The sequence below is a fragment of the Halalkalibacter krulwichiae genome, from assembly GCF_002109385.1.
In the GTDB taxonomy this organism is placed as follows: Bacteria; Bacillota; Bacilli; order Bacillales; family Bacillaceae_D; genus Halalkalibacter; species Halalkalibacter krulwichiae.
Map to the genome: position 1 here is coordinate 250,001 of NZ_CP020814.1, position 115,343 is coordinate 365,343.

Below are 115,343 nucleotides of genomic sequence, written 5' to 3' on the forward strand. Positions count from 1 at the left end.
ATGATTGAACCTAAATAAGAGCTAGCAATCGCAGTGACAAGCCCTACTTTGCCAAGGTAAGCATAATATCCGATGCTTACTAATAACACTTCATCCGGTACAGGGAGACCAACGATTCCTCCAACAAGCGCAATAAAAATACCGAAGTAGCCATATTCAAAAATAAGGTGTTTTATAAGTTCCATATTATCTTCCTATTCTGTAGAAGCTACACTAATTATAGCTAAAAAAATCTGTCGAAACGAGCTTGTAATTAGAAATGGATAAAAAAAAGAGTAGCTCAGTTAAATTCCAAGCTACTCTTAAATGTTTTATCTTATAGTAAATCAAGCAGTGCCGTTGCGATGGTGAAATATATTATCAGCCCTAAGATGTCATTCACGGTTGTAATAAACGGCCCCGAGGCAAAAGCTGGATCTAATTTTAGTTTGTTTATAATAAGAGGAACAATTGCACCAATAACGGTTGCTACACTAAGGGAGAAGAAAATTGATATTCCAACAATGAAAGCAAGCATTAAATTCCCATAAAAAATCGGGATGATAATCATTAATGAAGCTGCACAAATAAGGCCAATCATCATCCCGGTGTAAAACTCTCTAAGTAAGGTTTGAAATAACCCTTTTTTCTCTAGTGTTCCAAGGGCAAGCCCTCGAACGACAACAGCTAAAGACTGAGTTCCTGCATTACCGGCAGAGCCCATTAGTAGTGGGATGAAGGCTGCTAGAAGAACGATTTGATTAAGCGTTTCTTCAAATTGGTCAATAACACCTGCTGTTATTAAACCAAAAAACATTAAAAGGACAATCCATGGAGCGCGTAAACGTGCTGCTTTGAAAGAAGTAACATTAACATCTGTAGCGCCTCTTGAAGCAGTGAAGTCCCCGAAATCTTCTGTAGCCTCATCTTCCAACACATCAATCACATCATCAACCGTAACGATTCCTAATAAAACTCCCTCATCATCTGTTACAGGGGCAGCAAGAAAGTCATACTTTTTAATTATTTTCGCTACCTCTTCTTGGTTCGTTGAGGCAATTACAGAAACAACTCTAGGACTCATCAAAGTTTCTACCCGTATATCTGATGGAGCTGTAATAAGGTCTCTTAGGGACAATACACCAACTAATTGGTTAGAAGGGTTAACGACATATAGATAATAGATGGTTTCTGCATTAGGACCCTCTGCTCGTAGTTTTTCTATGACTTCTTGTACGGTATTTGTAGACGACAAAGAAATGAACTCTTTTGTCATAATGGCACCAGCTGTTTTAGGTGGATAAGCCATAAGTTCTTTTACATCATTTGCTTCTTCTAAATTCATTGCTTTTAACAGTTTTTGTGCTTCGCTGTGTTCTAACTCAGATAAAAAGTCTGCGGCATCATCGGCATATAAATGGTTAATCATATTGGCAGCATAATATTGATCTGTTTCTGTAATTAAATCTTTTTGTTCTTCAAAGTCTAAGCCTTGAAACACTCCTGCCATTTCTTCGGATGTTAGTATTTGATAGAGTGTTTGTCTTTCGTCTTTATCGAGTGTGATAAAAAATTCAGCTTGGTCGATTGGGTGAAGTTCTAGAAAGTCGATACGGAATTTAGCATGTTTATTATCTTTTAACAAAGTAAGTAAATGGTTCGCGTAGTCTTCACGTGCTTCGTTGTTAAGTCTATCCATGTTATGACCTCCTTATTTGGTTGATCAACACATGCTAGCTAGGTGCATGCGATAAGTTAAAAAATCGAGAAAGGGTTCGGGTTCTGGCTGTTTACTCATACATGCACCTCCTTAACAAATAAAAAACACCTCACTCAGTTGTGAGGCGATAGGTTGTTTAATTTTGTACAATCCTCACTCTAGATTATATGCGTGTTTACATCGATAGGTTAATAGACTTGTTGAATGAAGCACCTATTTACGATAAAATCAAACTATTCTAATAAGTAGAGGGTATACTGTATCAAACGATTAGAGACCGAAAGAGATCTTAATGTATAATGAATTAAACAAACGTTTATTTAGGGGATGAAGAAATGACCGAGATTAACTTTAATACGAAGACAGTCCACTTCCAAACAAAGGAACCAGCACGAAACACAAGTAAGGCGAAACCAATCTATCAAACTTCAGCATTCGTGTTTACCGATTTAGATGACATGGAGAGTTTTTTTGAAGGTGAAAAGGAATATTTATATTCTAGATATAGCAACCCAAATACTGATGACTTAGGGAAAGGCATTGCTATTTTAGAAGAAGCAGAAGATGGAGTTGCAACCTCTTCAGGAATGTCAGCAATCTTAGCTGGTATTTTGGCTGTAGCAAATCAGGGTGATCATGTAGTAGCATCAGATGATCTTTACGGGGGAACGTATCAACTATTTGCACAAGAACTATTGAATTTTGGTATTGAAGTCAGCTTTGTATCTTTTGAGGACATTCAAAAGGTTAGAGAAGCCATTACAGATAAAACGGTTCTTATTTACACGGAGTCTGTTACTAACCCACTTTTGCGTGTTGAGGATTTAAGAGAGGTAATGGCACTTGCGAAAGAATTGAAAATTAAGACAATGATTGACAATACTTTTGCGACACCTTACTTATTACAACCAACCAAATTAGGTGCAAACTTAGTCGTTCATAGTGCAACTAAATATATTGGTGGACATAGTGACGTGACTGCTGGTGTATTAGTAGGCGAACAAGATTTAATTGCAAAAGCCAAGTCGAAAATCATTACTCTTGGGTGCAATTTAAGCCCGTTTGAGGCATGGTTAGCTTGCAGAGGATTGAAAACATTAAGCGTTAGAATGGAAAGGCAAAGCCGTAATGCACAGGCACTCGCAGAAGCTTTACAAGCTCATGAAGGAGTAGAAGAAGTTTACTACCCAAAATTTGTTTCAGAAAAAGGCAATGGTGCGATGGTAAGTATGGATCTAGCTGAACAAGTGAACGTAGAAGAATTTTTTAAATCTTTAGGATGGGTAAAGATCGCACCAACTCTTGCTGGTGTTGAGACAACCGTTTCTTATCCATTACGAACGTCTCATCGCACAGTCCCTGAAACATTGCGTAATGAGCTAGGGATAGGAAAGCAATTGGTTCGAATTTCCGTAGGAATTGAAGATGAGAAAGACATTATTGAGGCTTTTATTGGAGCAATTGAACAAGCTAAATAAAGCAAAAGGTGATGCGAGGTGACACTCAAAAGTGTTTACGGAGAGGCAGTTGAAAAGGGGTTACTTTCGGATCTTTTCCAGTTGCTTCTCTATTACTCATCTTTTTTAAGTAAATACTTGTAAAGTGAAAGACGATGTGGTAAGATAAGTTCTGTTGAAAAGAATTTAACAGTCTGGTGGCGATAGCGAAGAGGTCACACCCGTTTCCATGCCGAACACGGTCGTTAAGCTCTTCTGCGCCGATGGTAGTTGGGGGCTTCCCCCTGTGAGAGTAGGACGTTGCCAGGCTGATAATTTCTTTGTATAAGATGTTATGAAGATGGATATACTATGAAGGTAGTCAAGTAAGCATCGCTAACATCGACGTGAAATACTTTATAACGACGCGGGGTGGAGCAGTCTGGTAGCTCGTCGGGCTCATAACCCGAAGGTCGGTGGTTCAAATCCGCCCCCGCAATACCATCAAAAACCAAAGCATCAAGATGCTTTGGTTTTTTTCTTTTGGCATACATACTCATTTAGTTTTGTTAAATTTATTATGCATTTTAATGAAAATCGGCTAAACTAAAAGAGATACGCTTTAGAAGAGAAGTGTTCTTAGAGCATTTAAAGTATGAAGGAGAGGGTCAATTCAGATGCAAGATGAATTTGCGTTTATTTCAAATATTTCTCCTAAGCAAACAAAACAACCTTCTCTTATTTATGGAATAGGCGATGATGCAGCCGTTTATCGAGGTTCTAATGAGACGGATGAAGTTGTTTGTGTTGATACAATGGTCGAGGGTGTGCATTTTCGTCGTGACACACTAACACCATTTCAAATCGGTAAAAAAGGGCTTGCAATCAATGTTAGCGACCTAGCGGCGATGGGAGCAACCCCTTTATATTATCTCGTTTCAATTGCAGTTCCGTCTTCGTGGACAGAAGAGGAGCTTTCGACAATATATAAAGGGATGTCTGAACTAGCCGATTTCTATAATATGGATCTAATAGGTGGAGATACGGTTTCGACAGATGGACCACTTGTTTTAACTGTTACAGTGATCGGAAGAGTAAAAAAAGGTGAAGCAAAGTACCGTAACCAAGCAAAAGCGGGAGATCTTTTATTTGTAACGGGGTATGTTGGAAAGTCTGCTGCTGGATTAGCGTTGCTTTTAGAAAGAGGGCTTGACGGTGAATTTTCTTTAGCGGAACAAGACCTTATTAAAGAGCATCAAGAGCCTATACCGCATGTTGCGCACGGACAGATACTTGTAAACTCTCTGTATCGCGGCGCGCTTAATGATGTCAGTGATGGTGTCGCTAGTGAAGCAAATGAGCTTGCAGAAGCAAGCAACATCTCTATTGTAATCGAAGGGAATAAGCTCCCTATCCATGAGGCGATGAGACATTATGATAGAGAGAAACAGCTTGAGTGGGCGTTGTTTGGTGGAGAAGATTTTGTGTTAATTGGGACAGTTGCTAAAGAGAAAGCCGATCAAGTAAGGAAGGAATTCGAAGAGCAGGGGCTTATGTTTGAAGTGATTGGCTATGTGGAACAAGGTCAGCCGAATGTTTATTTAAGCAATAACGATCAAGTACTGAAATTAGAGAAGCAAGGATATAATCATTTTCAAAAACGTGGGTGAAAAGATGGAGCACTGGAGTTTGCAAACAAAATCTCCCGAGGAGACAATGGAACTAGCAATGCGTTTAGCACAGCTGGTACAACCAGGTGATGTGATAACTCTTGAAGGTGACTTAGGAGCTGGGAAGACAAGTTTTACGAAAGGTTTTGCAAAAGGGTTAGGGGTGAAACGTGTCGTTAATAGCCCGACTTTTACGATTATAAAAGAGTATAAGGGAAGAATCCCTCTTTATCATATGGATGTTTACCGAATGGAAGATGAGAGCGAGGATTTAGGGCTTGACGAATATTTTTATGGAGAAGGTGTTTCTGTTGTGGAATGGCCAAGTATGATTTCCTCTCAATTACCAGAGGATCGGCTAATGATTTCCCTTTTTCATACAGGAGAACAAAGTCGTACTATCGAGATACAACCAACAGGAACGCGCTCGTCCAACATTTTAAAGGAGCTACGAGTATGAGTAAGACATTAGCAATTGATACGTCCTCATTTGTGATGGGGATCGCGATAACGGACGGAGAGAGAACACTTGGAGAAGTAACAACCAATATTAAGAAAAACCACTCGATTCGCTTAATGCCAGCTATTAATAAGCTTTTAAAAGAAGTCGGTGTAACAGCTAAGGAACTAACTCGTGTGGTCGTAGCGAATGGACCTGGTTCATATACAGGGGTTCGCATTGGCGTAACTACGGCGAAAACATTAGCTTGGTCGTTAAATATACCAGTTATTGGGGTATCTAGCTTAACGGTGATGGCACAAACAGGTCGCTTTTTTCAAGGAGTGATCGTGCCAATTATGGATGCTAGACGTGGCCAAGTATACACGGGGCATTACGAGGCAGAGGGAATGTCTGTACAGTTAATCGGTGAAGATAAATTACGAATGTTAGAGGATTGGTTGGATTATTTGGATGGACTTAATAAGCCTGTTTTGTTTATTGGTCAAGACGTTGAGCTACACCGTTCATTAATTGAGGAAAAGTTAAAAGAGAAGGCACTTATTGCGGTAGGAGCGATGACGCTTCCTCGTGCTGCAGAATTAGCTAGACTTGGGAATGAGCAAAAAGACTATCCGCATTCGCATGAATTTGTCCCTAACTACCTACAATTAGCTGAAGCAGAAAAGAATTGGCTTAATGCTAATAAGGAAAAGAGCGGCTCAAATGATTGAACAAGAAAAAGCTGAAATACGGTTTATGACAATGGAGGACATAGAAGCGGTAATGAAGGTGGAGCGTGATGCTTTTCCTACTCCATGGGATCCTGGTATTTTTAAGACTGAGTTAACATCAAATCAATTTGCTCACTATTTAGTATATGAATTGAATGACGAGATCATTGGTTATTGTGGACTTTGGATTGTGATGGATGAGGCTCAAATTACAAATATTGCGATCCACTCAAGTGTTAGAGGCAGAAATCATGGCGAGCAATTATTGCGCTATGTGATAGCATTTGTGAAGCAGATGGGAGTAACGCAACTCTCTTTGGAAGTTCGTGTGTCAAACACTGTAGCACAAAACCTTTATCGAAAAGTTGGTTTTCGTGAAGGTGGAGTAAGAAAAAATTATTACGCTGATAATTTAGAGGATGCGTTAGTAATGTGGGTGAATGTAAATGAAAGCGAATGAAATCATTTTAGCAATTGAAACAAGCTGTGACGAGACATCTGCAGCTGTTATTGAAAATGGAAGAACGATATTAAGCAATGTCGTTTCTTCTCAAATTGAAAGTCACAAACGTTTTGGTGGAGTTGTACCAGAGATTGCTTCGCGTCATCATGTTGAACAAATTACGTTAATCATAGAACAAGCAATGACAGAAGCAAATGTTACATTTAGTGATTTAGATGCGGTTGCTGTTACAGAAGGTCCAGGATTAGTTGGCGCCCTTTTAATTGGAGTAAATGCTGCAAAGGCTATTGCTTATGCACATGATATCCCGCTTATAGGTGTACACCATATTGCTGGCCATATATATGCAAATCAATTAGTACAACCTTTAGAATTCCCTTTGCTAGCGCTCGTTGTTTCAGGAGGGCATACGGAATTAGTATACATGCAAGAAGATGGTTCATTTGAAATCATCGGTGAAACAAGAGATGATGCAGTAGGGGAAGCTTATGATAAAGTAGCAAGGACGCTCGGATTACCGTATCCGGGAGGGCCTCATATTGACCGTCTTGCCCATGAAGGGAAAGAAGCGATTGAGTTGCCAAGAGCTTGGCTAGAACCAGATTCATATGACTTTAGTTTTAGCGGGTTAAAGTCGGCTGTGATTAACACGTTACATAATGTTAAACAGCGAGGAGAAGAGATGATCATTGAAGATGTTGCAGCAAGTTTTCAAGCGAGTGTAATCGAAGTATTAGTAGGAAAGACAAAACGTGCAGCCCGGCAGTATGAGCCGAAGCAACTTCTTCTAGCAGGAGGAGTTGCTGCCAATAAGGGACTAAGAAAAGCTTTGACAAGTCAGTTTGCTAAATCTAATATTGAGCTTGTTATTCCTCCTCTATCTCTTTGTACAGATAATGCAGCGATGATTGGAGCCGCAGCGCAAAGTAAATTGAGGAAAAAGCAGTTTGCCTCTTTTGATTTAAATGGAAATCCAGGACTTGATTTAGAACTACAATAAAATGTTTAAAACCACTTATTGGAGCAAATGCTACCATTAAGTGGTTTTTTTATAGGGGAAGCAAAAAAGATGTGACATTTGGTTGTTGTGCACAAATATTATCCACAAGCTTGTTAAAAATGTGAGTAAGTAGGAAAAAAGTAGTGCTGGTAGTAGTTTGTCTGTGACTAACTTTTATTGTGGATAAAACAGTGGATAATGTGAGTAACTTTTAGAATCCTTATAAAATAGGGGTTTTTATTGTGAATAACTATGTGGATATTGTGGATATGTCAGAAAATTTAGCCGAAAAGGTAGAGTGTGATGTGGAGAAAGGTTTTCTTTTTACTTATTAGTAGTTTTATGTTGGTTTCAGTTGTGGATAGTCACACAGATGCAGGAAGGAAAGTTCTTGTACTTGTGGTGCCCGGAATGTCTTTTAATGAAGCAGAGTGGTTGATTGAGCATGATCAGGCAGCTGTTTGGAAAGAATCTACTTTTGGGGCGATGAATGTAAGACCTGATGGGCCATACTCATACTTAAACAATATGGTTTCAATTGCTAGTGGAGCTAAGGCTGTTGGTGTACAGGAGTGGAATAGTTATGAAGCAGATGAACATTTAAGTGAAAAAGGTTTTACGGCCAGTGAATGGATGTACCAGCTAACGGGAATCAGTGAAACGGATGGGCTAGTTCATCCTCATATGCATCGGTTGCAAAGGAAAAACAATGAGTCTACACATAAAGCCCAAGTTGGTGTCTTTGGTGAACTCTTGATGAGAAACAACATTGATCGTCAAGTATTTGGACATAGTGATACTTCTGAGGAAAAGGTTCGATATGGATCGCTCTTAGCTCTTGACCGTAATGGAATCGTGTCAGGGGATTTCTCTGAATCTGTTCAAAAACAGGCTGGTACTCCTTTTGGCTTAGAAATGAACCATGATTATCTTATGCACAAGCTGTCAACAGATGTGGATGATAGCCAGTTTTTTGTTGTTGAGTGGGGCGACTTATATCGTTTATTCGAACAGCAATCCTATATGGAAGAAAAACATTTCGAAGTGGAATGGGAAAAACGATTACAACATTTATCAACTTTTGTTTCGGATGCACAAATGTATGCTGATGAGATATGGGTGATAGCTCCTATGATGAATAAACAAGCTTATGATGAAAAAAAGCAACTTGCTCCCGTTTTTTATTGGGGTGACCAAGAAAAGAGAGGTGGTTTTCTTACTTCCAATACAACGAAACAAGATTATTTAGTAAGTAGTATTGATCTTATTCCTACTTGGCTGTCTTCATTTGGATTAGCTGATCAAGTGAAATACAGTGGGAATGTGATTAAACAAACGAGTGTGGGAGAGTTTGATAAAAGTCCAGTATTGAAGCGAGTAGATGAAATGGTCCTTATTTATAAGAGTCGTGCTCGTGTTCTTTCTATTTATATTTCGTGTCTAGTCATCGCTTTAATCACTGCTGCCTTATACGGTTTTTTTGGCACAAGGAAAAGGCAGCTTTGGCGCTATATTACTCGCTTAATTTTGTTATCCGCACTGTGGTCTCCATTTTGGTTTCTGGCACTCGCGGGATTTGTTGATCAATTAGGAATAGCTGGATTTGTGTTGGCTTTAATAGGTGGCTCCTTTGTTAGTGGATTTCTTGTTGAGAAGTTTAGTCAAATTCCGATTTTTTTAATTGGCAGTTTTACGTTTTTATTGATTACTATTGATATTAGTCTTGGCTCCCCTTTGATGCAACGTTCTTATTTAGGGTATGATCCTATCATTGGAGCAAGGTATTATGGTATTGGCAATGAGTTTGCTGGTGTGTATTTGATCTCAGCATTCATGATTTTGCAACCTGCTTTAGCGGGGAACCGACGCAAGGTAACGGTAATACTTATTGCAGCTATGTCCACTATTTTAACGATTGTACTGGGAAAAAGTACTCTAGGAACTAATGCTGGAGCAACATTAGCGGCAGGACTAGCGTTCTCTTTCTTGCTTTATCGAGTTATCTTTCAAAGCGTATCATGGAAAAGAGTCGTCTTCTTATGTGGGGGAGTCGTTTCTGTATTGTTCTTATTTTTGTATATGCTACAATTAACGGGAGAACAAACACATATAGGAGTAGCGTTTGAGAGGCTACTTGATGGCGATTTCCTCTATATAAAAGATATTATTCAGCGGAAAATGGCAATGAACCTCAAGATCTTCCGTCATTCCAATTGGACTCAATTGTTTGTCACAAGCTATTTGCTTGGAGCAGTTATCCTTTGGCGAAAAAGATTACAGCTTGAAGGACAAGAGAAGCAGCTTTTTTTACAAACAGGGGTCGTTTCCTCTTTTGCATTACTCCTATTAAATGACTCTGGGGTTGTCGCGGCAGCAACGTCAATGTTCTGTGTAGTCTCAGCTCATTATTATTGGTTGTCTGCCAAGAAGGAGGAGAATCATTTTGACGTTGGAAAAACGGTTAATTCTAGCCAGACAGTTGAGGATTAGCGTTCTTATAATTTTAGCTGTTAGCCTAGCCTTTGATTATTTCCCAAGATTAACAGGGGGATGATTGAGCCACGTATCATTTATATATTGTTGTTTTTATGTTTTATTGGAGCCGTTGTTGCTGAGCTTTTGATTCCAAGAAAAAGCGAGAGAAAAGTCAATGTTCCATTATTTGAGCATGACCTATTTTTTATCTTATATGTTCTAGCTTTTGTAGCTTTATACACAGTAGTAGGTGGGCAATCACAAATTGGATTAACGATTACGCATCCTGTTCTATGGATTTTTGTCGTATATGCATTTGTGAAATGGAATATTGATCGAAAGCAGGCAAAAAAAGAAGAGGAAGAACATTCTCAAGTGAATAGATAATTTTTCAGTGGGCTAACGTCTTAATTGTTAGCTCACTCTTTTTTTTTGGAAGAAAATGTCGAAAAAGACTCATAATTTAGTCCTGCTGAGAGAAACTGTTAAGAGAACTGTGATGTTTTCGTCACGATATAACTATGGTGGACTACCCTTACAGGAGAAAGAGGGAGGGGACTATGAATTTTCGTTTGTTGCTCATTGCAATTATGGTTATGCTTCAATTTAGTTCAGGGGAAGTAGTCCCGTTTTCGAACATCGAAAGTTCCTGTCTGAAGGAGAAGTGAGACCGTTAAGAAAGGCGGAAATATTTAATCAAGATCTTCATCAAGGAAAATTGCAGATTCGATACTTTAATCTAGAATCGGACAAAAAATCAGGAGATTCCATTTTAATAGTAAGCCCTGATGGAAAGTCGATGTTAATTGATGCTGGCATTGTAGCAACAGGTCATAAATTAAATAAGTATTTGAACGACTTGTCAATTGATCGGATTGATGTAGCGGTTGCTACTCATCCACACCATGACCATATTGGTGGTTATGAAACGATTTTGAAGACGAAGCAGATTGGTACGCTTTTGATGCCAGAACTGCCACATACTACAAGTGCTTATGCTCGTTTTTTGAATACCATTCAAAAAAGAAATGTAACACCAACTTATGTCGTAGCTGGTAACCATTTTTCATTAGGGAAAGAAGTATCTGTTGAAGTGCTTAGTCCTAGTCATGAAGCCCTTGAAAAGGCCCGTAAAGAAAAGAAATTATCTACAAGATACATTAACAATCTGTCACTTGTATTAAAAGTGACGTATCGGGATCAGACGTTTTTATTCACAGGAGATATTTATAAAAAACAAGAGGAAAAGCTCGTAAACTTCAAAGGGGAAAAGTTACATGTTGACCTTTTAGATGCCCCGCATCACGGGAAGAGGACTTCCTCATCAAATTTATTTATTCAAACCGTGCAACCAAGCTATACAGTCATTAGTATGAATAATTTAAGAAGCAAAAGAGCGTATAGTCGATATGAGAAAACAGGAAGCAGAGTCGTTTCAACGGGCATAAATGGCAATATACTCATTGTTTCAGACGGACAGTCACTGACGATTAAAACAGAAAGATGAAGGAATAAAGTGTCAAAAAGGGGTATCTCAAAAGGTTAAAGACCTTTTGAGACACCCCTTTTATCATTGTACTTTATTGTTGAAGCTGCTCCCACTCTTCCATTAGATTATCCATTTCGAGCTTAGAGTTATCAATTTCCTGCTGGAATAATTGAGCCTTCTCATGATCAGAGTAAACATCAGGATCACATAATGCTTCTTCTTTTTCGGCACAGAGTAGTTCTAACGCTTCAATTCTTGCTTCAATTTCCTCGATTCGTCTTAACCGTTGTCTTTCTAATTTTTTTGCTTCTTTATCTTGTATATAATTACTTTTATCAGGTTGGATGCTTTCTGTAACGACATGTCCTTTTTCTTGTAAATCAAGTTGTTCACGTTGATACATTTCGTCTTTTTTCTCAAGGTAATAATCATAATCTCCAAGGTAATTAGTCATTTGACCATTCTCAAGCTCTGCCATTCGAGTAGCAATACGGTTAAGGAAATACCTATCATGAGAAACGAATAACAATGTTCCTGGATAATCTATTAACGCATTTTCGAGTACTTCTTTTGCATCAAGATCTAAATGGTTTGTCGGCTCATCAAGAATGAGCACGTTCGCTTTTTGCATCATTAATTTAGCTAAGGCGAGTCTTGCTTTTTCTCCACCGCTTAGTGCAGAAACAGGTTTTAATACGTCATCACCTGTAAACAGAAAGTTACCGAGTACTGTTCGAATTTCCTTTTCTGGTTCTAGAGAATAATCATCCCATAGCTCATGAAGAACTGACTTGTTCGATTTTAAGTTGGCTTGTTCTTGATCGTAGTAGCCAATGGTTACATTGCTGCCAAATTTAATAGAACCTTTTTTAAGAGGGATGGCATTCATTAACGTTTTGAGTAGTGTCGTTTTTCCAGCTCCGTTTGGACCAATTAAAGCAACACTTTCACCTTTATCAACGGCGAGTTCAAGATTTTGAAAAATCGTTGCTTCACCATAAGCGACTTCAAGGTCGGTAGCTCGAATTACTTCATTTCCGCTTTGACGCTTTATGTCAAAAGAGAAGGAAGCGGACTTTTCCGATCCTGACGGGCGATCTAGTAACGTCATTTTCTCTAATTGCTTTCGCCTGCTTTGAGCACGTTTGGTAGTAGAAGCTCTCGCAATATTACGCTGGATAAAGTCTTCTAATTTTGCAATCTCACCTTGTTGTTTTTCAAACTGTTTTAGTTCCTGTTCATACCGTTTCGCTTTCTCTTCAAGATAAGCACTGTAATTTCCAGGATATTTCGTTGATTTTGTTCTTGAGATTTCGACGACTTCAGTCACAATTTTATCTAAGAAGTAACGATCGTGGGAGACGATTAAGATCGCGCCTTTGTAAGAGACTAAGTACTGTTCAAGCCATGTTAAAGTGGCGATGTCTAGATGGTTTGTCGGCTCATCAAGAATTAGAATATCTGGTTTTGTTAAAAGTAGTTTCGCCAGTGCGAGTCTTGTCTTTTGCCCACCGCTTAACGTGGAAATTTTCGTTTGGTAATCAAAGTCAGCGAAATTCATCCCTGCAAGGACACCGCGAATATCAGCTTCATACTGATAGCCACCTTTGTCTTTAAAAGTTAATTGCAGTTGGTCATATTCCTTCAGTAACTTTTCGTACTTTGCTTGATCGGAAAGTAAGGCAGGATCAGCCATTTGTACTTCCATCTCCCGAATTTGTTTCTCCATACGTTGAAGTGGTTTAAAGACTGTAAGCATCTCGTCCCAAATGGAAAGATCTGACTCGAGCCCAGTATTTTGAGCAAGATAGCCGAGTTCGATACCTTTTGGAATCATAAGTTGCCCGCTATCGAATGAAATCTGACCAGCTATTATTTTTAAAAGCGTTGATTTTCCTGCACCATTTCTCCCAACAAGAGCGACACGCTCTCCTGTTTGGATATCAAGTTTAATATTTGATAGAATAGGGTCAACGCCAAACGATTTAGATATATTTATACATTGTAAGACAATCATAGGGTTCCTTCCTATCTAGTTAAAATCGATTTTCTACTATATATAAGTGTATCGTAGATTGACTCATTCAACAACTTCATGAACTCTGAATTGAAACGATTACATTCTCTGTGAATTAGTGTACAATAAAAAATACATCTAGAAGGCCAAACTAGATGGTAGCAGGAGGGAGGAAACTTGATGAAAAATGATCAAACCAAGATTCCACAAGCAACGGCAAAGCGTTTACCACTTTATTATAGATTTTTGGAAAATCTTTACGCCTCAGGCAAACAAAGAGTTTCTTCAACTGAATTAAGTGAGGCAGTAAAGGTTGATTCAGCTACAATTCGAAGAGATTTCTCTTATTTCGGAGCACTTGGGAAAAAGGGGTATGGATATAATGTGAATTACTTACTCTCTTTCTTTCGGAAAACATTAGACCAAGATGAATTAACAAAAGTAGCACTAGTTGGTGTCGGGAATTTAGGAACAGCTTTTTTACATTATAATTTTTCAAAGAACAAAAATACTCAAATTGTCATGGCGTTTGATGTAGATGAAAATAAAATAGGAACAAATGTTGGTGGAGTACCGGTTTATCACCTAAAGGATTTCAAAGAAGTAATTGATTCTGATGTTACAGTCGCTATTTTAACCGTACCGTCTGCCGCCGCTCAAAAAATCGCTGATCAACTAGTAGAAGCTGGGATTCAAGGAATTCTAAACTTTACACCGGCAAGATTAGATGTGCCTGAAACTGTACGTGTGCATCACATCGATTTGACTGTTGAGCTACAATCATTAGTCTATTTTCTAAAGCATTACCCTGTGTAAAAGCTTGAACAACATATCGTAAATTCTCTACCAAGGAAAGAAGATTGAAGGATCGTCTCTTTCTTTTTGAACAAAATTATACAATTATCGAGAGTGATTGCCTTCTGTAATCAGAAGGACTATAATGAGAAAGTAATTGGACAAGGAGGTGCTACCTATGGGTTTAGGAGCAGGAAGTATTGCGATTATTGCACTTGTTGCCTTATTAATTTTTGGTCCAAAGAAACTTCCAGAGCTAGGAAAGGCTGCTGGAAATACTTTACGTGAATTCAAGCAAGCGACTAAAGGCTTAGCTGATGACGAAGATGATAAGAAGAAGGATAAAGATAAAGCCTAAGTAGGAAGGGTTTATAAATGGAACATAAAGATATGTCGGTGATGGAGCATATTGTGGAATTGAGACGAAGAATTGTCATATCGCTCATCTTTTTCACGGTCGCACTAATTGCCGGCTTTTTTTTAGCAAAACCTTTAATTATGTATTTACAAAGTACGCCAACTGCACAAGATTTACCGATGAATGCTTTTAAGTTAACGGATCCGATTAGAATCTTCATGACATTTGCCGTTTCTGTTGGCTTTGTTTTAACATTTCCGGTCATCATGTATCAACTCTGGGCTTTTATTAGGCCGGGGCTTCATGAGAAGGAGCAAAAGGCAACTCTTGCTTATATTCCTTTTGCCTTTATTTTGTTTTTATTAGGGATTTCATTCTCATATTTTATTTTATTCCCTTTCATAATTCAATTTATGGGTAATTTATCGGAAAGTTTAGGAATTACAGAGCAATATGGAATTAACGAATACTTTAGTTTTCTCTTTCAAATCACTTTGCCTTTTGGCTTGCTTTTTCAACTGCCAGTCGTCGTCATGTTCTTTACACGGCTAGGGATGATTACGCCAACCTTCTTAGGACAAGTGAGGAAAATTGCTTATTTTGTTTTGTTAGTGATTGCTGGTTTCATTACACCACCAGAGATTATTTCACATTTGATGGTAACCGTACCACTCTTACTTTTATATGAATTCAGTATATGGGTATCCTATTTAACTTATCGAAAAGTTAAAAGATTGGAAGCGGCACGTGAAGCAGAGTTAGAGAAATAACAACCAACATCGCATTGGAGTCCTTTTTTTAGGTGCTTCAATGCGATTGTATTTTTCAGGCGTTATAGGAAGGGTGCGTAAGGTTTTTGACAACAATATGTGAAATATTGAACAATCTTTGACAAGTATCAAAATAGAGTAGCCAAAGTGAGTAGTAGAGCTTATACTATGGATATAGAAAAGGTTGTGAAAATATTCACAAATTAATGTGAAGTGTTGAGCAATCGATAAGAAAATTAGAGGAGGAAGTCATCATGATAGGAAAATTCTTTAGAGATAATAAATATATTGCAGGTGTATGGTTTGTATTACGAGTGTATCTAGGGTGGGCTTGGTTAACTGCCGGTTGGGGCAAAGTAACAGGAGAATTTAATGCAGGAGGATTTCTACAAGGAGCTGTTGCCAATCCAGTATTAAAAGGAGAAGAGCTAATCTATCCTAACTATGTAGCCTTTCTAGAAAGCTTTGCGATTCCGAATGCAGAACTATTCAGTATCGTAGTAGCATGGGGAGAAGTGTTAGTAGGTTTAGGGTTAATCTTAGGAGTACTCACATCAGCAGCAGCGTTTTTCGGAGTCGTTATGAATATCTCTTTCTTATTTGCAGGTACGATTTCAACGAACCCATGGATGATTATGATTTCAATGTTTCTTTTAGCAGCAGGAGCAAATGCTGGAAGATACGGTGGCGATAGATGGGTACTGCCTTACTTGAAAGCAAAAGTCTTCCGTCGTAACAAAGATGATCAAAGCATGAACGTAACTGGGCAATTAAAAGAAGCAGTGTAATCTAAGGGGGTCAACTCGGGAAGAGTTGACCTTTATTAGCGTTTAGCTCTTCTGTTGCGATAAATACTTTCGTGGTATGATAGATTCATTATTTGCTTCGAAAAGCGAAATGGTGTAGGTGAGATCATGAACATATCTGAGAAGTGGTTAGTTGTCATTGCTGTATTACTAGGTTCTTTTACGATGATTTTAAACAATAGTATGCTGAATCCAGCTATTCCCCAGCTTATGGATGTCTTTCTAGCTGATGCCGTTTCGACTGGATGGGTGATTACGATCTTCATGGTTACAATGGGGATGACGGTGCCTGTTACTGGTTATTTAGGTGACCGATTTGGGAAAAAGAAGCTATATATTATCGGCTTATGTATTTTTATTTTAGGCTCAATTTTAGGCTCACAGTCATGGAATTTAAGCTCATTAATTCTCTTCCGGGGCTTGCAAGGAATCGGCGGAGGAATTATGATGCCGTTATCGATGGCTTTAATTTTTGAGGCATTTCCTCGAAAGGAAAGAGGTCTTGCTACAGGGGTATGGGGAGTATCCGCAATGATGGCTCCAACCATTGGCCCAACATTTGGAGGCTTTATCCTTGAAACGATGAATTGGACATATTTGTTTCTAGTGAATGTACCATTTGGCTTAATAGGACTTTGGTTTGCTTTACGGTACTTGCCTCATTCTAAATCGAATAATCGTGTTACATTTGATCGTTATGGGTTTGTGACCGTTACTTTAGGAGTCGGAGCGGTATTATTTGCATTAGGGCGTATTTCTGAATTTGCGCATTTAGGGGAGAGGATGAATCTATTGTTGCTAGCACTAGGTATCGTTCTACTCTATGTATTTGTGCGGATTGAGCGAAAAGTAGAGCAGCCTCTCTTAGACTTAGATTTGTTCAAGATCCCAGCTTATACATATAGCATGATTATAACGTCTATCTCTTCTATTGGTTTGTTTGCTGGTATTTTTTTGATTCCATTATTAATTCAACAGGTTTATCAATTCGGTCCGATTATGACGGGGTTTGTCTTCTTGCCATCTGCTTTATTGACCGGTATTTTCATGAGTATAGGAGGGCGTATTCTAGACCGAAGTGGGGCAACTGGGGTCATTTCTTCTGGGCTTATTATTGTGACTATTGGAACATTTCCACTAGGATTCCTGACAGTTGAATCGTCGCTAGCTATTGTCTTTGTTTGGATGGCAATACGAGGGATTGGGATGGGACTAAGTGGAATGCCCTCAACAACGACAGGGATGAATGCAATCCCAAACCATTTAATTTCAAGAGGCTCTGCGGTGAACAACGTAGTTAGACAAATGAGTTCAGCATTTGGAATTGTCTTTGTTTCTATCTACTATGAAGTAAGAAGGGGGCAGCTCACAGCGAGTATGAACTCTTTTGAAGAGGCGAGCATTCAAGCGATAAATGAAGGGTTTATAGTTGTATCCATTTTAACAGCCTTAACAATTCCAATCGCCTTCTTATTAGAAAGAGCAGCTCGCAACGATGAAAGGAAGATGCGTTCAAATTCATGAGACTTAAAGTAATAAACCCTGTTACTCTAAAGTAACAGGGTTTTACTCGTCTTAATCTTTTTTCTTCTTATTCTGCTTTTGCAATTGTTTAATGACTTTTCGTAAACGGTAAAACCGATAAGCAATCATGAAATCAATCGCAGCAAAGGAAACAATTAAATAGCTCCAGAAATTCCATCCTGAGGTGCTCACATTTTGAATGGCGAAGAAGACGAGCAGTACGCCTATAGAAAAATATAGGAGCGCCATTGTAATGGGAGATGCTCTCATAGTAATCCTCCAATGATGATAATTGATGTTTGCTGAATTTGTTCAAGCTGTTCCATCCAATCTTCTAGTCGATCAGCAAGAAGTACATTTACTACTGCTACAAATAGGTTAATCGCTACATGAGCGATAATTGGAACAAGAATTCGGCCAGTTTTTACATATAGAAAAGCAAATACTAATCCCATTGCGGTATATACAAGCAAATGTGTAAAGTCCATATGAACAGCAGCAAAGATCAATGAACTTCCGATACCCGCAATCCAAAATCCAAAGCGTTTATAAAGTGCACCAAAAATAACTAATCGGAACACAATCTCTTCAAGGATTGGACCAATAACAGAAACAACAATAATAAAAGCAGGAAACGCTTTTGCAAATTCAATGATTGTCTCTGTGTTTTCTGAGCCAGGCTCTATACCAAGAACAAACATTTCAATTAATGCAGCAGCATATTGAGCAGCGAAAACGAGAAAAACCCCAATAACCGACCAGCGAATGGCTTCGCCTCTTGTAGAACGACCAGCACGAGCATGGCGGTGCTTGATATCTGGCTTAAGAAGAAACAATATGATTAGTAATCCAAGCGAAAACGAAACCATACTCCAAATACCAGGAATTCGTTCCACTTCTACTCCTAAAGAAATAAGAAGCGGCATCCCGACAATGGCAGAGAGCTGCATTAAAGCGTATGTAATTAGAATCCACCAATAACGTATATTCAATGTACAAAGCTCCTTTAAACCGAGAATGTAATAATTTCATCAACATATTTTAACATAAGTAAGGTAGAAAAGCAGAAGGAAAGCCTTACGATTGCATCGAAACAGTATAAACGGAAATATTTTGGATATGATAAAGAAGGTTTGAGACAGGACATGTTCTCCATAAGTTATGTAAAAGACTAACTGATTATGAGCGATTGTTTGGGGAGCTTGTTTTTTACATATTAAGAAAAACAAAGCAATGTAAATGTTTTGTAAGCGTAAAAAAATTTATGTAAAACACTTGCAAAACGAATCAGATGTTATTATTATAATAAATGTGTTAGCACTCATCGAAGTCGAGTGCTAATAAATAAAAATTTGTTAACAGTTTGAAGGAGGGTGTTTTCCTTGTTAAAGCCATTAGGTGATCGTGTTGTCATTGAATTAGTTGAATCAGAGGAAAAAACTGCAAGCGGAATTGTACTACCGGATTCTGCAAAGGAAAAGCCTCAAGAAGGGAAAGTCGTTGCTGTTGGTTCTGGTCGTGTGACTGAAAATGGCGAGCGAGTTGCTCTTGAAGTAAGTGAAGGAAATACTATTATCTTCTCTAAATATGCTGGGACAGAAGTGAAATATGAAGGCAAAGAATATTTAATTCTTCGTGAGAGCGATATTCTTGCAATCGTTGGCTAAAAAATTTATGAGCTAAAGCTCTACATATACTATTAAAATTTTAGGAGGTTATCCCATGGCTAAAGATATTAAGTTTAGTGAAGACGCACGTCGCTCAATGCTTCGTGGTGTAGATGCACTTGCAAATGCTGTGAAAGTAACACTTGGACCAAAGGGACGTAACGTGGTTCTTGAAAAGAAATTTGGTTCTCCATTAATTACAAATGATGGTGTAACTATTGCTAAAGAAATCGAACTTGAAGATGCATTTGAAAACATGGGTGCAAAGCTTGTTGCTGAAGTAGCGAGCAAAACGAACGACATCGCTGGGGACGGTACAACTACAGCAACAGTTCTTGCTCAAGCTATGATCCGTGAAGGTCTTAAAAACGTAACTTCTGGTGCAAATCCAATGGTTATCCGTAAAGGAATTGAAAAAGCAACAGCAGCTGCTGTTGAAGAGTTACGTAAGATTTCTAAGCCAATCGAAGGCAAAGCTTCAATTGCACAAGTTGCAGCTATTTCAGCAGCTGATAATGAAGTAGGCGAAATCATTGCTGAAGCTATGGATCGTGTTGGTAACGACGGCGTTATCACAATTGAAGAATCTAAAGGTTTCTCTACAGAGCTTGAAGTTGTTGAAGGTATGCAATTTGACCGTGGATATGCATCTCCTTACATGGTAACAGACTCTGACAAAATGGAAGCTATTTTAGATAACCCATATGTTCTTATCACAGATAAGAAAATTGCTAACATCCAAGAAGTTCTTCCTGTTCTTGAGCAAGTAGTTCAACAAGGTCGTCCGATCCTTATCATCGCTGAAGATGTTGAAGGGGAAGCTCTAGCTACATTAGTAGTGAATAAATTACGTGGTACATTTAATGCAGTAGCTGTTAAAGCTCCTGGATTTGGTGACCGTCGTAAAGCAATGCTTGAAGACATTGCGATCCTTACAGGTGGTGAAGTGATTACAGAAGACCTAGGTTTAGACCTGAAGTCTGCTAATATCGCTCAACTTGGTCGCGCTGGTAAAGTTGTTGTAACAAAAGAAAATACAACAATTGTTGAAGGTGCAGGCGAAGCTGATCAAATTGCAGCTCGCGTGAACCAAATCAAAGCTCAACTTGAAGAAACAACTTCAGAGTTTGACAAGGAAAAGCTTCAAGAGCGCCTTGCTAAACTAGCTGGTGGTGTTGCCGTTCTTAAAGTTGGTGCTGCTACTGAAACAGAATTAAAAGAGCGTAAACTACGCATTGAAGATGCATTAAACTCAACTCGTGCTGCTGTTGAAGAAGGTATCGTAGCTGGTGGTGGTACTGCACTTGTCAACGTAATCAAAGCTGTTCAAGCTGTTCAAGCTGATGGCGATGAAGCAACAGGTGTAAACATCGTTCTTCGTGCTCTAGAAGAGCCAGTTCGTCAAATCGCACACAACGCTGGTCTTGAAGGATCTGTTATCGTTGAGCGTCTTAAAGGTGAAGCAGTTGGCCAAGGATTCAATGCGGCAACTGGCGAGTGGGTAAACATGGTTGAAGTTGGTATCGTTGACCCAACTAAAGTTACACGCTCAGCTTTACAACACGCTGCATCAGTATCAGCAATGTTCTTAACGACTGAAGCTGTAATCGCTGATAAACCAGAAGAAAACGCTGGTGCTGGCATGCCTGACATGGGCGGCATGGGCGGTATGGGTGGAATGGGCGGCATGATGTGATGACTGCTCAACCCCATGGTATATAAGGGTTTTTGGAGTGATTTGCTAACAAAATGCTAACACGAGTTAAAGGAATTGAGGCTTCTCAAAGGTTGATTAAACTATTGAGAAGCCTCTTTTTTTATTTTATTTGGTTATATCAATGAGCTTCAATTGAACTTTTAATGGAAAAGTTTCAAATAAAAAATAAAGAAATACTATTGAAAATGTTCAGAAACATTGTTATTATCAATGTAAGCGATATCAAAAACCGGTTTCAGAAATCGGTTTTATAATTAAAAAGGGTGAATGGTAGAATGGCGACTATAAATGATGTAGCTAAAAGAGCTGGTGTTTCAAAGAGTTCTGTATCAAGGGTATTAAATGGGAATTTTGAATACATGTCTGAAGAAATGAAAAACAAAATTTTAAAAGCTGTGGAGGAATTAAATTATAGACCTAATTCAGTAGCGCAGAGCTTAAAAAAGAAGTCCACACAAACTATTGGAATTATTATTTCTGATATATCTAACCCTTTTTGGTCTGAAGTATTAAAGGGAGTTCAATACGAATGTACACGTAGTGGATATGGTTTAATGGTGAGCAGTTCTGGAGAAGACGCTAAGGTCGAACTGGAAAATATTATTACATTAAAAAATAAACAAGTTGACGGATTAATTATTAATACGACTGGAAGAAATATGGATTTATTTAATCAATTAGAAGATGAGATGTATTCCTTTGTATTTTTGGATCGCTTTAATGATGATTTGAAAACAGATACAGTAATTGTTAACAACATCTTAGGGGCAAAACAATCAGTACAATATTTAATTGATCAGGGGCACAAACGAATAGCAACGCTACTATACCCAGTTGAAAATAAAAGTCCAAGGATAGATAGATTGGAAGGTTATAAGCAAGCATTAAGTGAGAATAATATTCCAATTGATGAAGATTTAATTAAAATATGCTCCCAAAAGAGTGAGAGTGGTATAAAAGCAACGAAAGCGTTGCTTTCCTTACCCAATAGACCAACAGCCATTTTTTCTACAAATACATTATTAAATTTAGAAGTACTTAGAGGTGTAAGGGAAGTAGGGTTAAATGTTCCAAAAGATGTATCACTATTTGGGTATGATGACTATCCATGGGTACCACTATTAGATCCACCACTTAGTACTGTTGCACAACCTGCATATCAAATGGGGGCAAAAGCTACTGCTTTGTTAATTAATAGAATGAAAAGAAAAAGAAAAACAAAGCCTAGAATTGTTCAATTAGATCCAGAACTTAAAATTCGTAGCTCTTGTTTACCGCCAAGTATATAGATTAATTACAGGAGGTGATGTAAAGGTAGGTATAAAAAAGTTTATCAATGTTGTCGTCACTAAAAAAAGCCTCGTAAGAAATGATGTTTCCCAAAAAACATCGTACGAGACTTAAAGAAAAAATCTGTATTTAATTAGTTTACACTAGGAGGGTCTATTATGCAAAGATCTAAGATTGGATTATTCTTAATAAGCTTAATTACTTTATTAATTTTAGCAGCTTGTGGTTCACAATCATCTTCACAGGAAGGTAGCAATGCTGAAGATGCTGCAAATGGAGCTGTAAACGAAGGAACTAACTAGGAAATAGTAATACGATTAGGTCATGGAACTGCTACAAGTTCACTATACCATGCTGGTTCTGAGAAGTTTAAAGAGTTAATTGAAGAAAAAACAGAAGGAAAAGTTAAAGTTGACATTTATACCGATGGTCAATTAGGTCATGATCGAGAGTTAGTTGATGGTATGGGGTTAGGGACTATTGAAATGGGAATGGTTGGTGTTGAACCGGTCACAACATTGGTTCCGAAATTACAAGCGGTTAATTTACCTTATGTATTTACAGATCGTGAAACAACTTATTCTGTATTAGATGGAGAAATTGGTGCAGAAATGGTTGAAGAACTACCTGAGAAAAGTGGAATTCGTGTTTTAGGTTATTTTGAAAATGGATTCAGACACATTTCAAACTCTAAAGGTGAAATTAATAGTCTTGAAGACTTAAAGGGGTTAGCAATTCGTACTTCGGAAAGCCCAGTTTCCCTTTCCATTTTTAGATCTTTAGGAGCAAACCCTACTCCGATGTCTTTTGGTGAACTATATACGGGTCTTCAGCAAGGAACAGTTGATGGACAAGAGAATCCAGTTTCGTTATTTTACACGTCAGGGTTTTATGAAATTCAAGATTATCTTGCTTTAACTCGTCATATGTATTCGCCAATGTTGTTAGTCATTAGTGAGCAAAAATGGGCGGGCCTCTCTCCAGAAATTCAAGCTGCAATTCAAGAAGCATCTGATGGAGCAAGAGATTATGAAAGACAACTAAGTCAGCAACAAGAAGAGGAATATATCCAAAAGGTAAGAGATGAAGGAGTTACTATTACTGAACCAGATCTTGCGCCATTTATCGAAGCTTCAAAGGATGTTTACTTAGAATTTGAGGATGCGTTTGGAGCAGATTTCTATGAAAGATTGTTAGAAGCAACTAATTAAAAAAATGGGGCTGTGATCAGCCCCATTATATTCCCCTCAAGAAAGTGTTCAGTGCTTTAATCAAATTTCTAAGCCGCTAACTAATGGTTCGTTCTTTTTATTAATCTCCATTCATAAAAAATGACATCATTTGAAAAACTGAAATCTAGTATATGCTTTGGAGAGTCTGGTTATATTTTATAAGTTTCTTAGAGAGAAGAATTTTTAATAAAAAGAGAGGTTTTATAAATGAAAGTGGTTAAATGGATGGATGATTATATAGAGGAATTTCTATTAGTTATATTATCAATAATCATGGTTACTGTTATTGGTGTGCAGGTGTTTATGAGGTTTGTGATGAACTCATCTCTACCATGGTCAGAGGAGCTTGCCAGATATTGTTTCATTTGGCTCATATATATCGGGATCAGCTATGGGGTGAAAAGGCAACGTCACATAAAGGTAGATGTCGTTTTATTGTTATTAAGAGACAAAGCGAAAATTGTATTAAATATTATAGCGAATTTATTCTTTTTAGGTTTTGCAATCTTTGTAGTTATTAAAGGTTATGATATATCGCAAAGACTCTTTCAATTTGGTCAAACAGCCGCATCATTGAATATTCCAATGGGTTTAGTATATATGGCAACACCAATCGGAATGGGCTTAACGTCTATTCGTATCATTCAACAACTGATAAAACAAGTTAAAGCATTATTGGGATATGGAAACTTTCAAGTGAAAACGGAACAAGAACTAATTCTAGAAGGATCGAAAGAACCTGATAGCAAAGGAGGCGGAAAATGACTTCATTAATTCTATTTGGAAGCCTTACTTTGTTTCTATTGATGAGTATCCCGATCGGTATAGCGATTGGACTGGCATCATTATTTACAATTTTATATTCGAATGTAATTCCTTTGGATTTTCTCGTGCAAGGATTGGTTACTTCTGTTGATTCCTTTCCACTTATGGCTGTCCCTTTCTTTATCCTTGCTGGTGAAATTATGGGCAGAGGTGGAGTTTCGGATCGTTTATTTCGCGTAGCAAACTCGATTGTTGGTAATGTAACAGGAGGTTTTGCTATTGCAACTATCTTTACCTGTATGTTCTTTGCAGCGATTTCCGGATCTGGTCCGGCAACGGTTGCGGCCGTCGGCGGTATTATGATTCCAGCGATGGTTCGTCAAGGGTACGATATTAAGTTTTCAACAGCATTAGTAGCTGCGTCTGGTTCTCTTGGTGTCATTATTCCACCAAGTATACCGATGGTTATTTATGGGGTTACAGGTAGTGTTTCAATTGGTAATATGTTTATCGCAGGAATCTTACCTGGAATCGTTGTTGGGTTAGGATTAGCTGTCTACGCTTATTACTATTCAAAGAAAAAAGGTTACAGTGGGACTGGCATTAAGTTTAGTCTAAAAAATGTTGGAAAAGAAACCTGGGAAGCAAAGTGGGCCTTATTTATTCCATTTATTATTTTAGGTGGGATATACGGAGGCATCTTCACACCTACAGAGGCAGCAGTTGTTGCAGTTATTTATGGTTTATTTGCTGGAGTAATCATTTATCGTGAATTAGGGTTTAGAGACCTGCCCCAAGTACTTGCAGATTCTGCATTGACTACGGCTACTGTTCTTATCATTGTTGGTTCAGCAACTGCGTTTGGACGGTTATTAAACTTAGAACAAATACCGAGTAGAATAGCCGAAGGACTTCTAACAATATCTGAGAATAAAATTGTGATTATTCTATTGATCGCAGTGTTACTACTTATTGTTGGCTGTTTTATGGAAACGATCGCTTCAATTATTATTCTGACACCAATTCTTTTACCAATTGGAATTAGCTTGGGATATGATCCAATTCACTTCGGTATCTTTATGATTGTCGGTTTAGCGATTGGGTTTATCACTCCGCCATTAGGAGTCAATCTCTTTGTAGGATCAGGGATATCGGGCGTTTCGATTGAATCACTTTCGAAAGCAATATTACCGTTCTTTATCGTCATGGTTGTTACGTTGTTAATCATCATTTTTATCCCGCAACTTTCGTTATTACTCATTGGCTAGTTGAAGTAATAGCTGCCATGTAATGGGGACAATTAGTATTGATTATCGGTAAATACACTTAAACTAGCTAAAGGAGAGGATGAAGTTAATGAAATATAGCACTGAGTTTTTAAAGTCTTATATTTGTGATGTATTGAAGGCAGTTGGGTTAACAGAAGAAAATGGACGAATTGTCGCAGAAAGCTTGATTTCAGCAAACCTTCGTGGTGTTGATTCTCATGGTGTCACTAGACTACCAATTTATGTAAAGAGGCTTCAAACTGGAGCTGTTACACCCAACCCAAATGTTCAAGTTGAACAGGAAAGTGATGCTACGCTTTTAATTGATGGTAATGATGGTATGGGACAAATCGTTGGTACTAAAGCAATTGAATTAGGAGTAGAGAAAGCTAAGAAGAATGGTGCCGTTTATATTGGTGTAAAAAACTCTACCCACTTTGGAACAGGTGCGTTCTTTATTCAGCAAGCATTAAAGCATGACATGATTGCCTATGCAATGTCAAATGCTCCATCTACTATGGCACCTTTTGGTGGAATTCAGCCATATTTAGGTACGAATCCATTTGCCTTTGGGGTACCAGCGCAAAAAAATAAGCCAATTATTTTTGATATGGCAACAAGTGTTGTTGCTAGAGGAAAAATAATTTCTGCGGAGCAAAGAGATGAGGATATCCCATTAGGTTGGGCTATTGATAAAGAAGGTCGCCCTACTACGAATGCAAAAGAAGCTTTAGAAGGAACGGTACTGCCTTTTGCAGGACCAAAAGGATATGCTATCTCGTTAATGATGGATATTATGAGTGGAGTTTTAACAGGTGCAGGTTTTGGTCCACATATCAATAATATTTATGGAGACTTTGATAAACCACAAAATGTTGGGCATTTTTTTCAGCTGATTGACGTTAACCGCTTTATGCCAGCAGAGCACTTTAAAATGAGAGTAGATCAAATGATTGATGAAATAAAGTCTTCTCCAAAGGCGGTAGGTGTAGAAGAAATTTTCTTGCCTGGAGAAATTGAACTGAACACTGAACAAGAGCGTCTTAACAATGGAATTCACCTTGGTAAGGAGGTGTACGAGTCTATAAAGCTTGTAGGAGAAGAAGTTGGAGTTTCTATTGATAATTTCAAACTACAAAATAGGAGAGATTTACGATGAATTTATTAAGTCGAGTATTTAGTTATGAGCTTCCTACAGAAATTGTATTCGGTATTAATTCGATAGAGCAACTATCGCAAAAGGTAAGAGGCTTACAAGGGAATAGAGTGTTAGTCATTACTGATCCTGGGGTAAAAGATGCTGGAATTTTAGATAAATTGATAAAGCAAATCGATGCTGATATTTCGTTTGATACATTTTGGGACATCGAAAGAGAACCAGATGTGAAAACAATCCGTAATGCTACTGAAAAAGCAAAAGAGTTTGGTGCTGATTTAATAGTTGGAATTGGTGGAGGTAGTGCACTAGATGCGGCCAAGGCTGTTGCAATTATGCTTAATAATGATGGTGATATTATTGATTATGCCGGATTAAACAATGTACCTAATCCAAGCGTACCAACAATTTGTATTCCAACAACTTCAGGAACAGGTAGTGAAGTAACAATTTGGACTGTTATTTCAGATAAAGATAATAATCGAAAGTTTGGTATTGGTGGAAAATCAATTGCTCCCACAATGGCATTGTGTGATCCTAATTTAACGACATCATTACCAGGCTTAATGACAGCTGCAACAGGTGTAGATGCACTTACACATGCGCTAGAGTCATTTGTAAATAAAGCAACTCAACCAATTTCACAAGCATTATCAAGAGAAAGTATGCGATTAATTTTTAAGAGCCTTCGTAAGGCAGTTCATCAAGGAGATAATTTAGAAGCACGTTACGATATGTTGTTAGCTAGCACAATTGCAGCGACTGCTTTTAACCCAACACGTTTAGGCCTTGCTCATGCTTTATGTATGCCATTAGGCGCAAAATTTAAAGTTCCTCACGGAATTGCGAATGCGATTTTGCTTCCGCAAGTCATGGAGTTTAACATAATCGGTAATCCAGAGGCATTTAAAGAAATTGCTGAAATTTTTGGAGAAAATACAGAAGGCTTATCATTATATGAAGCAGCCGAGTTATCTGTTAAGGCGATTAAAAAATTAAACCAAGATGCAGGTATCCCTGCAGGATTTGCGGAGTTTGGAGTTACCGAAGAAGATCTTGATTATATTGCTGAAGGTGCAATTGGTAGTGATAATGTTCTTGTTAATCCTCGTAAACCATCTTTAGAAGATCTGAAAGAAATCGTTAGGAAATCATTATAATAAAGGAGCGGATGTAAAATGACAATGATAACAACAGCAGTGTATAAAAACTTTATTAACGGTGAATGGGTAGAAGGTAGTTCAAAAGAAGTGTATGAAGTGACGAATCCAGCAGACAAAAATGAAGTTGTAGGGAAATTCCCATTGTCTACCGAAGCTGATGTAGATAAAGCAGTGCAAAGTGCAAATCAAGCATTTGATAGTTGGAGAAAGGTTCCCGCTTCAGAAAGAGCAGCGTATGTATACCGTTTTATAGAATTATTAGATCAGAACAAAGAACGATTAGCAAATGCTCTATGCAAGGAACAAGGTAAACCGTTACAGGAAGCGTTAACTGAAGCAACTCGTGGAGTTAGTGAAATGCGTTTTGTCGCAGGTGAAGCGGTTCGTCTGGATGGCACGACATTGCCTAGTGATCGTAGAGGCGTTATTAACATGGCAGTTAGAGTTCCAATTGGAGTTGTTGCTGCAATTACACCATGGAACTTCCCAGTATTAACACCACTTAGAAAAGTCATTCCTGCACTTGTATGTGGATGTACTGTTGTACTAAAGCCGGCAACTGATACACCATTAACTTCTTTAATTATTACAGAATTGCTAGAAGAAGCAGGTCTACCAGCAGGAACAGTTAATTTAGTGATCGGTAGAGGAAGAAAAGTAGGAGATGCGCTTGTTGGGCATCCATTAGTAAAAGGGGTATCATTTACAGGGTCAACACAAGTAGGACGTAATATTAATGCAACTGCAGCGAAGAATTTTACAAAAGTTCAATTAGAACTAGGTGGGAATAACCCTGCTGTTGTCGCAGACTACAGTGATTTAGAAGGTGCAACAACACAAATCGTCGGTGGTTGCTACGGTAACGCTGGACAACGTTGTACAGCAATCGGTCGTGTAATCGTACTTGACAAACATGCTGATGAATTAGAAAAGTTAATTGTTGAAAAGGCTAGTGCTTTAAAAGTTGGTAATGGGTTAGAATCTGAAACAAAAATTGGGCCAGTGATTAGTGAAAGTGCTCGCCAAACCCTCGTTGATTATATGGAAACGGCTAAAAAAGAGGGGGCAAACATCGTCTTAGGTGGACGTAGCCTTACAGAAGGCCAGTTTGAGAATGGTTACTATTTTGAACCTACAATTATTTCTGGAGTTACACCAGATATGGTTGTTGCAAAAGAAGAAATTTTCGGGCCAGTACTTATTATTATTCGAGTATCTTCCTTTGAAGAAGCGATCAAGGTAAGTAATGATACAGAATATGGATTAACATCATCTGTTTTCACTGATGACATGAATCTTGCTTATCGATATATGGAAGATGTGGAATCAGGAATGGTTCATATTAACAATGGAACAGTAAGTGAAGGGCATATGCCATTTGGTGGCGTTAAAAATTCAGGTTTAGGGCCATATTCAATTGGTGGTACAAACAAAGACTTTTATACAGAATTAAAAGTAACTTATATTCAACATCGTTAATAAGGTTTAAATAATAAAAAATTTTAAATATTTCTAAAACCGGTTTCGGAAACCGGTTTTAGAAATAAAGGAGAGTAAATACAGATGAATAATATTGGTTTTCGTGTTTTACCTTTAGAAAATAGAGTACCAAAACAAATTATTGACGAGTACCGTGAATTTGTAACCCCTCACATTTCTGATAATATGAATCGATTAAATAGTGTTGACTCATCAATTCGTCCTATTCATACAGAAGGAAAATTAGTCGGTTCAGCATTTACTGTAAAAACTAGACCAGGAGATAATTTACTTGTGCATAAAGCGATTGATATGGCTGAGCCAGGAGATGTTATAGTGGTAGATGCTGGTGGTGACGTTACAAATGCTATTATGGGTGAAATAATGGTTAGGATTGCGAAAAAGAATGGGATTGAAGGGTTTATTATAAATGGAGCGATTCGTGACTCAAAAGAAATCAAAGAAATGAATTATCCGATGTATGCAAAAGGTGTGATTCATCGTGGACCGTATAAAGATGGCCCTGGTGAAATTAATGTCCCTATTCAATTAGCAGGCGTGGTCGTTAATCCTGGTGATCTGGTTGTAGGAGATATGGATGGTATCGTCATTGTTCCTCAAGAGCATACTGAAGCTATAGCAGATAAAGTGCGGGGTACAATGGAAATGGAAAATAAAACGATGGATGCAATTGAGGATGGAACAGTGGATCGTTCTTGGGTAGATGAAGTATTAAGAAAAAAAGGGTGTGAAGGGGTTTGAAGCCAAAAGTTTATATCACAAGAAAAATCCCAAATGAAGCATTAGAAAAAATCAAAGAAACATGTGAAGTCACTATGTGGAATGAAGAGGATCAACCTGTTCCACGTGAAGTATTAAAAAAAGAGATCGTTGATGTAGATGGAATATATTGTTTGCTAACAGAATCTATCGATGAAGAGCTCCTAAGCCTAGCAAAAAACTTGAAAGTAATTAGCAATATGGCGGTTGGTTACAATAACATTGATGTTCAAGCTGCAACAGAAAAAGGTGTGATGGTCACTAATACACCAGGTGTATTAACTGAAACAACAGCGGACCTGACGTTTGCACTTCTTATGGCAACAGCACGTAGATTAATAGAGTCTTCTGATTATTTGAGAGATGGGAAATGGCAGACATGGTCTCCGATGCAATTAACGGGTCAGGATATATATGGTGCTACATTAGGGAATATTGGATTAGGTCGGATTGGTGAAGCTGTAGCAAGAAGAGCAAACGGTTTTGGCATGAATGTACTTTACCACAATCGCAGCCGAAAGATAGAAGCGGAACAAGAATTTGATCTAACTTTTGTTGATAAAGAAACACTTTTAAAGGAATCAGACTATGTTGTTGTGTTAACACCGTATAGTCCGGAGACACACAATTTAATTGATACACTTGAATTAGAATTAATGAAGAATACGGCAGTTCTGATTAATACATCAAGGGGCGGAATTGTCAATGAGGATGCGTTATATCAGGCTCTGAAGGAAGAGAAAATATGGGCTGCTGGTCTAGATGTATTTGAGGATGAGCCAGTCTCTCTTGATCATCCACTTCTGACTTTACCTAATGTTGTAGTGTTACCTCACATTGGTAGTGCTAGTAAGAAAACAAGAACCAAGATGGCTAACATGGCTGCAGAGCATTTACTACACGCTCTACAAGGGAAGAAGCCCACCTATCTTGTAAATGAGATAGATATAAATTAAAGAGAATCAAAGGGTCCCTTTGATTCTTTTTTAGAAAGAGGAAGAGTTTTGTCTATATTCCTGCACATTCTATATTCAAATATTTTACCACTGTTTATTTTGGTGGGTATCGGAATCATCTTGCAAAAGAAATATCATTTTGATGTAAAAATTTTTTCGAAATTATTATTTAGTATTTATATTCCTGTATTAGTTTTTATAGAGTTATATCGAATTAATATTTCCTTTAGTGTATTAAGTGATATTATCTTATTTATTCTAATTTTATATTCCATCTTAACCTTTATCGTGTTTATAAACATTAAAATGAGGAAGATAGAACCAAAGAAAATACCTACTATTTTTAATAGTGTTTTATTTTATAATAGTGGCAATTATGGCATTCCTCTTATTTTATTGGTTTTTCCGGGTAACTCCTTAGCTTTCTCGACTCAAGTAATTATAGTTTTAGTTCAAACATTGCTACCCTTTACCTTAGGAATGTTAACGATAAATTCAAAGAAAAAATCTAAACAAGAACTCTGTATAGAACTACTAAACCTCCCTGTTGTTTATGCCGTACTATTAGGATTAGCTTTCCATTTAACAGGAATTCCATTGCCTCAACCAATTATTCAACCATTAGATTATATAGTAGATGGATTTATTGCACTTGCATTACTTACATTAGGCATTCAGCTTGGAAATATAAATTGGAAGTTTAATGTTGGGCAAATTTTTTATGTTAATGGTATGAGGTTAATTCTTTCCCCTCTAATAGCATTTTTCATTGTATATAGTATGGATTTGTCAGGGGTTGTTGCCCAAGTACTCATTATTTCAAGTGCTGTTCCTACAGCTTTAAACGTTGTTTTATTAGAAATAGAATATGATAATGAGCCTGAGTTTTCTTCACAAATTGTATTGTCTTCCACGATATTTAGTGTATTTACAATGACCGGAGTTATTTATTACGTTCAAGTATTATTTTCTTAAGAAGCTGAAAAATTATGAAAATCATTATTTCTCCAGATTCATATAAAGGGAGTTTGTCAGCTTTTGAAGTCTCAAAGTGTATTCAATCAGGAATTCAACAAGTTCTTCCTCATGCCCATACGAAGCTTTTACCTTTAGGGGATGGAGGGGAAGGTACTGTTGATGCTCTCGTTAATGGTACAAATGGTAGCTTTTTAACTGAGGAAGTCCAGGGCCTCTAGGTAATCCTGTTTTAGCAAAGTGGGGGAGGTTAGGAGACGGGAAGACTGCAATTATAGAAATGGCAGAAGCATCGGGCCTTACACTAATTCAGAAAGATCGTTTAGATCCTCTGAATGCTACTACCTATGGTACAGGAGAGTTGATAAAGTGTGCTCTTGATGCAGGGTGTAAGAAAATCATTTTAGGCATAGGAGGAAGTGCTACCAACGATGGTGGTGCAGGAATGGCATCAGCTCTGGGAGTTAGGTTTCTTAATGCGGATGGAGATGAGCTTGCCCCGGGCGGAGGTTATCTTCAAGAATTAGATAAAATATGTATTGAGCACATAGACAAAAGAATTTATGAAACCGAGATCATTGTTGCTAGTGATGTAACTAATCCACTATGCGGTTCAACCGGTGCATCGGCCGTTTTTGGCCCACAAAAAGGAGCAACCCCTGAAATGGTGGAGCACCTTGATCGATCATTAAGCCATTATGCATCAAAAATAAAGGAGCAGCTATCAATCAGTATTCGAGACTTTCCAGGTTCAGGAGCTGCTGGTGGTTTAGGTGGGGATTGATTGCTTTTTTACAAGCTAAGCTGAAACCTGGCATTGATATTATTTTAGATTTAATCGATTTTGAAAATGAAGTGAAAAAAGCTGACCTCGTCATAACAGGGGAAGGGAAAACAGATATTCAAACAAGCTATGGTAAAGCGCCTATGGGAGTAGGCTTAAGAGCAAAGAAGCATGGTGTTCCAGTCATTTGTATTTCAGGCAGTTTGGATCAAGGGCATGAAAATTTAGAAAAGCATGGGATCTGCGCTTTTTTTAGTATCATGGATAAACCCCAGTCATTAGAGGTCGCAATCGAGAATACTGATCGTTTAATGGAAGAAACTGTAAAAACGTTATGGAATTATATAAGTTATTTGACAGGTAAATATATTCCTTTATTACTCTAATATATATAATGTAAAGTGTTTAGGAGGTTAACAGGTGATAGTTACAGACAACAGTTCTCTTTTAAGAAATGATGTTAAGAAATTGGGTAATATTCTTGGAGAAATTCTTGTTCACCATGGTGGTATTGAACTACTAAATACAGTTGAATCAATACGAAATAGAACTAGGAAACTACGTGATAATTTTAATGAAGAACCATATAAACAATTAAAAGAAGACATTAAAAGCCTTAAACCTCCAATGCGTCAACAAGTGATTAGAGCATTTTCAATTTATTTTCACCTTGTTAATATTGCCGAACAAAACCAACGAATTCGACGCCGGCGTCAGTATCAGCTTCAGGGAGATGATGTGGTTCAACCATTTTCTCTTGAACAAGCCGTATCGAATCTTAAAGAAAATGAAATAGCTGAAGATGTTATTCAACGTGTTTTAGGAAATTTATCTCTGGAATTAGTGATTACTGCACATCCGACGGAGGCAACAAAGAGAACCATACTTGAAACACAAAAGCGAATTCTATTAATTTTAAAAGAATTCGATCATGGAGTGTTAACGAGAAAAGAACAAGAAAAATTGGATGAGAGCTTGTTCAATGAGATCACATCCTTGTGGCAAACAAATGAATTAAGAGACCGTAAGCCAACAGTTTTGGATGAAGTGAAAAATGGTCTTTATTATTTTGACCAAACCCTATTTGATGTGTTGCCAGACATCCATCAAGAGTTAGAAAACCAACTTGAAAACCACTACCCAAAAACGAAATGGAGTGTTCCAAATTTCCTGCGTTTTGGTTCATGGATTGGTGGAGACCGTGATGGAAATCCATTTGTAACGCCTGATGTTTCTTGGGAGACGCTGAAAAAACATAGACAGCTTGTCATTAAAAAGTACGATGAAGCAATTGTCGATTTAATGAGACGCTTTAGTCAGTCAACGGCACGTGTAGAAGTGAGCGAAGAATTATTTAAGTCCGTAGAAAAAGACGAAAATCTCTATCTTGAAAAAGGAGAAGCGTGGTCAATCGAGACTGATGTATATCGTCGAAAGTTTAAAGTCATTCTTAAACGTTTACGTGAAGTTGGAAAGACAGACATTGGCTATCACTCTTCTGAAGAACTCTATCATGATTTATTACTCGTTAAAAATAGTGCCGCTAAACATCAGCCTGCACAGCACAAGTTAAAAACGCTACACAAAGTCATACGTCAAGTGCAGTTGTTTGGGTTTCATTTAGCGTCTTTAGATATTCGAAACCATAGTGGAGAGCATGAATCAGCGATTGCGGAAATTTTAAAAGCAGTCAATTTATCAGAAGACTATTTATCTCTATCTGAAAAAGAAAAATTGGATGTTCTTGAACGTGCGCTAGAGGATCCAAGACCATTATTATTGTTTGAGCATGACTATTCAACTGAAACGCAAAGTGTCATTGATGTATTTAAAATGATTAAAAAAGCCCACGAAGAATTTGGGCATCGATCAATCGAAGTATACCTTGTAAGTATGACCCAATCGGCTAGTGATCTATTAGAAGTTCTCGTTCTTGCTAAGGAAGTAGGGATCTATCGTAAAAATAAGGATGGCAGTGTTGTTAGTAAGTTGACGGTGGCCCCTTTACTTGAAACGGTTGATGATTTAGTCGCTGGCCCGAAAATCATGAAGAAATTATTTACGATGGATGTGTATCGGGCTCATCTCGAACAACGTGGAAACCATCAGGAAGTCATGCTAGGTTATTCGGATGGAAGTAAGGATGGAGGCACCTTAACGGCGAACTGGAAGCTATACAAAGCTCAGCAAGAAATTCACGATATGGCAAAGGAATACAACATTCGCTTGAAGTTTTTCCATGGTCGTGGAGGTTCATTAGGTCGCGGAGGTGGCCCACTGAATCGTAGTATATTATCACAGCCTGCGGAAACGTTAGGGGATGGTGTGAAAATTACCGAACAAGGAGAAGTGCTATCTTCACGTTATTTGTTAGAGGATATTGCTTATCGAAGTCTAGAACAGGCAGCTTCGACTTTGCTAGAAACATCGGCACACGTATCGAAAACATCTGAGGAAAATCACTTTAGGGAAGAAGCATGGGAAGAAGCGATGGAGGACATTTCAGCACACGCACTTAAAAAATATCAATCTCTCGCTTTTGAAGATCAAGATTTCTTAACCTATTTCAATCAGGTGACGCCTCTAGAAGAATTAGCGGACCTTAATATCGGATCGCGCCCTATGAAGCGTAAGGATAGTAATCAATTTGAAAACTTGCGTGCCATTCCCTGGGTGTTTGCATGGACGCAATGTCGACAGTTAATCCCTGCTTGGTACGCAGCAGGCACTGGACTAAAAGCCTTTGCTTCAAAAAGTGAGGAGAATTTAAAACTTTTACAGAGCATGTACGAGGAGTGGCCGTTTTTCCATTCAACGATTAATAATCTTCAAATGGCACTCTTGAAAGCTGATTTAACAACGGCTAAGGAGTATGCAAAGTTAGTCGAAGATCAAAAAAATGGTGAGCGTATTTATCAAAATATTGTTGAGGAATATAATGAAACAAAGGATATTTTGTTAGCCGTTTCAGGTAATGAAAAATTACTGGATCACACACCGACGATTCAAGAATCCGTTCATTTACGAAACCCATACGTCGATCCACTAAATTTTTTACAAGTAGAATTGATTAAGAAAATGCGTGATTCAGCGGACAAGGATGATGAGCTCTTAACTGAAGTGCTATTTGCTATTAACCATAAATGGAATTGCGGCAGGGCTGCGAAATACTGGATGAGTTAGCGCTGTTTGGCTAACATTTTGCTAACGCAATAAAATGAAAAACAGTAAAATCCCGTTAAAGATATTACAGTAAGAATTTAGCAAAACCTTAATATACCGCACTTTTTGCATACAGCGGGATTAAGAATGGGATATACAAATGATCAATTTAGAATGTTACTTGGATATCTTGACCAACTAAGTGACAAAGTTTAAGTTAATGATGAATCATGTTGATGATGATCCATATGGCTACATTTATATACCAATTATTGTAGATGAACATTCTAAAAAGGAAACTCATTCTCTTCTATTGTTATATTTTGTTTTGGTTTTTTTTGTATCTGTAAGATGATGGTCATCATTGGTAATATTTGAAATGAACTTATGACATTTAGGGCATTCAATCATTACATCATCTAGATGAAATCCTACATATCCATGAGTACATTCTTGTATTGTAAAAAATGTTTCCCAATCCATCTCAAATGTATAATTACAGTCTTTGCAATATAAAACACAAATGTCAAAGTCTTCTGTTTCCTCAACAATGCTCTTTTTCTTCTTTTTCTTACTCACAATAAACATTCTCCTTAAAAAAAATTCAACTCTTTTAGTATAATCTCGCTACTAAAATTACTCTATTGCCGCCTTTGGCACAAACTATACTTAGTAAAATTATTATGAAGGATTAGACTGTTAAATAAATGGTTTCTTGGCTAAACTAGAGTTAAAGATATTTACGATTGGAGTAGCCTTATGGATATTCAAGAACAGCTCAGGTCTGCTTTAAAAGAGATTGATAGACTTAAAAAAGAAAATATTCAATTAAAAAAGTATCTCTATAAAGTAAAAGATCGTAATACATTTTATAGCCCAACATCTAATATAAAGAAAACAGCGACTGATTTTACTCCTAAAGAAAAAGCAGCAATTTCACTATTTATGAACCTTTTTCGAGGAAGGTCTGATGTTTTTGCTCAAAGGTGGGAATCAAGTACTACAGGTAAATCTGGTTATTCACCTGCATGTAAAAATGAGTGGGATAAAGAGCTTTGTCGAAAACCTAAAATTAAATGTCAGGATTGTTCCCACCGCCTATTGAGTCCCTTAACTTCCCAAGTTATTTACGAACATTTAAGTGGCATAAAAACTATAGGAATTTATCCTTTACTAGAAAATAATACATGTCATTTTCTAGCTGTGGACTTTGATAAGAAGCAATGGAAAGATGATGTACGTGCATTTATTGAAACGTGTAAAAATTTAGGGTTACCATATCATATCGAACGTTCTCGCTCAGGAGAAGGCGCTCATATTTGGTTCTTTTTTGAAAAGGAAATAAGCGCTTCGTTAGCTAGAAAATTTGGAGTGATTCTATTATCAAAAACAAGTGAAAAACGCTTTGAAGTTGGCATGGATTCCTTTGATAGAATGTTCCCTAACCAAGATCTATTACCTAAAGGTGGTTTTGGTAATTTGATAGCTCTCCCATTACAGAAGCAAGCAAAAATGAAAGGGAATAGTGTCTTTGTAAATGAATCATTTCAGGAATTTGAAGATCAATGGCAATATCTATCGTCGATAAAAAGGATATCTGAAAAAAACATTTTACAAATAGTAACAAACTTCTCCAAGGAAGAAAGCTCTATAAAGGTAAATGAGAAAGTTGAGAATATTAACTTGCCAAAAGAAGTTACTATTGAACTAAATCATGGCATTCAAATTCTGAAGAATTTATTACCAAGTAAGATACTGAATGAATTACAAAAACTTGCGACATTTGGAAATCCAGAGTTTTTCAAAGCGCAAGCAAAGCGTTATTCCACTCATCGAATTCCTAGAATGATTGATTGTACACAGATTGATGACAATATGCTCATATTACCAAGAGGTTTATTAGAAAAGGTGAAGGAAATCTTCTCTAAATATAAAATATCTCTAACAATACTAAACAATCAATTCGTAGGAAAGTCTATTGATGCTAAATTTTATGGTCAACTTACTACCCAACAAGAGGACGCTGTTACATCTATGTCTAATCATGACAATGGAGTATTAGCAGCAGATACTGGTTTTGGAAAAACGGTGACAGCTGCGGCATTAATTAGTAGAAATGAAACCAATACGCTCATAATTGTGCATCGGACACAATTAGTTGAACAATGGAAAGAGAGATTATCAACTTTTTTAAACATTCCAGTAAAAGAAATTGGTCAAATTGGTGGTGGGAAAAATAAACCAACCTATAACATAGATATATCTACTATTCAATCGCTTAATCATAATGGCTTAATAAAACCTGAGTTACATCATTACGGGCAAATTATCGTGGATGAATGTCATCACATTTCTGCCGTCAGTTTTGAAAAGGTATTAAGAGCCGTCCGAGCGAAGAGAGTGTATGGTTTAACAGCAACCCCAGTTAGGAAAGATGGTTTGCATCCAATAATATTTATGCAATGTGGACCTATAAGATATAAAACGAATAATAAACAGCAAGCCAATATTCGACCGTTTAAACAAACCCTTGTTAAAAGAGAAACATTAATGTATACGAATGAAACCGATATACAAGCTATATATTCCTTGTTATCTACTAATAAGGAACGAAACGATCTGATTTTTAACGATGTTCTACAAGCTCTAGATGAAAAACGCTCTCCTATCGTGTTAACGGAACGTTTAGACCATATAAATGAGCTATATGAGCTTTTCAAAGGATTTGCTAAAAATATTATTATCCTTTCAGGAGCTATGAAGAAGAAAGAACGGCAACAAGCGCTAGAAAGGTTAATTAAATTACCTGATAGTGAGGAGAGATTGTTAATTGCAACTGGAAAATATGTTGGAGAAGGGTTTGATGATTCGAGATTAGATACACTCTTTCTAACAATGCCAATCTCTTGGAAAGGAACATTACAACAGTATGTAGGACGGCTTCACCGTAATCATAGTAGCAAAAGTGAAGTGAAAGTGTTCGATTATGTAGATTCGAACATTGATGTACTAGAGAGAATGTTTGAAAAACGATTAAAGGGATATAAAAATATAGGTTATAGTCTAGGTGAGAACAAAGAGAAAAGCCAACAAATTCAATTATTCTAGTAGTTTTAGATATATAAATTGATATAAACAATTTAACAGTGATTATAATAATTCTAATTATTATAAATAATAACTCCAAAGTGAAATATTAATAGAAGGATCATATAAAATGTTAGATAAAACTTTTAATGACTTATTGAGTTATAATGATACTGTAATTAATAATGAGTTACAGTTTCTTTAAGTAAATAGGGGTCAAATTTCATTTATACATGGAGGTGAAATTTTATGATATCCAAAGAAGAAGTACAGATACTGCTAGATAAGTTAGAAACAAGTATAGCTGATGAACTTGAATCACAACAATTAGATTTTAAGCAATGGATAACAAGAAGTTTTGATGACAACATTAAGTTAATGTTAAAAATGGCAGTATGTATGGCAAACGGTGGAGGCGGTAGTGTTGTATTTGGTGTAGCAGATAAAGTTAAAGGAAGATCTAATGCTATATTAGGTGTTCCCGAAGACGTAGATACTACAATATTTCAAAAAAGGATATATGAAAAAACTGATCCGCACCTAACACCAGTTTTTGAAGATATAACAGTACCAGAAGGCTCAACACGCTTACTGTTGATGAATGTATTTCCAGGTATGCCTCCTTACACTACGACTGATGGTTCTGCAACGATAAGACAGGGAAAGGATTGTATTCCTTATACAGGGTCTTTAAGGCGTAAAATGATGGATACTTCAACACAGATGGATTTTACTGATGAAATAATCCACGAGGATTGGCAAAGTCTATTTTCACATTCAGCAATGGAGCGCGTCCGGGAAATTATGTCTAGAGAAAGGGTTGATGAAAGCCTTTTGACGTTATCTGATGAAGATTTATTGAGGTCTATCGGAGCGTTAAAGGAAAACTTTCTTACTAAAGGCGCCCTACTACTTGTTGGAAAGCCTGAAGCTATTTCAAAATATATTCCACAATACAAATGGTCGTTTAGAAAGATGATTAGTGATACTGATTATTCTCACCGAGATGACGGAACTCATGCTATTCCGGTAGCACTGTATGAATTGGAACGGTATATAGCTGTCGATAATCCAATGGTTACTGTAGAATCTGGACTTGTGCATCCAGAGTTTAGTACATATCCAACAATTGCTTTAAGAGAAGCTTTGCTTAATGCATTTGGTCATAGGGATTATCGAATGAATGGAACTATTATGTTGAAGCAATATAAAGATAAGCTAATACTAACTAATCCAGGAGAGTTTGTTGGTGGTATTACACCTAAAAATATTCTCCACCACCCTCCAGTAGCGAGGAATAATCATTTAATGGATTTGTTAGATAGATTAAAACTAGTCAACCGTTCAAATCTGGGTGTTTCAAGGATATTTCGTTCGCTATTAATTGAGGGGAAAGAACCACCGATATATAGAGAAGTTGGCAGTAACATTGAGCTTACCTTTATATCTTCTCCATTAAACAAGGATTTCAAAAACTTAATTAATCATATGGCACAGGAAAAAAACCACATTGATGTTGATCATCTGCTTATACTGCAATATTTAATTAGACATGAAGAAATTGACACTTCTATAGCTGCCGAAGTTGCTCAAAGGAGTATGGAGCAAGCGCGTGAATTACTTAGTAAGATGCAAAATGAATTTAATTTATTAGAATCAATTGGACGTGGAAAAGGGAGGTACTTTACTCTTTCACGAAGTGCATATAAATTATTAAAAGGTGAATTGCAATATGAACGTCAGCAAATTTTGGATAAGGAAGCAGTGAAAATTCGCATATTGTCTATATTAAAAACAGATCGAAGTTTAACTAATAAGGAAATAAGGCAATTAACAGGGATGAACCAAAAGCAAGTACAACGTTTGGTAAAAGAATTGGAACCAGATGGTGTTAAGATTGTTGGAAAGGGAGCTGGAACCAAATATATTTATTCTCCTTAATAAAATAGGGACAAAAGGGGACATTATTGGAATTAACTCCTTAATGAATAAAGTACCAATTAGGAAAATAGGGACAAAATAAGGACAAAATAAGGACAAAAAATAGAATTATTCACATAAAAAATCATAACATCTATTACAGTCCTTTGACCCAAAAAAGTGTTGCTAACATTTTGCTAACGCAATCCAGTGAAAAACAATATATTCCCGTTAAAGATGTTACAGTAAGAATTTAGAAAAACCTTGATATATCGGACTCTACGCACATCACGTTAAAGATAATATACACTCCCACCATAGGGGCGGCATGATGTAATTTGCCCCTCAAACCCTTGATTTAAAAGGATTTTGGTAGTGTTTTGCTAACAAAATGCTAACTATAAAGAAGAGGCTTCTCATTAGTTTATTAAACTTTTGAGAAGCTTTTTTTTTGTTTTTGTGTCAACTTTGTAGGGTTAGATTTTTTAAACATTTAGATACTAAATTATTTCTGAAATTTTAAAATCTAATTGACAAGTAGTCGATTGGATCTTATTATTTGATAATGGTTATCAATTTCAATGAGAAGGGGAAGTTATATGTTAGTTCGAATACATAAAAAACAACTTTTATTTATGTCTGCAATGATTTTTATTTTATCTTTGACTTTACTTGGGTGTTCAGGTTCAAGTGAATCACTAGAAAATTCAGCTACTACTAGTGAAGGTAGCAACATGATTACTTTTACTTGGCCTAGAGATGTAGGAGAAATGAATCCACATGTCTACAATCCATCTCAAATGTTCGCTCAATCTATGGTTTATGAAACGTTAGTTAGTTACCAAGATGGAGGAGAGTTAAAACCACAATTAGCAGAATCCTGGGAGATTTCTAAGGATGGAAAAGAATATGTATTCAACTTACGTCAAGGTGTGGAATTTTCTGATGGCTCAAGTTTTAATGCTGAGATAGTAAAAAAGAACTTTGATACTATTTTAGACCACAGAGAAAGACATGGTTGGTTTCATAGATGAACATACATTTAAGTTTACATTAAAGGAACCATATTACCCTACAATTCAGGAGTTAACTGTTGTTCGTCCAGTACGTTTCTTAGGAGAGGCGGGATTCCCTGAAAATGGTGACACTTCAGAAGGTGTAGAACAACCAATCGGTACAGGTCCGTGGGTTTTGGAAGAACATAAAGTGGATCAATATGCTACTTTTAAACGTAATGAAAATTATTGGGGTGAACTCCCAAGTGTAGAGCGAATTAAAGTCAATATCATTCCTGATGCGGAAACACGAGTACTAGCTTTTGAGAAAGGTGAATTAGACCTTATATATGGTGAAGGTGTTATTAATATAGATGCTTTTAATCAATTAAACTCTACAGGTTCTTATGAGAGTAGTATTTCTGAACCAGTTGCAACTAGAATACTAGTAATGAATACGAATAGGGAGACGCTTTCAGATATCCAGGTGCGTCAGGCTTTACATTATGGGTTTAATAAACAAGCAATCGTCGAGGGTGTAACATCTGGTTTGGAAGAAGAGGCTAACTATATTTTATCAACAAATCTTCCATACACTTCAAACATTGATGTAAAAACGGTTGATTATGATGTTAATAAAGCGGAGCAAATATTAGATGATGCAGGATGGAAGTTACCAGAAGGAAAAGAAATTCGTGAAAAGGACGGGAAACTACTTGAAATCGAGTTAATGTATAATTCTGCTGAATCCATTCAAAAAACGATGGCAGAAGCATTACAATCTGAGTGGGCGAAAATTGGTGTGAAATTAAACATTGATGGAGTTGAACTTCCTACCCAGGTGGAAAGATTTAGCAATAATGAATTTGATATGAATTTCTATAGTAACTATGGTGCTCCATATGACCCACATGCTTTCGTAAACGTAGTTGCAACAGAAGGATTTGGGTTTAGAGAAGCTATATCATCTTATCCTAACAAAGATGAGTTGTTGAGCCAAATTGCTGCTGTCCAACAAACAACTGACGAAAATGAGCGTCAGGAACTATATACATCTATTTTAGGTTCATTACAAGAGCAAGGTGCAATTGTACCGATTTCATATATTAAGCAAATTGCAATCTATCAAAAAGGTGTTTCCAATTTTACATTCCCTGCTAATCGGGATGAACACCCTTTTACAGGTATTAGTATCGAGGAGTAAGCGACAGGAGTTTTTCTAATGGGTACTTATATTTTGAAACGAATTATGACTATTATTCCAATTTTCCTAATAGCTACTTTGCTAACATTTGGAATGATTCACCTCTCACCAGTAGATCCTGCTGAAGCGTACTTAGCTGCAATACATATCCAGCCAACAGAAGAGCTATTGGCCCAAAAAAGGCACGAGTTTGGCTTAGATAAACCTCTTCTTGTACAGTATGTAAGCTCCGTTATTCAAATATCCCAATTTAACTTTGGGGTATCTTATGTAACGAATAAACCTGTATGGGAAGAGATATCTTCCCGAATACCAGCAACCATTCAGTTAACTGTAGGGGGCCTCATCATAGCGATCCTAGTCAGTATCCCACTTGGGTTTTTGGCAGGTATAAAGAAAAACAGTGGAATCGATCATTTTAGTCGATTTCTCTCCTTTTTCGGGGCATCTATACCTTCCTTTTTGTTTGGATATTTGTTGATCTTTTTCTTTTCTGTAAAGCTAGACCTATTTCCAGTAGAAGGTATAGGAACTTGGAAATACTTGGTCTTACCCGCTATAACTTTGGCTTTACCTTTAATCGCTTTATATACCCGTCTATTACGTGCAAGCGTGCTTGAAAATTTAGAAGAGCCTTATGTACTTTTCGCCCGAACGAGAGGAATTCATGAAAAAAAAATAATGGGAAAGCATGTATTAAGAATTGCCATATCCCCTATGGTTACTGGTCTTGGAATGAATTTAGGAAAACTGATGACAGGTGCTATCATTGTAGAGGCAGTCTTTTCGTGGCCAGGATTTGGGCGCTATTTTATCGAGGCAATTTTTAACCGTGATGTTCCTGTTATTCAATGCTATGTACTGTTAGCTGCAGGTTTATTTCTTATTAGCAACTTAATCGTTGACCTTATTCAAATGTACATTGACCCACGTATCTCAAGAAAAGGAAGGCAGTTCCAATGATTGCGAGTTTAGGTGATATAGTAAAAACTCAAAGAGTAATTGTTTTTTGTTCTCTAATATTATGCCTATTATTTTTTATCACGATCTTTGCTCCGTGGCTTGCACCTAATGACCCCACTTTAGTTAATTTTGCTCATAAACTTCAGGGTACTTCCTTGAATTACCCATTAGGAACAGATCACTTAGGAAGATGTACGCTATCACGTATCTTATATGGCGCTCGTGTTTCGCTAGGGTTTGCTACTTTAATTTTTATTTCCTCTTTAAGCATCGGTTTGATCATTGGACTTATTGCAGGTTATAAAGGTGGTTGGGTAGATCAAGCGTTAATGAGATTTGGTGATGGTGTGATGTCATTTCCAGACCTTTTGCTAGTTCTTGGGTTAGTTGGTATATGGGGGCTGGCCTTAAACAAGTTGTAATTGCATTAATTTTTGTACAATGGGTCTATTATGCAAGGGTCATAAGAGGTGTAGTTCTAAGCCTCAAAGAAAAGAACTATATTACCGCTGCAAAAATAAGCGGATCTTCTCAATGGAAGATTATGATAAAACATATCATTCCTAATGTCCTTCCACCACTAGCAGTAATGGGAACATTAGAAATGGGTTGGGCAATCATGCATTTATCTTCCATGTCATTTCTAGGGTTAGGTGTGCAACCTCCTACACCAGAGTGGGGAGCCATGATACACGAAGGGAAATCATATATCAGGACAAATCCATCATTAATGATCTATCCTGGTCTAATGATTATGCTTGTTGTCGTTACTTTTAATTTATTAGGCGAATCATTATCAGAACGTTTTGAGATTAAACGTCGATAATAAAAAGGACGGATAAAAATATGGAAACAAAAGGTCGAAATATATTACATGTTAAAGACTTATGTGTGCGAGTAAAAACAAAAGATGGTTATATGCCGCTCGTTCAAGATATTAATTTTGGAATCGAAAAAGGAAAGGTACTAGGTCTTGTTGGGGAAAGTGGTTGCGGAAAAACAGTTACAAGTATGTCTATCTTGCAGCTTTTCAATCAAAAAAACATGAATATTCAAGGAAGCATTACCCTTAAAGGACGAGAGTTAAATGGGTTAAAAAACAACGAAATGAGGCAAATTCGAGGGAAGGATATTGCCTTTATTATGCAAAATCCGATGAATGCCTTTACGCCTGTTTTTACGGTTGGTCACCAATTTGTTGAAACGATTAGATCGCATACTTCATTAAATAAGAAGCAAGCAAAGAAGCTCGCGATCGAAGTAATGCAATATGTAAACTTGCCCGATCCTGAAAAAATATTGAAGAACTATCCATTTCAATTGAGTGGAGGAATGCTTCAGCGTGTAATGATTGCCATGGCAGCATGCTTACACCCTGCAGTAATTGTTGCGGATGAGCCAACAACAGCACTCGATCTTTACAACCAATTATTAGTCCTTCGTCTTTTAGATAGAATTCGCTCTGAATATGGAACTGCTATTTTACTTATTTCCCATGATCTTGGGGTAATTGCAGAAATGGCTGATGATGTAATTGTGATGCAAAATGGTAGGATTGTAGAAAAAGCAAATGTATTTCAATTATTTGAACACCCACACCATGAGTACACAAAGAAGCTGTTAACCACAAGGCCTAGCTTACAAGTTGAACAACAGCCTGTCATCCATATGTTGTGATATATAGAACTGCATTTTGCAAAGGGGTGAACCCAATGAGCTTATTACAGGTAAAAAGAGTAAATCATAGCTTCAATTCTAAAAAGCTATTTACATGGAGAAAACAGTCAAATAAAGCACTTACTAATATTTCATTTTCGATTGAGGAAGGAACCTGTTTAGGATTACTCGGGACAAGTGGAGCTGGTAAAAGTACCTTAGGGAAAGTGATTCTTGGCATACAGCGTCCACAGAAAGGCCAGGTTTTGTTTCAAGGATATGATATTTATAATTCGGATAAAATGACTCAACGAAAGATACGTCGTGATCTGCAAGTTGTTTTTCAGGATTCATATTCATCTGTAAATCCCCGTATGACAGCTGAACGTATTATAAGTGAGCCATTAGAAAACTATGAAAAACTAACCGTAAGCGAACAAAGAAGAACAGTCATTTCGCTTTTGGAACGAGTAGGGTTGAGTGAAAAGGATTTAAAAAAGTACCCACATCAATTTAGCGGCGGACAATTGCAAAGAATTAATATTGCCAGAGCAATCTCTCTCAAACCAAAGTTAATCGTCCTGGACGAATCGGTTAGTAGTTTAGATATGGTTACACAAAGCTTAATTTTAGACTTATTAAGAGAATTAAAAGATGACTTCGGCTTATCTTATCTATTTATTACCCATGATATTAAAGCTGCCTTTTCAATCTCTGATAGATTAGGTGTACTAGAAAAAGGAGAATTGATTGAGCTATATGATTCGAAAGAGAAATTTTTTTCCTCAAGAAGTCCTGTAGTTATTCAGATGAGAGACTCGATTCTTGCTGAACATCCACGGTCTCGTTCACTTCACCACGGGTGAATATGAAATCATAAGGAGTATAGGGTACTAACTGCTGTGAATTCAGAAACAGAACCAAGGAGTTGTGTCACACCATATCAAAATGTGTGACATTTTTTGTGTTAAAGGGAAATGATATGAGTTTGCAAAAACCAGTGTATCCAAATCATTATTAATAATTGGCTTCTTGATGGTGAATCTATGCCTGTTCATTACGAGAATTAAAAAAAGGTGAAAGATTATGAAACTAGAAACGGAATTAATAAAGATACAAAGCAAGTCAGCCTTTTCAAATAAGGAATATTTAACTCTGGCTATACCACTCATTGTATCGGGAATATCAACACCTATTCTAGGTGCAGTTGACACGGCTGTAGTTGGTCGAATGCCTGACCCGTCTTTTATTGGTGGAGTTGCAGTTGGTACCCTAATTTTTAACACAATGTATTGGTTACTTGGCTTTCTTCGTGTTAGTACAACGGGCTTTACATCACAAGCTCAAGGGTCAAACAATGAAATGGAAATGACCTTATCTTTTTTACGGCCTATGGTTATTTCGGTCATGTTTGGTTTGTTTTTTATAGCTATGCAGTATCCGATTTTACAGGTGGCTGTTTATTTAGTAGGGGCTAGTGATACGGTTACGAATCATGCAGAGACGTATTTTTTAATTCGGATTTGGGGTGCCCCCTTTACATTACTTAGCTATGTCATTATTGGTTGGCTGGTGGGACTTGGGAAAGTTCGTTTATCATTAACTACGCAAATTTTTATGAACGTGCTAAACATTATTCTTAATTTTATTTTCGTATTAGGTTTTGGGTTTGGTGTAGCAGGAGTCGCTAGTGCAACGTTAATTTCTGAAATAAGTGCAGTATTATTTGGGTTATTGATGATCTTTCGGGCAAAACAAATACATATTTCAAAAGTAAGAGGAAATATGATCTTAGAAACTACTCCTCTTAGAAAAATGTTAAAAGTGAATCGTGATTTGTTTTTAAGAACGGTTTGTCTCCTTACGATGACTGTAATTTTTACAGCTAAAGGGGCAAGTATGGGAGAGGTAACATTGGCAGCAAATGCCATACTTTTGCAAATTCATTACCTTATAGCATACTTCTTTGGAGGATTTGCTAATGCCTCTAGTATTATGGTTGGTCGTGCGATTGGCAGTAAAGATGAAGACTTGTATAAAAGAGCATTTATTCTATCTGCACAATGGGGGATTTCATCTGCAATTGTTCTCTCAATTTGTATACTTATATGGGGTGAATATGTTGTTTCATTATTCACGACTATATCAATTGTTAAAGAAATAGCAATCAATCTCCTAATATGGATGATAATTTTTCCTTTTGTCGGATTTTGGTATGCTCAATTAGAGGGTATTTTTTCAGGTGCAACAGAGGCAAAGTTTATTCGAAACTCGATTATTCTTGCATTACTTGTATTCTTCATAGCTAATTGGTTATTTATTCCACTCTACCAAAACAATGGATTATGGCTTGCATTTATTTTATTTATGTTGTCACGTTCTGTGTTTTTATGGATGTATGTTCCCACGCTTAGAAAAAATATAGGGGTGTTTGAAAATAAATTATAGCAACGGTAGAGGAAAAAGTATCAAATGAACCATTTGGCTGGAGAAATGGTTGATGAATGCTAAAGGGAATAACCCTACATAACTCCCAAGTAATCCAAAGTTTTTGAGAAGTTTTCAACCTAACAAGTCTCCATTTGTTATTTTTAAATATCCTTTTTAAAACTAAGTTTGAAGGGTGCATAACACTTACTGACATTCCTTGTTTATATGGCTAGTTAGAGGTTCCATTTAGAGAGCCGACCTTTCGTTAACACGATGCTGTTTCGTTTATTTCCTAAGAAAGGTTTCGTGATACTCTTTTGCGGGATTAAATAAGCACAGGACAAAAATCGTTAACAATGTTAAAGGAAGGTGTGGAGCGGTTATGTTATGGAAGCTATTAATTGTAATATTTGTATTATGGTTACTTGGATTCTCCTTTGAAGTTGGAGGTGGACTAATCCACTTGCTTTTAGTTGTCGCATTAGTCGTCTTAATAGTTCAACTCTTATCAGGTAGAAGAGCTTAAATGTAGCAAGCGTTCTAATTTAGGACGCTTGCTTTTTTCATGGAATTAATTCTTGGGCCATTAAAAATGAAAAATAAAAAGGTCACGAGTCATAATCGTGACCTTTTTAAATCATTACACTTTCTTTAAATTTCCAAACCTTTCAACTATATACGTATTAATGCCCCATTAGTCTCTGGTAATTCTTCTTTTCTTATCTGATTCATTATACAAAAATGTTCAAAAAGCTGCTGTGCTAGTTCGCGTTCCTGTGTGTCATTTTTTAGAGAGACAATATCTTGTAAAATTTGAGCTACGCATACATTATCAAAATAACGGTATTTACCTGTATTCCAAGTCATTCTTTGAGGGGATTTCTCATTTACATAATATTTCCAAAAGGGCATTTTATCAGATTCTTGTTCTGTAAGTTGTAATCTGTATTTCGAATGGGCAGGAATATATCCATCTTCACAAAACTTACCGATAAAGTGTTCATTCACCATATAAACACCTAAGATACGTCTATCCTTTTCGGGCATACTTGAATCTCTTGCTGTTAAAATGCAAACACTATTTTTATATAAACGAGAAGGTTTGTTTGGCTTTCCTTTGTTACTACCGCTATTTATTTCACCAGTGAAAATTTTCCACTCACTAAAAACCCTACTCAGTTCATCGACGTCACACCAAAAAACCATTTGTGATTTGGGGTGAAGTTTATGGTTCTTCATAAGTTTTTCATGTTTCAAGAGAAGTTGCTGTTCTTTACGTTGTAGTTTCTTTTTTTCTACCTTTTCCTGTTCTTCCTTCTCCCACTCCATTTGTTTTTTTTGTATAACCTTTTCAAGGGAATGGGCAGCACTTCTATCATGAAGCTTTAGATGTTTTCCGAATGCATCGGGATAGACAAACTTTTTATTCGCCGTTGCGAAATGTATTTCTATGATAGAATCATCATGTTTCACAACGCTTCCCTCGCCAAAACGTTTGTGTGTTACTTCTTTATTGATTAGATTCATAATCTTTGCCCTCCTTGTAATCATAAAACTTGGATCAATCTTTAAATTTAATTGTTAGCTATCTTCATCAACTTGTATGAAATTGTATTTTCTTATTTCTATTGTTTGAAGATGAAGTTTTTTTGTTCCTTTCTCTTTAAGTCTTTTAAGTTAGAAGAATGAATATAAAAAAGCATCCAAATTCTATCTGTAGAAGTTTACATAAGAATTTGAATACGACTTTTAAAAGAATAACTATAATATTACAGTAACATATTTATGGAAGTATAACAAATTTTTGTATTGACAAAATAATTTATCGTATTATAAAATAAAATATTATTTATCTGATATCTTCTGTTTTCTAAACATGGTTAATGCTCATCTTCCTAACGATCTCAATGACAATCTCAGTATGTAGGTGCTGTTGCAATTTCCCTGTTACTGTATGAAAGGTAGCCTTATCAAAGCTTTCGTTCATAGAATCTTATCTCATAGTGGACTTGCTCTTGTTGTGTTTTCTTGTAGTTTGCAGAATTTATATTAGAGTAAGTACTCTTATTAAAGAGAGGGAGAGGAGTACCGCTATAGACCCCTCTTGTCAAAAAGAGAAGATAAATTGTGTATACTTTTAATGGTAATTAGTGGAAAATCAACCCCAAAAAACTATTTAATTTGAAACAGGAATAACCTAGTAACCACTTGTTGGAGTATTTCTTTTTTGTCTACGCTGTTCTTGAAGAATTTTTGTTAAAAGGTTCTGAATCACTTTTGATTCTGGTGTTTCATGTGTTGGGTGTGCTAGGTTTATTTTTTCTAATGGATCTTTTGTTATATTATATAGTTCGAATTGATCCGGAATTGGTTGAGTTTTTGTAGTTGTAATACAAATTGCAGCCTGATGATCCTCTGAAACATCTGTGGTTTTTTTCTGGATCGTTTCAACATCTTCAACACCTGGATCACTCCAAAATTGTGGATTATCGAAATAACGAGTGAACTTCCATATTTCCTTTGAATTGGCATCGCCTGTTGGTAGCTTGACAATTACAGTTTCCAAATGATTAGGTTGAATAACTGCTTCATATGGTTGGCCTGTTAGAGTGTATTGATTTAAGCCTTTTGAAAATTCATCATCTGTCATAAAGTAAAGAGCCTCTTCACCTCTAGTAAACTCAGAATTTCCGTTAATTAACGAAGATAGGTCACGACCTACTAAGGGATGGACCTCTGTATGATCCTTTTTCAATTTCTCTTGAACTTCTTGAACATCAATGTCTGCTAGTCCTAATAAGGTAGGAACAATGTCGACATGACTTGTGAGCATATCCGTTTCTTTACAGTCAGCGAAGAATCTAGGACTGTGTATAATGAGTGGAACATGAATTGCTTCCTCATAGGCATTATGCCATTTTTGAAACAATCCTCCATGGGCCCCAACGAGACTACCATGGTCTGCAGTAAAAACTACAATGGTATTTTCATAGAAAATAGACTGCTTAAGAGCGGTAAAAACTTTATACATTTCATCATCAACCTGCTTATGAAGTGAATAGTATAGTTGTCTGTAAAAAGGTGTATCTAGTGTAGGTTGTAATGCCTGTTGATAAACGTCCCGGTAACTACTTTGGGCTGAGGGCTTCGTTAGAAGATTTTCATTTGCTGTCGGGGCTGGTGGTATAAAAGGAACAGAAGGATCTACAGAAAAGTTAAATGTTGGTAGCAATTTTGTGAATAGCCCATATAGGGTAATATCGTGTGGATTTACAAATGATGAAACAATTGTCCAAGGTTTGTGATGATTTGTATGGTCCTCCTCTAGGGAGTGAATTAATCGAACAACCTCTTCAGAATAAACTACATCACGGCCACTTATCCCAATCGCAGCGGATGAAGCTGAATTTCGCGGGTTTGATCCATGCGGTTCAGGACCTATCCATCCATCAAAGCCATAGGAAGCTAGCCGATTGGCATTTAAATACTGTCGTTGTTTCTCTCGATCAGGGAATCCAGTTGTTGGATTAAAGCTCAACATCGCATTATGACTTGCTGGGATGATAAGGTCCTCATCTGAAGCATGCCATTTCCCTTTCCAAAACGTTCGATAACCTGCAGAACGAAAATAGTCACCTAAAGTAGGGACTGTATTGTGATCCAGCCAGAATACATCTGGATCAAACGATCCTTTCGCTGCTCCTGTCGTTTGAGTAACCCCATGCAGGGAAGGATACTGTCCTGTGTAAAGTGTTGTCCTACTAGGTGAACAAGCTGTACTTCCAATATAATGATTTAGAAATGTCATCCCATTTCCTCGTAGAAGTTCCTGTGTCTTCAAATGGTTTTTACGCCATTCTGTTAGCTCGTCGTTTTCATAAACGGTTGGAAATCGTTGCTCATCAACAAGAATAACGAGAAAATTTGGTCTTTTATTTTTTCCCTTACAATGATCTGGTTTATGTTTGGTCAATGTGACGCCCTCCTATAAAACGATAGTGGTACTTCTGTATCGTATGTAAGATAGCGGAAATAGGATCAGATATCACTATAAAAATTAAAAAACGGACATCTTCAGCAGTTACGCCATTCGTACATGCATTGGATAGAAGTGATTAGTCCTTGATTACCGGTAACTTTTTTTATTGGAGAAGAAGTTATGTGGGGTTATTTTGATAAAAACTTTGCCACTAAACATGCCCAAAGCCATGATTTCAACATACATTAATTAAGAATAGGCGAATAGAGTACATGGTGATAAACTAGTCATAATTGAGTATTTAACTTAAGGGCGATAATGTTACAATAAGAAGTGCAAATGGATATGGAGGGTGAATATGAAGATAAAACTGGGATTACTTTATGGTGGGAAATCTGCTGAACATAATGTTTCATTGCAAACGGCAAAAGCTGTTATTAAAGCATTAGATTTAACAAAATATGAAATCCATCCAATATATATTTCGGAAACTGGAGAGTGGGTCAGAGGAGCGCAGCTTCTTGGACCAGTAGAAGATGTGAAGGAACTTCGATTGAAAGAAGCGGGACAACTGATCTCGCCTGTTGCGTTAAATTCGGAGTTGTTCCCTGTTAATTCAAGCCAAAATAATGAAGATAAAATAGATGTTGTTTTCCCGTTACTTCATGGACCTAACGGAGAAGATGGAACCGTTCAAGGATTATTAGAGCTAATGAACATTCCATATGTGGGTAATGGAGTATTGGCGTCATCGGCTGGAATGGATAAAGTCATGATGAAGAACATATATGCGCAGGCTGGTATTAAGCAAGCGAATTACGTATGGTATCTTCGTAGAGATTGGCAAAGCGATCGAGAAGCGGCATACAAGAATGTTGAAGATACACTTGGCTACCCATGTTTTGTTAAACCAGCGAACTTAGGTTCAAGTGTTGGAATTAGCAAATGTAAGGACCGTGAAAGCTTAGAGAAGGCGTTTGAGTTAGCTTTTGAATATGATCGTAAAATCATCATCGAAGAAGGAATCGATGGCCGTGAAGTAGAAATCGGAGTGTTAGGAAACGAAGATCCGCAATGTTCAGTTGTTGGTGAAATTGTTCCAACTACAGACTTCTATGACTATCAAGCAAAATATGAGGACGGTAGCACAGGTCTTATAATTCCTGCTGATATTACCGATGAAGAATATAAAAAGATTAAGAGTGTAGCCATTCAATCCTTTAAAGCTCTTGATTGTTCTGGGTTAGTCCGTGCAGACTTCTTCTTAACAAAAGACGGTGACGTTCTCATGAACGAAGTGAACACGATGCCGGGCTTTACACCATTTAGCATGTTCCCAATGTTATGGCAGGAATCAGGCTTATCGTATTCTAAGTTGATTGAGAAACTAGTAGAGCTTGGAGTAAAGAGACACGAAGAAAAACAACAAATTAAACATACCTTTTAAGGTCTATAACTAGGAAAGAGGTTGACTCCATTGTGAGTCAGCCTCCTTTTATATAAAATAGAATAGATTATGTGAACAAAGAAACGGATCTGTTCCGCCTGAGGTGCGTATAGACTTTAAATAAAGGAGCGTTTGCGATGATTAAAAAGACATTCAATGAAATTGCTACATGGGTAAACGGAGAAGCTGTTGGTCAAGGGGATACTCCCGTTAAAATAGCAGGGGTTTCTACAGATACAAGAACGATACAAAAAGGAAATCTCTATATCCCGCTTGTCGGTGAGAATTTTAATGGCCATGATTTTGTAGAAAAGGCTATTGAAAATGGAGCATCAGGAGCGTTTTGGCAGAGGGATCAACCGAATCCACCTGCTACTATCCCGCTTATTTATGTTGAAGATACTTTATTAGCCTTACAGGAATTAGCCAAGAACTATTTGGCGAGTCTGTCTGTTAAGGTCGTTGGAATTACTGGAAGCAATGGGAAAACAACGACGAAGGATATGGTGACGTCCGTGCTTGCAACGACATATAAGGTCCAAAAAACAGAAGGGAATTACAATAATCACATTGGCCTTCCGCTGACGATTCTTAGATTAGAAGAAGACACGGAAATCGCTGTGTTGGAAATGGGGATGAGTGGAAGGGGAGAAATTGAACTTCTTTCTAAACTTTCAAAACCTGATGCGGCGATTATTACGAACATTGGCGAATCACATTTACAGGATTTGGGTTCAAGGGAAGGAATAGCGGAAGCAAAATTTGAAATTACAACAGGATTGCAGAAGGACGGGACACTCGTAATCCATGGTGATGAGCCGCTTTTAACGGAGAAAGTGACAAACAGCCCGTTTCATGTAATTACATTTGGAAATTCGGAGTCCAATGATTATTATCCAGAGAAAATCGAACAAAAAAGTGATGGTACATTTTTTTCAATTAATGAAGAAAGTGAAACTGAGTTCTTTATCCCGGTTCTTGGCAAACATAATATCAATAACGCCCTTTCAGCTATCGCAGTTGCGAAGACATTTAATGTGGCTATCTTAGATATCAGAAAAGGGCTAGAGATGATTAAGATTACGGGGATGAGAACCGAATTGATCCAAGGAAAAAATAATGTTGCCGTTATTAATGACGCCTACAATGCTAGCCCAACTTCAATGCGGGCGGCAATCCAATTGCTTCAAGATTTAAATGGCTATGGCAAAAAAATAGTTGTTCTAGGTGATATGCTAGAATTAGGTGAACATGAAGAAACTTTCCACTATGACATTGGGCAAGGAATTGACTCTGCTAAAATTAATTTTGTTTTCACTTTTGGCAAACTAGGAAGAAAGATTGCAGAAGGTGCGCAAGGTACGTTCGCGGAAAACCGCGTGTTTGCCTTTGATGAGAAACAGGAGCTAATTACGAAGCTTAAGGAAGTTGTCGATGAAGGGGATATTGTCCTAGTTAAGGGCTCACGTGGTATGAAGTTAGAAGAGGTTGTTCAAGCGCTAACGTAATCTAAATACTTTTGAAGGGGCGTCTTTCGTTGGTCAACAGACCTTGAGGCGCTTCTTTTTATTTGTAAGCAATCTGATGTGTTAAAATCCTATTAGGATAAAATCTAATGTATGTTGTATTTATTTTAGGAGGAAAGCATGAATCGTACTCTTCTTTATACAGTATTACTTTTTGCTTTTATGACAGCAACAGGATACGCTGTTTACTTTTATAAACAATCTCAGCTAACTGATGAGAAAATAGTTGAAGCGATGCTTTCTGAAAACGACTTTCCGGAGTACCATTTTGCTTTAATTGGAGAAGAAATGAATCATGATTACTGGCGATTAGTTGGACAAGGTGCGGAGAAAGCAGAAGGTAGTTACGATGTTTTTGTTGAATATGAGGGGCCTAAGCGTTCCAACCCAGTTGAGCAGCTTAAGTTGTTAGATATGGCTATTAAATCGAAGGTAGATGGAATTATTGTGCAAGCGCTTAACGAACATTTTACTCCATTAATAGATCAGGCTGTAGCTCAAGGAATTCCTGTAATCACGATTGATACGGATTCTTCAGAAAGTATGCGCAGTGCCTACATTGGAACTGACAATTACTTAGCGGGTCAATTAGCTGGGAAAGCTTTAGTTGAAGATACGAAAGGTGAAGCAACAGTCGGAATCATCTCCGGCAGTTTTGATAACGCCCATCACCTACAGAGAGTAAAAGGATTCAAAGATGTGGTAGAAGAAGTTGAAGGGATTAAGATTGTCGCAATCGAGGAGTCAAACATCTCACGAGTAGATGCCGAGGAAAAAGCTTATCAAATGTTAAGCGAGCATGATAACATTACCGCCTTCTATGGAACGAGTTCCTATAATGGAGTGGGAATCGTCGCGGCGGCAAAATCCCTTAATAAGCAGAATGATATGTATGTGATTACCTTTGATCCGATTGATGAGAATATTCAATTGCTGGAAAATGGCGATATTGATGCAATTGTGGAACAACAACCATTTGAAATGGGTCTTCTTAGTATTAAGAAAATGGTAGAGAACATTAACGGCGAGCCGATTCAAGAGGTGTACCATACAGATTTATCGATTATTCGGAGCTCGGACTTGCCCAATAGAAATCGTCAACAGAGTGGCTCGTTATGATAAAAATTCGTACAAAGTTACTCGTTTATTTTGCTAGTATCCTTGTATTACTAGTGCTGTTATTTCTTGTTAGGGAGCAAAGCAACGACAAAGTCATGGAACTTTATAATGAGAATGTTGAATATTTCTTTCTTTTAAATGAAATTACGAAAGCAACGAACCAGACTTTTCAATCTCTACAAATTTATGTTCACGAGCCTTTGACCGATAACTTACAACTTTATCAAACAGAGAAAGAGCAACTGCTTCAGTTACAACAAATAGTTAGAGATACAGATAAAGATGGGGTAGCTAAGAAAAATGTTGTACACATGATAACGAGCTTTCTCGACCAAACAGAACAGACAATAGACGGGATAGTGAACCAAGATATTCAGCAGTATTCCATTCATTTAAGTGAAGCTGAGAGAACAGCTTCTTATATACATGAAAAAACACTTGATATTATTAACGTGGAACTTACAAACTCTCAAGAGTTATCTGTGCTTTTAAATGAGAAGGTAGCGAATACAAAGAAAATGGGGACAGCGATCATAATCGCAATCATTGTCCTCAGTATTTTATTTGCTCTATGGTTTTCAAATGGAATAACGAGAACAATTGAAAGGTTAACCAAGGCAGCACAAGAAATATCAACTGGACGTTATAAAGGTGAGGATGTCGTTGTTTCGCGAAAGGATGAGCTTTGGTTTTTGACGAAGACCTTTAATGAAATGAAACAGAATATCCTAGAGTCGGTAAGTGAGATAGAAGAAAAAGCTAGGCTAGCTCAATTATTAAAAGAGATGGAATTAAAAAGCTTGCAAAACCAAATCAATCCGCATTTCCTTTTTAACACGTTAAACACAATATCAAAGACGTCTTATATTGAGGGAGCAGAACGAACAAGTGACTTAATTTCTGCTGTTTCTACCTTGCTTCGATATAATATTGGAAATTTAGAACGTCCAACGACATTGAAAGATGAAGTCGAAATTGTAAAAGAGTATTTCTTTATTCAACAGGCGCGTTTTCGTGATCGAGTAGAGTTTATCGAGAAAGTAGATCCTGGTTGCCTATCCACACCGATTCCATGCCTAACGCTACAGCCTATCATTGAGAACGCGTTTATTCATGGAATTGAAAGTATGGCTAAGGGAGCAAAAATTGCTTTGCATATATACGATGACAAGAACAAGGTCTGTATTGATGTCATTGACAATGGTGTAGGGATGGATCAAAAGAAGATTAACCGGTTGTTAGGCAAAGAGGAAGAGTCAGAGGGTTCAATACTTAATAAAGGTTCAGGTCATTCTACTGGGATTGGAATGAACAATGTAAGGAATCGACTTAAATTATTTGACAAAGAAAGTTCCTTTACAATCTCTTCAAATGTTGGTGAAGGGACAAAGGTTAGCATCCGATTAAGTCAATCAAGATAGGGGGAGCTATGTGTTAAAAGTCATGCTTGTTGATGATGAACCAATTGAAAGGGAAGGCCTCAGCTTAATACTTGGTAGAAATCGGTCTAATTTTGAAATTGTTTCAGAAGCCGAGAATGGAAAAGAAGCGGTTGAGCGCGCCCTAACTTATCAACCAGATTTAATATTTATGGATATAAAAATGCCTGAATTTGATGGCATAGAGGCAATAAGAAGAATTGCAGCCGAGCTTCCAAACACGAAATTTATTATGATATCAGCCTTTGATACCTTTGATTATGCTCGTGAAGCAATGAGATTTGGAATTAAAGAATATTTATTAAAACCAAGCAAAGTGATCGAGGTGTTAGAAGCGTTCGACCGTATGGCAGAAGAAATTGCAAGTGAAAAACAAAGAGTGACAGAAGTAGAGCAAATCAATCATCGCCTTGAGAGAGTCCATTCTTTAGTAGAAAGAGACTTTATTGTTTCTTTAATTATGGATCACGTTCATGAGTTTGCACAGGGAGAGTGGGATGATTGGATAAGTTTGAAACTAGAACATAAGCAAGGGTTTGCAGCAGTATTCTCGTTTGAATCAGATAGCCGCCACCCAGACCGTGAAGAAAAGAGCCGGTGGTATCGAATTTTGAAACAAGTATTACAAAAGCAAAGCACATCTTGTTTTATTGGTCCGCTAACCGGTTTCCAAGTTCCTGTTCTTGTGTTATTTACCGATCAAGAGCAAACAGATGATGAAGTCAGACACAGTTTTATACGTACGGTCATTCGCCAAGTCCAAAAAAATTTGGAGCATTGTCGGCTGTATGCTGGTGTTGGTACGGTTGTAACTGACGTAAACCAATTTTCAAACTCATACAAGGAAGCTGTTTATGCGTTGGAGTTCGTTCATAGTCATCGAAGTGCCACTTATTTAGTGTACAATGAAAGATTGAAGCAAAAACGCAAAGATTTGATTCCTTTTGAGTTAGAAAAAGGTTTAGTTGAGGCTGTTAAAAAAGGGGATATACAAGAAGGACTACAAAAATTCGATTCGTATTTTCAATCAATTCAGCAAGCCACTGATTTTAAGGTGAACCTCGTTCAAAGGGCGATAGAGGATTTCTTTATTGTGTTAACCCGCTCCATAAAAGAACTTGGATTTGATGGCGATATTCAAGTAGGATTAGGAAAATTAGAAACAACGATGCAAATAAAAGAGGTTGCTAAGTCACAGCTAATAACGGTAACTGAGCTCTTGGGAGAGTGGCGCACGAATGGAATACGAGATTTGCTTTTACAAGCTAAGGAATATATGGACAACAATTACCACAAATCTATTTCTCTTGAAGGGGTAGCCGATGAGATTGGAATTAGTTCTTATTATTTAAGTAAGTTGTTTAAAGAAAAATTCCAAGTCACTTTTATGGAATATTTGAAGAATACTAGAATACAAAAGGCAATCGCACTACTTTTGGATAGAGAAAACATGCCATTAAAGGAAATAGCGTTGAATGTCGGATATAAAGATCCTAATTATTTTAGCACTGCCTTTAAAAAGGAAGTCGGTATGAGCCCGAGTGAATATCGAAATAAATATCATCATTAAAACAGCGGTTATGTACTGCTGTTTTTTTTGTAATATGCGTTGCTGTCAATTCTTCTGACTAGGCAAGGTTTCTAGTACGGTATCAACTTTTACAAGAATTTATAGGTAATGGCAAGAAAGTAAAGGTGAAAGCGCTATCTAGTATGCGTTTTCATGATAGTTTTAATGTATGAAAAGATTGTTTATCGAGTTAAACAAGGTATTGAAAGCGGAATCATATTAAGTGATGGCCCTAGTGAGAAGGTAAGAGATAATCAGAAGGGTCTAAGAATGAATAAAAAAACATGTTTAAGAGAGGGGAGGAAGAAAGAGAAAATAAATTTCTCTTTTGTCACGTATGATGAAGAAAAATAGTACGTTATACATTGTGTTAATTACACTCGTTGCAACACTTGGTGGACTGTTATTTGGATATGACACAGCAGTTATTTCAGGAGCTGAAGGTTCACTTCAAACGTATTTTGCAGATAGCTTAGGTCTTAGTTCCCTTGTACATGGCATTACCGTTTCAAGTGCATTGATTGGTTGTATCATCGGGGGGCTGATCTCAGGTTATTTTGCCACTCGATTCGGAAGAAAAAATACGCTAATCCTTGCAGCGCTTTTATTCTTAGTATCTGCATTAGGCTCTGCGTTTCCTGAATTTTTATTTTTTACAAAAGGAGAGCCTTCGATTGCGCTATTGATTACTTTTAATATTTATCGGATCATCGGGGAATTGGTGTTGGCTTAGCCTCGGCTGTTTCACCAATGTATATTGGTGAAATTGCTCCTGCTCGTATAAGAGGTACATTGGTTTCCTTGAACCAATTTGCGATTATATTTGGGATGTTAGTCGTTTATTTTGTTAACTGGGGAATTGGAAGAGGACAATCAATGGAATGGATTAATGACGTCGGTTGGCGCTATATGTTCTTATCAGAGGCCATTCCTGCGTTGCTATTCTTACTTCTGTTGTTTACAGTCCCAGAAACACCAAGGTATTTAGTATCTAAAAATCAGGATGAAAAGGCGATGGCTGTCCTGTCTAAGATCTATGATCAAACAATGGCAAAAGCCACCATGTTTGAGATTAAGAAGTCTTTTGATGTAAGTAAAGCAAGATTATTCTCATTTGGAAAAACGATTATTGTGATCGGGATTTTATTATCGGTATTCCAGCAATTTGTTGGGATTAATGTTGCACTTTATTATGCTCCACGTATTTTTGAAAGCATGGGAGCAGCAAGAGATGCATCTATGTTTCAAACGATCGTTATGGGTTTAGTTAACGTATTATTTACGTTGATTGCCATTTTTACAGTCGATAAATTTGGTAGAAAACCACTTTTAATTATCGGTTCTATTGGAATGACGATTGGGATGTTTGGAGTGGCAGGAATGGCATTCTCAAATACAATTGGAATCGGAACACTAATTTTCATTATTATTTACACAGCATCATTTATGATGTCTTGGGGACCAGTCGTTTGGGTATTAATTTCCGAAATCTTCCCTAACAAGATTAGAGGACAAGCTGTGGCAATTGCTGTAGCAGCTCAGTGGGCTGCCAACTATTTCATATCTTCTACGTATCCAGCGATGATGGAATTTAGCGGTGGTTTAACGTATTCTTTTTATGGAATAATGAGTTTGCTTTCAGCAATCTTCATTTGGAAGTTTATTCCTGAAACGAAAGGAAGATCACTGGAAGAATTAGAGACGATGTTGATAAATAAAAAGAGCGCTTAAGTAGGAATGATGTTAAAAAAAGGCTGACTCGAAAAGTCGCAAGTAGATAGCGATGATTGAGTCAGTCTTTTCTTATATATCATGCAAGACGAAAGAAGATGAGTCATCTTCGTTAAAAAACAACTATTTGTTTCCGATAAAGAGAGGTTTTGCCTTCTGAAAAATCTATCATGAGGAGCAGCTATATTGTTTTGACTTTTTATGGATGCTCTAAAAGATATCGAATATAACAAACTAGGTACCGTCTTTTTCGGTACTTTTTTGTGTTAGTACAAATAGCTTTTCGATGGCTTTAACAGTGGAGGAATTCGAAGTGTAAAAGGCTGTGTATGTAAAAGCAATGTAAAGAAAATGAACGAGCTTTTGCGTTGTTTTCGTTTTCATGATAGTTTCAACGTTTGAAGTCTTGTGGTATGATTCATTTTGGCTCTTTTCTATCGCTATAGATTGATAATATTTTCATAGTGTTAAAAAGTATTCAAAGATCAGACGACTTATTAGAGAAGAAATTTGGTATAATATAAAAATCTGGTAAAAAATTGTAAAGGTTTTGTGAAGTTACTAGGGGAGAGGAGTTAGAAATGACTAACTTAAAATCAATCTTTTCTAGATTAAAGTTTTTTTGGTTAGCGGTTTTTTTGCTAACGATTAAAACATACGTTCTTTATAAAGTAGGGTTTACGATCCCGATTGAAAATCGTCTTCAAGAATTTATTTTAATGATAAATCCAATTAGTTCGGCTGTGCTGTTCATTGGACTTTCCTTATTTTTTACAGGGAAAGTGAGAAATTACATGGTGATCGTGACAAGCACGATCGCAACGCTTATTCTGTACTTTAATCTCGTATACTATCGCTTTTTTTCAGATTTTATTACATTGCCTGTGTTATTTCAGACGAATAACGCGAAAGATCTATCCAGCAGTGTCTTGGAATTAATGCATGTTAGTGACTTGTTTTTGTTCGTGGATGTTCTCTTTCTAATTGTATTAATGTTTAAGGGGAAAGTACCTGTTGTTAATAAAAAAAGATTAGAAGGTTTTGCAATTGTAGCTTTGGCCTTTGTACTTTTCTTTGTTAATTTGCAAATTGCTCATAAAGAACGGACAGAATTATTAACGAGGTCATTTGACCGTGAGTTATTAGTGAAAAACATTGGAATGTTTAATTACCATGTGTATGATGCTTTTATTCAATCCCAATCTAAAACGCAGCGAGTGTTTGCGAATGGTTCTGAAATGGAAGAAATCATTGATTATCGTAATGAGAATTACAAAGAGCCTGATGAGGACTTGTTTGGGATAGCTGAAGGTAAAAATGTTATTGTGCTGTCACTAGAGTCGCTTCAGAGTTTTGTGATCAATGAAACGTTAGATGGCGAAGAAATCACACCATTCTTGAATGAATTAATTAATGAGAGTTACTACTTTGAGAATTTCTACCACCAAACGGCACAAGGGAAAACATCTGACTCTGAATTTCTAGTTGCTACTTCTTTGTTTGGTAGAAATAGTGGATCTGTATTCTTTACCCATGCTGGCAACTCATATAATGCACTTCCTGAAATTTTAACAAACGACAGTTATTTCACTTCGGTGATGCATGCTAATAATAAAAGCTTTTGGAATCGGGATGTGATGTATCAATCTTTAGGATATCAAACGTATTTTGATATTAATTCCTACGACGTCCATGAAGAAAATTCCGTTGGATGGGGCTTGAAGGATAAAGACTTTTTTGAACAATCGATTGAACTTCTGCAATCACAACCAGAACCTTATTATACAAAATTCATTACATTGACGAATCATTTTCCATTTGAGCTAGGTGAGGAAGATCGTTTGATTAATGAGTTCGATTCAAATAGCGGAACACTAAATCGATATTTCCCAACAGTCCGTTATATGGATTATGCTCTGGAACACTTCTTTGACCGCTTAAAAGAAGAAGGAATTTATGAGGATTCGATCTTTATTATGTATGGAGATCATTATGGAATTTCTCAAAACCATAACCGAGCAATGAGTATGTTCTTAGAAAAAGAAGAGATTACAGACTTTGATACTGTTCAGCTTCAAAGAGTTCCAATGCTCGTTCACATTCCTGGTCATAAAGGTCACGAGTTGCGTGAAACAGTTTCTGGGCAAATTGATGTGAAGCCGACGATCATGCATTTACTAGGTATTGAGTCAAAATATGATATACAGTTTGGGTCTGATTTATTTGCACCAGAGCGTGAGTCATTTACGGTTCTACGTGATGGAAGCTTTATCACAGATGATTATGTCTTTACAAAAGGAGTTTGTTATTCAAAGGAAACGGAAGCTGAAACTGATATCGAAAGCTGTGAACCTTATTTCGATAAAGCTAACAAAGACTTAACGAATTCCGATAAAATCATTTATGGAGACTTATTGCGTTTCTATTAACAATGACCATTGTTTATAATGATAAGGGGCTTTCCAAAAAGCCGAATCAGAGTTGGCAATGGCTTCGTTTGCTACGCGCCTTGAGAGAAGAAACGACTTCTCCCAAGTTTTTCAAAAAAAGTAACGACTTCGCTCGTTGCTTTAGGGGCGTCCCAAAAGGTCAAAGTCAGACCTTTTGAGACGCCTCTTTTTTTAATGGAGAAAGGGGTTTACCATGAAGATTAAGACGATGAAAGAGGCAGAAGATCTTATATACCATTCGTATCTACGAGCAATTGGACATATTACGGAAGTGAAAGATGAAAATGTAAAAAGACCTGAGTTGACGAGAAGACTGTTAGATTTACTCGGAGCGCCTGATAAAGGACAAAGGTTTATTTTAGTTACAGGGAGTAAAGGGAAGGGTTCAACTGCCCGTTTCATTTCCTCTTTGCTATGTCATCTAGGGATGAAAGTTGGTTTATTTACGTCTCCTCACTTAGTTCATTTTAATGAGAGAATTCGGGTCGATGGGAAAGCAATTTCGGATACAGATTTTATTCGTATAAGTAATGTTGTCAGCACAAAGGTTGATAGCATCGAGAAGACATTAGAAAGAAATGAGTACCAAGGACCAATCGGCATTGCTCTTTCACTAGCATCTATTTATTTTAAAGAGCAGCAAACAGATATTAATGTCATTGAATGCGGCCGAGGAGGGAAATATGATGACACGAATGTGTTGGAAAATGAATGGGCTGTCATTACACCAGTAATGGAAGAGCATATTGAAAATTTGGGTCCTAAACTTTCAAATATTATGACTCATAAATTAGGGATTATTAAGAAATCAACAAAGCATGTTTATATACAGAAACAAACAGAAGAAGCAGAAAGGTTAATACGAAGACAGTTAGATATTATGAAGCGCTATTCTTATTCTATTTATGGAAGCGATTTTCAAATAGAAGAGGTGTCGCTGACTACAGCAGGAATGGTCTTTGATGTGCGAACGAACAAAGCAAGTTATAACAAGCTTACATTGCCACTATTAGGGGAGTTTCAAGCGCTAAATGCAGGCATTGCGCTAAGAATTGCAGAGGATTTTTGTCCTGGTTCACTTAATCAAATTGTGGTAAAAGCCTGTTTTAAAAAGATCCAATGGCCTGGGAGATGCGAAATCATTGGCCGTAATCCTACTGTCATCGTCGATGGAGCAATTAATGAGGAAACAGCAACCTATGTTAAGCATGTCGTTCAAATGATTAATAAAGAACATAAAAAGAAAACCGTATCAATAGTCAGTGTACCAGTAAATAAAGATTATCAAGGTGTTATTAAAACATTAAGTGAGGTATCTGATCAGCTTATTTTAACTGTGCCAGATAAGAGTCACTTAACTTTTCCTGATGACGATCTCGACATAGCCTTACACTATCAAAAAAACAGTGTGAAACTTGCAAGCTTAGAGAAGGCTTTGCAATATGTTCACAAAAAATTAGATGTCGATTTAATCGTCATAGCCGGAACACAAACCTTCATCGGCAACGCCAAGCGGCTCTACGGCCACTCGCTAATGGATATTGGAAAGTGAACCTTGAAGTCATTTTAGAGACGGGTAAATCTCTCTAAAATGGCTTCACGGTAAATCTTTGAGACTTTGTCTACTCGAGTAGGATCGCCTTTTATATATTCATCAAGCATTACCTGCTCATTTATTTCGAGTACTAGCAAACCCTTTGTCGTGTGTAAGATGTCGACTGAACAAAAATCAAGCTCAACGGCTAATGCAGCATTAGTAGCTAGATCAGCTAGCTTAGGCTCTAATTCGCTTGGGACATCGATAGACCGACTTCCTCCAATCAGGTTGTGTTTCCAAGACGTCGTTCGCTCTTTCGCTAAAAATAATTGAGGCTTTCCTTTTAACATAATAACCCGATATTCATAAGTAGCAGAATAGAAAGGAGATAGACAAGCATCTACTTGTAAGGAAAATAAATCGGATAAGTGCGTTTCAAGTTGATCTTCAGAGTCGATCTTGAAAACATTCTCACCTTGTGAGCCATCATCTTGCTTTAAGACCACTCTTTCATTGAAAGAATGAAAATAATTTAGGGCAAGCTTAAAGGAGTCCGCTTTTGAGAATCTAGATGCCGGATTAAGAAGGAAAAAGTGTTCTACAGCCATCACATTAGTTGCCTGTAAAGCGGAATAAGTTCCAGATTTGCTTCTTGCGATCTTGAGGCTCGAACTATTATTCAAACCAATTTCAACATCATGCATGAGAAAGGATTTGTCATCCTTTAGGACGCGATAGAGATAATCAGGAGCGATCTCTTTAAAGCTTACGTCATCTTGTGAAACAGACTGTTGGATCATAGCAAGATAAGGTCTATACGTCATGATAATAGCCTCCTTTAGCCTTTGGTAATTAAATGTATGGTGGAAAGGTCAGCTGGTGCAAAGCGCAGTGACTTTAAATCTTTGAGATCGACCCATTGTAAAGAAGCATGTTCCTTTGCAAGAGGATATCCTTTTATAATCTCACACCAATACGTATGTAGGTGTACAATCATATGATCATAATGATGAGTAACCGATGTAATTTTTTCTTTCACCATGATCGTACAAGCTAGTTCTTCGTGAATTTCCCGTTGCAACGCGTCGTAATGGTCTTCCCCGATTTCCACTTTGCCACCTGGGAATTCCCAATGGTTAGGCAAACTCATAGTTTCTGAACGCAAGGCACAAAGGATTTGTTTGTTGTTATTTTGAATGACAGCAGCAACAACAATAACTTGTTTCAATTTCATGTCTCCTTTCACTCTTACTATAAATCATATTCCGATCCTCGAAAAATGTCTAATTCCCTGTTAATTTTCTGTTGTTTTGTCTTTTTTTATCATAGGTCAGGCTATTTTTTACATAAAGTTGAAATGTAGAACTAAGTTTTCTATGTAAAGGAGTGGCGTCCGATGTATGATGAAGAGTTACGAAAAAAAGAGTTGAAACTTTTAATTAAGAAGAAAAGAAAGCGTGAGCAACGTGATTGGCGTCTGACAATGAAACGACTGAAGCAATTTCAAAATGATAGTCTGAATCATAAAACGAGCCGTACCGACAGATGATAGTAGCTTAATGTTTTCCGAAAAGCCAATGCTATAAGTATGAGATTGTTCTTATGCTTATACCATTGGCTATAATAGTTGTAGAAATTTCCGGTTCAACATCGTAGGACAAGCTAATTATCTTTATAATTTTTTTCTTCTTAAGAAAGAGGTTAGTAACAAGGTTCATTCTTTACTATAATAATAAGTATGCTGTTAAAAAAAGGTGAATAAATGATGACGACCTTGCAAACGAAAGACAATATGAAATTATTAAAAAAGCCGAATGTGAAGCTCCCGTTAAAACTGAAGATGATTTTATTAATTGGATTGCTCATTATTGGGATGTTCTCAATTATGGGGGTTTTTCTTTATTATTTCTTTTCTCACACACTTGAGGATCAACTAGGAGAAAGAGCGTTAAGTGTAGCGAAAAGTGTAGCTCATATACCGGAGTTGGTCGATGCCTTCGAACATGAAGATCCTGCATCTGTTATACAGCCAATCGTTTTACCTATACAAGAGGCGACCGCTGCAGAATTTATTGTTGTTGGGAATACAAATGAGATTCGCTATGCTCACCCAAATCCTGAGAAGATCGGCGAAAGAATGGTTGGAGAAGACAATGCACCTGCGTTAACAGCAGGACAATCCTATGTATCAAAAGCGTTGGGCTCACTTGGATATTCGATTCGTGGGAAAGTGCCGGTTGTATCTGAGCAAGGGGAAATTATTGGTGTCGTATCGGTTGGTTATTTGATAGAAGACGTACAAACGGTCATTAACAATTACAGTAGAGAGCTTTGGTATGCCTTATTGATTATGGTAGCGCTAGGAATGATCGGTGCTGTTTTTATTGCACGCTATATTAAAGGTGTATTGTTCGGACTTGAACCTGAAGAAATTTCGCATCTTCTTTTACAGAAAGAAACAATCTTACAATCGACTCATGAAGGAATCATCGCTGTTAACCAAGATGGACTCATAACGTTAATCAATACGGCCGCACAAAAACTACTGTTCAAGAAAGAGTTCCCGAAAAAGGATGTCATTGGTCGAGCAATTCAAGAAGTTTTGCCAAGTTCCTCTTTACCGGAAGTATTGAAAACAGGGAAGAGTCAATTTGATAGAGAGGTTGAACTCAACGATACAGATACAATTTTTGTTAACCGAGTGCCGATTTTCTATAAGAATAATTTGATTGGTGCCGTTTCTACGTTTCGTAACAAGACAGAGATTGACCGTTTAACAAAGGAGCTTACTCAAGTAAGGGAATATGCGGATGCCCTTAGAGCGCAAACTCATGAATTCTCAAATAAGTTGTATACCATTTTAGGATTGATTCAGTTAGAGAAGAAAGAAGAAGCTGTTTCGTTTATTCAAAGAGAAAATCATATCCAATTAGACTGGATTGACTTTTTGATGGAGAAAGTACCAGATCCGATGTTAAATGCAATTCTTTTAGGCAAATTAAATCAAGCGATGGAGCAAAGAGTTGAAATGATAATTGATCCAAGTAGTCAACTGACGTCTTCTCTAACAGAAAGGAAACGCGATATTCTTGTGACAGTTCTTGGAAACCTTCTTCAAAATGCGATAGATGCAACAAAGCTTAATGACGATAAAAATAATCGACTAATCAACATATTTTTTACCGATCTTGGTGAAGAGATAATTTTCGAAATTGAAGATTCAGGACCTGGTGTACCTGAGGAATTAACGGATCAAATCTTTACTCTAGGATTTACAACGAAAGCAGGCTCAAATAGAGGGATCGGATTAGCATTAACGAAACAAGCCTTAAATAAAATAGGTGGAAATGTTTATTTAGAAGAAGGGGAACTGGGTGGAGCTTGTTTTGTAATTACGATTCCGAAAGATGGCGAGATTTAGGAGGTTAAGATGAAGTCTAAATACACAGTTTTGATTGTAGAAGATGACTTTCGCGTTGCGGAAGTGACTCGTCAATTTGTTGAAAAGGTCGAAGGTTTTCAAGCTTTAGACGTTTGTAAAACAGCCGCTGAGACAAAAGAGTACTTAAAGCAAAATGATTTACCTGACTTAATACTCCTTGATGTCTTCATCCCGGATGTGGAGGGACTAGCATTATTTTGGAGTGTTAGGAAAGAATATCGTGAAGTGGATATTATTATGGTTACAGCTGCTAAAGAAGTTTCTACAATTCAAGAAACGCTTCGTGGAGGAACGTTTGATTATATTGTTAAACCAGTCGAATTTTCTCGCTTTGAGCAAACATTGAACAGATACAAGAAACATCGCATGCTACTTAATACAAAAGTAGAAATGGACCAATCAGAAATTGATAAACTAACAGGAGTAAACTCGATTATTTCGAGCGAAGCTGAAAGTGGATTAGAGAACCTTCCTAAAGGAATTGATCGTTTAACCCTTAAGAAAGTTAAGCACGTTATTTCAGATCATCGTGACCAAGGAGTGACGGCAATTAAATTAGGGCAGCTAATTGGGGCGAGTCGTTCAACGGCAAGGCGGTACCTTGAATACTTAGTCTCTACAAAAGATGTTAAAGCTGAATTGGAATATGGCGATATTGGCCGTCCGGAGCGAAGATATACACCTTTGTGAACTTTATGAACAAAAAGCACAAAATAGACAATATTTATTTTAATTTCATAAGCTTATCTCTCTTATTTCATTATGGTAAGTTTCTAGATATATCAGAAACTTCAAAAAAGGGAGATTTTTTTATTTTGAAAAGGATACTGAATAATAGTGTATGCGCTTTCAAAATAAATTTCTCTTAAGTAAGTTAGTAGAAGAAGGGAGAGGGATTGGATGCTTAGTATCATTGGTTTTGCAACGATACTTATTATTGTATTACTGCTTCTTAGTGGGAGGATTACTCCTATTATTGGACTTGTAATTATTCCGATTATTGGAGCGTTATTAGCGGGGTTTGACATTACTGAAATCGGTGTATTTTTTAGTGAAGGCATTGATAAAGTTATTAACGTTGTCATTATGTTTATTTTTGCTATCCTCTTTTTCGGTGTTATGCAAGATGCCGGTTTGTTTGATCCAATTATTAACAAAATGATAGCGATATCAAAGGGAGATGTCATTGCCGTCGCTGTCGGAACGGTTCTTATTGCTGCGATTGCTCACCTTGATGGTTCAGGTGCTTCGACTTTTTTGATAACAATTCCAGCGTTATTACCTTTATATAAGCGATTACGAATGAGTCCTTATCTGCTGTTATTATTAGTTGGGACAAGTGCAAGTATTATTAATATGGTACCATGGGGCGGTCCGATTGGTAGAGTAGGTGCCGTGTTAGGTGTTGATCCTACTGAGCTTTGGAGACCGTTGATTCCATTACAAATTATTGCACTGATCTTATTAATAGGGATGGCTGTCATTCTTGGTATTCGTGAAAAACGTCGTATCGCTAGACTTGATGTAAGAGATGATGTTACATCAGAAACGGCAGCCGCTCTTGAACACGCTGTAGAGACTGTAGAAGATAAGAAAGAAAATTCTTTAGCTCGTCCTAAGTTGCTTTGGTTAAATTTACTATTAACGATCGGCTTAATAGCAATGTTAGTATGGGGCATTATTCCAGCTGGATTTATCTTTATGATTGCTCTAAGTATTGCTTTGCCGCTCAATTATCCTAATGTAAATGATCAAATGGAACGCATCAAAGCGCATGCTCCAAATGCTCTTCTGATGGCTGCGATAATTCTTGCTGCTGGTTCTTTCTTAGGGATTTTAGGTGGGAGTGGAATGTTAGATTCATTAGCAACCGATCTTGTTACCTTTTTACCGGCCGTGCTCGTTCCGTATTTACACATTATCATTGGCTTTTTAGGGGTACCTTTTGAGTTAGTGTTAAATACCGATGCCTACTATTTTGCTTTATTACCAGTTGTAGAACAAATTGTGACGAGCTATGGAGTTGAGGCTGCTTCTGCTGCTTACGCATTAACAATAGGAAATATTATCGGTACATTCATTAGCCCATTCTCTCCAGCCCTTTGGTTAGCATTAGGTCTGGCGGGGTTAGAGATGGGGAAACATATCCGCTATTCCTTCTTTTGGATGTGGGGCTTTAGTGTAATCTTAATTGTAGTTGCGATGTTAATAGGAATAATTTAAATGAAATAGCTCTTTCTGTTGTTTATAAACAACAGAAAGAGTTTTTTATGTGGAAAGTGAGGAGAGTTTTATAGTAATAAGGTGAAACTGTTATACTTGAGATAATAGAAGTCCAGTATTACGTTGAAATTAATTAGTTCGGAAAAAGGAGAAGATGGTGATGGTGGAAGAGATAGATAAACAAAAGGTCCTTATTGTAACGTCGGTTGAAGCAGAGAAAGAAGCGGTGCTTCGAGGGCTTGGTGATACAGGGGATATTGAAGTGCATGTAGTAGGAGTTGGGGTAGTTACGGCTGCTGTTAACACAGCATTTCTTTTGGCTTCCAAGAAATATGACGTAGTGATCAATATGGGAATCGCTGGTGGTTTTAACGGGAAAGCAAATGTTGAAACAGTTGTAATTGCCGATGAATTGGTCGCTGCTGATTTAGGAGCGGAGTCAAAAGATGGTTTTTTAAGTTTGGATGAACTAAAATTAGGAAGTGTCTTGATTCCTGTCGATGACCGTTTAACGACATCTATAAAAAAAATTCTTGTAGAAAATGGTGCAGAGGTAGCAACAGGGGCAGTTCTCACATTATCAACCGTAACAGGAACAGCTGAAACAGCTGATCGATTACAAAAAAGATACCCTAACGCAATGGCTGAGGCGATGGAAGGGTATGGTGTTGGGGTAGCTGCTAAGCAAATGAATATTCCGATTATGGAAATTAGAACTATTTCAAACATGGTTGGTCCGCGCGATCGATCAGCTTGGAAAATTAAAGAAGCGTTAGTAGCCTTGGAACGAGCTAGCGCAGGATTAAAAGAGGTGTTCAAATAATGGATATAGCATTTTCTCCTTGTCCTAATGATACGTTTGTTTTCCATGCCTGGGTGCATGGGTTAATTGAAGGAGCCCCCGCTCTTAATGTAACGTATGCTGACATTGACAAGACGAATAATTGGGCGGCTAAAGGAAAAGGTCCCGAGGTCCAAAAGATTTCATATGCTGCCCTCCCATGGGTATTGAATGAATATGCACTGATCCCTTGCGGCGGTGCTTTAGGTAGGGGTGTGGCCCTCTGGTTTTAACAAAAGACAAGCTTCGCGATGCTTCTTTCCTTTCTGGGAAGCGGGTAGCTGTTCCGAGCGAAAAATCAACAGCTTATTTATTGTTTCGTTTATGGACTAGCCAACTTGTTCCTGAAGGGATAGGAGAAATTATTGTCATGCCATTCGATGAAATTATGCCAGCTGTTCGTGACGGTAAAATTGATGCTGGCTTAGTTATACATGAAGCAAGGTTTACCTACCAAAATTACGAATTGAATTTAATGGCTGACCTTGGCCATTGGTGGGAAGAGGACACAGGGCTTCCAATCCCTTTAGGAGCCATCATTGCTCATCGTTCTTTAAATCATAAGGCAATTGAAAAATGGGTAAGAGCCTCGGTTGAATATGCATGGGCTCATCCCGCGGTATCGCAAAAATACGTGATGGAACACGCTCAGGAACTATCTCTAGAGGTTGCTAAGTCGCACATCGACCTCTATGTAAATGAATTTACTAGGGAACTCGGAAAAGATGGTTATGCGGCGGTAAAATCTCTGCTTGGAAGAGCAATGGAGGAAGGGTTAGTGCCGGAGTTTGATTTGAACAAATTGTAACAATCGAAAGTGAGGGGGCGTCTCAAAAGGTCTAGTTTTGACTTTTTAAGATGCCCTTTTTGTGTGTTACGCCTTTTGTTTTATATATTTCTCATACACATCATCTCTTACTAACCAAGCTTGAAAAGTGCGCTTTAAGTGACGTTCGGCTTCTTCAAAAGTTTGATAAGAATTTATAGTCTCTTTATCTTTCTTTAGAATCCAGCGATCCGTCGCTTCTGGATAAATTAGATAATAATGGTCACCATGATCAGTATATAAAGAGCCACCATTGGCCTTTTTAAGGTTTTTTTGGTTCCTAGGTGCATCTATTCGAAGAGGAACTAACGGAAATGCATTTATAATAAATAATTTAAAGGCTTCCTCTGTTATGGCGCTACCAGCTGCCTTAGCGTGACCACCCCGCCATATTGTTTAGCAATCTCTGACACATCTATATGATCGTGAATAGTACGATAGGAAATCTTTCGCCCGCCAACGTTTAATATAGCGATATAATCTAGATGTGGTGTGTCTTTTCCAATCACATTACCGAGTTCAGAATGGTATGATTCTGCGTGGACGACACCGACGCAATGGTTATCAATATCGATTTGGATTAATTCTCTCCTTTTCCGATGAATGTAACGTTCAATTTTGCTGTCTTCCATGTCTAAAATCTTCTCTTCGAAATTGTCAAAAGAAAAAGGTTCATCTTTTTGGAGACGCTCCATCATCCGCTCTTCGAATTCTTCGATTGAGAGCATGTAGAAAAGATCATTTAATCGCTTTGCGTTGATGGTTTGATTCTTATCCCATTCCCATGTATCCCATTGTCTGACGAGATCGATGAACAGATCGAGTGCCTCAGTTCTCTTTAATACATTTTTCTCTTGTAAATAATCGTACAAAATAGAAGACGCAGAAGCTAACCTTCCATCTTCGTACTCAACCTTTACTGTAGCCCATTTATAATCGTTAAAATGAAGAGCCGTTTTATGATGATCAAGCAGTTGGATGTACCCGCCTTTTTTAAAGAATTCCTCTAGTCTTATTTCATTTTCGGTATGTACAGAAAGATCAGTAATAATAAGTGCATCATCAGGTTTCTTTTGTTCTAGAAAACGTTCCACTTGAAAATCTAATCCTTGTACTGAATTATAACGAACTTCCGCGCTTTCTCCGTAGGCGAGCTTGGCTAAAATGCCGCAACTAACCCCATCTAAGTCATTGTGAGAGTACAGATGATAAGTCATATTCCCTCCTCCTTTACTATTTAGTATGCTCGAGGGAGGAGGAAATATCGCTTTTTTTTTAAGAGGGGAATCGATCAGAGTATAGATCAGAAGGTGAATTGTGTCCATGCCTTTTGTAGAGGAATTGATTAATAATGAGGGAGAGAATTAAAGAGACAATGAATCCGAGTAATAGCCCTACGTAGCTATAAGTTAAGAAACCTATAGTAAGACCAATAGCAATAAGTGTTAAACAAAGACCCATATGATCCCTCCTTAGTTTTACATCCTAACATGTATTAAAGTTATGTATATGTTTCTCGGAAAGAAATATGACCATTAAATTTTATAAAGTTCTGAACATTTTATGTTTGTGCAAATGAGTAAGTGATTTTCGACAAAAAATTGGTAATGCAATTGTAACGTAATTTATATATTGAGATGTTATGATGAGGGAAGACATATATGTAGAATGGAGGACGTTGCATGTCAGCAGCCGTAGAACAGATAGAAAAAGTAATAGCGAATATTGAACGAGTTGTAGTAGGGAAACGCAAAGAGGTTGAACTAAGTTTAATTGCTCTTTTTGCTGGTGGACATGTTCTATTAGAGGATGTTCCGGGTGTAGGAAAAACAATGATGGTTAAATCAATTGCACGTTCTCTCGGAGCTGAATTTAAACGAATCCAATTTACACCTGATCTATTGCCTTCAGATGTAACGGGTGTATCGATATATAATCAAAAAACGCAACAGTTTGAATTTCGAAAAGGACCAATCATGGCTAATATCGTTCTTGCTGATGAAATAAACCGAACATCTCCTAAAACTCAATCTGCGCTTTTAGAGTCTTTAGAGGAGGGAAGTGTTACGGTTGATGGAGATACCTATCATTTAGAAAAACCTTTCTTTGTTATGGCGACACAGAATCCGATTGAATATGCGGGAACGTTCCCGTTACCTGAGGCTCAGTTGGATCGATTTCTATTAAAGTTGAATTTAGGCTATCCATCAGAAATAGAAGAACTAGAAATATTAAATCGTTTGCAGCGAAGCCATCCTATTGAGTCACTTAAAGCCGTGATGTCAACGGAAGAGGTTGTAGCACTTCAAGCTGAGTTATCAACTATTGTAGTGACGGAAGAAGTGAAGATGTATTTGATTGACCTTGTCCATGAAACAAGAAACCATAAGGCGATCGAACTTGGTGTTAGTCCTCGAGGTACAATTGCTTTAATGAAAGTTTCGCAAGCCTACGCCTTATTGCAAGGGAGAGGATATGTCATCCCAGACGATGTGAAGTATCTCGCACCTTATGTTTTAGCTCATCGCTTGATTTTAACAGCTGAAAGCAAAATGGCTAACTTTACTGCATGGGAGTTAGTTCTATCAATAGTAGAATCGGTAAAAGTTCCGATTAAGCAAAGTAGGTTAGCGAGGTCGTGAAGAACCAGTTTTTAAATAGGTTGCGGCGTTATAGTAAATATATATTTCTTGTTCTGTTTGTGTTGGCGGTTTATTCTTATGCGATGTTTCAAGGGGGCTTTGTCAGCTGGTTTTTGTTTTATAGTGTGATAACTGTAATTGTCGCGACAGTTGCCGTTGCTGTTTTTCCTTTTAAGGTGTTAAAAGCAGAAAGGGTAGTAAATAAAGAGGTGTTACGAGCTGGTGAAAATGTAGACGTAACAGTAGTGATTGAAAAAAGAATGTTTCAACCATTCTTCTTCTTACGTATTCAAGATTCAATACCTCAAAAGTTAGGGTCAAGTGATGAAGCGGGGGCGCTTTTTTTCTTTTCTTTTCAGAGAAAGTTAGTTTTCTCGTATACAATCCGTGATGCGAGAAGAGGTGAGTACAACTTTGAAGAGCTTAGGTTCACCTTTGGAGACTTGTTTGGGCTGTTCGAACGTCAATCTCAAATTCCTTGTCAAACGACCGTTCTTGTCTATCCTCGTGTTAAAAAACTGAAGTCGACACTTCTTTCAAAGTCTTCTAAACAAATGGAAGGTGAAAGTCTCCAGCAATCGTTCGACGATGATCGTTCTCTTGCGGGGGTACGTCAATATGTCCCTGGTGATCGGTTGAATACAATTGATTGGAAGCAATCAGCTAGATCTGGCCATTTAATGACGAAAGAATTTGAGTCTTATAAAGGGGAAAGCACAGTCGTTGCTTTTGATTCCTATTTGAACAAAACGACAGAATTGGCTTTTGAAAGAGCGGTTGAATTAGCTGCCTCAATGATAAACTCATTTATTAAAGAGAACGCGGTCCCGAAAGTATCTATTCGTTTAGAAGACTGGAGATCTTCCCAGCTCTCGCACCGTACAGCTAGTCGAGGTCTTCATTTACTAGCGAGAGTAAAGCCAATTGCTCAGCCTGCTTACGTCATTGATAAAGTCTACCAAAGTTGGCAAGGTATGCACGTTTATTATGTTTGTGCTGAGCTAGATTCATCCTTCGTTCAAGTCTGCCAAACAATGTTGGAGCAGAAAATAGCACTAACCATTTGCATGGCACAATTGACTGACGAAGAGTTAGAGGTTGCTAGAGAGTTAGAAAAACTAGGAATTTCATTTTTTACAATTAATTAAAAGGGGGAGGGTAAGTTCATGCGTCTAAGTAATAAGCAAATTACATCAGGTAGGGACTTCCTCCTATATGGCTTAAGTTTCTTGTTATTAATGGAATGGCTTTTCCCACTCCCGTACGTAACGGATACTGGATATATTCATGTTTTTGTTTTATTGTCAGCTGTTTTTTTCTTTATTACTTTTTTGCAGTTGCCTGTTTTGGTTTCGGTCTTATTTAAACTCATGGTCATTTACTATGGATTGTATTTGGTTTTCTTTACGGGTCCATTTTTCTCGTTTGAATTGTTCAATCTGATTGCTACAGACATCGTCAGTAACATTGGATTAATGCTTAGTGGTGGGTGGCATGAATTATCAGATTTATTTCGTAGTTTATTATTTTATGTCCTCCTGTCGATAATGAGTTATTTATTGTATTACTGGACTGTTCATGCAAGAAGGATTTTATTCTTTCTTGTTTTTACAATTATTTATGTAACGGTGATCGATACCTTTACGATTTATGATGCTACTTTCTCGATTATTCGTACATTTATCGTGGGCTTCTTACTACTAGGGTTAGTAACTGCCTATCGAATGATTGAACAAAACCCAACATACTCTATGCCGAAACTGATGCCGGTTCGCTTAGCGGCGTTATTGGTTATTATGATTGGTGCTGGTGGTATTTTAGGGTTGCTTTCCCCAAAATTAGACCCTCAATGGGATGATCCTGTTCCTTTTATGCGTGCTGCTGTCGGTTTTGACGAAGAAGGAGCTGGGGATTTGCAACGAATTGGTTACGGTGAGAATGATGATCGGCTTGGTGGTGGTTTTGTTGATGATGACACCCCTGTTTTTTATGCGGCTGCATCAAAAGAACATTACTGGCGGGGAGAAACAAAGGACTTCTATACCGGTAAGGGATGGGAAACGAATACACCTGTCGAACGAAAGGATTCAATGTGGTACTTTGACAGTTCTGTTGTCTATTTTGAACAATTGGAGACTGAGTTGGCTTTTGTGAATGAGGAAGAAAGCATTCTCTTTAATCATTTGTTTTATCCGGGAGAATTGCCACCGGTTGATCTAATTGCAAATGCAAATGTTTTTCATGATGCGTATACCGATAAGGTTTCAACATATAGAGGTGCCGATCTGGTTAAGCTCTCCACGTATAGCTATGAATATTTCTATCCCAGTTATGATATTGAAGGCTTGCGTTCAATAAATGAAAGAGACCCTGAGCAGATCAATCAATATTACACACAGTTACCCGAAACTTTACCAGACCGCGTTGGGGAACTTGCTCTTGAGATTACAGATGGATTAGAAAATCGTTATGATCAAGCACGAGCTATTGAATCTTTCTTTGGCCAAGGTGATTTTCGCTACGAGACTCAAGATGTTCCTGTCCCGAGTGAAGGGCAAGATTATGTTGATCAATTCTTATTTGAAACACAAAGAGGATATTGTGATAATTTTTCTACCTCAATGGTAGTATTGTTGCGTACCCTTGATATCCCAGCAAGGTGGGTGAAGGGGTTCACATCCGGTGAAGTGATTGAAAGTATAAGTGATACTAAGGATGTTTATGAAGTGACAAATGGTAATGCCCATTCGTGGGTTGAAGTCTATTTTCCAGAGGTCGGATGGGTACCATTTGAACCGACCAGAGGTTTTGATAACAACGTAGAGTTTATCGAGCCTGAAGTAGAAGTAGACGAAGTCGATCATGAATCAGCGGAGAGAGAGGAAGAGGAGCCTGAAGTAGAAGATGCTTTTGCTGAAATAGAAGATGAGGAGAATCAATCTTCTAATTCGGAATTATCATTTTCTAGGGACTGGGGCATTCCGGGAGGCCCTTGGATTCTATTTGGTATGCTTGCTGTCATTTTTTTATTGATTTTGCTTAAGAATAAAAAAATTGTTCAATACTATATGCTAGCAAGGTTTTTACGCCGTAATGATGACAGGGCGTTCACGGAAGCTTATAACCGATTGCTTTGGTTATTACAGTATGTTGGTCTTAAGCGAGCCGATGGAGAGACGTTAAGAGCGTATGCAGAACGGATAGATAAACATTTCTCAACCACTGAGATGATGAGTTTAACGGTAGAATATGAAAAAATTATGTATGGTGGTTATTCAACAAAAGAATGTTGGTTGAATCAGAAGGGAAACTGGGCGAAGATTGTTCGGAAAATCGCATCTTGACCACTTGATAGCTCACTGATAAAATGAATCAGTATTTAAAAGATGCGAATAGACCTTCGTATATCCTTAGGAATATGGCCTAAGAGTCTCTACCGGATTACCGTAAACAATCTGACTATGAAGGCAGAATGTATATAACTAGAATTCTGCCTTTGTATTGTTTTATGTAATACAGGTGGAGTCTAGTTTTTTTATTAGGTAATATGAATGAAAATAATAAAGGGTGGGAACGTATGACGGAATTAAGCCAAGAAATGATCGTTGTTCTAGACTTTGGAGGACAATACAATCAATTAATCGCAAGACGAATTCGTGATTTAGGAGTGTATAGTGAGCTTCATTCAAATAAGATAACAGCAGAAGAAATAAAAGCGATGAATCCAAAAGGAATCATTTTCTCTGGTGGACCTAATAGTGCCTATGTTGAGGGAGCTCCGAAGTGTGACCCGGCTATTTACGATTTAGGTGTTCCGATCTTAGGTATTTGTTATGGAATGCAGTTAATGACTCAGCATTTTGGTGGAAAAGTAGACGCTGCTGACCATCGCGAATATGGAAAAGCAGTAATTAAGGTGGAGAATCAATCAAAAATCTTCCGAGGTCTTCCAATTGAGCAATCTACTTGGATGAGCCACGGTGACTTAATTACCGCACCTCCAGAAGGCTTTGTAGTGGACGCTTTTAATCCATCAACGCCAGTTGCGGCGATGAGTAATGAAGCGCGTAATTTATATGGTGTTCAGTTCCACCCGGAGGTACGTCACTCTGAATTCGGGAATGAAATGCTAAAGAACTTTGCATTTGAAGTGTGTGGATGTAAAGGAGACTGGTCGATGGAAAACTTCGTTGAAGTTGAAATCGAAAAAATTCGTGAACTAGTAGGCGACAAACAAGTTCTTTGTGCCTTAAGTGGTGGAGTTGACTCTTCGGTAGTAGCTGTGCTTATTCATAAAGCGATTGGCGATCAATTAACTTGTATGTTTATCGATCATGGTCTTCTACGTAAAGGTGAAGCTGAAAGTGTAATGGATACGTTTAGCGAAGGTTTCAATATGAAAGTATTGAAAATTGAAGCCCAAGAACGCTTCTTGAACAAGTTAAAAGGAGTTTCCGACCCAGAGCAAAAGCGTAAAATTATTGGTAATGAATTTATCTACGTATTTGATGAAGAAGCAAGTAAATTAAAAGATATGGATTTCCTTGCACAAGGAACTCTTTATACAGATATTATCGAAAGTGGTACAGATACAGCTCAGACAATTAAGTCACATCATAACGTAGGTGGACTTCCTGAGGATATGCGTTTTGAATTAATTGAACCGCTAAATACATTGTTTAAAGACGAGGTTCGTAAGCTTGGAACTGAGCTTGGCATTCCTGATGAAATTGTTTGGCGTCAGCCTTTCCCAGGACCAGGTCTAGGTATCCGTGTACTTGGTGAGATTACGGATGAAAAGCTTGAGATTGTTCGTGAATCAGATGCAATTCTGCGTGAAGAAATTAAAAAAGCAGGCCTTGATCGTGAAATCTGGCAATACTTCACGGCTTTACCTAACATGCGAAGTGTTGGGGTTATGGGCGATGCTAGAACATATGATTATACTGTCGGGATCAGAGCGGTAACATCAATTGATGGTATGACATCTGACTGGGCACGTATTCCTTGGGATGTTCTGGAGATTATTTCAACTAGAATTGTAAATGAAGTGAAACATGTAAACCGTGTTGTTTATGATGTAACATCAAAGCCGCCGGCAACAATCGAGTGGGAATAAAAGGTATATCCGAACATTTTTAAAAAACATTAATTTAATGTTTGTGTTTTTGTTGACAGAGAATAGATTGATTGGTACAATTCTTTTGTGAAGAATAGTATTCTTTTCGTATAATTGCAGGGATATGGCCTGCGAGTCTCTACCAAGCTTCCGTAAAGAGCTTGACTACGAAAAAATCAATCTATCCCCATGTTGTTTCATCGGGATATAGATGATTTTTTGTCAGTTAAGCTTCCAAGCGTGATGAATTGGAAGCTTTTTTTGTTTATATTACGAGTAAGTCTAAACTTATGGAGGAAACAGCATGGATCGATATTTTGGTTTTAAAGAACATGGTACAAATTACCGGAGAGAGTCAATCGCGGGCTTAACTACATTTCTATCAATGGCATATATTTTATTTGTAAATCCAATGATTTTAGCTGATGCTGGTATGGATCTTGGAGCTGTGTTTACAGCTACAGCACTAGCAGCTGCTATTGGTACGATGATTATGGGTGTTGTTGCTAAGTATCCGATTGCTTTAGCGCCAGGAATGGGGCTAAATGCTTTCTTTGCTTATTCGGTTGTTTTAGGTTTAGGGATTGATTGGCAGGTTGCGTTATTCGGAGTATTTATTTCAGGTATTATTTTTATCCTAATTACAGTATTTAAAGTTCGTGAAATTATTATTAATGCCATCCCGGCTGAATTAAAATATGCTGCAGCTGCAGGTATTGGTTTATTCATTGCTTTTATTGGTTTAAAGGGCGCGGGGATTATCGTACCGGATGAAGCGACAGCGGTTGGTTTAGGTGATTTGCTAACGGGTCCAACGCTTATTGCCATTTTTGGAATTATCATTACAGTTGTGTTATTGGTTAGAGGTTTTAACGGCGGTATCTTCTACGGGATGGTTGCTACAGCACTTTTAGGAATGATCACAGGTGTAATTGATACGCCGGATCGAGTAGTTGGGGCGGTTCCTAGTTTAGCGCCGACTTTCCTTGAAGCTTTCAGAATTGATTGGGGCAGCGTGTTTACAGTGCAATTGCTCGTGGTAGTTTTAACTTTCTTGTTTGTTGACTTCTTTGATACAGCAGGCACTCTTTATGCAGTGGCTAATCAAGCTGGTTTTGTGAAGGATAATAAGCTTCCTCGTGCCGGCAAAGCTTTATTGGCAGATTCAAGTGCTACATCAATTGGGGCGTTGTTAGGTACTTCAACTACAACAGCTTATGTTGAATCTGCTTCTGGTGTTGCTGCTGGAGGTCGTACTGGTTTTACTTCTGTTGTTACATCAGTATTGTTCCTTGTTGCACTTTTCTTCTCGCCGTTATTAGCGGTTGTGACGGAACAAGTGACAGCACCTGCTTTAATTGTTGTTGGGATTTTGATGGCATCTTCTTTAGGGTTGATCGATTGGAAAAAATTTGAAGTGGCTGTTCCTGCGTTTGTGACTATTGTAACTATGCCGTTGACATCTAGTATTGCAACAGGGATCGCGATGGGGTTCATCTTATATCCGATAACGATGTTAGCTAAAGGAAGAGGGAAGGAAATTCATCCGATCATGTACGTGTTATTCTTTGTCTTCTTAGCCTACTTCGGTTTCTTATCTGAATAGGGATATGTTTGTAAAGCAACTTCTTTTTTAAGAAGTTGCTTTTTATTAGGCGAACGTTTCACCATTGATAAAAAGTGTAATAAAAAATAAAAAAATCTATTGACGCATATATAGATAGATGGTATATTTAATTTCGTTGTCGCGAACGAAGTCGAAATGACTAGAATGACCGCGAAAAAAAGTTGTTGACTTACTGACTTAAGTTTGTTAACATATAAAAGCCGCCAATGAGCGACGTCGAGTTCTTTGAAAACTGAACAAAAGCCAAGCGAAAGAGATACATGATATCTCGTCAATTTTAAGTGATTTCGCAAAATCACAATGAAGTATCGTTAGCGATACGATTTGAGCACAAATCAAACACTTTTATGGAGAGTTTGATCCTGGCTCAGGACGAACGCTGGCGGCGTGCCTAATACATGCAAGTCGAGCGGACTGATTAAGAGCTTGCTCTTATGACGTTAGCGGCGGACGGGTGAGTAACACGTGGGCAACCTGCCCTGTAGACTGGGATAACATCGAGAAATCGGTGCTAATACCGGATAACATCTGAGACCTCATGGTCTCAGAATAAAAGATGGCTCCGGCTATCACTACAGGATGGGCCCGCGGCGCATTAGCTAGTTGGTAAGGTAATGGCTTACCAAGGCGACGATGCGTAGCCGACCTGAGAGGGTGATCGGCCACACTGGGACTGAGACACGGCCCAGACTCCTACGGGAGGCAGCAGTAGGGAATCTTCCGCAATGGACGAAAGTCTGACGGAGCAACGCCGCGTGAGTGATGAAGGATTTCGGTTCGTAAAGCTCTGTTGTTAGGGAAGAACAAGTACCGTTCGAATAGGGCGGTACCTTGACGGTACCTAACCAGAAAGCCACGGCTAACTACGTGCCAGCAGCCGCGGTAATACGTAGGTGGCAAGCGTTGTCCGGAATTATTGGGCGTAAAGCGCGCGCAGGCGGTCTTTTAAGTCTGATGTGAAAGCCCACGGCTCAACCGTGGAGGGTCATTGGAAACTGGGAGACTTGAGTACAGAAGAGGAGAGTGGAATTCCACGTGTAGCGGTGAAATGCGTAGATATGTGGAGGAACACCAGTGGCGAAGGCGACTCTCTGGTCTGTAACTGACGCTGAGGCGCGAAAGCGTGGGGAGCAAACAGGATTAGATACCCTGGTAGTCCACGCCGTAAACGATGAGTGCTAGGTGTTAGGGGTTTCGATGCCCTTAGTGCCGAAGTTAACACATTAAGCACTCCGCCTGGGGAGTACGACCGCAAGGTTGAAACTCAAAGGAATTGACGGGGGCCCGCACAAGCAGTGGAGCATGTGGTTTAATTCGAAGCAACGCGAAGAACCTTACCAGGTCTTGACATCCTTATGCCCTCCCTAGAGATAGGGATTTCCCTTCGGGGACATAAGTGACAGGTGGTGCATGGTTGTCGTCAGCTCGTGTCGTGAGATGTTGGGTTAAGTCCCGCAACGAGCGCAACCCTTGATCTTAGTTGCCAGCATTTAGTTGGGCACTCTAAGGTGACTGCCGGTGACAAACCGGAGGAAGGTGGGGATGACGTCAAATCATCATGCCCCTTATGACCTGGGCTACACACGTGCTACAATGGATGGTACAAAGAGCAGCAAAACCGCGAGGTCGAGCCAATCTCATAAAGCCATTCTCAGTTCGGATTGTAGGCTGCAACTCGCCTACATGAAGCCGGAATTGCTAGTAATCGCGGATCAGCATGCCGCGGTGAATACGTTCCCGGGCCTTGTACACACCGCCCGTCACACCACGAGAGTTTGTAACACCCGAAGTCGGTGGAGTAACCCTTTTGGGAGCTAGCCGCCTAAGGTGGGACAGATGATTGGGGTGAAGTCGTAACAAGGTAGCCGTATCGGAAGGTGCGGCTGGATCACCTCCTTTCTATGGAGTAATACTCTAGTCGACGAACAACTTCGGTTGTTTGATGCTTTGGTCTTTTGTTCAGTTTTGAGAGGGCTCAAAACTCTCTATTAAGTTAGTTAACTCGATAAAAAAGTCGTATGGGCCTATAGCTCAGCTGGTTAGAGCGCACGCCTGATAAGCGTGAGGTCGGTGGTTCGAGTCCACTTAGGCCCACCATTATAAGAATTTAATTAAACGTTTGTTTTATATGGACGTTTTTATTTGGGGCCTTAGCTCAGCTGGGAGAGCGCCTGCCTTGCACGCAGGAGGTCAGCGGTTCGATCCCGCTAGGCTCCACCAAAATATACTTTAGTGTTTACTGATGAGAATTGTATTCTAATTAGTAAACTGGTTCTTTGAAAACTAGATAATGCAAATAGAAACAATGTTAGTTTTATCGGTATCTTATTTATAAGAGAAGATCAAACGAGCATGTCAAGAATTCAAGTGATTTTTGAAAAATCACATCCGAAATACCTTTTTAATTTGGTTAAGTTATGAAGGGCGCACGGTGGATGCCTTGGCACTAGGAGCCTAAGAAGGACGCGACGAACGGCGAAACGCCTCGGGGAGCTGTAAGTAAGCTTTGATCCGAGGATATCCGAATGGGGGAACCCACCATCCGTAATGGGATGGTACCCATACCTGAATACATAGGGTATGAGGAGGCAGACCTGGGGAACTGAAACATCTAAGTACCCAGAGGAAGAGAAAGCAAATGCGATTTCCTAAGTAGCGGCGAGCGAAACGGAAACAGCCCAAACCAAGAGGCTTGCCTCTTGGGGTTGTAGGACGTCTCATACGGAGTTACAAAAGACGAGCATAGGTGAAGCGATCTGGAAAGATCCGCAGTATAAGGTAACAGCCCTGTAGCCGAAATGCCCGTCTCTCCGAGACGTATCCTGAGTACGGCGGGACACGTGAAACCCCGTCGGAATCCGGGAGGACCATCTCCCAAGGCTAAATACTCCCTAGTGACCGATAGTGAACCAGTACCGTGAGGGAAAGGTGAAAAGCACCCCGGAAGGGGAGTGAAAGAGATCCTGAAACCGTGTGCCTACAACTAGTTGGAGCCCATTTACGGGTGACAGCGTGCCTTTTGTAGAATGAACCGGCGAGTTACGATCCCGTGCAAGGTTAAGCTGAATAGGCGGAGCCGCAGCGAAAGCGAGTCTGAATAGGGCGCAGTGGGTAATGAATACATTACCCTAGTACGTGGTCGTAGACCCGAAACCGTGTGATCTACCCATGTCCAGGGTGAAGTTCAGGTAACACTGAATGGAGGCCCGAACCCACGCACGTTGAAAAGTGCGGGGATGAGGTGTGGGTAGGGGTGAAATGCCAATCGAACTCGGAAATAGCTGGTTCTCCCCGAAATAGCTTTAGGGCTAGCCTCGAGGGAAGAGTATTGGAGGTAGAGCACTGATTGGACTAGGGGTCCCCACAGGATTACCGAATTCAGTCAAACTCCGAATGCCAAATACTTATCCTCGGGAGTCAGACTGCGAGTGCTAAGATCCGTAGTCAAGAGGGAAACAGCCCAGACCATCAGCTAAGGTCCCAAAGTATACGTTAAGTGGAAAAGGATGTGGAGTTGCCCAGACAACCAGGATGTTGGCTTAGAAGCAGCCACCATTTAAAGAGTGCGTAATAGCTCACTGGTCGAGTGACTCTGCGCCGAAAATGTACCGGGGCTAAACGTATCACCGAAGCTATGGATTGACACCTTCTGGTGTCAGTGGTAGGGGAGCGTTCTAAGTGCAGCGAAGTCAGACCGAGAGGACTGGTGGAGCGCTTAGAAGTGAGAATGCCGGTATGAGTAGCGAGTGAGGGGTGAGAATCCCCTCCGTCGAAAGCCCAAGGTTTCCTGAGGAAGGCTCGTCCGCTCAGGGTCAGTCGGGACCTAAGCCGAGGCCGAAAGGCGTAGGCGATGGACAACAGGTTGAAATTCCTGTACCACCTCCTCACCGTTTGAGCAATGGGGGGACGCAGAAAGGTAGGGTAAGCGCGCTGATGGATATGCGCGTCCAAGCAGTTAGGCTGGAAAGTAGGCAAATCCGCTTTCCATAAAGGCTGAGCTGTGATGGCGAGGGAAATATTAGTACCGAAGTTCCTGATCCTACACTGCCTAGAAAAGCCTCTAGCGAGGTGAGAGGTGCCCGTACCGCAAACCGACACAGGTAGGCGAGAAGAGAATTCTAAGACGCTCGGGAGAACTCTCGTTAAGGAACTCGGCAAAATGACCCCGTAACTTCGGGAGAAGGGGTGCTCTATTAGGGTGCAAGCCCGAGAGAGCCGCAGTGAAAAGATCCAAGCGACTGTTTAGCAAAAACACAGGTCTCTGCGAAGCCGCAAGGCGAAGTATAGGGGCTGACACCTGCCCGGTGCTGGAAGGTTAAGAGGAGGGGTTATCGTTCGCGAGAAGCTCTGAATTGAAGCCCCAGTAAACGGCGGCCGTAACTATAACGGTCCTAAGGTAGCGAAATTCCTTGTCGGGTAAGTTCCGACCCGCACGAATGGTGTAACGATTTGGATACTGTCTCAACGAGAGACCCGGTGAAATTATAGTACCTGTGAAGATGCAGGTTACCCGCGACAGGACGGAAAGACCCCATGGAGCTTTACTGTAGCTTGATATTGGATGTTGGTACAGTTTGTACAGGATAGGTAGGAGCCTTGGAAGCGTGAGCGCCAGCTTACGTGGAGGCGTCGGTGGGATACTACCCTGACTGTGCTGACATTCTAACCTCGAGCCGTGATCCGGTTCAGGGACAGTGTCAGGTGGGCAGTTTGACTGGGGCGGTCGCCTCCTAAACAGTAACGGAGGCGCCCAAAGGTTCCCTCAGAATGGTTGGAAATCATTCGTAGAGTGCAAAGGCAAAAGGGAGCTTGACTGCGAGACCTACAAGTCGAGCAGGGACGAAAGTCGGGCTTAGTGATCCGGTGGTTCCGCATGGAAGGGCCATCGCTCAACGGATAAAAGCTACCCTGGGGATAACAGGCTTATCTCCCCCAAGAGTCCACATCGACGGGGAGGTTTGGCACCTCGATGTCGGCTCATCGCATCCTGGGGCTGAAGTAGGTCCCAAGGGTTGGGCTGTTCGCCCATTAAAGCGGTACGCGAGCTGGGTTCAGAACGTCGTGAGACAGTTCGGTCCCTATCCGTCGCGGGCGTAGGAAATTTGAGAGGAGCTGTCCTTAGTACGAGAGGACCGGGATGGACACACCGCTGGTGTACCAGTTGTTCCGCCAGGAGCATAGCTGGGTAGCTACGTGTGGACGGGATAAGTGCTGAAAGCATCTAAGCATGAAGCCCCCCTCAAGATGAGATTTCCCATGGAGTTAATCCAGTAAGACCCCTTAGAGATGATGAGGTTGATAGGTCTGGTGTGGAAGCGTGGCGACACGTGGAGCTGACAGATACTAATCGGTCGAGGACTTATCCAATATATATTCTTGAGTTTCTATTACGCATTATCTAGTTTTGAGAGAACCATTTCTCAAATGTGAACGAAGATACTCTGAGGAGAATCCGATGTTCAATAAATAGTCTGGTGGCGATAGCGAAGAGGTCACACCCGTTCCCATGCCGAACACGGTCGTTAAGCTCTTCTGCGCCGATGGTAGTTGGGGGCTTCCCCCTGTGAGAGTAGGACGTTGCCAGGCTGATAAAGTACAATCCAATGGATTGTGCTTTTTTTTGTATATAGAAAAAAGCGTTATTTTAGAAGTCCTATTTTATCACTCCTCTTTAAAATAAAATCCCCTTGATGGCTTTTGCCAGCTATGACATACCTCATAAAGGAGAAAGAGAAAAATAACAAATCTCTTAATATTTAAGAGAGAGTTTTTTACTTCAAATTGAATGTATGAATTTCTAAAATTTGGTGAATCTAACGTTACAGAATAGAAGGGGTAGGTGTAATAGAATGCCTTCAATTATTTCCGTTAGTACGTTTAACCCCCCACATACACTAGATCAAGAGACGACAACTGAATTTGCAAGAGAACTCTTTAATGAAGACTTTCAAGATATTGAACGATTATTAAAGGTGTTTCAAAATGGTCAAATTGAAGAGCGACATTTTGCTGTACCAATTGAATGGTTTGAACAAGATCATAGTTTGAAGGAAAAAAATGATTTGTATATTAAGTTAGCGACTTCCTTTAGCACTGAAGCAATTAAGAAATGTTTAATAAATGACCACTTTTTAAAGAAATCAATCGATATAAAAAATATTGATGCTATTGTACTCGTTTCAAGTTCTGGGATGTCTACTCCAAGCTTAGATGCACGCATTATGAATAATTTACCTTTTACTTCTCACACAAAAAGGATTCCTTTGTGGGGACTTGGGTGTGCGGGAGGAGCTGCAGGGATTAGTCGTGCGTATGAGTATTGTAGAGCGTACCCTGAAGAGAATGTGTTAGTCGTTTGCGTTGAGTTGTGTAGTTTAACGTTTCAGAGAAATGATCGCTCAAAAAGTAACCTCGTCGGAACTTCTTTGTTTGCCGATGGAATAGCTTGTGCGGTCATTGCTGGAGACGGTTCTTCTCTTATAAGTCATTTAAAGACACCTATTAGGCCGACGATTGTTGCCACACAGTCAACGCTTATGCCTAATTCTGAAGATGTTATGGGCTGGGATGTTAAGGACAGTGGTTTACATGTAGTGTTTTCTAGAGACATTCCGACAATTATAAAGGAATGGCTTGAACCCAATGTAACTGGTTTTCTCAATAAGCAAGATATCAGTATAGAGCAACTGTCAGCATTTATTGCCCATCCAGGTGGGAAGAAAGTGTTGGAGGCATATAAGGATACTTTGCAAATCAGTGAAAGATTATTAAAGCAGTCAAAAGAAATTCTAAGAAAGCATGGAAACATGTCATCACCCACGGTCTTATATGTTCTTGAGAAAATCATGCTCGAACAACATAATGATGGAGACTATGGGTTAATGGCTGCTTTAGGACCAGGGTTTTGTTCGGAGCTTGTTCTAGTAACTTGGAAGGGGGTACATTAACGTGCTTGCTGTTTACTTCTTTATTGGACTTGTGGTTATACAACGAATAATTGAAATGATTATTGCGAATCGAAATGCAAAATGGGTAAAGAGTCAGGGAGGGTATGAAGCTGGGAAAGACCATTATAAATATATCGTTCTTCTTCACTCTTTGTTCTTCATTTCTTTATTAATAGAAATATCGATAACTAACAAAGGGTTTGTATTATGGTCTATTATTCCTTTAATTGCCTTTTTACTTGCACAAGTAGGACGAGTATGGGCTCTTTCTTCTTTGGGGCGCTTTTGGAATACAAGGATCATGATTTTACCTGGTGCAAAGGTTGTGGCAAAAGGTCCATATAAATATTTACGGCATCCTAATTATGCCGTTGTAGTGACGGAATTAGCTTGTTTACCTTTAATTTTTCAAGCCTATTGGACAGCGCTAATTTTTACGCTTTTAAACGCATTTATCCTTTCTGTAAGAATCCGAGTTGAGGAAAAAGCGCTTGATGAAGCAACAAATTATACGAAAGCCTTTAAAAATCACCGGAGGTTTATTCCGAAATATGAAGAGTAATCATTTAGAGGGTAGCTCGATGTCTTATGACTGATGAAGCTCCCTCTTTCTTAAATGTGAATAACATGTTACTCTTACTAAAATAATGTTGGAGGTATCAGTTTTGGCAAAAAAACGAAAAGAGCGGTTTGAAGTAGGGGAGAAAGAAACGATTGAGCAATGTTTGGAAAGAATGAAGTTAGAAGGGTATCAGCCAGTTAGGAGAATTGAAAAACCGATCTTTGAAGAGCGAAAAATCAACTCAAATAAGGAATATGTGCCTGTTAAGCAACAAATTATTTTTGAAGGATTATTAGTAGAAGGCGAACAATGAAAGTCGGACGGTATAAATCGTTCGACTTTTTGTTGACAGTATTGGATGATGAATGTAAGATATAGACATAAGATTGATCGAAAAACGAATAAGACCTCATATAATTTTGGGAATATGGTCCATAAGTTTCTACCCGGTTGCCGTAAAAAAATCGGACTATGAGGGAAAGTGGTTGCTTAGGAGATCTGATGTCTCTATGAAGCCTTGAAAGCGCAGTGCGGTTTCCTTTCTCTCAGTGTAGATAAAGAAGACTATTCTGCGCTTTTTTCTTATGATATCGAATGATTAGATATGGAGGAATTTTATGAATCCTAAAGTTGGCGTGATAATGGGAAGTACTTCTGATTGGGAAACAATGAAAGCTGCTTGTGATATACTCGATGAGTTAAAGATTCAATACGAAAAAAAGGTCGTTTCGGCTCATAGAACTCCTGATTTAATGTTTGAATACGCAGAGCAAGCAAGAGAGCGTGGTATACAGGTGATTATTGCTGGAGCAGGGGGAGCTGCACATTTACCTGGAATGGTTGCAGCTAAAACAACATTACCTGTCATTGGAGTTCCAGTACAGTCAAAGGCTTTACAAGGGTTAGATTCTCTTCTTTCAATTGTCCAAATGCCTGGGGGAGTACCTGTTGCAACGGTCGCGATCGGAAAAGCTGGAGCAACGAATGCTGGTTTGTTAGCGGCCCAAATTTTAGGTTCGACACAACCTGAAATTGCTGAACGTTTGGAGGCAAGAAGAGAGCAGACAAAACAAACTGTTATAGAAAGCAGTGATACGTTATGACTCGAATCATAAAACCGGGACAAACGATTGGAATTATTGGCGGTGGTCAGTTAGGTAGAATGATGGCAATTGCTGCAAAGCAGATGGGATATAGAATTGCTGTATTAGAGCCTACCAAGGATTCTCCTTGTGGACAGGTATCTGACATTGTCATTGAAGCTGCTTATGATGATCGAGAAGGAGCTAAGAAGTTAGCTGAGGTGTCGGATGTAATTACCTATGAATTTGAGAATATTGACGAAGATACGGCGAATTGGTTAACCGAACAAGCTGACTTTCCTCAAGGAGCAAAGGTGTTAGGGATTACACAGGATCGGTTATCTGAGAAAGAAGCAATCAGATCGTTAGGAGTACCATTAGCGCCATTTTATCCAGTTCGTTCAATAGAAGATGTAGAAGAAGCAGCACGAGCATTAGGTTTTCCATCTGTCTTAAAAACGTGTCGTGGTGGTTATGATGGTAAAGGGCAGAGAGTGGTTGAAGATCTAGAACAGTTAAAGAATGCAGCATCGGAGTTATTAATAAATGGAGATTGCGTATTGGAAGCTTGGATTCCTTTTGAACTTGAATTATCCGTTATAGTGACTCGTTCGAGAAACGGTGAAACTGCGGTTTTCCCTGTTGCCGAAAATGAACACCGGGAAAACATTCTGCACCGATCACATGTACCTGCTAGAGTGACAAATGAGGTTTGTGAACAAGCTAAGGAAATGGCTCTAAAGATTGTTTCGGGCATGGGTGTTGTTGGCACCTTAGCTGTTGAACTATTTATGCTTGAAGATGGCAGATTATATGCCAATGAACTTGCTCCACGCCCACATAATTCCGGTCATTATACGATTGAAGCATGTGAGACTTCGCAATTTGAACAACATATAAGAGCGGTTTGCGGACTGCCACTTGGGCCAACAACTTTACGTTCCCCTGTTGTGATGGAGAATATTTTAGGTGAACATCTAGACGGTGTTCTCAATCGTGTTGAAAATTTAACAAATGTAAAATTACATCTTTATGGAAAAAAGGAAGCAAAAATAAAAAGAAAAATGGGTCACGTTACTGTTACCGCAAACACAGTAGAAGAAGCCTGTAAGCAGTTAAGCTTTTTAGAAACAGAGAGTGTTGTCAATGAGAAATAGAGTGGAGGATGATCAAGAATGATCGAACGTTATACACGTCCTGAGATGGGCGCAATATGGACAGAGGAAAATAAATTTAAGGCTTGGCTCGAAGTAGAGATTGTCGCTTGTGAAGCATGGGCGGAACTAGGCGATATTCCGAAAGAAGATGTGGCAAAAATCCGTGAAAATGCCAGCTTTGATATTAATCGTATTAATGAAATTGAACTTGAGACACGTCATGATGTTGTAGCATTTACACGTGCCGTTTCTGAAACGTTAGGAGAAGAAAGAAAATGGGTTCATTATGGTTTAACGTCAACAGATGTAGTTGATACAGCTCTATCGTATTTGCTTAAGCAAGCGAATGAGATTCTATTATCTGACATTGAGCGTTTTATTGAAATCCTAAAAGACAAAGCTCAAGAACATAAGTATACGGTAATGATGGGGCGTACACACGGCGTTCATGCTGAACCGACAACATTTGGGTTAAAGCTTGCCTTATGGTATGAAGAGATGAAACGTAATCTTCAACGTTTTAAGGATGCGGCAGAGGGAGTTAGAGTCGGGAAGTTATCTGGAGCGGTTGGAACATTTGCCAATATTGATCCATCAATTGAGGCGTTTGTTTGTGAAAAGTTAGGACTAGAAGCAGCACCTGTATCAACTCAAACGTTACAACGTGATCGTCACGCTGACTACCTAGCAGCGATTGCTTTAATAGCGACTTCTATTGAGAAGTTTGCTGTAGAGATTCGTGGCCTTCAAAAAAGTGAAACACGCGAGGTTGAAGAGTTCTTTGCAAAAGGACAAAAGGGTTCTTCTGCTATGCCACATAAACGCAACCCTATTGGCTCTGAAAATATGACAGGTCTTGCACGTGTCATTCGTGGTCACATGTTAACAGCTTATGAAAATGTTCCATTATGGCATGAGCGTGATATCTCACATTCGTCAGCAGAAAGAATTATTCTTCCGGATGCAACGATTGCGCTGAATTATATGTTAAATCGTTTCGGAAATATCGTGAAAAATTTGACGGTGTTCCCAGAGAATATGAAGAGAAACATGACGCGCACATATGGACTGATTTACTCGCAACGTGTGCTATTATCTCTAATTAATAAAGGAATGGTACGTGAGGAAGCATATGACCTTGTTCAACCTAAAGCAATGGAAGCTTGGGAAAAGGGAATTCAATTCCGTGAGCTTGTTGAAGCTGAGGAAAGAATTACAAGCGTTCTTACTCCGGACGAAATTGAAGATTGCTTTAACTATGAGCATCATTTAAAGCATGTAGATACGATCTTTACAAGAGTAGGGTTACAAGAGTAATGGTGAGGGCTAATGCCCTCTCTATCTAAAAAAGAGCAAAAATTCTGTATTTCGGAGGGTGAATGATGGAAAAAGGGATCTTGCTTTATGAAGGTAAAGCGAAACAGATTTTTCAAACGAGCAATGAAGATGAGCTTTGGATTAGTTATAAAGATGACGCTACAGCTTTTAATGGTGAGAAAAAAGAAACATTAATAGGTAAAGCTCGTTTAAACAATGAGATTACTTCACTAATCTTTGAGTATTTGCAAGAAAATGGTGTTGAAAGTCATTTTGTTAGAAAACTCTCTGAAACAGAACAGTTAGTAAAAAAAGTAGACATTATTCCACTAGAAGTGGTCGCACGAAATGTTGTTGCGGGCAGCTTATCAAAAAGGCTTGGCATCGAAGAAGGAACTGTATTAGCTGAACCGATTGTTGAATTCTATTATAAGGATGATTCACTTGGTGATCCGCTTGTAACAGAAGATCATATTGCTGTTTTACAAGTAGCTACACCTGCCGATTTACAAGTATTAAGAGAAAAGACAATTGAAGTAAACAAACGTTTAATTAAATTATTTGATGGGTTAAATGTTCGGTTAATTGATTTCAAACTCGAGTTTGGTCGAACCACTGCAGGAGACATTCTTCTAGCAGATGAAATTTCCCCAGATACTTGCCGTCTTTGGGATAAAGAGACAAACGAACGCTTTGATAAAGATATTTTCAGAAAAAATCTAGGAAACTTGCAAGAAGGTTATCAAGAAATTTTATCACGCTTAGGAGGCGCATCATGTACAAAGTAAAAGTTTACGTTACGTTAAGAGAAAGTGTTTTAGATCCACAAGGAGGAGCTGTAAAACGTGCTCTTCATACTATGAACTATTCAGAAGTAGAAGAAGTTCGTATTGGTAAATACATGGAATTAACATTAACGAATACCGATGACGTTGAAAAGCGTATTGATGAAATGTGTTCTAAATTGCTTGCTAATACAGTGATTGAGGATTACCGTTATGAAATTGAGGAGGTTGTCCCATCATGAAATTTGCAGTAATTGTGTTTCCTGGTTCGAACTGTGATTCTGACATGTTCTTTGCGATACAAGATGCTTTGCAAGAAGAAGTCGAATATGTTCGTTATGATGAAACTTCATTAGAAGGTTTTGATGGTGTTCTTTTACCAGGAGGATTCTCTTATGGAGACTATCTTCGTTCAGGTGCAATTGCATGTTTTGCACCGATTATGGAAGCAGTGAAGCAGTTTGCGATAGACGGGAAACCAGTTCTAGGTGTATGTAATGGATTTCAAATGTTACTAGAGTTAGGTTTGCTACCTGGAGCAATGAAACGGAACGATGGATTGAAATTCATCTGCCGTCCAGTTGACTTAGTAGTAGAAAACAATCAAACAATGTTTACTTCTAGCTATGAAAAAGGGGAAGTCATCTCTGTTCCGGTTGCCCATGGTGAAGGAAACTATGAGTGCGATGAAGCTACATTAGCAACACTTGAAGAAAATAATCAAGTTGTCTTCCGTTATAAAGAAGCTATTAATGGATCAAAAGCCAACATTGCTGGAATTACAAATGAGCAAGGAAATGTACTAGGTATGATGCCGCACCCGGAGCGTGCCGTTGAGAAATTACTAGGAAGCGCAGATGGTTTACGTTTATTTCAATCGATCGTAAGAAATTGGAGGGAATCTCATGTCACTACTTCTTGAACCAACAGCTGAGCGAGTGAAAGAGGAGAAAATTTACCGCGAAATGGGCTTAACAGATGATGAATTTGCAATGATTGAAGAAATTCTTGGTCGCACACCGAATTATACAGAAACAGGATTATTTTCGGTTATGTGGTCAGAACATTGCAGTTACAAAAATTCAAAAGTAGTCCTAAAGAAATTCCCTACTGAGGGAGAACGTGTATTACAAGGCCCTGGAGAAGGTGCAGGCATTATTGATATCGGTGATGAACAGGCAGTTGTGTTTAAGGTGGAAAGTCATAATCACCCATCGGCTATTGAACCATATCAAGGGGCTGCCACTGGTGTAGGTGGAATTTTACGTGACGTTTTCTCAATGGGAGCTCGTCCAATTTCGTTACTAAACTCATTACGTTTTGGAGAGTTAACTTCTCCGCGTGTACGTTACTTATTTGAGGAAGTCGTAGCCGGTATTGCAGGATACGGAAACTGTATGGGTGTACCAACAGTTGGAGGAGAGATTCAATTCGATCCTTGCTATGAAGGAAATCCATTAGTAAATGCAATGTGTGTTGGTTTAATTGACCATAAAGACATTCAAAAAGGTCAAGCGAAGGGTGTTGGCAATACAGTCATGTATGTTGGTGCGAGCACTGGTCGTGACGGTATTCATGGTGCAACGTTTGCGTCAGAGGAGCTTGGAGAAGATTCTGATGAGAAGCGTCCTGCTGTTCAAGTAGGAGATCCATTTATGGAAAAGCTTTTACTTGAAGCATGCTTAGAACTAATCCAAAACGATGCGCTTGTTGGAATTCAAGATATGGGTGCGGCTGGATTAACATCTTCATCTGCAGAAATGGCAAGTAAGGCTGGATCTGGGATTGAGATGAACCTAGATTTAGTGCCGCAACGTGAAAAAGGCATGACACCGTATGAGATGATGCTCTCAGAATCTCAGGAGCGTATGTTAATTGTTGTTAAGAAGGGTCGCGAGCAAGAAATCAAAGAAATCTTTGATCGTTGGGGACTACTATCTGCTGAAGTTGGTCATGTAACAGATGATAAACGCCTTCGTTTGCTTCATAAAGGAGAAGTAGTAGCTGATCTTCCGGTTGATGCATTAGCAGAAGAGGCGCCAGTCTATCATAAACCATCTGCAGTTCCTGCATACTATGAAAAGTTTCAGCAACTAGAGGAAAAAACACCTGTTGTTGAAAACTATAAAGAAACTCTATTAAACTTATTAGCTCAACCAACAATTGCTAGTAAAGAGTGGGTTTATGACCAATATGATTATATGGTACAAACAAATACAGTTGTTGAGCCAGGTTCAGATGCAGCGGTTGTTCGTATCCGTGGAACGAGAAAAGCTCTAGCAATGACAACAGATTGTAACTCTCGTTATATTTATCTAGATCCTGAAGTGGGTGGTCAGATTGCGATTGCAGAAGCAGCACGTAACGTTGTTTGTTCTGGGGGCGTTCCACTAGGTCTTACGGATGGCTTAAATTATGGAAGTCCTGATAAGCCTGAGATTTTCTGGCAGTTAGAGAAGTCTACAGATGGAATGAGTGAGGCTTGTCGTGTGTTAGAAACGCCTGTTATTGGCGGAAATGTCTCTCTCTATAATGAAACTGCGGGAGTAGCAATTTATCCAACTCCAGTAATCGGGATGGTAGGGTTAATTGAAGATGTTGATCATATTACAACACAATCGTTTAAACAAGCTGGAGATTATATCTACTTAGTAGGTGAAACAAAACCTGAATTTGGTGGAAGTGAGTTACAGAAGTTAGTTGAAGGTGATATATCAGGAAAAGCACCAACACTTGACCTAGAATTAGAGAAGAGACTTCAAAAGCAATTATTAACAGCGATTCGTTCTGGTCTTGTAGCTTCTGCTCATGATGTTGCAGAAGGAGGAGTGAGTGTTGCTCTTGCTGAATCTATGACCTCTGGTGAAGTTGGTGCAAGTGTTACATTATCTGGAGAGAAGACGGCTGCTCTATTTGCTGAATCTCAATCTCGTTTTATCGTTACAGTTCCAAGTGATAAAGCTGAGCAATTCGAGGAGCTTGTTGCTTGTGTGAAAATTGGAGAAGTAACAGATACAAAAGAACTTCAAATAAAAGATGATGAACAACGTATCATCCTTAAAGCAACTCAGGATGAAATTGTAACGGCTTGGAAAGGAGCCATTCCATGTTTGCTGAAATCAAAGGCCTAAATGAAGAATGTGGAGTGTTTGCGATTTGGGGTCACAAAGACGCAGCGCACTTAACGTATTATGGTCTTCACAGTTTGCAGCACCGCGGACAAGAAGGTGCCGGTATTGTTGTAACGGATGGAGAACAGTTGAAGGTTCATAAAGGGTTAGGACTAGTAAATGACGTATTTAGTCCAGATAATTTTTCAGATTTAAGTGGGCATGCTGCAATTGGTCATGTTCGTTACGCGACAGCAGGAGGTGGGGGATTTGCCAATGTGCAACCCCTCCTTTTCCGCTCGCAAACAGGTAGCTTAGCGATTGCTCATAATGGTAACTTAGTAAATGCCAATAGCATGAAACATCAGCTCGAGTATCAAGGAAGTATTTTCCAATCGACTTCAGATACAGAGGTTGTTGCTCATTTAATTAAACGTAGTGGTTATAACACACTTGAAGATCAGCTACGCAATGCACTTGAAATGCTAAAGGGAGCTTATGCTTTCGCGGTTTTAAACGAGAAACAGTTAATGGTAGCGCTCGATCCGAATGGACTTCGCCCGCTTTCTATTGGCCGATTAGGTGATGCATACGTTGTTGCATCAGAAACTTGTGCATTTGATTTAATTGGTGCTGTTTATGAGCGTGAAGTAGAACCGGGTGAACTCGTTATTATTGATGAAAATGGGCTTCGCTCAACAAGATTTGCAGGTTCTGCTACAAGAGCCATCTGTAGTATGGAATATGTCTATTTTGCTCGACCTGATAGCAATGTAGATGAAATTAATATTCATAAAGCTAGAAAAAGTTTAGGCAAACAGTTAGCAATTGAGTCTCCGGTAGAAGCAGATGTTGTAACTGGAGTCCCTGATTCTTCTATATCTGCTGCAATTGGCTATGCAGAGCAAACAGGAATACCTTACGAGCTTGGGATGATAAAAAATCGATATGTAGGACGTACATTTATTCAGCCTTCACAAGAGTTACGTGAACAAGGGGTGAAAATGAAACTTTCTGCTGTTCGAGGAGTAGTCGAAGGGAAACGTGTTGTGATGATTGACGACTCAATCGTACGCGGGACGACAAGTAGAAGAATTGTGAAAATGCTTCGTGAAGCTGGGGCAAAAGAGGTTCACGTGCGTATAAGCTCCCCACCGATTACACACCCATGTTTTTACGGAATTGATACTTCAAATTCAGGAGAATTAATCGCAGCGAACCATTCACTTGAAGAGATGAGAGAAATAATGGGAGCTGATTCTCTTGCGTTTTTATCAACAGAAGGGTTAAAAAAGGGAATTGGACGTTCAGATGCAACATCTAATTGTGGCCAATGTCTCGCATGCTTTACTGGAGAGTACCCGACGGAAATTTATCCAGATACGTTACATCCATATGCTAAGGTTTAGAGGAGAAGGGAGCAAGAAGAATGTCGGAAGCTTATAAAAAAGCAGGAGTCAGTCTTGAAGCAGGTTATGAAGCTGTAGAGCGAATGAAGAGTCATGTAAATAGAACACAACGTGCTGGAGTTATGGGTTCACTTGGTGGCTTTGGTGGAATGTTTGATCTATCTACATTAAATCTAAAGGAGCCTGTGCTTGTTTCTGGAACAGATGGAGTAGGGACAAAGTTAATGCTTGCCTTTATGCTAGACAAACACGATACAATAGGTGTTGATGCAGTTGCGATGTGCGTGAATGATATTGTTGTTCAAGGAGCAGAACCACTTTATTTCCTTGACTATATTGCTTGTGGGAAAGCAGTTCCAGAACGTTTAGAAGCTATTGTAAAAGGGGTAGCAGACGGTTGTGAACAAGCTGGCTGTGCGTTAGTTGGCGGTGAAACGGCAGAAATGCCTGGCATGTATTCAGAGAATGAGTATGACTTAGCTGGTTTTTCTGTAGGAGCTGTTGAAAAACAACAGTTAATCAGTGGGGAAGCAATCAAGCCTGGGGATGTCGTCATTGGTCTTTCATCAAGTGGTGTCCATAGTAATGGCTTTTCATTAGTAAGAAAGGTTTTCCTTCATGATCATTCTTTCTCTTTAACGGATTATGTTGAAGTGCTTGGGAAAACACTGGGAGAAGAACTTCTAACACCTACGAAGATTTACGTAAAACCACTACTCGCTTGTTTGCAACAACATACGGTAAAAGGCATGGCTCATATTACAGGAGGCGGCTTCTATGAAAATATTCCGCGTATGTTGCCAGAAGGAGTGCAAGTAAATATCGAAAATGGTTCTTGGCCGGTTCCTCCGATCTTTACTATGTTACAAAAGTACGGAGAGTTAACAGAGAAGGAACTTTTCTCGACGTTTAATATGGGTATTGGAATGGTAGTGGTTGTTCCAGAGGAAGAGCATTTAGCTGTTCTTCGTCTTCTTGAAGAGAGTGGTGAATCTGCTCATGTAATTGGTAGAGTAGAACAAGGCTCAGGTGTGAAAATTGGAGGCATTGAGTAATGAAGTTGGCTATTTTTGCTTCGGGTAGTGGCACGAATGCAGAAGCGATCATTCATGCAGCGCAGCAACAAACACTTGAGATGGAAATTGCTCTTGTTGTGACAGACAAGCCAAAGGCAAAGGTCATTGAAAAAGCAGAACGGTTGAATGTGCCTATGCTTATTTGCGATCCCAAGTCATTTGAGACAAAGGATGCTTACGAAGAACAGGTCGTCAGAGAGTTGAAGAAAAGGCAAGTAACCTTTATCGCATTAGCCGGTTACATGCGATTAATTGGTTCAACTTTACTAAACGCTTATGAAGGAAGGATCGTTAATATACATCCTTCCTTGCTTCCTTCTTTCCCAGGTCTTGATGCAATTGGACAAGCCTTTCAAGCGGGCGTGAAGATAACTGGTGTAACCATTCATTATGTTGATGAAGGAATGGACACGGGTGAAATCATCGCTCAAGAGGCTGTTCGAATAGAAGAGACGGACACTGTGGAGACGTTGCACCAAAAAGTACAAGCAGTCGAACATCAATTGTATCCCAACACATTACAGAAGATCTTTAGATCAGACAGAGAGGTTGAGTAAGAACATGAGCAAAAAGCGAGCATTAGTTAGTGTTTCAGATAAAACAGGAATTGTCGAGTTTGTCCAAGAGTTAGTGAATCTCGGTTTTGAAGTTGTTTCTACTGGCGGAACAAAGAATGCATTACAAGCAGCCGGTGTCCCTGTTATTGGGATTTCTGAGGTAACAGGTTTTCCTGAAATTTTAGATGGTCGTGTGAAAACACTGCACCCTAATATTCATAGTGGTTTACTTGCAATGAGAGAACGTGAAGAACATCAACAGCAGCTTACAGAACATAATATTACGCCAATTGATTTAGTAGTGGTGAACTTATACCCGTTCAAAGAGACCATCGCTAAACCAGATTGTACATTTGAAGACGCGATCGAAAATATTGATATCGGTGGACCGAGCATGTTGCGTGCCGCTGCTAAAAATCATCAGCATGTAACAGTAGTGGTCGATCCAGCTGATTATGAGACAGTAGTATCAGAGTTTTCAAATGCACAAGCTGTTTCAATCGAAACGAAGCGTCGTTTAGCTGCGAAAGTATTTAGACATACAGCGGCTTATGATGCGTTAATCGCAGAGTATTTAACTGAGGCTGTTGGAGAAGAGGAACCTGAAACATTTACGGTGACGTATGAGCGCAAACAGGGCTTACGTTACGGAGAAAATCCTCATCAGAAAGCAACGTTTTATAAGAAGCCGCTAGCAGATCAAAGTTCGATTGCAAGTGCGATTCAACTACATGGTAAAGAACTTTCTTACAATAATATTCATGATGCAGATGCAGCTCTTGCCATTGTAAAAGAATTTGAAGAGCCAGCAGTTGTAGCAGTGAAGCATATGAATCCATGTGGAGTAGGGACAGGTACAACGATTGAAGAAGCATATGGTCGTGCATATGAAGCCGACTCTGTTTCAATATTTGGAGGGATTGTTGCAGCGAACCGTGAAATTGATGAAGCTACGGCACTTAAAATGAAAGAGATTTTCTTAGAAATCATCATTGCTCCTTCATTTACACAAGAAGCATTAGATGTACTAACAGCTAAGAAAAACCTTCGTCTATTAACGGTTCCAATGGACAAACAAGAGCAGCCTGAAGCGATGTTGACATCGATTCATGGAGGTCTTCTAGTTCAGGATGAGGATCATTATGGGTTAGAGAATGCGGAACTTTCTATCCCAACGGACCGCAAGCCGACTGAAGAAGAATGGGAAGCATTAAAGCTGGCATGGAAAGTAGTCAAACACGTGAAATCAAATGCGATCGTTTTGACAAATGGTCAAATGACAGTTGGTGTTGGAGCTGGTCAAATGAACCGTGTAGGTGCTGCTGATATTGCAATCACACAAGCGAGTAAACGTATTGAGGGTGCGGTCATGGGTTCTGATGCCTTTTTCCCAATGGGAGATACGGTTGAACTAGCAGGAAAAGCAGGTGTAACAGCGATTATTCAGCCAGGTGGTTCAATTCGTGATGAAGAGTCTATTGAGATGGCTAATAAATATGGAATTGCAATGGTCATGACAGGAGTCAGACACTTTAAACATTAATAGAATGAGGGGGATGAATCGACGATGAAAGTTCTCATTATTGGAAGCGGTGGGCGTGAGCATGCAATCGCCTGGAAAATTGCTCAAAGTAAGCAGGTAACACAAGTTTTTGTTGCACCTGGAAATGATGGAATGACTGATGTAGCAACTCTTGTGAACATTGCTGAAACAAACTTTGACGAACTTGTGGCTTTTGCTAAAGAGGAAGAGATTGGCTTGACGGTAGTAGGCCCAGAGGTTCCATTATTAGGTGGAGTGGTAGATCGCTTTCAAGAAGAAGGCTTACGTATTTTTGGACCGAATAAAGCAGCAGCAATGCTTGAAGGAAGTAAGTCCTTTGCCAAATCGATCATGAAAAAGTATAACATCCCAACTGGAAGTTACGAGACTTTTACAGATTATGAACAGGCAGTAGCTTATGTAAAAGATCAAGGTGCTCCTATTGTTATTAAAGCAGATGGCTTAGCTGCTGGAAAAGGTGTCGTAGTAGCAATGACGGAAGAAGAAGCTATTACTGCTTTGTCTTCAATGTTAAATGATCAAGCCTTTGGAAAGGCAAGTGAACAAGTTGTGATTGAGGAATACCTTGAAGGGGAAGAGCTATCATTAATGGCATTTGTCCGTGAAGATACAGTAATTCCTATGATTGGAGCACAAGATCATAAGCGAGCGTTAGATGGAGATCAAGGCCCTAACACTGGTGGTATGGGAGCTTATTCTCCAGTACCTCAGTTTTCTGAAGCCGATGTTCTAGAGGCGGTAGAAAAAGTATTACAACCTACGGCAAATGCTCTTATAAAAGAAGGAACTCCGTTTACAGGAATTTTATATGCGGGGTTAATGATGACAACAGCAGGTCCAAAGGTAATTGAATTTAACGTTCGATTTGGTGATCCAGAGACGCAAGTTGTACTTCCAAGATTAAAAACAGACCTAGTTGATGTCTATACAGCTTTACTTGACGGCGAGACTCCTGAATTAGAATGGGATGAAGAAGAAGTGGTTGGAATTGTTGTTGCAAGTGAAGGTTATCCTGGTATGTATCAAAAAGGTACGGTTATTAAAGGACTTCATCAGTTAGATAAGGACATTCTTGTTTTTCATGCTGGAACGAAAAAGGTCAACGATGAATGGACTACGAACGGTGGACGAGTATTACTACTTGCAACAAAAAAAAGCTCACTTCATGAGGCACAAAAACGTGTCTATAGCGAGCTTGAGAAAGTAAGCAAAGAAGGCTTATATTATAGAACAGACATAGGAAATAAAGCTATCGCGCGCGTTTCTTCTTCATGAAAAGATAAAGTAAGGCAATAATACTTCCAATGACCATGGCGTAAATAAACAGACTATCTGTTGCATACTCTTGAATATTAAACATGATGTCAGCTCCTTTTGTATTACTGGTTTAAAAAGGTGTGGGACTCTGTTCTCACATCTTTTACGTTGTTTCAAGGTTGAAAATTAAATTGGAGTAATCTAGTGTTCCGAATTCAAGTGACTGAAACCGTATAAGATCACATAGGATCTTATACGGTTTCTTTTGCTATTTAATTTTGGGAAGTTTCTTCATGACTTGTTTTTTCATGAGAAGGATCTTGAAATGAAACCATGTTTTGCTCTGCTGCGTAAACAAGAGGACAGAAGCGTGTAATGCCTTCTGCTACTTTCATACCGCCACACATAGCATATAGAAGCAACATTCCTTGGTCAGGCTTTCGAACAAGCTTTGCGGTAGAACAAGCAAGGATGGTGAATCCCATTGTAATTCGGCATAATGCATCAACACGACCAATATTTGGTTTCATAAAACTGATCCACCTTTCACATGTTTGTCAATGTTATAATAAAGATTGTAAAAAGATTTCACAAAGTTAGTGAATTTTTGAACAAATTTATGTTACGATTATAAAAATAGAAAGATGAAATGGGTGATGACAGGATGACTGAGAGACTTTACCGCTGGACCAAACAACGTTTACGACAGCAACTAGCTGTTGTTCAAGGAGAGAAAGCTCCTTCACTTGTCCTCAAAAACGCCAATTATTTAAACTTTGCAAGGCGTAAGTGGCTAACAGCAAACATTTGGATTGCGGGAGACCGCATCGTTTACGTAGGAAAAGATATGCCCGCTAATACAAACAATACAGAAGTTGTAGATTGTAACAATAAACGAGTTGTACCAGGATATATTGAGCACCATGCTCACCCTTTCCAACTTTATAATCCCCATAGTTTTGCTAAATATGCATCAGCGAGAGGGACGACAACTCTTATTAACGATAATATGATGTTCTTTTTACACCTCGAAAAAAAGAAAGCGCTTTCTTTGATTGAGGAGTTGGATAAATTGCCAACCTCAATGTTTTGGTGGGCTCGATATGATCCTCAAACTGAGTTAAGGGATGAAGAACCATTATCGAACTCAAAAATGAAGGAGTGGTTAGAGCATCCACTTGTTGTTCAAGGAGGAGAATTGACGGCTTGGCCTAAAGTTTTAAATGGAGATGATTCAACTCTACACTGGATGCAAGAAACAACAAGGCTACGTAAACCAATAGAAGGGCATTTACCGGGCGCCTCGGAGCGGACACTCGCTCAAATGGCTTTGCTAGGTGTAACTTGTGACCACGAGGCTATAACTGGAGAAGAAGTGGTAAGAAGATTAGATTTAGGGTATACAACTTCGTTAAGACATTCATCCATACGCCCTGATCTGCCAAAGTTATTTAAGGAAATTCAAGAACTTGGTGTTGATTATTTTGAGAGATGCCTACTGACTACAGATGGTTCACCACCTTCGTTTTACGAACAAGGAGTAATGGACAACTTAATCAGAATTGCCTTGGATAGTGGTATAGATACGATCGATGCTTATGCAATGGCTAGTTACAATGCAGCCAAATATTATCAACTTGACCATAAATTAGGGATGATTGCGCCAGGGCGTATTGCTCATTTGAATATTTTAGATGACATCAATAACCCTACTCCTACTTCTGTAATTGCTAAAGGTCAATGGATTCTTCGTAATGGAAGAGAATGCAATTATAGTAATGAGTTTCCTTGGGAGAAGTATGGAATAAATTCCTATGAAATTGACTGGGACTTACATGAAGATGAACTTCATTTTTCAATGCCGATGGGAATTGAGATGGTTAATTCTGTAATACTCAAGCCTTATCAAATTCCTATAGAAGGAACAACCCACGTATTAAGTACAGAACATGATGAAAGTTTCTTTGTGATGATTGATAAACATGGAGAGTGGCATATTGCAACCATGATTAAAGGGTTTGCGACCCATGTTTCAGGTTTTGCAAGTTCATTCACAAATACAGGGGACATTATTTTAATAGGGAAAAATGTCTCAGATATGGTGGCAGCCTTTCAAGCATTGAAAGAACAACGTGGAGGTATGACACTCGTTGAGGAAGGTGAAGTCATTGGACGTATTGAGTTGGAGTTATTAGGAATCTTATCATCCAAGACGATGGAAGGTGTAATGGAGGATGAGAAAAATTTCGTCTCGTTATTGAGAGAACGTGGGTATAAGCATGAGGATCCAATTTATAGCTTATTGTTTTTCTCCTCGACTCATTTGCCCTATATTCGAGTTACTCAGCGGGGAATTTATGATGTGAAAAAGAAAACTGTACTCTTTCCTGCTATTATGCGTTAAACTAAGAAAGAGACTTGCTTGCTTTAATGTGTTAATTTGAAAAAGGTCGTGTGTGATATGAAGAAAAGCTGGAAATATCTTTTTATTTTAACTGCTTTGATCATCGGCGGATGTGCAAATAATGATCAAGCGGTTGAAGAAGCGGAAGAGCTAGAACAGGCTGAAGAAGAGTTAGTTGAAGCTCCTTCCTTAAATACTTATCCGCTTACAGGTCTTGAAACAGAGGAGGAAATCGACAAGCGAGTGATTGGTGTAACGATAAATAATCACCCTGCTGCTCGTCCACAATCTGGCTTAAAAGATGCTGATATTGTTTATGAAATTTTATCAGAATATGAAGTTACACGATTAGTTGCTTTATATCAAAGTGAGCTTCCAGAAAGAGTTGGTCCTGTAAGAAGCGCACGACCTTATCATATTGATTTGGTGAATGGTTATCAGGGGATACTAGTTCATCATGGCTGGAGCCCAGAAGCGCAAGTGAGGATTGAAAGAGGAGAGATTGATTCTTTGAATGGTTTAGCTTATGATGGAACCCTTTTTCAGCGTTCATCTGAGCGGAAGGCTCCTCATAATTCCTATATTACCTCCGAGCACATCGTTGAAGGGGTCATGGAACTTAATTATTCATTGGAAAGCGAAGTGACTCCACTGACTTTTCATGAACAGGATGATATACGAGTTGTTGGCGTTGCTGGTGACAACATCGAGATTAACTACTATAATTTGAACCGAGTTCATTATGAATATGATGAACAAAGCGGTTATTACCATCGTTATAACGGTGAAGATCAAACGATAGATCTAGAAAACGAGCTGCCAATTGAGCTTTCCAACCTGTTTATAGTCGAGACCGGGCACACTGTTCTAGATGATCAAGGCCGGCGAGCGATCGACTTAACATCTGGGGGTAGAGGGATTTTATTCCAAAGTGGAATTGCAATGGAAGTGAATTGGGAAAGTAGAGATGGACAAATTATTCCCGTTAACGATGGTCAAATAGTACCTTTCAAACGAGGACAATCTTGGATTAACATTGTACCTACAGACCCAGGTTTGGAAAAAATGGTCACTTATTAATAGCTCTAGAAAGGTGAGGGACATATGCAAATAGATAAACTTCGTGGCAAGGAACTAGATCAGTTATTTAAGGCGATTTTATCTTTACGTGATCTTGAAGAATGCTATGAGTTCTTTGATGATTTATGTACAATTAACGAAATTCAATCGTTAGCACAGCGTTTGGAAGTTGCAAGAATGCTTCAAAACGGCTTTACGTACCATAAGATTGAGACGGAGACAGGTGCTAGTACAGCAACGATCTCTAGAGTGAAACGCTGCTTGAATTATGGGAATGATGGCTATAAAATGACACTCGATCGAGTAAAAGAAAGTGAATTACAAGTAGAAGAATAAGAAGGTCGCAGGAGATATCCTGTGATCTTTTTTTGTTTTTGGAAAATGTACTTATCATTTACAGTACACCTGATTGTCAGGTTATCTTTCCGACCGCGTGTATTTTCTTCACTTTCATACTACAATAAGAAAACATATATCAAAGATCGGAGTGGCAAAAATGATAAAAGAACAGTTACAACGAAGGTTAGCTGCAGCTTCTAAACGAGAAAAGTGTGATTTGGTTATAAAAGGAGCGCAAATCATTGATGTTTTTAGCCTAACGTTATTTGAGGCGGATGTAGCTATTACGGATGGGGTGATCGTTGGATTAGGAAATTATTCAGGAATTAAAGAAGTAGATGCAAAAGGAGCTTATCTCGCACCAACATTTATCGATGGGCATGTTCATATTGAGTCAGCAATGGTACCACCTGAGGAATTTGCAAAAGTCGTCGTTCCCCGTGGGGTAACAACAATTTTTGCTGACCCACATGAGATTGCAAATGTTGGAGGGTTAGAAGCTGTAACGTACATGATCGAGGCTTCTAAAGGCTTGCCACTTGATGTGAAAATGATGGCGCCTTCGAGTGTTCCAGCAACTGACTTTGAACATAACGGAGCTGAATTAACTGCAGAAGACATTGAGAAACTTTTTGATCACTATCAATCATTCGGACTTGCAGAAGTGATGGATTATCCAGCAGTTTTAAAAGGGGAAGAACCGATCCTTTCAAAGCTTTTAGCTTCAATCGAGCGAGGGAAGATAATTGATGGCCATGCGGCTGGGTTAGATGAGGTAGGCTTGAATGCTTATCGAGTAGCCGGAATTCAAAATGACCACGAGGCCGTTACAGCAGAAGAGGCGCTCGCTCGGTTAAGGAGAGGAATGTATGTGCTAATGCGAGAGGGAACAGCGGCCAAAGATTTAGAAGCTTTGCTGCCAATCTTGACACCGGAAAATGCTAGGCGTTGTGTGTTTTCGACAGATGATAAGCATTTGGATGATTTAATTAATGAAGGTTCAATAGATGCGAGTATTAAAAAAGCGATCCGGTTAGGTGTCAACCCTCTTCAAGCAATTCAGATGGCTAGTTTGAATGCAGCTGAGTGTTTTGGAATTAGAGATAAAGGGGCTATCGCACCTGGTTATGAGGCGAGTTTTGTCTTTATTCGAGACTTAAGTAATCTTGAAATAGAATCAGTTTTTATAAAAGGTGAGCATGTTGCTCAAAATGGTAAAATGCTTAAAGATATTCGTGAGCCAATTAATCCTCCAGCCTTTTTGATGAAAAGTGTTCAACTTGCACCTTTAACAGAAAAAAGCTTACAACTTAAACTTACGAATCGAAAGGCGAATATAATTGGCGTGACACCTGGTTCAATCGTTACAGAACACCTTGTAGAAGAAGTGGATGTTCTTGATGGTTTCTTCCAGCCAGCTGTTTCTAGGAATCAGTTGAAGCTTGTAGTAGCTGAAAGGCATCATAAGCTTGGACATGTTGGGGTAGGGATTGTTAAAGGAATTCCGATAAAAGATGGAGCTATTGTAGCAACGGTGGCCCATGATTCTCATAATATTGTTGCGTGCGGAACTGACGATCAAAGCATTAAACAAGCAATTGAACATGTTGCAACGATTCAAGGAGGGATTGCGGTTGTGAAGAGCGGCAAAATCCTTGCAGAATTGTCCTTACCGTTAGCGGGATTGATGTCACTTGAACCATTTGAAGAGATAAATAACTCCCTACAGAAATTGGAAGTTGCTTTGAAGGAAATAGGCTTTGAAGAGGACTGGAATCCGTTTTTGACATTGTCCTTTTTAGCTCTTCCTGTTATTCCATCATTGAAATTAACCGATACAGGGCTCTTTAATGTTGAACAATTTAAGCATATTTCTGTAGAGCAAGGATAATATACAAAAAAATAGTCATATTCCTCCCCTTGAAAAAGGAAGGGAATATGACTATTTTTTATTTCCTTGGTCCTTGGCTAAGGCGATATAGCTTCATATCTAAATAAAGGCCAATCCGTTGAATAGGGTCTTTTAATTGGATATTTGTAATTTCTTGAATTCGTTTTAAACGGTAACTCAATGTGTTTACATGAATATGAAGTTCCTTCGCAGCTTCATTCATATTGGCATCTTTGTCAAGGACAACTTCGAGAGTTTCATATAATGAAGAGGCATGTTGTTTATCATAGAGTTGTATTTTCGTAATAGCTGGATTTATTGGTAGATTTCTTTCTTGTTGCAATAATAAATCTAGATGACGAAAGACCCCTAACTCATGATAGAAATAAGCATTTTTTATCATAGCACCGTTACGGTGTTTGAGTTCGACTACCTTTTGAGCCTCTTGAAAGCTATCAGTAAGCTTAGCATAGTCTTCGTATAAATACCCAGATCCAATATGCATTGTATCAATGTTAAAACGCTCTTTCATTTGGACTTGTAATGTTTCCATGAAGTAAATCAAGTCTGCTTGTTTTGAATGTTCATGGTTGGGGTTCACAAGACATATTATACGGTTGTCATCGATCGTATGGATGAGCATTGTAACTTTACTAGTAGTCTTAATAATATATAAGATATTACGATAAAGGGAATCAGAGATCTCATTAAAGTGAAAGATCATTATTGATAAAGACTTAGCGGTAATACCCGCTTTTTCGAGGAGCTTAGCCGTTGCTTCATGTGTATTTGTATCGCCTGTGATAATTTGCCATAGTAACTCTTGATGGTTTTTTTCACGGCGCTTTTTTTGCATATTTAATTGAAGCAGAAGATTCTTTGCTTTACTTGCGGCAAGTTTTAGTAATTGTTTATCTTTTGTTGTCAGCTTTGTATCAACTTCTATGACCCAAATATATCCTAACACTTCTTGGTTTTTTCGAATTGAAACAGCGACGCGGTTTCGAAGCCCAATATCTGATATATCCTCAATATCAAGGGGTTCATCGCTCTGATTTAAGGTAGGAATAACTCCTTCCTTCCAAAAACGGTTAACAACTTTTTCAGGAACCCGGCGACCAATAATAGTCGAAATTCTTGCTGCATCGGTTGTATCATCGTGGGAGCTATAGGCTAGTAATTGGTGATTTGCATCTTCAAGTGTAACAGGACAATTAAGAGTCTCACTAACTGTGTCGACGAAATCTTCGAGAGAATCAAAGACACGATCAAACTTTTTTGTATCCATCGTTCAACTCCTCAGACCGAATTATTTAGTAGGCAAAGGACCAATAGAAGGCTTTGCGATTTTTCCTATTTGTTACTATAGCATAGATTTTAAAAATTAACTTGCATTCCAATTAAAAAAGGATTATTATCATTCTAAATAATGATAATAATAAACAAGGAGTGGCCATGAGTTCTAATAAAGCAGATTTGATGCTTCACCCGGTTCGAATGAGGATCATCCAAGCGTTAATGACATATGAAGAAATGAACGTACAACAATTGCTTGAAAAGCTACCAGATATTCCACAGGCGACCATGTACCGACATTTAAAACAACTGCTAGATAATGAATTAATTGAAGTGACTGCAACAAATAAAGTAAGAGGAACAATAGAAAAGACCTATGCTGTGAGAAAGGATAAGATTACTCTTTCTGAAAGTGATCTGCAAAATACATCGACAGAAGAGCATATTCGTTATTTCATGGCTTATCAGGCAAACTTATTAAATGAATTTGAGCGATACGTAACTAAACACACACCTGATAAGTATAAAAGCGACGGAATGGGATATTGGCAGACAACAGTAAATCTAACAGAACAAGAAATGACACAGTTAGGTAAGGAACTGTCAGAAGTTATTCAAAAATACGCCCGAAATAAGCCAACAGCTGAACGGAATCCACGTACATTTGCAACTGTTTTTATCCCACAAAAATAGGGGGCAATAAAGTTGAGTGAAAAAAGCGTACAATTTGGTTCGAAAATAAATATTTATGGTACATTAACGATTCCAACCATGACAGAAAAGAAACTGCCTGCCGTCCTCATAGTCCCGGGTTCAGGACCTTTAAATCGGGACGGAAATGGAAAGAGGAAAGGACAGAAATTAAATCTCTATAATCAACTGGCTCACTTTTTAACGGAAAAAGGATTTGTTTCGTTGCGGTACGATAAAAGAGGAACTGGTCAAAGCGAGGAATCGTTTATTGAAACTGGATTCTGGGATTTGGTAGAGGACGCAAGAGAAGCGGTCGACTTTTTAAAGCAAGATCAGAATGTTGATCCTAAGAAAATTTTTGTTTTAGGTCATAGTGAAGGATGTATGTTAGCCGCTGAGATTTCCAAAGAGAATGATTTAGCTGGGTTGATGTTGGTTGCTGGTGCAGCGCAATCATTAGCAGAAGCTCTCGTTTACCAGCGCGAACAAAGCATCCAAGAACTGAAGAAATTAAAAGGAATAAAGGGAAAATTACTTTCTCTTTTTAACGTTGCAAAGAAGGCGGAGAAACAGGGTCAAACGTTTGATCAGAAAGTGTTGAACTCAAAAAAAGATGTCATTCGTTTCCAAGGTGTTAAAATTAATGCCAAGTGGTTTCGAGAACATTTTCAAACCAATGTCTACCAAAGTTTAGCTGAAGTAGATTGTCCTATCTTTGCTGTAACAGGTTCAAAAGATTTACAGGCAACACCGGAGAGAGTTTACGAAATCGTGAAACATACAAATGTTGAAACAGAAGCACGAATTATTGAAGGCATGAATCATATGCTTCGAGAACAAAATGAAGATTACGGCATCCTTGAACTTAAGAAGGCATATAAGAATGTCGGAGAAAAGCCTATCTCAAAAGAATTACTAGAATCGCTAGAAAGCTGGTTAATGAAGCATGTCTGAATGGCTTAAATATTTCTTAATTGCTGTTGTAGTGATGGCTCAACTAGGTGGCATTGTTCTGATATTTGTAAATGTCACATGGGCAATATGGGCATTTAGTGTGTATGGTATTGGGATAGTCATACTCATTGCTGTCTTTATCGTTGAACGTTGGAAAGAAAAAAGGGAGGAAATTGATTATGATGATTGTGACTACTGATCAGGTGGCAGGGTATGAGATAGTCGAAGTAAAAGGGTATGTAAAAGGAAGCACCATCCAAACAAAGCACATAGGACGTGATATTACGGCTGGTCTAAAAGGAATTGTTGGTGGTGAGATTAAAGGCTACAACGAGATGATGACAGAGGCGCGTAAGCTAGCTATGCATCGCATGGTTCAAGAAGCTGAAGAAAAAGGGGCTAATGCAATTATTGGGATGAGAATGCAAACATCCACAGTGATGAGTGCAGCAGCCGAAATTATTACGTACGGAACGGCAGTTGTGCTTGAGAAAATCAATTAGCTATCTTCGCCTAGAGGCAAGCGCCTTTGGGCATTTTTGATTTTGTAAAAGGAAAAAATCCCTTGCTTATTAAAAGATACTAGATTACTATATACAATATATCGTAATTAAATGATTGTCTAACAACTATATATTGATTTCGCGGAATGATAGGTGCCTTAACGGCTTAATAGGGAATCTGGTGGAAAACCAGAACTGCCCCCGCAACTGTAAGTGTCGACGAAATGAGGGATCCACTGTGCTAAGTAACAAAGCATGGGAAGGCTCATAGTAGGATGAAGCACGAGTCAGGAGACCTACCTACATTTCTAGTCAAACTTTCTTCGGGGTGTGAGAAGTAAGACGGCAATGAGGTGGGTAACTGGATCATTCTATCACCGCTCATTTTTCTTCTTACGCCGTTTTACGCTCTTTCTCCAATACCTAGGAGAAAGGGCGTTTTTTATTTGATAAGGAGGAGTAAAAGTGCAAACAACTGTAATGTCTAGTGAAACATTGATAGAACAGATTAAAGAATTTGAAAGGGTATTGCCACAGATTGATTTTAAAGCATATAAGGAAAAGGTTGAGCAAATTTTTGCAACGAAAAAGAGTATGTCAGAGGAGCAACTAACGAATGTACTAATTTTATCTTGTATTGAAAGGATTTCGATGGAAGAGCCAGATTGGACCTATGTAGCAGCAAACATTTATCTGAATCAGCTTTATAAGAAGGCTGCTTGTTCAAGAGGGTATAATTCAAGTAGTCGTTATGGTTCCTTTTTGAAATTAATAGAAGAACTAACAGAGAGAGGAATTTACTCTGAAAAAATTTTACAGGAGTATTCTAAAGAAGAATTAATAGAGATGGAAACGTTGATTGTTCCAGAGCGCGATTCGAACTTTACATACATTGGTATTCTTACATTAGCCGATCGATATTTAGCTAAATCTCATAGTGGAGATATATATGAGCTTCCTCAAGAGAGATTTTTACTTATCGCTGCGACGTTAATGATGAACGAGTCAAAGGATAAGAGAATGAACCTCATTAAAGAAGCATACTGGGCTCTATCTCACTTATATATGACGGTGGCAACTCCGACATTAGCAAATGCAGGAAAAAGTTATGGGCAATTGTCTAGCTGTTTTATCGATACTGTCGATGATAGTTTAAGAGGGATTTATGATTCGAATACTGATATAGCAACTTTGAGTAAAAGTGGAGGAGGGATCGGTGTCTATTTAGGTAAATTGCGTAGTCGAGGTAGTGACATTAAAGGGTTTAAAGGAATATCCTCTGGTGTTATTCCGTGGATGAAGCAATTAAATAATACCGCTGTAAGTGTTGATCAGTTAGGACAAAGGCAGGGAGCGATAAGTGTTTATTTAGACGTTTGGCATCGTGATATTTATAGCTTTTTAGCAGTGAAATTAAATAACGGTGATGAAAGGCAACGTACGCATGATTTATTCACAGGAGTAAGTATTCCTGATTTATTTATGGAAAAGGTTGAAGCTCGAGAATCGTGGTATTTGTTTGATCCTCATTCGGTCCGTAAAGTGTTAGGGTTTAGTTTAGAAGATTATTATGATGAAGAAAAAGGGAAGGGAAGTTTCCGCGAGAAGTACGAGCGATGTATAGAAGCTGCTACTAATGGTTTATTAGGGGAGCAAGGGAAAGTTTGGGACGTTGTACCAGCAATTGATATTTTAAAAGAAATTATGAAAAGCCAGCTTGAAACAGGAACTCCGTATATGTTTTATCGGGATACGGTCAATAGAGGTAATGCCAACGGTCATCAAGGAATGATCTATTGTAGTAACCTGTGTACCGAAATTACACAAAATATGAAGGCAACAACCGTTATTGAAGAAAAGACTGTGGACGGCAAGATAATTGTTATAAAAGAGCCAGGAGATTTCGTTGTGTGTAACTTGTCGTCAATTAATCTAGCAAAAGCTGTAACGGAAGATGTATTGGAAAGGCTTGTACCGATTCAAGTTAGAATGCTAGATAATGTGATAGACCTAAATACGATCCCTGTCCCTCAAGCGCAAATAACGAATGAGAAATATAGAGCTATTGGTTTAGGAACTTTTGGATGGCACCATTTGCTTGCTCTAAAAGGAATTAAATGGGAATCAAAGGAAGCGGTAACGTTTGCAGATCAATTATATGAAGAGATTGCTTTCCTAACAATTGAGGCAAGTAATGAGTTAGCAAAAGAAAAAGGAGCTTACCCTCTCTTTGAACATTCAGATTGGGCAACAGGCAATTATTTTGATTCACGTCAATATACGAGCGAAAAGTGGAACGCCCTTAAGAATAAGGTTAAAGAAAACGGAATTCGAAATGGCTATTTGATGGCTGTCGCTCCGAATTCTACAACAGCAATTATTGCTGGGACGACTGCGTCTATAGATCCTATCTTTAAAAAAGAATACTCAGAGGAAAAGAAAAACTACAAAGTTCCCGTTACGGCGCCTGACCTTTCAGCTGAGACGACATGGTATTACAAATCAGCTTATGAAATTGATCAAGTGTGGAGCATAAAGCAAAATGCAGCACGCCAACGTCATATCGATCAGTCAATTTCTTTTAATCTTTATGTCAAAAATACGATTAAAGCGAAAGAGTTATTAAATATTCACCTAGAAGCGTGGAGATCAAATTTAAAAACGACTTATTATACACGATCAACATCTATGGTTGAAATTGAAGAGTGCGAAAGTTGCTCTTCCTAGGAAGGTAAAGAAGGAGGAAATCGTCAAATGAACACATTACAATTTCGTAAACTATATGATCCAACAGCTCCGAATGCCTCAACGGGAATTATTAATGGAGAAAGTTCTAATATACTCAATTGGGATGATGTAAGGTTCAATTGGGCATATCCGATGTATAAGAATATGTTAGCTAACTTTTGGACTCCATTTGAGATTAATATGTCGAATGATATTAAACAATGGATGCAGCTCTCCGAAGACGAGTGCTATGCCTTTAAAAAAATTATTGGTTTACTGGCATTTCTTGATAGTGTCCAAACAGATTATTCAGGGAAAGTTTCTCAATACTTAACAGACTCAAGCCTTAGTGCTCTAATGCAAGTGCTATCCTTTCAAGAAGTTGTTCACAATCAATCCTACTCATATGTGCTATCAAGTCTTGTTCCAAAGCATGAACAAGATGAGATATTTGAATACTGGAAGCATGACCCTATTTTACGTGAACGAAATGATTTTATTGCAGAAGGGTATCAGAGGTTTGTCGATAACCCGACACCCAAAACGTTTATGGAGTCTATTGTCTTTGATGTGATTCTAGAAGGGCTAAACTTCTATTCGGGATTTGCCTTCTTTTATAATTTGGCACGAAATCAAAAAATGGTTTCAACAAGCACAATGATTAATTACATTAACCGAGACGAACAGTTACATGTGAATTTATTTGCTCATATTTTTAAAGAGTTATTAAAGGAGAACCCAGAGCTAGATACTAGTGAAACAATCCAATTTGTACAAGGGGCGTTTCGAAC

The 115,343-nt window shown here is 38.5% G+C and carries 90 protein-coding genes, 3 tRNA genes, 4 rRNA genes, 7 pseudogenes and 4 riboswitches (2 of these 108 running past the window's edge); of the genes and pseudogenes, 90 read left to right on the top strand and 14 right to left on the bottom strand.

All coding sequences use genetic code 11. The features are described 5' to 3' along the window. Both BkAM31D_RS01375 and mgtE read right to left on the bottom strand, forming a co-directional pair. A protein-coding gene (locus BkAM31D_RS01375) for a DedA family protein (protein WP_066158544.1) crosses the window boundary here: on the bottom strand, positions 1-185 show its 5' portion. Its footprint begins 418 nt before the window's first position; only the first 185 of its 603 coding nucleotides appear in the window; its start codon is at positions 183-185; the stop codon falls past the left edge of the window. Positions 186-316: 131 nt separating this feature from the next. Further along, a complete protein-coding gene (mgtE, locus tag BkAM31D_RS01380) occupies positions 317-1,678 on the bottom strand; it encodes a magnesium transporter (protein ID WP_066158545.1) in 1,362 nt (453 codons plus the stop codon). 356 nt (positions 1,679-2,034) lie between these two features. On the opposite strand from mgtE, the gene BkAM31D_RS01385 reads away from it, so the two are divergent. The 11 genes from BkAM31D_RS01385 to BkAM31D_RS01435 all read left to right on the top strand — a co-directional run bounded on the left by BkAM31D_RS01385 (position 2,035) and on the right by BkAM31D_RS01435 (position 11,423). Further along, a complete protein-coding gene (locus BkAM31D_RS01385; protein WP_066158548.1) occupies positions 2,035-3,177 on the top strand; it encodes a trans-sulfuration enzyme family protein in 1,143 nt (380 codons plus the stop codon). A gap of 172 nt (positions 3,178-3,349) precedes the next feature. Further along, positions 3,350-3,465 (top strand): 5S ribosomal RNA (rrf, locus tag BkAM31D_RS01390). 96 nt (positions 3,466-3,561) lie between these two features. Next, positions 3,562-3,634 (top strand) — tRNA-Met (locus tag BkAM31D_RS01395). A 178-nt stretch (positions 3,635-3,812) separates the two neighbouring features. Continuing rightward, positions 3,813-4,805, top strand: coding sequence for a thiamine-phosphate kinase (gene thiL, locus BkAM31D_RS01400; protein ID WP_066158550.1), 993 nt, complete (start codon positions 3,813-3,815; stop codon positions 4,803-4,805). 4 nt (positions 4,806-4,809) lie between these two features. Then, entirely contained in the window at positions 4,810-5,265 is a 456-nt protein-coding gene (gene tsaE, locus BkAM31D_RS01405; protein ID WP_066158552.1) for a tRNA (adenosine(37)-N6)-threonylcarbamoyltransferase complex ATPase subunit type 1 TsaE, read from the top strand. Next, the gene (gene tsaB / locus BkAM31D_RS01410; RefSeq protein WP_066158555.1) at positions 5,262-5,978 is read left to right on the top strand and encodes a tRNA (adenosine(37)-N6)-threonylcarbamoyltransferase complex dimerization subunit type 1 TsaB; all 717 of its coding nucleotides are present in this window, start codon (positions 5,262-5,264) and stop codon (positions 5,976-5,978) included. The genes tsaE and tsaB overlap by 4 nt, the downstream gene beginning before the upstream one ends. After that, complete coding sequence (rimI, locus tag BkAM31D_RS01415; RefSeq protein WP_066158556.1) at positions 5,971-6,438, top strand: ribosomal protein S18-alanine N-acetyltransferase; 468 nt, start codon at positions 5,971-5,973, stop codon at positions 6,436-6,438. The genes tsaB and rimI overlap by 8 nt, the downstream gene beginning before the upstream one ends. Continuing rightward, complete coding sequence (tsaD, locus tag BkAM31D_RS01420; protein WP_066158558.1) at positions 6,425-7,441, top strand: tRNA (adenosine(37)-N6)-threonylcarbamoyltransferase complex transferase subunit TsaD; 1,017 nt, start codon at positions 6,425-6,427, stop codon at positions 7,439-7,441. The genes rimI and tsaD overlap by 14 nt, the downstream gene beginning before the upstream one ends. Before the next feature lie 303 nt (positions 7,442-7,744). Continuing rightward, positions 7,745-9,931, top strand: a complete 2,187-nt coding sequence (locus BkAM31D_RS01425; RefSeq protein ID WP_157076898.1) for a hypothetical protein — start codon at positions 7,745-7,747, stop codon at positions 9,929-9,931. A 60-nt stretch (positions 9,932-9,991) separates the two neighbouring features. After that, on the top strand, positions 9,992-10,303 hold the full coding sequence (locus BkAM31D_RS01430) for a hypothetical protein (RefSeq protein ID WP_085449714.1): 312 nt from the start codon (positions 9,992-9,994) through the stop codon (positions 10,301-10,303). 277 nt (positions 10,304-10,580) lie between these two features. Beyond that, on the top strand, positions 10,581-11,423 hold the full coding sequence (locus BkAM31D_RS01435) for a ComEC/Rec2 family competence protein (protein ID WP_085449715.1): 843 nt from the start codon (positions 10,581-10,583) through the stop codon (positions 11,421-11,423). Positions 11,424-11,496: 73 nt separating this feature from the next. Here the strand turns inward: BkAM31D_RS01435 and BkAM31D_RS01440 are convergent, their stop codons facing one another. Further along, positions 11,497-13,422, bottom strand: coding sequence for an ABC-F family ATP-binding cassette domain-containing protein (locus BkAM31D_RS01440; RefSeq protein ID WP_066158564.1), 1,926 nt, complete (start codon positions 13,420-13,422; stop codon positions 11,497-11,499). 180 nt (positions 13,423-13,602) lie between these two features. On the opposite strand from BkAM31D_RS01440, the gene BkAM31D_RS01445 reads away from it, so the two are divergent. From BkAM31D_RS01445 to BkAM31D_RS01465, 5 genes are all read left to right on the top strand, one after another. Next, the gene (locus BkAM31D_RS01445; RefSeq protein WP_066158567.1) at positions 13,603-14,238 is read left to right on the top strand and encodes a redox-sensing transcriptional repressor Rex; all 636 of its coding nucleotides are present in this window, start codon (positions 13,603-13,605) and stop codon (positions 14,236-14,238) included. A 157-nt stretch (positions 14,239-14,395) separates the two neighbouring features. Beyond that, positions 14,396-14,575 (top strand): sec-independent protein translocase protein TatAY, encoded by a 180-nt coding sequence (gene tatAY, locus BkAM31D_RS01450; protein ID WP_066158569.1) that lies wholly within the window; start codon positions 14,396-14,398, stop codon positions 14,573-14,575. A 17-nt stretch (positions 14,576-14,592) separates the two neighbouring features. Further along, the gene (gene tatC / locus BkAM31D_RS01455; protein ID WP_066158571.1) at positions 14,593-15,345 is read left to right on the top strand and encodes a twin-arginine translocase subunit TatC; all 753 of its coding nucleotides are present in this window, start codon (positions 14,593-14,595) and stop codon (positions 15,343-15,345) included. A gap of 254 nt (positions 15,346-15,599) precedes the next feature. Continuing rightward, a complete protein-coding gene (locus tag BkAM31D_RS01460) occupies positions 15,600-16,133 on the top strand; it encodes a DoxX family protein (RefSeq protein ID WP_066158573.1) in 534 nt (177 codons plus the stop codon). Between the two features lie 126 nt (positions 16,134-16,259). After that, positions 16,260-17,675 (top strand): MDR family MFS transporter, encoded by a 1,416-nt coding sequence (locus BkAM31D_RS01465; protein WP_066158575.1) that lies wholly within the window; start codon positions 16,260-16,262, stop codon positions 17,673-17,675. A 51-nt stretch (positions 17,676-17,726) separates the two neighbouring features. On the opposite strand, the gene BkAM31D_RS01470 is transcribed toward BkAM31D_RS01465, so the two are convergent. Continuing rightward, positions 17,727-17,945 (bottom strand): YdiK family protein, encoded by a 219-nt coding sequence (locus BkAM31D_RS01470; protein ID WP_066158577.1) that lies wholly within the window; start codon positions 17,943-17,945, stop codon positions 17,727-17,729. Next, complete coding sequence (locus tag BkAM31D_RS01475) at positions 17,942-18,625, bottom strand: CPBP family intramembrane glutamic endopeptidase (RefSeq protein ID WP_066158664.1); 684 nt, start codon at positions 18,623-18,625, stop codon at positions 17,942-17,944. The genes BkAM31D_RS01470 and BkAM31D_RS01475 overlap by 4 nt, the downstream gene beginning before the upstream one ends. A 432-nt stretch (positions 18,626-19,057) precedes the next feature. Here BkAM31D_RS01475 and groES point away from each other — a divergent pair, with 432 nt between their 5' ends. The 15 genes and pseudogenes from groES to ppc all read left to right on the top strand — a co-directional run bounded on the left by groES (position 19,058) and on the right by ppc (position 36,085). After that, positions 19,058-19,342, top strand: a complete 285-nt coding sequence (groES, locus tag BkAM31D_RS01480; protein WP_066158579.1) for a co-chaperone GroES — start codon at positions 19,058-19,060, stop codon at positions 19,340-19,342. Positions 19,343-19,397: 55 nt separating this feature from the next. Beyond that, on the top strand, positions 19,398-21,038 hold the full coding sequence (gene groL / locus BkAM31D_RS01485; protein WP_066158582.1) for a chaperonin GroEL: 1,641 nt from the start codon (positions 19,398-19,400) through the stop codon (positions 21,036-21,038). 296 nt (positions 21,039-21,334) lie between these two features. Further along, positions 21,335-22,348, top strand: a complete 1,014-nt coding sequence (locus tag BkAM31D_RS01490) for a LacI family DNA-binding transcriptional regulator (protein WP_066158584.1) — start codon at positions 21,335-21,337, stop codon at positions 22,346-22,348. A gap of 159 nt (positions 22,349-22,507) precedes the next feature. Continuing rightward, on the top strand, positions 22,508-22,651 hold the full coding sequence (locus BkAM31D_RS23375; RefSeq protein ID WP_157076901.1) for a hypothetical protein: 144 nt from the start codon (positions 22,508-22,510) through the stop codon (positions 22,649-22,651). A 9-nt stretch (positions 22,652-22,660) separates the two neighbouring features. Next, positions 22,661-23,560, top strand: a complete 900-nt coding sequence (locus BkAM31D_RS01495; RefSeq protein ID WP_235820540.1) for a TRAP transporter substrate-binding protein — start codon at positions 22,661-22,663, stop codon at positions 23,558-23,560. 228 nt (positions 23,561-23,788) lie between these two features. Next, positions 23,789-24,346, top strand: coding sequence for a TRAP transporter small permease (locus tag BkAM31D_RS01500; RefSeq protein ID WP_066158589.1), 558 nt, complete (start codon positions 23,789-23,791; stop codon positions 24,344-24,346). Beyond that, a complete protein-coding gene (locus BkAM31D_RS01505) occupies positions 24,343-25,614 on the top strand; it encodes a TRAP transporter large permease (protein WP_066158591.1) in 1,272 nt (423 codons plus the stop codon). Before BkAM31D_RS01500 ends, BkAM31D_RS01505 begins: the two co-directional genes overlap by 4 nt. 88 nt (positions 25,615-25,702) lie before the next feature. Further along, complete coding sequence (locus BkAM31D_RS01510) at positions 25,703-26,773, top strand: Ldh family oxidoreductase (protein ID WP_066158592.1); 1,071 nt, start codon at positions 25,703-25,705, stop codon at positions 26,771-26,773. Then, positions 26,770-27,930 carry an iron-containing alcohol dehydrogenase gene (locus BkAM31D_RS01515; RefSeq protein WP_066158593.1) on the top strand — a complete coding sequence of 387 codons (1,161 nt, stop codon included), beginning with the start codon at positions 26,770-26,772 and terminating at the stop codon, positions 27,928-27,930. Before BkAM31D_RS01510 ends, BkAM31D_RS01515 begins: the two co-directional genes overlap by 4 nt. 18 nt (positions 27,931-27,948) lie before the next feature. Next, positions 27,949-29,412: an aldehyde dehydrogenase family protein gene (locus BkAM31D_RS01520; protein WP_084372421.1), complete on the top strand. Its 1,464-nt coding sequence runs from the start codon at positions 27,949-27,951 to the stop codon at positions 29,410-29,412. A gap of 84 nt (positions 29,413-29,496) precedes the next feature. Then, on the top strand, positions 29,497-30,174 hold the full coding sequence (locus tag BkAM31D_RS01525) for an RraA family protein (protein ID WP_066158595.1): 678 nt from the start codon (positions 29,497-29,499) through the stop codon (positions 30,172-30,174). Further along, the gene (locus BkAM31D_RS01530; protein WP_066158596.1) at positions 30,171-31,148 is read left to right on the top strand and encodes a 2-hydroxyacid dehydrogenase; all 978 of its coding nucleotides are present in this window, start codon (positions 30,171-30,173) and stop codon (positions 31,146-31,148) included. The genes BkAM31D_RS01525 and BkAM31D_RS01530 overlap by 4 nt, the downstream gene beginning before the upstream one ends. A gap of 120 nt (positions 31,149-31,268) precedes the next feature. Then, on the top strand, positions 31,269-32,123 hold the full coding sequence (locus tag BkAM31D_RS01535; RefSeq protein ID WP_157108271.1) for an AEC family transporter: 855 nt from the start codon (positions 31,269-31,271) through the stop codon (positions 32,121-32,123). A gap of 14 nt (positions 32,124-32,137) precedes the next feature. Continuing rightward, positions 32,138-33,293: pseudogene (locus BkAM31D_RS01540) on the top strand (glycerate kinase). A 34-nt stretch (positions 33,294-33,327) separates the two neighbouring features. Next, positions 33,328-36,085: pseudogene (ppc, locus tag BkAM31D_RS01545) on the top strand (phosphoenolpyruvate carboxylase). 284 nt (positions 36,086-36,369) lie between these two features. On the opposite strand, the gene BkAM31D_RS01550 reads toward ppc, so the two are convergent. After that, on the bottom strand, positions 36,370-36,648 hold the full coding sequence (locus BkAM31D_RS01550; protein WP_235820539.1) for a hypothetical protein: 279 nt from the start codon (positions 36,646-36,648) through the stop codon (positions 36,370-36,372). 180 nt (positions 36,649-36,828) lie between these two features. On the opposite strand from BkAM31D_RS01550, the gene BkAM31D_RS01555 reads away from it, so the two are divergent. From BkAM31D_RS01555 to BkAM31D_RS23380, 9 genes and pseudogenes are all read left to right on the top strand, one after another. Then, positions 36,829-39,177, top strand: coding sequence for a TOTE conflict system archaeo-eukaryotic primase domain-containing protein (locus BkAM31D_RS01555; protein ID WP_066158599.1), 2,349 nt, complete (start codon positions 36,829-36,831; stop codon positions 39,175-39,177). Positions 39,178-39,405: 228 nt separating this feature from the next. After that, a complete protein-coding gene (locus BkAM31D_RS01560; protein WP_066158600.1) occupies positions 39,406-41,097 on the top strand; it encodes an RNA-binding domain-containing protein in 1,692 nt (563 codons plus the stop codon). 578 nt (positions 41,098-41,675) lie between these two features. Then, positions 41,676-43,275 (top strand): annotated as a pseudogene (gene nikA / locus BkAM31D_RS01565) (nickel ABC transporter substrate-binding protein). A gap of 18 nt (positions 43,276-43,293) precedes the next feature. Then, complete coding sequence (nikB, locus tag BkAM31D_RS01570; RefSeq protein ID WP_066158602.1) at positions 43,294-44,238, top strand: nickel ABC transporter permease subunit NikB; 945 nt, start codon at positions 43,294-43,296, stop codon at positions 44,236-44,238. Continuing rightward, positions 44,235-45,064 (top strand): annotated as a pseudogene (nikC, locus tag BkAM31D_RS01575) (nickel ABC transporter permease subunit NikC). The gene nikB and the pseudogene nikC overlap by 4 nt, the downstream one beginning before the upstream one ends. A gap of 20 nt (positions 45,065-45,084) precedes the next feature. Further along, positions 45,085-45,915, top strand: coding sequence for a nickel import ATP-binding protein NikD (gene nikD / locus BkAM31D_RS01580; protein WP_066158607.1), 831 nt, complete (start codon positions 45,085-45,087; stop codon positions 45,913-45,915). 35 nt (positions 45,916-45,950) lie between these two features. After that, a complete protein-coding gene (nikE, locus tag BkAM31D_RS01585) occupies positions 45,951-46,760 on the top strand; it encodes a nickel import ATP-binding protein NikE (protein WP_066158609.1) in 810 nt (269 codons plus the stop codon). A gap of 220 nt (positions 46,761-46,980) precedes the next feature. Continuing rightward, positions 46,981-48,342, top strand: a complete 1,362-nt coding sequence (locus BkAM31D_RS01590) for an MATE family efflux transporter (protein WP_066158610.1) — start codon at positions 46,981-46,983, stop codon at positions 48,340-48,342. 364 nt (positions 48,343-48,706) lie between these two features. Beyond that, entirely contained in the window at positions 48,707-48,850 is a 144-nt protein-coding gene (locus BkAM31D_RS23380; protein ID WP_157076902.1) for a lmo0937 family membrane protein, read from the top strand. Between the two features lie 146 nt (positions 48,851-48,996). Here the strand turns inward: BkAM31D_RS23380 and BkAM31D_RS01595 are convergent, their stop codons facing one another. Both BkAM31D_RS01595 and BkAM31D_RS01600 read right to left on the bottom strand, forming a co-directional pair. After that, positions 48,997-49,851: a malate synthase gene (locus BkAM31D_RS01595; RefSeq protein ID WP_066158611.1), complete on the bottom strand. Its 855-nt coding sequence runs from the start codon at positions 49,849-49,851 to the stop codon at positions 48,997-48,999. A gap of 670 nt (positions 49,852-50,521) precedes the next feature. Then, positions 50,522-52,297: a sulfatase-like hydrolase/transferase gene (locus BkAM31D_RS01600; protein WP_066158613.1), complete on the bottom strand. Its 1,776-nt coding sequence runs from the start codon at positions 52,295-52,297 to the stop codon at positions 50,522-50,524. A 364-nt stretch (positions 52,298-52,661) separates the two neighbouring features. On the opposite strand from BkAM31D_RS01600, the gene BkAM31D_RS01605 reads away from it, so the two are divergent. The 9 genes and pseudogenes from BkAM31D_RS01605 (at position 52,662) to BkAM31D_RS01645 (ending at position 65,137) form a co-directional block, all read left to right on the top strand. Next, complete coding sequence (locus tag BkAM31D_RS01605; RefSeq protein WP_066158615.1) at positions 52,662-53,750, top strand: D-alanine--D-alanine ligase; 1,089 nt, start codon at positions 52,662-52,664, stop codon at positions 53,748-53,750. Between the two features lie 137 nt (positions 53,751-53,887). Further along, on the top strand, positions 53,888-55,258 hold the full coding sequence (locus tag BkAM31D_RS01610; RefSeq protein WP_066158617.1) for a UDP-N-acetylmuramoyl-tripeptide--D-alanyl-D-alanine ligase: 1,371 nt from the start codon (positions 53,888-53,890) through the stop codon (positions 55,256-55,258). Between the two features lie 138 nt (positions 55,259-55,396). Continuing rightward, positions 55,397-56,395 carry a sugar-binding protein gene (locus tag BkAM31D_RS01615; protein ID WP_066158619.1) on the top strand — a complete coding sequence of 333 codons (999 nt, stop codon included), beginning with the start codon at positions 55,397-55,399 and terminating at the stop codon, positions 56,393-56,395. Continuing rightward, positions 56,392-57,816, top strand: a complete 1,425-nt coding sequence (locus BkAM31D_RS01620; protein WP_066158621.1) for a sensor histidine kinase — start codon at positions 56,392-56,394, stop codon at positions 57,814-57,816. The genes BkAM31D_RS01615 and BkAM31D_RS01620 overlap by 4 nt, the downstream gene beginning before the upstream one ends. A gap of 10 nt (positions 57,817-57,826) precedes the next feature. After that, on the top strand, positions 57,827-59,404 hold the full coding sequence (locus tag BkAM31D_RS01625) for a response regulator (protein ID WP_066158623.1): 1,578 nt from the start codon (positions 57,827-57,829) through the stop codon (positions 59,402-59,404). Between the two features lie 153 nt (positions 59,405-59,557). Next, entirely contained in the window at positions 59,558-59,758 is a 201-nt protein-coding gene (locus tag BkAM31D_RS01630; RefSeq protein ID WP_066158627.1) for a hypothetical protein, read from the top strand. Next, positions 59,745-61,135: pseudogene (gene xylE / locus BkAM31D_RS01635) on the top strand (D-xylose transporter XylE). The gene BkAM31D_RS01630 and the pseudogene xylE overlap by 14 nt, the downstream one beginning before the upstream one ends. A gap of 581 nt (positions 61,136-61,716) precedes the next feature. Further along, the gene (locus BkAM31D_RS01640) at positions 61,717-63,564 is read left to right on the top strand and encodes an LTA synthase family protein (RefSeq protein ID WP_066158629.1); all 1,848 of its coding nucleotides are present in this window, start codon (positions 61,717-61,719) and stop codon (positions 63,562-63,564) included. A gap of 214 nt (positions 63,565-63,778) precedes the next feature. Continuing rightward, a complete protein-coding gene (locus BkAM31D_RS01645; RefSeq protein ID WP_066158630.1) occupies positions 63,779-65,137 on the top strand; it encodes a bifunctional folylpolyglutamate synthase/dihydrofolate synthase in 1,359 nt (452 codons plus the stop codon). A gap of 14 nt (positions 65,138-65,151) precedes the next feature. On the opposite strand, the gene BkAM31D_RS01650 is transcribed toward BkAM31D_RS01645, so the two are convergent. Both BkAM31D_RS01650 and BkAM31D_RS01655 read right to left on the bottom strand, forming a co-directional pair. Next, positions 65,152-65,946 carry an ATP-grasp domain-containing protein gene (locus tag BkAM31D_RS01650; RefSeq protein WP_066158632.1) on the bottom strand — a complete coding sequence of 265 codons (795 nt, stop codon included), beginning with the start codon at positions 65,944-65,946 and terminating at the stop codon, positions 65,152-65,154. Positions 65,947-65,960: 14 nt separating this feature from the next. After that, positions 65,961-66,356 carry a (deoxy)nucleoside triphosphate pyrophosphohydrolase gene (locus tag BkAM31D_RS01655; protein WP_066158634.1) on the bottom strand — a complete coding sequence of 132 codons (396 nt, stop codon included), beginning with the start codon at positions 66,354-66,356 and terminating at the stop codon, positions 65,961-65,963. A gap of 162 nt (positions 66,357-66,518) precedes the next feature. Here BkAM31D_RS01655 and BkAM31D_RS23385 point away from each other — a divergent pair, with 162 nt between their 5' ends. The 6 genes and pseudogenes from BkAM31D_RS23385 (at position 66,519) to BkAM31D_RS01680 (ending at position 72,436) form a co-directional block, all read left to right on the top strand. After that, on the top strand, positions 66,519-66,671 hold the full coding sequence (locus BkAM31D_RS23385) for a hypothetical protein (RefSeq protein WP_157076903.1): 153 nt from the start codon (positions 66,519-66,521) through the stop codon (positions 66,669-66,671). A gap of 213 nt (positions 66,672-66,884) precedes the next feature. Beyond that, a complete protein-coding gene (locus BkAM31D_RS01660; protein ID WP_306807429.1) occupies positions 66,885-68,543 on the top strand; it encodes an ATP-binding protein in 1,659 nt (552 codons plus the stop codon). A 9-nt stretch (positions 68,544-68,552) separates the two neighbouring features. Continuing rightward, positions 68,553-69,254, top strand: a complete 702-nt coding sequence (locus tag BkAM31D_RS01665) for a response regulator (protein WP_066158635.1) — start codon at positions 68,553-68,555, stop codon at positions 69,252-69,254. Positions 69,255-69,464: 210 nt separating this feature from the next. Continuing rightward, on the top strand, positions 69,465-70,787 hold the full coding sequence (locus BkAM31D_RS01670) for a CitMHS family transporter (protein ID WP_066158638.1): 1,323 nt from the start codon (positions 69,465-69,467) through the stop codon (positions 70,785-70,787). 160 nt (positions 70,788-70,947) lie between these two features. After that, positions 70,948-71,610, top strand: a complete 663-nt coding sequence (locus BkAM31D_RS01675) for a futalosine hydrolase (RefSeq protein ID WP_066158641.1) — start codon at positions 70,948-70,950, stop codon at positions 71,608-71,610. Beyond that, a pseudogene (locus tag BkAM31D_RS01680) lies at positions 71,610-72,436 on the top strand (1,4-dihydroxy-6-naphtoate synthase). The gene BkAM31D_RS01675 and the pseudogene BkAM31D_RS01680 overlap by 1 nt, the downstream one beginning before the upstream one ends. 66 nt (positions 72,437-72,502) lie before the next feature. Here the strand turns inward: BkAM31D_RS01680 and BkAM31D_RS01685 are convergent. Beyond that, positions 72,503-73,671, bottom strand: a pseudogene (locus BkAM31D_RS01685) (DHH family phosphoesterase). 465 nt (positions 73,672-74,136) lie between these two features. Here BkAM31D_RS01685 and BkAM31D_RS01690 point away from each other — a divergent pair. The 25 genes from BkAM31D_RS01690 (at position 74,137) to purD (ending at position 102,683) form a co-directional block, all read left to right on the top strand. Continuing rightward, entirely contained in the window at positions 74,137-75,096 is a 960-nt protein-coding gene (locus tag BkAM31D_RS01690) for an AAA family ATPase (protein WP_066158649.1), read from the top strand. Continuing rightward, positions 75,093-76,244 (top strand): DUF58 domain-containing protein, encoded by a 1,152-nt coding sequence (locus tag BkAM31D_RS01695; RefSeq protein ID WP_157076904.1) that lies wholly within the window; start codon positions 75,093-75,095, stop codon positions 76,242-76,244. The genes BkAM31D_RS01690 and BkAM31D_RS01695 overlap by 4 nt, the downstream gene beginning before the upstream one ends. An 18-nt stretch (positions 76,245-76,262) precedes the next feature. Further along, positions 76,263-78,440, top strand: a complete 2,178-nt coding sequence (locus BkAM31D_RS01700) for a transglutaminase TgpA family protein (protein ID WP_066158656.1) — start codon at positions 76,263-76,265, stop codon at positions 78,438-78,440. Between the two features lie 36 nt (positions 78,441-78,476). Beyond that, a riboswitch (purine riboswitch) is annotated at positions 78,477-78,578 on the top strand. A gap of 95 nt (positions 78,579-78,673) precedes the next feature. Further along, positions 78,674-80,215, top strand: a complete 1,542-nt coding sequence (gene guaA / locus BkAM31D_RS01705) for a glutamine-hydrolyzing GMP synthase (RefSeq protein WP_066158676.1) — start codon at positions 78,674-78,676, stop codon at positions 80,213-80,215. A gap of 86 nt (positions 80,216-80,301) precedes the next feature. Then, a riboswitch (purine riboswitch) is annotated at positions 80,302-80,403 on the top strand. Positions 80,404-80,519: 116 nt separating this feature from the next. Further along, entirely contained in the window at positions 80,520-81,821 is a 1,302-nt protein-coding gene (locus BkAM31D_RS01710; RefSeq protein ID WP_066158659.1) for an NCS2 family permease, read from the top strand. A gap of 365 nt (positions 81,822-82,186) precedes the next feature. Then, positions 82,187-83,741 (top strand): 16S ribosomal RNA (locus BkAM31D_RS01715). A 121-nt stretch (positions 83,742-83,862) separates the two neighbouring features. After that, positions 83,863-83,939, top strand: a tRNA-Ile gene (locus tag BkAM31D_RS01720). 47 nt (positions 83,940-83,986) lie between these two features. Then, positions 83,987-84,062 (top strand) — tRNA-Ala (locus tag BkAM31D_RS01725). A 188-nt stretch (positions 84,063-84,250) separates the two neighbouring features. Further along, positions 84,251-87,209, top strand: a 23S ribosomal RNA gene (locus tag BkAM31D_RS01730). Between the two features lie 103 nt (positions 87,210-87,312). Beyond that, positions 87,313-87,428, top strand: a 5S ribosomal RNA gene (rrf, locus tag BkAM31D_RS01735). The 16S, 23S and 5S rRNA genes sit together here with 2 tRNA genes alongside, the layout of an rRNA operon. A 263-nt stretch (positions 87,429-87,691) precedes the next feature. Further along, entirely contained in the window at positions 87,692-88,789 is a 1,098-nt protein-coding gene (locus BkAM31D_RS01740; protein WP_066158530.1) for a type III polyketide synthase, read from the top strand. Between the two features lies 1 nt (position 88,790). Continuing rightward, positions 88,791-89,351: an isoprenylcysteine carboxyl methyltransferase family protein gene (locus BkAM31D_RS01745; RefSeq protein ID WP_235820537.1), complete on the top strand. Its 561-nt coding sequence runs from the start codon at positions 88,791-88,793 to the stop codon at positions 89,349-89,351. Between the two features lie 85 nt (positions 89,352-89,436). After that, the gene (locus BkAM31D_RS01750) at positions 89,437-89,664 is read left to right on the top strand and encodes an NETI motif-containing protein (protein WP_066158528.1); all 228 of its coding nucleotides are present in this window, start codon (positions 89,437-89,439) and stop codon (positions 89,662-89,664) included. A gap of 76 nt (positions 89,665-89,740) precedes the next feature. Next, a riboswitch (purine riboswitch) is annotated at positions 89,741-89,843 on the top strand. Between the two features lie 125 nt (positions 89,844-89,968). After that, a complete protein-coding gene (purE, locus tag BkAM31D_RS01755; protein WP_066158526.1) occupies positions 89,969-90,454 on the top strand; it encodes a 5-(carboxyamino)imidazole ribonucleotide mutase in 486 nt (161 codons plus the stop codon). Next, complete coding sequence (purK, locus tag BkAM31D_RS01760; protein WP_066158524.1) at positions 90,451-91,590, top strand: 5-(carboxyamino)imidazole ribonucleotide synthase; 1,140 nt, start codon at positions 90,451-90,453, stop codon at positions 91,588-91,590. The genes purE and purK overlap by 4 nt, the downstream gene beginning before the upstream one ends. Positions 91,591-91,608: 18 nt before the next feature. Continuing rightward, complete coding sequence (gene purB / locus BkAM31D_RS01765) at positions 91,609-92,907, top strand: adenylosuccinate lyase (RefSeq protein WP_066158522.1); 1,299 nt, start codon at positions 91,609-91,611, stop codon at positions 92,905-92,907. A gap of 65 nt (positions 92,908-92,972) precedes the next feature. After that, positions 92,973-93,695 carry a phosphoribosylaminoimidazolesuccinocarboxamide synthase gene (gene purC / locus BkAM31D_RS01770; protein WP_066158519.1) on the top strand — a complete coding sequence of 241 codons (723 nt, stop codon included), beginning with the start codon at positions 92,973-92,975 and terminating at the stop codon, positions 93,693-93,695. After that, positions 93,683-93,934 carry a phosphoribosylformylglycinamidine synthase subunit PurS gene (purS, locus tag BkAM31D_RS01775; protein ID WP_066158517.1) on the top strand — a complete coding sequence of 84 codons (252 nt, stop codon included), beginning with the start codon at positions 93,683-93,685 and terminating at the stop codon, positions 93,932-93,934. The genes purC and purS overlap by 13 nt, the downstream gene beginning before the upstream one ends. Then, the gene (gene purQ / locus BkAM31D_RS01780; protein ID WP_066158514.1) at positions 93,931-94,614 is read left to right on the top strand and encodes a phosphoribosylformylglycinamidine synthase subunit PurQ; all 684 of its coding nucleotides are present in this window, start codon (positions 93,931-93,933) and stop codon (positions 94,612-94,614) included. The genes purS and purQ overlap by 4 nt, the downstream gene beginning before the upstream one ends. Beyond that, entirely contained in the window at positions 94,598-96,823 is a 2,226-nt protein-coding gene (gene purL, locus BkAM31D_RS01785; protein WP_066158512.1) for a phosphoribosylformylglycinamidine synthase subunit PurL, read from the top strand. Before purQ ends, purL begins: the two co-directional genes overlap by 17 nt. Beyond that, complete coding sequence (purF, locus tag BkAM31D_RS01790) at positions 96,799-98,211, top strand: amidophosphoribosyltransferase (protein ID WP_066158510.1); 1,413 nt, start codon at positions 96,799-96,801, stop codon at positions 98,209-98,211. The genes purL and purF overlap by 25 nt, the downstream gene beginning before the upstream one ends. A gap of 20 nt (positions 98,212-98,231) precedes the next feature. Beyond that, complete coding sequence (purM, locus tag BkAM31D_RS01795; RefSeq protein ID WP_066158509.1) at positions 98,232-99,266, top strand: phosphoribosylformylglycinamidine cyclo-ligase; 1,035 nt, start codon at positions 98,232-98,234, stop codon at positions 99,264-99,266. Continuing rightward, complete coding sequence (purN, locus tag BkAM31D_RS01800) at positions 99,266-99,844, top strand: phosphoribosylglycinamide formyltransferase (RefSeq protein ID WP_066158506.1); 579 nt, start codon at positions 99,266-99,268, stop codon at positions 99,842-99,844. Before purM ends, purN begins: the two co-directional genes overlap by 1 nt. Before the next feature lie 4 nt (positions 99,845-99,848). Continuing rightward, positions 99,849-101,387 (top strand): bifunctional phosphoribosylaminoimidazolecarboxamide formyltransferase/IMP cyclohydrolase, encoded by a 1,539-nt coding sequence (gene purH / locus BkAM31D_RS01805; protein ID WP_066158504.1) that lies wholly within the window; start codon positions 99,849-99,851, stop codon positions 101,385-101,387. 24 nt (positions 101,388-101,411) lie between these two features. Beyond that, positions 101,412-102,683 (top strand): phosphoribosylamine--glycine ligase, encoded by a 1,272-nt coding sequence (gene purD, locus BkAM31D_RS01810; protein ID WP_066158503.1) that lies wholly within the window; start codon positions 101,412-101,414, stop codon positions 102,681-102,683. Here the strand turns inward: purD and BkAM31D_RS24775 are convergent. Together BkAM31D_RS24775 and BkAM31D_RS01815 are read right to left on the bottom strand one after the other, a co-directional pair. After that, positions 102,658-102,768 carry an EYxxD motif small membrane protein gene (locus tag BkAM31D_RS24775; protein WP_369692355.1) on the bottom strand — a complete coding sequence of 37 codons (111 nt, stop codon included), beginning with the start codon at positions 102,766-102,768 and terminating at the stop codon, positions 102,658-102,660. The two genes, purD and BkAM31D_RS24775, sit on opposite strands and share 26 nt — an antisense overlap. A 169-nt stretch (positions 102,769-102,937) precedes the next feature. Beyond that, on the bottom strand, positions 102,938-103,195 hold the full coding sequence (locus tag BkAM31D_RS01815) for a YgaP family membrane protein (RefSeq protein WP_066158500.1): 258 nt from the start codon (positions 103,193-103,195) through the stop codon (positions 102,938-102,940). A gap of 134 nt (positions 103,196-103,329) precedes the next feature. On the opposite strand from BkAM31D_RS01815, the gene BkAM31D_RS01820 reads away from it, so the two are divergent. The 4 genes from BkAM31D_RS01820 to ade all read left to right on the top strand — a co-directional run bounded on the left by BkAM31D_RS01820 (position 103,330) and on the right by ade (position 108,379). Then, on the top strand, positions 103,330-105,069 hold the full coding sequence (locus BkAM31D_RS01820) for an adenine deaminase C-terminal domain-containing protein (RefSeq protein WP_066158499.1): 1,740 nt from the start codon (positions 103,330-103,332) through the stop codon (positions 105,067-105,069). A 57-nt stretch (positions 105,070-105,126) separates the two neighbouring features. Then, on the top strand, positions 105,127-106,149 hold the full coding sequence (locus BkAM31D_RS01825; RefSeq protein WP_066158497.1) for a DUF3048 domain-containing protein: 1,023 nt from the start codon (positions 105,127-105,129) through the stop codon (positions 106,147-106,149). A 24-nt stretch (positions 106,150-106,173) separates the two neighbouring features. After that, positions 106,174-106,485, top strand: a complete 312-nt coding sequence (locus BkAM31D_RS01830; protein ID WP_066158496.1) for a YerC/YecD family TrpR-related protein — start codon at positions 106,174-106,176, stop codon at positions 106,483-106,485. A 160-nt stretch (positions 106,486-106,645) separates the two neighbouring features. Continuing rightward, complete coding sequence (ade, locus tag BkAM31D_RS01835) at positions 106,646-108,379, top strand: adenine deaminase (protein ID WP_066158494.1); 1,734 nt, start codon at positions 106,646-106,648, stop codon at positions 108,377-108,379. Positions 108,380-108,437: 58 nt separating this feature from the next. On the opposite strand, the gene BkAM31D_RS01840 is transcribed toward ade, so the two are convergent. Next, the gene (locus BkAM31D_RS01840) at positions 108,438-109,667 is read right to left on the bottom strand and encodes a PucR family transcriptional regulator (RefSeq protein WP_066158492.1); all 1,230 of its coding nucleotides are present in this window, start codon (positions 109,665-109,667) and stop codon (positions 108,438-108,440) included. A gap of 167 nt (positions 109,668-109,834) precedes the next feature. Here BkAM31D_RS01840 and BkAM31D_RS01845 point away from each other — a divergent pair, with 167 nt between their 5' ends. From BkAM31D_RS01845 to BkAM31D_RS01870, 6 genes are all read left to right on the top strand, one after another. Further along, positions 109,835-110,368, top strand: a complete 534-nt coding sequence (locus tag BkAM31D_RS01845; protein ID WP_066158490.1) for a helix-turn-helix domain-containing protein — start codon at positions 109,835-109,837, stop codon at positions 110,366-110,368. Positions 110,369-110,380: 12 nt separating this feature from the next. Then, on the top strand, positions 110,381-111,322 hold the full coding sequence (locus tag BkAM31D_RS01850) for an alpha/beta hydrolase (protein ID WP_066158489.1): 942 nt from the start codon (positions 110,381-110,383) through the stop codon (positions 111,320-111,322). Beyond that, positions 111,315-111,521, top strand: a complete 207-nt coding sequence (locus tag BkAM31D_RS01855; protein WP_066158487.1) for a hypothetical protein — start codon at positions 111,315-111,317, stop codon at positions 111,519-111,521. The genes BkAM31D_RS01850 and BkAM31D_RS01855 overlap by 8 nt, the downstream gene beginning before the upstream one ends. Then, complete coding sequence (locus BkAM31D_RS01860) at positions 111,502-111,825, top strand: YbjQ family protein (RefSeq protein ID WP_066158485.1); 324 nt, start codon at positions 111,502-111,504, stop codon at positions 111,823-111,825. The genes BkAM31D_RS01855 and BkAM31D_RS01860 overlap by 20 nt, the downstream gene beginning before the upstream one ends. A 134-nt stretch (positions 111,826-111,959) precedes the next feature. Beyond that, positions 111,960-112,143, top strand: a riboswitch (cobalamin riboswitch). A gap of 162 nt (positions 112,144-112,305) precedes the next feature. Continuing rightward, positions 112,306-114,552, top strand: a complete 2,247-nt coding sequence (locus tag BkAM31D_RS01865; RefSeq protein WP_066158538.1) for a ribonucleoside-diphosphate reductase subunit alpha — start codon at positions 112,306-112,308, stop codon at positions 114,550-114,552. Between the two features lie 27 nt (positions 114,553-114,579). Then, a protein-coding gene (locus tag BkAM31D_RS01870; protein ID WP_066158483.1) for a ribonucleotide-diphosphate reductase subunit beta crosses the window boundary here: on the top strand, positions 114,580-115,343 show its 5' portion. The gene runs 274 nt beyond the window's last position; only the first 764 of its 1,038 coding nucleotides appear in the window; it begins with the start codon at positions 114,580-114,582; the stop codon falls past the right edge of the window.

Bases quoted from the DNA above. Each gene is read 5' to 3' on its own strand.
- mgtE (WP_066158545.1), bottom strand. From the start codon at position 1,678: ATGGATAGACTTAACAACGAAGCACGTGAAGACTACGCGAACCATTTA.
- BkAM31D_RS01385 (WP_066158548.1), top strand. From the start codon at position 2,035: ATGACCGAGATTAACTTTAATACGAAGACAGTCCACTTCCAAACAAAG.
- thiL (WP_066158550.1), top strand. From the start codon at position 3,813: ATGCAAGATGAATTTGCGTTTATTTCAAATATTTCTCCTAAGCAAACA.
- tsaE (WP_066158552.1), top strand. From the start codon at position 4,810: ATGGAGCACTGGAGTTTGCAAACAAAATCTCCCGAGGAGACAATGGAA.
- tsaB (WP_066158555.1), top strand. From the start codon at position 5,262: ATGAGTAAGACATTAGCAATTGATACGTCCTCATTTGTGATGGGGATC.
- rimI (WP_066158556.1), top strand. From the start codon at position 5,971: ATGATTGAACAAGAAAAAGCTGAAATACGGTTTATGACAATGGAGGAC.
- tsaD (WP_066158558.1), top strand. From the start codon at position 6,425: ATGAAAGCGAATGAAATCATTTTAGCAATTGAAACAAGCTGTGACGAG.
- BkAM31D_RS01425 (WP_157076898.1), top strand. From the start codon at position 7,745: ATGTGGAGAAAGGTTTTCTTTTTACTTATTAGTAGTTTTATGTTGGTT.
- BkAM31D_RS01430 (WP_085449714.1), top strand. From the start codon at position 9,992: ATGATTGAGCCACGTATCATTTATATATTGTTGTTTTTATGTTTTATT.
- BkAM31D_RS01440 (WP_066158564.1), bottom strand. From the start codon at position 13,422: ATGATTGTCTTACAATGTATAAATATATCTAAATCGTTTGGCGTTGAC.
- BkAM31D_RS01445 (WP_066158567.1), top strand. From the start codon at position 13,603: ATGAAAAATGATCAAACCAAGATTCCACAAGCAACGGCAAAGCGTTTA.
- tatAY (WP_066158569.1), top strand. From the start codon at position 14,396: ATGGGTTTAGGAGCAGGAAGTATTGCGATTATTGCACTTGTTGCCTTA.
- tatC (WP_066158571.1), top strand. From the start codon at position 14,593: ATGGAACATAAAGATATGTCGGTGATGGAGCATATTGTGGAATTGAGA.
- BkAM31D_RS01460 (WP_066158573.1), top strand. From the start codon at position 15,600: ATGATAGGAAAATTCTTTAGAGATAATAAATATATTGCAGGTGTATGG.
- BkAM31D_RS01465 (WP_066158575.1), top strand. From the start codon at position 16,260: ATGAACATATCTGAGAAGTGGTTAGTTGTCATTGCTGTATTACTAGGT.
- BkAM31D_RS01470 (WP_066158577.1), bottom strand. From the start codon at position 17,945: ATGAGAGCATCTCCCATTACAATGGCGCTCCTATATTTTTCTATAGGC.
- BkAM31D_RS01475 (WP_066158664.1), bottom strand. From the start codon at position 18,625: ATGCAGCTCTCTGCCATTGTCGGGATGCCGCTTCTTATTTCTTTAGGA.
- groL (WP_066158582.1), top strand. From the start codon at position 19,398: ATGGCTAAAGATATTAAGTTTAGTGAAGACGCACGTCGCTCAATGCTT.
- BkAM31D_RS01490 (WP_066158584.1), top strand. From the start codon at position 21,335: ATGGCGACTATAAATGATGTAGCTAAAAGAGCTGGTGTTTCAAAGAGT.
- BkAM31D_RS23375 (WP_157076901.1), top strand. From the start codon at position 22,508: ATGCAAAGATCTAAGATTGGATTATTCTTAATAAGCTTAATTACTTTA.
- BkAM31D_RS01500 (WP_066158589.1), top strand. From the start codon at position 23,789: ATGAAAGTGGTTAAATGGATGGATGATTATATAGAGGAATTTCTATTA.
- BkAM31D_RS01505 (WP_066158591.1), top strand. From the start codon at position 24,343: ATGACTTCATTAATTCTATTTGGAAGCCTTACTTTGTTTCTATTGATG.
- BkAM31D_RS01510 (WP_066158592.1), top strand. From the start codon at position 25,703: ATGAAATATAGCACTGAGTTTTTAAAGTCTTATATTTGTGATGTATTG.
- BkAM31D_RS01515 (WP_066158593.1), top strand. From the start codon at position 26,770: ATGAATTTATTAAGTCGAGTATTTAGTTATGAGCTTCCTACAGAAATT.
- BkAM31D_RS01520 (WP_084372421.1), top strand. From the start codon at position 27,949: ATGACAATGATAACAACAGCAGTGTATAAAAACTTTATTAACGGTGAA.
- BkAM31D_RS01525 (WP_066158595.1), top strand. From the start codon at position 29,497: ATGAATAATATTGGTTTTCGTGTTTTACCTTTAGAAAATAGAGTACCA.
- BkAM31D_RS01555 (WP_066158599.1), top strand. From the start codon at position 36,829: ATGGATATTCAAGAACAGCTCAGGTCTGCTTTAAAAGAGATTGATAGA.
- BkAM31D_RS01560 (WP_066158600.1), top strand. From the start codon at position 39,406: ATGATATCCAAAGAAGAAGTACAGATACTGCTAGATAAGTTAGAAACA.
- nikB (WP_066158602.1), top strand. From the start codon at position 43,294: ATGGGTACTTATATTTTGAAACGAATTATGACTATTATTCCAATTTTC.
- nikD (WP_066158607.1), top strand. From the start codon at position 45,085: ATGGAAACAAAAGGTCGAAATATATTACATGTTAAAGACTTATGTGTG.
- nikE (WP_066158609.1), top strand. From the start codon at position 45,951: ATGAGCTTATTACAGGTAAAAAGAGTAAATCATAGCTTCAATTCTAAA.
- BkAM31D_RS01590 (WP_066158610.1), top strand. From the start codon at position 46,981: ATGAAACTAGAAACGGAATTAATAAAGATACAAAGCAAGTCAGCCTTT.
- BkAM31D_RS23380 (WP_157076902.1), top strand. From the start codon at position 48,707: ATGTTATGGAAGCTATTAATTGTAATATTTGTATTATGGTTACTTGGA.
- BkAM31D_RS01595 (WP_066158611.1), bottom strand. From the start codon at position 49,851: ATGAATCTAATCAATAAAGAAGTAACACACAAACGTTTTGGCGAGGGA.
- BkAM31D_RS01605 (WP_066158615.1), top strand. From the start codon at position 52,662: ATGAAGATAAAACTGGGATTACTTTATGGTGGGAAATCTGCTGAACAT.
- BkAM31D_RS01610 (WP_066158617.1), top strand. From the start codon at position 53,888: ATGATTAAAAAGACATTCAATGAAATTGCTACATGGGTAAACGGAGAA.
- BkAM31D_RS01615 (WP_066158619.1), top strand. From the start codon at position 55,397: ATGAATCGTACTCTTCTTTATACAGTATTACTTTTTGCTTTTATGACA.
- BkAM31D_RS01620 (WP_066158621.1), top strand. From the start codon at position 56,392: ATGATAAAAATTCGTACAAAGTTACTCGTTTATTTTGCTAGTATCCTT.
- BkAM31D_RS01630 (WP_066158627.1), top strand. From the start codon at position 59,558: ATGATAGTTTTAATGTATGAAAAGATTGTTTATCGAGTTAAACAAGGT.
- BkAM31D_RS01640 (WP_066158629.1), top strand. From the start codon at position 61,717: ATGACTAACTTAAAATCAATCTTTTCTAGATTAAAGTTTTTTTGGTTA.
- BkAM31D_RS01645 (WP_066158630.1), top strand. From the start codon at position 63,779: ATGAAGATTAAGACGATGAAAGAGGCAGAAGATCTTATATACCATTCG.
- BkAM31D_RS01650 (WP_066158632.1), bottom strand. From the start codon at position 65,946: ATGACGTATAGACCTTATCTTGCTATGATCCAACAGTCTGTTTCACAA.
- BkAM31D_RS01655 (WP_066158634.1), bottom strand. From the start codon at position 66,356: ATGAAATTGAAACAAGTTATTGTTGTTGCTGCTGTCATTCAAAATAAC.
- BkAM31D_RS23385 (WP_157076903.1), top strand. From the start codon at position 66,519: ATGTATGATGAAGAGTTACGAAAAAAAGAGTTGAAACTTTTAATTAAG.
- BkAM31D_RS01660 (WP_306807429.1), top strand. From the start codon at position 66,885: ATGATGACGACCTTGCAAACGAAAGACAATATGAAATTATTAAAAAAG.
- BkAM31D_RS01665 (WP_066158635.1), top strand. From the start codon at position 68,553: ATGAAGTCTAAATACACAGTTTTGATTGTAGAAGATGACTTTCGCGTT.
- BkAM31D_RS01670 (WP_066158638.1), top strand. From the start codon at position 69,465: ATGCTTAGTATCATTGGTTTTGCAACGATACTTATTATTGTATTACTG.
- BkAM31D_RS01675 (WP_066158641.1), top strand. From the start codon at position 70,948: ATGGTGGAAGAGATAGATAAACAAAAGGTCCTTATTGTAACGTCGGTT.
- BkAM31D_RS01690 (WP_066158649.1), top strand. From the start codon at position 74,137: ATGTCAGCAGCCGTAGAACAGATAGAAAAAGTAATAGCGAATATTGAA.
- BkAM31D_RS01700 (WP_066158656.1), top strand. From the start codon at position 76,263: ATGCGTCTAAGTAATAAGCAAATTACATCAGGTAGGGACTTCCTCCTA.
- guaA (WP_066158676.1), top strand. From the start codon at position 78,674: ATGACGGAATTAAGCCAAGAAATGATCGTTGTTCTAGACTTTGGAGGA.
- BkAM31D_RS01710 (WP_066158659.1), top strand. From the start codon at position 80,520: ATGGATCGATATTTTGGTTTTAAAGAACATGGTACAAATTACCGGAGA.
- BkAM31D_RS01740 (WP_066158530.1), top strand. From the start codon at position 87,692: ATGCCTTCAATTATTTCCGTTAGTACGTTTAACCCCCCACATACACTA.
- BkAM31D_RS01750 (WP_066158528.1), top strand. From the start codon at position 89,437: ATGTTGGAGGTATCAGTTTTGGCAAAAAAACGAAAAGAGCGGTTTGAA.
- purE (WP_066158526.1), top strand. From the start codon at position 89,969: ATGAATCCTAAAGTTGGCGTGATAATGGGAAGTACTTCTGATTGGGAA.
- purK (WP_066158524.1), top strand. From the start codon at position 90,451: ATGACTCGAATCATAAAACCGGGACAAACGATTGGAATTATTGGCGGT.
- purB (WP_066158522.1), top strand. From the start codon at position 91,609: ATGATCGAACGTTATACACGTCCTGAGATGGGCGCAATATGGACAGAG.
- purC (WP_066158519.1), top strand. From the start codon at position 92,973: ATGGAAAAAGGGATCTTGCTTTATGAAGGTAAAGCGAAACAGATTTTT.
- purS (WP_066158517.1), top strand. From the start codon at position 93,683: ATGTACAAAGTAAAAGTTTACGTTACGTTAAGAGAAAGTGTTTTAGAT.
- purQ (WP_066158514.1), top strand. From the start codon at position 93,931: ATGAAATTTGCAGTAATTGTGTTTCCTGGTTCGAACTGTGATTCTGAC.
- purL (WP_066158512.1), top strand. From the start codon at position 94,598: ATGTCACTACTTCTTGAACCAACAGCTGAGCGAGTGAAAGAGGAGAAA.
- purF (WP_066158510.1), top strand. From the start codon at position 96,799: ATGTTTGCTGAAATCAAAGGCCTAAATGAAGAATGTGGAGTGTTTGCG.
- purM (WP_066158509.1), top strand. From the start codon at position 98,232: ATGTCGGAAGCTTATAAAAAAGCAGGAGTCAGTCTTGAAGCAGGTTAT.
- purN (WP_066158506.1), top strand. From the start codon at position 99,266: ATGAAGTTGGCTATTTTTGCTTCGGGTAGTGGCACGAATGCAGAAGCG.
- purH (WP_066158504.1), top strand. From the start codon at position 99,849: ATGAGCAAAAAGCGAGCATTAGTTAGTGTTTCAGATAAAACAGGAATT.
- purD (WP_066158503.1), top strand. From the start codon at position 101,412: ATGAAAGTTCTCATTATTGGAAGCGGTGGGCGTGAGCATGCAATCGCC.
- BkAM31D_RS24775 (WP_369692355.1), bottom strand. From the start codon at position 102,768: ATGTTTAATATTCAAGAGTATGCAACAGATAGTCTGTTTATTTACGCC.
- BkAM31D_RS01815 (WP_066158500.1), bottom strand. From the start codon at position 103,195: ATGAAACCAAATATTGGTCGTGTTGATGCATTATGCCGAATTACAATG.
- BkAM31D_RS01820 (WP_066158499.1), top strand. From the start codon at position 103,330: ATGACTGAGAGACTTTACCGCTGGACCAAACAACGTTTACGACAGCAA.
- BkAM31D_RS01825 (WP_066158497.1), top strand. From the start codon at position 105,127: ATGAAGAAAAGCTGGAAATATCTTTTTATTTTAACTGCTTTGATCATC.
- BkAM31D_RS01830 (WP_066158496.1), top strand. From the start codon at position 106,174: ATGCAAATAGATAAACTTCGTGGCAAGGAACTAGATCAGTTATTTAAG.
- ade (WP_066158494.1), top strand. From the start codon at position 106,646: ATGATAAAAGAACAGTTACAACGAAGGTTAGCTGCAGCTTCTAAACGA.
- BkAM31D_RS01840 (WP_066158492.1), bottom strand. From the start codon at position 109,667: ATGGATACAAAAAAGTTTGATCGTGTCTTTGATTCTCTCGAAGATTTC.
- BkAM31D_RS01845 (WP_066158490.1), top strand. From the start codon at position 109,835: ATGAGTTCTAATAAAGCAGATTTGATGCTTCACCCGGTTCGAATGAGG.
- BkAM31D_RS01855 (WP_066158487.1), top strand. From the start codon at position 111,315: ATGTCTGAATGGCTTAAATATTTCTTAATTGCTGTTGTAGTGATGGCT.
- BkAM31D_RS01860 (WP_066158485.1), top strand. From the start codon at position 111,502: ATGATGATTGTGACTACTGATCAGGTGGCAGGGTATGAGATAGTCGAA.
- BkAM31D_RS01865 (WP_066158538.1), top strand. From the start codon at position 112,306: ATGTCTAGTGAAACATTGATAGAACAGATTAAAGAATTTGAAAGGGTA.